Raw genomic sequence first — 115,343 nt, 5'->3', positions numbered from 1 at the left:
TTTGTCCGTGACTATGAACCGTAGCATACGGGCACATACCGGACAAGGGGTAACTGTAGAAGGCACAGCTGTTGGCTTGGATCCTTCCGGGGCACTCGTAGTAGAAACGGATCAGGGAGAGCGAATTCAGGTCATTTCAGGGGATATACAATTGTAGAAGCAACCCTAGCTATGAAAACGACCGAAATCGTTCTATTCCCTGTGCAAAACTTCACGTGAAAAAGCTGATGTTTTTTGTTATACTGTGCAGGAGGCGGCATCGGACGGTCCGAGCTGCACTCCAGGGGCACATGCTCTACTTTAGCAAGTTTGTAAGACCATCATAACTTCATTTGAAGGTTACGTTGGATTCTGCTCTGAGCCGAACAGGACCGAGACAGAAGGGACGATCTCAAAATGAGTGTCTTTTTTGGCTGTTCGGACCTTTTGATGACGCAGATGTATAGGCGTTCATAAAAGGTTATTTTTTGTGCCAAAAAAAGATGGAAGGGAGCCATTTACAATGGCAGGAAAACAAGCACTGAATATTGTGAAAATGAAAAAGATGAAGCAAGAGGGCATTCCGCTCAGTATGCTGACCGCCTATGATTATCCATCGGCTAAAATAGCCGAGGAGGCGGGAATTGACATGATTCTCGTGGGTGACTCGCTGGGTAACGTAGTTCTTGGTTACGATTCAACCATCCCTGTAACCTTGGATGATATCGTGTACCATTCCCGGGCAGTCGCAAGAGGCGCGGAACATACATTTATCGTAGCGGACATGCCTTTTATGACATATCACAGCAGCGTATCAGAAAGTCTTCAGGGCATCCGCCGTCTGATGCAGGAAGGACATGTGCATGCTGTTAAATTGGAGGGCGGAGCTGAAATTGCTGATGTTGTAAAAGCAACTGTTCAGGCAGGTGTGCCTGTATTGGGACATATCGGGCTTACTCCGCAATCGGTTAATCAAATTGGCGGCTATCGCATTCAAGGCAAGGACGAAGCGGACGCACGCCGGTTAATGGCGGACGCCAAGGCGCTGGAGCAGGCGGGTGCTTTTGGCGTTGTATTGGAACTGGTAACTGAGGAAGTGGCAACAGCGATTTCTAAAGAGCTTTCCATTCCAACCATTGGAATTGGTGCTGGACGTGGATGTGACGGTCAGGTACTCGTTTATCACGATCTGATTCAGTACGCATCGCCTTATTTCAGCAAACGCTTTGTTAAAACCTATGCCGATGTAGGCGGCTTGATCCGCAGCAGCATTGAGCAGTATGTGAGTGATGTAAAAGGGCGGGCATTTCCGGCCGCGGAGCATGTGTTCAGCGCGGATGACCGCGTTGTGGAATCCCTGTATGGTAAGGCAAAAGGACAGACACAGGAACAAGCTAAGGAAAAGGTGGAATCACGATCATGATCATCGTAAGAGAAGTGGCTCAGCTGCGCAAGATTATTGCTGAACGTCGGCAGCTTGGGACAAGCGGGACAAAAAAGGTACACGGTTCTACCTCTTTACAGCAACATAAAGTCGGCTTTGTACCAACCATGGGATACCTGCATGAGGGGCATGCGAGCTTGATGCACAAGGCGCGTGAAATGGCGGATACGGTGGTGCTTAGCATTTTCGTAAATCCGATTCAATTTGGACCGAATGAAGATCTAGACAGCTATCCTCGCGATGAAGCTCGTGATTTGGAGGTAGCGCGGCGCGAAGGCGTGGATATTGTTTTTTTGCCAACTGTAGCAGAAATGTATCCACAACCAACCCAAACCAAAATTCGTGTATCCGGTTTGACAGATCGTTTGTGCGGTGCTTCCCGTCCAGGCCATTTTGATGGTGTGACTACGGTGGTAGCCAAGCTTTTTAACATGATAGGTCCTGATTTGGCTTTCTTTGGAATGAAGGATGCGCAGCAGGTTGCTGTGCTCCAGCAGATGGTGACTGATCTCAATATGAACGTGATTATCGTACCTTGTCCCATCGTCAGAGAGGCGGATGGTTTGGCCCTCAGCTCCCGTAATGTGTATTTAAGTGCAGAACAGCGCGAGCAGGCGTTGGTGCTGTCTCAGTCACTGCGTAAGGTGCAAGAAGTGAGCGAAGATATAGTAACAAACACAATTACGATTCGTCAGCTACATCAAATGGTGGAGTCCACCATTACTTCCTCTCCTTTAGCAGACATTGATTACATTGAAATATTAACTTTTCCCGGTCTGGAGCCCCTTCTTCCCGAGCAGCGGCTATGTGATGTTCAGGAAGACGTCATCGTAGCGCTGGCTGTGAAATTTGGCAATACCAGACTGATTGACAATATAAGAATACAGAATGCGGAGGTGCTTTCCCATGTTTAGAACCATGATGAAATCCAAAATTCACCGCGCTACGGTTACGGAAGCTAACCTGAACTATGTGGGGAGTATCACTATAGATGAAGATCTCATGGAGACATCGGATTTGTTGGAGAATGAAAAGGTTCAAATTGTAAACAATAACAATGGAGCTCGACTGGAAACCTATGTTATCCCCGGACCGCGTGGGAGCGGCGTAATCTGTCTCAATGGTGCGGCAGCCCGTTTGGTGCAGCCTGGTGATACAGTCATTATTATTTCCTATGCTTCCATGTCGAATGAAGAGGCCAAAACATACAAACCAACAGTGGTATTTGTTGATGAACATAATAAACCAGCCCAAACGATGAACAAAGAAGTACACGCGACGATCATGTAATGAATGGGAGTGCGGATGAAACCCGTCTTTTAAGCGAAAAATGTGAGTGTATTAATCCATCTTTCATAAGGGCGGGATGCACATGTTCCAGCATGTATTCGCAGAAATGAACAGCATGTTAGATGATATCGTGAAGCATTACCCATCAGCCCAGGGCTCCCGCAGGCAGGAGCTGCTACAGCACTGGAGTCTGCTGCGGAGAATGAGTGACGGAATTATGGATGAGTGGCTGGCCTTTGAGGAAAAAATGGTTTGCCTGCGTGCGGCCGGGTTTTCCGCGGAGACCGATATGTCTGACACGGAGTTACCTGAAAAAGAGCTGCCAGCTTTTAATCGGGGGCAAGGGTATTATCGATTACTCATGTACCCTGAGGCGATCCAACAATTTGAGCAGGTACTACAGCATTTTCCGAACAGCTGGCAGAGTCGCATGTATATGGGAATGGCCTATTTTCAACTAGATGATCCAGCAGAGGCTGTATGCCATTTTCAGGAGGTGCTGGACCTGACTGAGCAGGCAGGACTGAAGGCGGTCATCTATAATGCGCTAGGCTGTCTGTTGGCAAAGCAGGCTGACGTAGAGGAGGCGCAAAAATGTTTTGCTCTCGCACATCAGTTCGATCCTGCGTTACCCGAGCCGCTGCACAATATGGAAGCCTGTCTGTCCGGTACCGAAAAGCTTCGATACGACAGCTCCATGATGACCTGGATGTAGTTGTCAGACACCGAGCAAGACGATGCATGCCCACCTCTCAGGCGGCGTGTGCATCGTCTTTTTTGGCTGTCTTAATTTCCAAACAGGCGATCTTCTGCTATGCTAATATACAGAGTTATTATTTTTGTAAGTGTCATAAGAAAGGATTAGCCCGAATGAAATTTGCGGTATTGGATTTTGAAACGACAGGCACCCAGTCCGCGGATGACATCATTCAAGTCGGACTTGCAATTATAGATCATGATAACAGCATTTCCCGTGTTTACGGCTCTTATGTAAACCCTGGCAGATCTATTCCCCCTTTTATCACCGGGTTGACCGGAATTACAGACGATGACGTCAAGGATGCTCCTGCACTTGAAGAAATGATGATGGAGCTCGTGCCTATGCTGGACGATGTTGTACTGGTCGGTCATAATGTGGCGTTTGATTTTAATTTTTTGCAAAACGCTCTGGATCGGTGCGGTTATTTGCCGTTTAGCGGAAGAATCTTGGATACAATGGATTTTCTGAAAATTATGTTTCCATCGCTATCTTCGTATCAGTTGGGTTTTGTGTCTTCTGAGTTTGGGCTGGCGCATGATCGCCCTCACCAAGCAGACAGCGACGCGTTGGCTACGGCTGAGGTGTTTTTAAAGTGTCTGGGTGAGCTTCAAGCATTACCTTTGATAACGATACAGCGGCTTAGCGATTTGTTTGCAGAGGAAGACAGTGACCTTGGATGGTTTCTTGATGGGGTGCGTGAAGAGAAAGAGCTTCATCCTATTCAGGATCTGGAGGGACATCAGTTTTTTCGTCAGCTTGCGCTAAAAGTGGAAGATTGGACGGAGCTAGCTGCTCCGCGTAGAGAAGATGACCCGAATCCACTGTCAGGTGTTTCCTTTGAGGAGTACATGGATGATGTGCGGGACAATTTGCGTTCATCCTTGAGCCAATATGAGGAGCGCGAGGCGCAGATACAGATGATTGAGGGTGTAAATCAGGCACTGAGTGAAGACAAGCACCTACTGATCGAAGCAGGTACAGGAACAGGGAAGTCCCTCGGCTATTTGCTCCCATCGCTGTATCACAGTGTGAAAAAAGGACAGCGAGTTATGGTAAGTACACATACGATCAACCTGCAGGAGCAATTACGCGAGCGCGACATTCCGATGCTGACCAAGGTGATTCCGTTTCCGTTCCGGGCTGCTATTTTCAAGGGTCGGGGACATTATTTGTGTCTGCGTAAGTTTGAACATAAAATAAACAGAAGAGACTTCGCGACACCGAAGGAAGATTTAATTACAGCTGCTCAGATGATCGTCTGGTTGACGCTAACAGAAACCGGTGATGATGAAGAACTGAATCTGAGCAACCGTGGTGGAGATTTCTGGGAAACGGTGGCGAGTGATTCAGAGTCCTGTCTTGGTCGTTCTTGCCCATGGTTCCGCAAATGCTATTATCATCGTGCACGCCATGAAGCAGGGATAGCGGATGTTGTTATTACGAATCACTCTAAGTTGTTTACAGACGTCAAAGCTAGTCACCAATTGTTGCCGAGCTATGAACATCTGGTGATTGATGAAGCCCATCACCTGGAGGAAGTAGCTGGTAAGCACCTAGGTATGCATATGAAATATTTCACACTCGTGCATACACTGACGCGACTGTTCAAAGACAGCAAGAATGGACAACTGCCTTCACTTCGTCAACAGTTGGCGAAATCGGGGCACGAGAAGTCGACGGATTGGGCCTCAACCATCGATCAGATGTATCCGCTCGTGTTAGAGGTTAAGGAAACTTGGGACCTGCTAAGCGACAAGCTGTTTGGCATGTTGCCAGAACGAAGCGATGCGACACCAGGTGAAACAGGACAGTTTTCTTCCCGTCTCAAACCTTCAGCCAAGCCTGCAAAGTGGGATCAGGCGGGGGCTTTGGAAAATCAGCTATATGTAACGATGAGTGAAATTTTGCGCAAGGGTGACAAGCTGATGCTGGACGTCAAGGAAGAACATGACGATTATGCGGCGGATAGCCTTATTACAGATATCACGGGTCTGCTCAAGGATCTGACGGGGATTCGAGAAAATTTGCGCTTTTTTATGCGACTCGATGATGAAACAACCGTATACTGGCTCGAAGCGAGTGGGCAATTCCGCAGTAAATCATTACAATTTTATGCGGTGCCCGTCGATGTGAGCCGCCAGTTGAAAGAAATGTTTTTTGACAAAAAAAGAAGCATTATTCTGACGTCTGCTACCTTATCGGTAGATAAGTCGTTTCAGTACATGATCGATCAGCTCGGCTTGCAGGAAGCCGCAGATCAAGAGCGGCTGATGACTTCGCAGCTCCCGTCACCCTTTAATTACAGGGATCAGGTGTTGCTGGTCATTCCACGGGATTTCCCAAGCGTGAAGGGCAGTGTAGGAGATGCACACTTTGTAGATATGCTCGTTAGCTCTCTAGGAGCGACTGCTCAGGCGACGCGGGGGAGAATGCTCGTTCTGTTTACTTCCTATCGGATGCTCCGGCAAGTGTATGAGCCGCTCAAAGAGGCCTTAGCATCCAGCGAAATTACTGTGCTGGGACAAGGTGTGGACAGTGGGAGTCGCAGCAAGCTAACCCGCCGTTTTCAGGAAGCCAAAGCTTCTGTATTGCTGGGAACCAGCAGCTTCTGGGAAGGTGTCGATATTCCGGGGAAGGCTCTGACTTGTCTGGCCATTGTTCGCTTGCCATTTCAACCGCCGAATCACCCGTTGCTGGAGGCAAAAAGCGAGCTGCTCCAGCAGCAGAAGAAGAATCCATTTATGAAGCTGTCTGTACCACAAGCGGTCATTCGCTTCAAACAGGGATTTGGTCGGTTGGTTCGTACAGCGAGCGACCACGGGGTCGTTATCGTTTACGATACGCGTGTGATCGAATCCTATTACGGAAAGCACTTTTTGTACTCGTTACCGGGACCAAAAATGGAGCATATGCCATCGGAGCAAATGGTGCCCCGCATCGCCGAATGGCTCCAATCCGCCCCGGAGACCGAGGCATAACGGACGGACACTAAGTATGTTCGTTACAATTAGGGGGAGCAAGTATGAAATCAGATAAAATTTCAGAGGCTGTCGTACGGAGGTTACCCGTATATTTACGTTATCTGAATGCACTTCACAAACGGGAGGTGGCTACGGTCTCTTCTCAAGAGTTGGGACAGAGGCTAGATTTGAACCCGGCCCAAATCCGTAAGGATCTCGCCTATTTTGGAGATTTTGGTCGGAAGGGTATCGGTTATGATGTTTCTTATCTAATTGAGAAAATACGCCATATCCTGAAAATCGATCAGCAAATTAATGTAGTATTGGTCGGAGCGGGTAATCTGGGGCAAGCCCTTTCGAATTATAACGCTTATTTAAAAGACAATATGAAGATTGTAGCGGTATTTGATGCGTTTCCGGATAAGGTAGGGACCAAGATCAATACATTGGTCGTGCAACCGATGGATGAACTGGAAGCGACTGTGAGAGAAAAAAACATTCGAATCGGGATTATTACCGTACCTGATTTTGAAGCACAGCACGTGGCTGACAGGCTTATTGAGAGCGGAATTGGAGCGATCCTGAACTTTGCACCGACTACTCTCAAGGCACCGGCCAACATTCGGATTCATGCCACAGACTTTACAACTGATTTGCTTAGCCTCGCTTATTATTTGGAGGACGGAAAGGAAGAAACACAATATGACAGTGAATAAATGGATGATTAAAAACGGCTCTTTTGCCGTAAATGGACCAGAAGCTGGGGTAATCCATGGTTTTATGATTGTGGAAGATAGCCGCATTACTTACATTGGCGAGACTTTGCCTTCGGGTGAGGAAGAGACGGAAGCGATCGATGGTAAGGGGCTTTTGTTTTTACCTGGTCTGATTAATACTCATGGTCATGCGGCGATGTCTCTGCTGCGTGGGCATGGAGATGACTTGGCACTTCAAGTATGGCTTCAGGAAAAAATGTGGCCTATGGAAGCCAAGTTTACATCTACGGACGTGTACTGGGGTACGTCGTTGTCTGTGCTGGAAATGCTGAAAGGTGGAACAACGACCTTCCTGGACATGTACGATCATATGGATGAGGTGGCTCGTGTGGCTGAAGAGTCAGGTATTCGTGCAAGTCTGATGCGTGGAGCAATTGGACTATGTTCGGAGGAAGAACAGCGAATCAAGCTGGCTGAGGCCGTGACTTTTGCACGTAACTGGCATGGTAAAGCAGACGGGCGTATTACAACGATGATGTCACCGCATGCGCCATACACCTGTCCACCTGCGTTTATTGAAAAATTCGTACAAGCTGCGCATGATCTGGATTTGCCGCTGCATACGCACATGTCTGAGACGATCGCCGAAGTGGAGCAAAACGTACGTGACTACGGTTTGCGTCCAGTTGCACACTTGGATAAGCTTGGCTTTTTCTCCCGTCCTTCGCTTGTTGCGCATGGCGTTCATTTGAATGACGAAGAAATAGCTTTACTGGCTGAACGTGGTGTAGCGGTTTCGCACAACCCAGGTAGCAACTTGAAGCTGGCAAGTGGTGTGGCAAGAGTGCCTGAATTGCTGCGTGCAGGGGTTACCGTTTCTCTCGGAACGGATGGTCCTGCCAGTAATAATAACCTGGATATGTTCGAGGAAATGCGTCTGGCAGCACTTATTCACAAGGGTGTATCTGGTGACCCTACGGCAGTTCCTGCGAGTGAAGCGCTGCGTCTGGCAACAGAATACGGTGCAAAGTCAATTGGTTTAAAAGAAGTAGGAGCGTTGGCAGCAGGCAACAAGGCTGACTTTATCGCGCTGGATCTGAATCAGGCACATTTCTTGCCGCGTACAGATCTTATTTCCCATGCGGTATACTCAGCAAGCGCCAAAGACGTGGTTCACGTATGGGTAGACGGTCGTCAGGTTGTGAAAAACGGCGAATGCCTGACTATGGACGAGGAACGCATCAAACATGAGGCACAAGCCGCCTTTGAAGGGCTGCTGTCGCGCTAATTCAGGTGTCACATCCCCTTAGAGAGGAAGCACGGGTTTGAAAAATAAGAAAAAGTGGATAGCGGTCGCCATTTTGGCCGTAATACTGATCCTGGTCAGCATTTTCTGGTATTATTCCTATGTTACTCAAGACCAGGTGGCTGAGAAAAATGCCGCTATCATTAAGGCCAAGCAATCAGGTGGTCTAGTTAGCACGACTCAAACATGGAAGTCTGTGTGGGATCAGGTATATTGGGTGGTTCAAGGGAAAAATGCACAGAATGAAAATATAATGGTGTGGGTTCCTTTTCAAAAAGTGGAAGGACAACCTAACGTACCTGCCGCAGATAATAGCGGTGTTCACACCGAACTGCTGAAGAATGGAGTCGATGAGCAAAAAATGACGGCAATAATTCAGCAGCAGCTTCCAGGTGTAAAAATTGTAAGGCTTCAGCCGAGTGTGTTCAATGGCGAATATGTGTGGCAGTTGTTTTACGATGATGGAAGTCATCATTACTACAGCTTTTATCGTTTCTTAGATGGGGTAGCGACGGGTGTAAAATATACTTTGCCCAATAACTAGCTGGTTGAGGATTAGCAGATGTGGAATGAATGACTAGTAAATAATTGAAAGCTTAAGAAAAAGACGTAAATGCGATGAAATTCGTATTTACGTCTTTTAGTCTTGCTATGCCGTATAATGGGCTGAAAACCAGTGAAGCATCTTTACCTATCCATCTTCTCTCCTAGGGCAAATTCATCTTTATGGCGGACAGTACGGAGTGGAGGATTTGAATCTGGAGAAGCGGAGCGTTCGCCTTGCCGCCGGATTTTCTCCGTAAGAATATAATCGAGAAAAATCGGGTGGCAACAGCGATCGTAAGATCAAATCCTACGCTCAGCGTCTCGCCTCCACCTTAACCAAAGATTTTGCCTCATCACAACTCCTCCACACATTGCCTTCGATATTAGATATACGTTATGATATACTATATTTTATAAGTGATAGACAAAAATGATAGAAAAAAGAATTGCTGATCGCTGTAAGATCATGCAATTTGGTTGTTTGTTGACATTCGTCCCGTTTCTTCTGTGTTTTACATTTTGAGAGGAGGATGTTGTTTGAAATTGCGTGCAGTTCCTATCGTTGTGGCGGCAGTTTTGGCAGCTTTGCTGCTATTTGGGGGATGGTTCATTTACCGTCAGGTTACAATGCAAAGCCCTCTGGAAAAACTGGTTTCTCAATATCCAGGCGTGACAAGCGCTCAAATAGATATTAAACAGGATCAGGTTGTATTGAAACTAGATCTCAAACCGCAGGCGGATGTGGCCGGATTAGTCGATGTGGTTAAGCAAAAAGGACAAACCATCATTGGCAGCCGTACCATTAAGCTGGATATTGAAGATCGTTCCAATTCAGCACTAAATCAATGGTGGTCTGAGGCTATGTTTCCTGTAGCCGAAGCGATGGAAAATAAAAAGTATACTCAAATTTCATCTACAGTTGAGCAGATGAAAAAGAAAAAGACGGGTATCAAAGCTGATACCGACATGGATTCGAACAATGTCTATATCCGACTCAGCGAAGGTAAAGCGACCAAGTTTATCGTTTTGCCACGTCAATCTCAGCAAATGGGGGTATGGCCTAATGCCTAGATGGATCAAGGAAACATTAATCGGCATAGTGCCGGTGACTATTATATTTCTCGTTTTTATTGGGGTGAATATTATCCCTCTTCTAGTTGCTGGCGTGATGCTCAGCGGCTTGTTAATGCTCATGCATGCGCGTGGCGGCTTGGCCGTAGGTGCTGGGCAAGAACGTAAACGCAAAAAAAATGGTCCGGACAAGCTGACTTTTGAGGAAATCGGTGGGCAGGAAAGCGCTAAACAGGAGTTGCGTGAGGCCCTGGACTTTTTGAATCGACATGATGAAATTTCCAAGTTTGGTATCCGTCCATTAAAAGGTGTTCTGCTCACAGGTCCTCCGGGAACAGGGAAAACACTGATGGCGAAAGCAGCCGCACACTATACTAATTCTGTATTTGTTGCAGCCTCAGGTAGTGAATTTGTTGAAATGTACGTTGGTGTTGGCGCGGGTCGTGTCCGTGAGTTGTTTCGGGAGGCACGTACTCGTGCAGCCAAGGAAAAGAAGGAAAATGCGATTATTTTTATTGACGAGATCGACGTAATTGGTGGTAAACGTGAGGGTGGACAGCAACGAGAATATGATCAGACTTTGAATCAGTTGCTGACAGAAATGGATGGCATTTATTCGGCAGATACACCGCGGATTTTGATCATTGCAGCAACAAACCGTAAAGAAATGCTGGACAGCGCTTTAACGCGTCCAGGGCGTTTTGACCGTCATATTCAAGTGGATTTGCCTGACAAGAAGGGCCGTCTTCATATTCTTAAAATTCATGCCAAAAACAAACCGATTCAGGAAGATGCGAATCTGGACAAAATTGCTGAGGAATCTTACGGGTTTTCCGGCGCACAGCTGGAGAGCGTGATGAATGAAGCGGCAATCTATGCGATGAGACAGGATCACAAAATGATTGCGCAGAAGCATCTGTCGATGGCAATTGACAAAGTAATGATGGGTGAAAAGACAGACCGAGAATCGACGTTGGAAGAGAAAAAACGTGTAGCGATTCATGAACTAGGACATGCTATTATGGCCGAAATTGTTCGTCCCGGTAGCGTAAGCCAGGTAGCACTTAGCCCACGTGGAAAAGCGCTTGGCTATGTGCGCCACAATCCACAGCAAGAGCATTATTTATACACCAAGCAGTTCCTGGAGGAGCAGATCATGATCTCACTCGCAGGGGCTACGGCGGAAGAAATGTACTATGGCGGTCGCAGTACCGGCTCAAGTAATGATTTTGAGCAGGCGCTGAATATCGTCCATACGATGATGACTTCCGGTTTGACTTCACTTGGCATTATTAACATGGAAATGGTAACCAAAGAAGAACTTATGCGGGAAAATGGCGAGATTATGGCTGACCTGCATACCCGAACTTTGGAGTTGCTGGAAAAGCATCGTCCTGTGTTCGACAACTCACTTGACATCCTGATGAAGGAAGAAACTCTGTCTGGAGATCAATTTAGATGTCAATTTAGTGAAAATGCTTTATTACCAGCATAATTTTTTATGCTGGTTATTTTTTTTTACTTTTAGTCCGTGCTAAGATATTATTATCTATTGGGACATAAACATGTATTTTTCGACAAAGAAGGATACAATATATGAGAGTGACCAGGAAAGGGTGGAGTAAAGAATCATGCAATTTAAAAAAATCGGCGTCATCGGCGGCGGCACCATGGGACAGGGGATTTCTGAAATGCTCGCGTCCAAAGGAATCGATGTGCTGCTGGTAGAGCAGACACCAGAGAAACTAGACTACGCCTACAATATGATTGAAACGAGTCTGGACAAACAACTGGAAAAGTGGGCAATTACTCAAGCTGAGAAAAAATTGATCTTATCCCGTATTCAAAAAGTAATCCATTTGGCGGAGCTCGGCAGCTGCGATATGGTCATTGAGACTATTACAGAGAATCTGGACGAGAAGAAAGCAGTGTTCCAAGAGCTAGACTATGTGTGTCCAAGCAATATTATTCTTGCAAGTAATACATCCACGCTGAGCCTGACCGAGCTTGCTAGCTCGACCAAGTATCCTGAGCGTGTTATTGGTATGCACTTTATTTATCCAGTATCCCGTATTGATCTTGTAGAAATTATTCGTGGTTTGAAAACTTCGGACGATACATTTGAACACACTAAAATGTTCGTGGAAGAAATAGTGGAGAAAAAAGGAGTCATGATTTATGAATCTCCTGGATTCGTAACAAGCCGGATTATCTGTCTGCTGATTAACGAAGCGGCCCATGTACTTCAAGAGGGCGTGGCTTCCGCTGAAGATATCGATGACGCTATGCGAATCGGCTATAGCTTCCAAAGCGGTCCTTTGGAAATGGCTGACCGCTTTGGTCTAGATTCCGTTTTGGCTGCTCTGGAGCGTATGTTCCGTGAATTCGGCGAATTGAAATATCGTCCGTCCATCGTACTGAAGAAAATGGTGCGTGCAGGTAATCTGGGCGTGAAATCGGGCGAAGGCTTCTTTAAGTACGACAAGGATGGTGACCGGATATGAAAATTCTCGTAATCAATGCAGGGAGTTCTTCCCTGAAATACCAATTGTATGATATGACGGACGAGTCCGTTCTGGCAAAAGGATTGGTAGAGCGCATCGGTATGGATTCCTCCATTCTTACGCATAAGCCAACCAATAAAGAAGAATACACCGAAGTTAGCGAAATTTTGGAACATACTACAGCCATCCGTAAAGTGCTAAACGCACTCACAGATGCTGAACATGGTGTAATCTCCAGTACTAGTGAAATTCAGGCTGTGGGCCACCGTGTGGTTCATGGAGGCGAAATCTTCAAACAGTCTGCAGTTGTAACGCCTGAAGCGAAGAGTGAAATCCGCCGCTTGTTTGACCTGGCACCACTGCATAACCCTGCTTCCATGATGGGGATTAAAGCGGCTGAATTGAATATGCCAGATGTACCGCAGGTTGTGGTATTTGATACCTCGTTCCATCAAACCATGCCTGAAAAAGCTTATATGTACGCCATTCCAAGAGTGTTGTACAATAAGTATAAGGTTCGTCGTTACGGTGCCCATGGCACTTCCCATGATTTTGTAAGTAAGGAAGCCGCCAAATTCCTTGGTCGTCCTTTGGAAGACCTGAAGATTATCACTTGTCATATCGGTAATGGTGGTAGTGTAACAGCAGTTCAAGGCGGTTTGTCTGTTGATACTTCCATGGGTATGACTCCACTGGAAGGTCTTATGATGGGTACTCGTAGTGGTGATTTGGACCCAGCAATCGTACCTTATGTCATGAACAAAGAAGAATTGACTGTCAATGAAGTCAATTCCATGCTGAACAAGCATAGTGGACTTTTAGCTATTTCCGGTATCAGCAGTGACATGCGTGAAATCACAGAAGGTATGGAAAAAGGCGAAGCTAATTCTACATTGGCATTCGAAATGTATGAATACCGTCTGCGCAAATACATTGGATCGTATGCTGCCGCAATGAACGGGGTAGACGTAATTGCATTTACAGCAGGTGTAGGCGAGAACTCCATCGTTCTGCGTAAGAGAGTGTTGGAGCAATTGACATTCCTCGGTATCGAGCTGGATGAATCGTTGAATGCTATTCGTTCTGGCGAGCCTCGCCGGATTACAACTGCAAATTCAAAGGTTGAAGTACTGATCATTCCAACGAACGAAGAACTGGTTATTGCCCGTGACACGTTCCGTCTGGTTCAGTAGTTCGGTTCGAAAGTATAAACTTTATGCATGCGGACTTACGTTTGAGTTCCGCATGCACCAAACAGCGAGAGCAAACAGCCTGACCCAGGGGGAAGGGCTGTTTGATTTTCGGTTAAGAGGAGAGAGACGGTCATGACGAATAAAAGTACGATTGCCCAAGTGGGCCGCCATGTAGGGGAAACGGTTACAATCGGCGCTTGGGTAAACAATAAACGATCTAGTGGTAAAATTCAGTTCCTGCAACTGCGCGATGGTAGCGGGTATATTCAAGGGGTTATCGTGAAAAGCGAAGTGTCGGAGGATATTTGGAATGACGCCAAATCCTTGACTCAAGAGAGCTCCCTTTACGTTACTGGAGTGGTGCGTGAAGAACCGCGTAGCCAATCGGGCTTTGAATTAACGGTTACAGGCATTGAAATTATTCATTTGACCGAAAACTACCCGATTACACCCAAAGAGCATGGTGTAGATTTCCTGATGGATCATCGTCACTTGTGGCTGCGTTCCGCCAAGCAACGTGCTGTTCTGATCGTACGGGCGGAAATTATCCGTGCGGTACAGGAATTCTTTAACGGCAACGGCTTTACGAAGGTGGACCCACCCATTTTGACTCCTTCCTCTGCAGAAGGCACAACAGAATTGTTCCACATTAAATATTTTGATGAAGATGCGTATTTGACACAAAGCGGGCAGTTGTATATGGAAGCCGCGGCAATGGCGCTGGGCAAAGTATATTCCTTTGGTCCAACTTTCCGTGCGGAAAAGTCTAAAACACGTCGTCACCTGATTGAGTTCTGGATGATCGAGCCTGAGATGGCTTTTGTGGATCATGAAGAATCCTTGCGCGTTCAGGAGCAGTTTGTAAGTCATATCGTGCAATCTGTTCTGAAAAATTGTGCGAAGGAGCTTGAAACAATCGGACGCGATGTTTCGAAGTTGGAGCAAATTCAAGGCGAATTCCCACGTATTACGTATGATGAGGCGATTGCCTTCCTTCAAGGTGAAGGTTTCGATATCCCATGGGGAGAAGACTTTGGTGCTCCTCATGAAACGGCGATTGCTGAAAGATATAACATGCCTGTGTTCATTACACATTGGCCGACTCACATTAAGGCATTCTATATGAAACCAGACCCGACCCGTCCAGAGGTTGTTTTGTGTGCCGATATGATCGCTCCTGAAGGCTACGGCGAAATTATCGGGGGTTCCCAACGGATTGATGATCCAGCATTGATGGAAGAACGTTTTAACGAGCATAACTTGGCTCGTGAAGCCTACCAATGGTATATGGATCTACGCACCTATGGTACCGTTCCGCATTCCGGCTTTGGACTGGGCCTGGAGCGTACAGTAGCATGGATTTGTGGGCTCGATCATGTACGTGAAACGATTCCGTTCCCACGTATGCTGTATCGTTTGTATCCGTAACCGATGACCGGATCATTCGACAAGACATCAGCGGCAGAATGGGCGGAGGGAGTAGCCTTTGCTATGGAAGCCGGAATGGTCCAGATTCCCTACGCCCTGCTCAAGCATTATCGGACACTTCGGCTGACGGATGGTGAAATGCTGCTACTGATGCAGTTGCTTGCCTTTAAACAAGCGGAACGTAATGAATTTCCGACATGGGAACAATTGCAGTCACGTATCGGATGCACTGCGAACGAAATCGCACTCTATTTCAGTAAGCTCATGAAAGAAGGATTTTTGAGAATCGATTCCGTGGAAGACCGCACCTCATCCGTACAATTCGAACGTTACAATTTGACGGGGCTGTACCGTAAGTTGGCAGAATGTATGATCGCTGAGCGTAATGAGCAGCACGATGAAGATGACATTTTGTTTGCCGGAAAGCCGGATTTACTGAATGGAATATCAGAATCCCCGCTTACAGAAGAACGAAATTTGTTCACGATTTTTGAGAAAGAATTCGGGCGCCCATTGTCACCGATGGAATACGAGACGATCACCAGCTGGGTGGATCAGGATCGGTATCCCGAGGAGCTGATTTTGCTGGCTTTGAAGGAAGCGGTATTTGCAGGGAAAGTACATTTCCGGTATATAGACCGTATTTTGCTGGAGTGGAGCCGAAACCGTGTTCGTAATGCACAGGATGCCAAAGAATACGCCCAGCGATTCCGTGGTGGTGGACGCAATTGATATATCGGTCTAAATAGGCTTTAATGATAGAGGACATACCATTCCGTCAGGAGGGTGTGTCCTTTTTTAAATATTTTTTTTCGAAATATGCAGGGGAAGGAAATTTCCTGGCGTCTATAGTATTGGGAAGGGGGAGAGCGTCATTGATATAGAGAGAATCATTGAACGAATACGGTCCGGTGACCGGCAGGCGTTCCGTGAGATCGTAGAGCTGTACAGCAAGCATGTATTTCATATCGCCTATTCGGTACTGCATGACAGCAAGGAAGCCGAAGATGCCGCGCAGGAGGCGTTCGTTCAGGTGTACAAGTCTCTCCCCCAGTACCGGAACGAAGGATTTAAAACGTGGCTGAGCCGAATTGCGCTCCACAAAGCGCTGGATATTAAGCGCAAACAGGACAGACGACCCGCAGAGCTTATAGACGTGGCACAATCCCTTGTACAGCTCCCTTCCCGGGATGAGGATGTGCTGGCCCGTCTCATCCGCGAGGAGCAAACTGTAGAACTATCGCAAAAAATTGCCCAGTTGCCCCAGCAACATCGGGATATTATTCAAGCCTATTATATGCAGGGCAAAACTTACGATCAAATTGCAGAAGAGACACAGGTAGCTTTAAAAACAGTAGAGTCGAGACTCTATCGGGCGCGGCTATGGATTCGAAATCACTGGAAGGAGGAGGAATGGCAATGACTGACCAACAGGATAAACCGTGGATTGAAGGGAAATCGAATGACTGGCATGCTTACATTGCAGGAACTTGCACGATAGAAGAATCTGCCCGGCTGGAAAAGATACTGCTGGAAGACGAACAGGCGCTGATGTTATATCTTGTTGCAGTGGAGCAACTGGAGTCAACTTTAAAAGATTATTCTGCCTGGATGGATACGGAGCGCTTCACAGATCAGGTAATGGCCGTTCTTCCTGAGATAGAAGCTGAACCGAGTCAAGTTATGTTCAAAAAACGCCGCTGGTTTGAAAAACCTGTGTTTCATTATGTTGTCGCCGCAAGCCTAACGTTGATCTTGTTGTCCAGTGGAGCCTTTGACAAAATGATGCCGCAAACAGACGGAAAGCCGATTCCTCCAAAAGAACGCGTTTCTTACAGTGAAGAGGTCATGCGAGCTACAACAACCTGGCTCGATAAATTAAAGCCCTAAATCATCGGATAAAGGCTGAGATGAAAAAACTCAAAAATAACAACCTTCAATTGGGAACTTTATCAAAATCCCATAAATAGAAAGGAAGTGTAGCGATGCCTTATACGGAAAGAAGCAAGCTCTTGGCATTTCTATTGAACATCATTCCCGGTGTGGGACACTATTACTGGACACGAAAAGCCAATGTGTTTGTATACACCATTTTGTTTTTCGGATGTTTGGCAGGAGGATTATTTCTTGCATTCGTAGTAAGAGACGAATCGCCTTTATTATTCGGTATGTTTGTTGCCGCCCTTTTTTGGGGACTCAGCATGCTGCATATCATGATTAGCTTGTTGCGTTATGATCCTCGTGTAGTCGCTGCTCAATCCCCCCCTCATGCAGGGCCCAATCCATATGATTTTTACTCGCAAAATGGACCTTATGGACAGGCTGGTTTAACTGGGGAGGTACCGGAGGGGGCAACACACGCAGATACGGATGTACCGGGAGCAGGAATGGGATATGGCCCGGGCTATAATAACCATTATCAACAAGGACACTATGGTCTGGCAGGATCACCTGCTTTTCAAAGAGGATCGGAGAATGAACGCTTTTTTACGATTTTGCTGTCGTTCATTCCTGGATTGGGACACCTTCATTTGGGGCTAATGCAGCGTGGTTTGTCTTTTTTACTGTCCTTCTTTGGCTTTGGTGCGATTCTTATCTTTATTACTAGCATTACTAACGAATCCGGATTTTTGGCCTTTGCGGGCGTGTTGCCGATTATTTGGCTGTATTGCATGTTTGATGCGGTGCAGCATGTACATCGCAAACAAGCTGGAGAAATTCTTCAGGACCGGACTTTGTTTGAGGAACTGGAGCATGGAAGAATCGAGGGACGCCGAAGTAAAATGCTGGCTACCATTTTATCGGTATTTCCCGGTGCCGGACATATGTATATAGGTTTGCAAAAGCGTGGACTCCAACTCATGCTTTTGTTTTTAGGAGGCATCTATGTACTGGACGTGCTGCATCTTTCACTCTTTTTATTTCTGCTTCCGGTGGTCTGGTTTTACAGTTTTTTTGATGCATTGCAGCAAGTAAGCCGTTATGGACGGGAGCCGCTGATCGACAAACCTGTGATCGGTATGTTTGCACAATATCACCGCTGGGTAGGCTTGGGGTTACTATTGCTGGGCGCCTATTACATCTTAATCAACGTACTAGTTCCTACTCTGGATCGTCTGTTTCCAAACAGAGAGATTTATAATTTGGTTGACATGTATCTACGGACGATTATCGTATCCTTATTGTTGATCGGCGGTGGTATTTGGATGATGATTGGGAATTCCAAATCTAAACGAGTAAAGGAGAAGCAATAGAATGGATACTGAATTTTCAAAGAGTGAGGCTCCCTTAAAGGGAGTCCATCATCCTCATAGCGATGGAGGAGGTGCCACAGGTATATTGGGTACATCATCTAACAAAAATAGCTCCTCTAAAGCGTCAAACACTCCGGCAGGGGTGTGGAAAGTTGGAAGGCTGTCAATGGGACTTTTCCTTGTCCTGCTGGGGGGCGTAACGTTTGCCTCCAAGTTTTGGGGAGCGGGCATTCTGGACCAGGCGTTAACCTGGTGGCCTGTCGTTTTTGTTTTGCTGGGATTGGAAATTTTAATGTATACTGCTTGGAAAGGGACGCGTGAGCGCATTCGTTATGATTTATTCAGTATGTTTATTACGGCGGTATTGGTTTTTTGCTGTATCGGATTTGCCTTGGTCAGTTCATTGGGGATCACTCCGCAAGTCAGAGAAATAATGAGTTCGGTTCAGGAAACAAGGGTTCTCCCAGACTGGCATGAAAAACTGCCTGCCGAAGTGACCAAGGTGATTGTACAGGGAGAAGATCCTTATGCGGTCAAAATTGACGCAACCACCTCACCGGAGGTGCATGTGTTCGGAAGTTATGTATACACAGGTAAAGAGGATGAAATAAAAGGACAAGATTTATACCAGACCAAGCAAATCGGCGATACATTGTATGTATTACTGGGTCAAATTCCGACACGTTTTATGCAGACTCAGCAGCAGCTTGATGTTACGATTGCTGTACCTGAGGGAATTACGGTTACTGTGCGCGATAGCCGAGGAAATATCATTGAAAAATAGGGAGATCTTCCGGGCTCAACTTTACATTTCGTATCATTCACGCGATACTGAAAGGGAAGCCTGAGATGTCATCCATGTTGCTAGCTAATGGTGTATTTGCTTATCAGGCGAAACTTGATGATGTGCAGTCGAATAGCGATTGTGATCGGAAATGAGGGAGAAAAATGATTTCATTGAATCCTGATACGCTTACAGGGCGTGAAAATTATAAGCTGTTGACCGGAAGTATCATCCCAAGGCCGGTAGCCTTTGTAACGACTTTGAGCAGCGAAGGGGTGCTGAATGGTGCGCCGTTCAGTTATTTTTCCATCGTAGCCTCTGAACCGCCACTGCTGTCTGTATCCGTACAACGTGTCGATGGAGTATCCAAAGATACAGCACGTAATGCGATGGAGCATAAGGCATTTGTCGTACATATCACAGACGAGGACAATGTAGGAGCGGTGAATGTGACGGCTTCCCGTCTGTTGCCGCAGGAGAGTGAGGTTGCACTGGCAGGCCTTACCCCAGTCAAAAGTATAAAAATCGAAGTTCCCGGTGTGGCAGAAGCGAAAATACGCATGGAATGTATTCTGGAACAAGTTATACCGTTGGGAGGCAAGGAGGACTCACCTGCCTGTGATCTGTTAATCGGACGCGTAGTGCAGTATCATTTGTCCGAGGAAGCATACCAAAATACGTATGTGATTGCTAAGGAGTTGCGTCCAGTAAGTCGGTTGGCTGGGAACAACTATGCGAAGCTAGGAGAGCAATTCACGCTGGAGCGTCCCCAATAGGGGGCGTTTTTTTACAGCATGCCTAAGATTTTATGTGGCTAGTAGAATAGAATACCCTAATTATAAAAAAGAGAACGTTCCTGTGCTATCGCTTAGGCTCCGTTCTCGATATTCAATGACCACTTTTACAAATAATGATAATCATCTTTGATATTTATGAGTTTATTTACTTCAAAGTTTTCAGGAGCAGGGAGCGATAGGTCGTTTCAAACAAAAATTCAAACGCCTCCAAATGCTTTTTAGCCTCAAATACATCACGGCCCCACGCATAAATGCCGTGGTTACGCAATAAAATTCCAGGCACCTGATCATTCAGCACACCGGGCACCAGCTTGGCAATCGAGGCAATATCTGCGTAATTAGGCAGCACAGGAATATCAATCGCAGCATTTTCGTCCCAAATGTTAAAAGCCTTGATTAGCTCAATACCTTGGATAGGTACAGCGCCTTGCTCACCGTAATATTCGGAAATCAGATTATTAAACACGGTATGGACATGAAAAACGGCTCCGCAGCCTGTCAGGCGGTAAATTTCGCAATGAATAAGCGTCTCTGCGCTTGGCTTGAGGTTTGTCGCTTCTGCCGCTTTTCCGTACTGGTCTACGAACAGAAAATCTTCCGGAGTACGCTTGGTTTTATCCTTGCCGCTAGCGGTGACTGCAAAATAAAATTGTTCGGGATGAAAGTCACCGATTCGGATCGACAAATTGCCGCTCGTGCCTGGGAACCAGTTGCGAGATGCGAATAGTTCTTTGACATCAGCGAGTTCTTCCAGTGCGCGGCGTTTTTCTTCCAATGAAATGTCTGCCAAGTTAAAACTCATTTACAGCACCCCTTGCTCCTGTTTTTGCTTTAAATCCTCGATAATGTCATCAAATGTTTCAAAGGGTACATGTGGTACGCCAAGCTCTTGACACTTTAAAGTCAGATGCGAACGGGAGTACACAAGATCGGCAATTTTAGCTCCTTCAAAATCGGTCAGGCTGTCGCCGATCAAAATCCGTTCGTATTGTCCGGAAGGATATTGACGAATCACAGTCGTTTTACACATGCCACAATCATTTGTACACGGTTTCTCACATGGATGCGGCCACGTAATCTGGATGCGCTCCCCGGAAAAATCTGCTCCGTTGCAATAGACGTGTTCGTGTGGAATGTCAAAGGGTTTTAGCAGTGGATCAATAAAAAAATCAATGCCGCCACTGGTGACGAAAAATTGAATCTGCTGCTCTCGTACATAGTCCAAAAAGCGTGCAAAGCCCTCGCGTATACCAGCTTGTCCAAGTACATATGAGATAATTTCGTCCTTTTGCTCCGAAGGCATCAGGGCAAACATCGCACCTACGCCTTCACGAATGGATGTATGCCCATTTACGATCTGATGCATGATGGGCTCACAGCCTGTAGGCTGAAAATGCTTCATAATGGCGACAATATTGTCGCTGTTCGTAATTGTCCCGTCAAAATCGCAAAAAATGACGGGCTTCTTTGCTATGTTCATTGTTCGCCTCCCCATGTGTTGAGCGCAGATTGCAGCTCGGGGTGAGTACGGGCGTATTCTGCCAGCGGGACATTCTTTTGTACCGCTTCAATCGCCTGCACAAAGGCGCGCCCACCAGCTTCTGTACCCAGCGGATGACCGTGAATCCCGCCCCCAGCGTTGACCACGACGTCGGTACCAAAGTCACGTACAATGAGCGGCACGAGGCCCGGGTGAATCCCTGCGGAAGGGACAGGCATGCTGGCCTTCAGCGGTAGATCAGGGTTGATCAGCTCATCGCGGATTGCCATGTTTTCGTCACGCGGCATCGTCACTGAGCCATAGGGAGAAGGGAAGAGGACGAGGTCAGCGCCAGCCAGCCGCATAAGCTGACCGAGCAGGACGGACGCCGATATACCATAATGTGGCGATGGATAAACAGCACCCGCTAACGAAGGATGGGCTGCAATCGGCACCGAGACGGCGGGATCGCTGCTAAGTTCATGCAGCACATCGTAACCGTAGGCCAACACGTTAAACAGTAACGCGTTGGCACCCGCATCAATGGCCTTGAGAGCTTGTGTCTTAAGCTGCGAGGTCGGTCCAGTTAAATTAGCGGCATACAGCAGCTTTTTACCGGTTTCACGCTCAGCCGCTTCGGCGGCTTTGATGCAGGCTTCGACACGTTTTTCAATCGGCGTCAGCGCGTTTTCAAATAAGATCTCGTCGTCCTTGATCAGATCAACACCACCGAGAGCCTGCCGGGTAAACTGTTCACGAAGTTCGTCCAAATTGAGGCCAATTATAGATTTGAAAATGCTCATGAGCAGGGGGCGATCATACACGCCAAGCTGTTGGCGCAAGCCGCTGATACCGAATTTCGGTCCTGGAAAAGCAGAGCGGAATGCTTCCGAGAAACCCAGCTTCGTTAACTTAATTCGGCCGTCCATCGAAATTTTGCCGAAGACCGTGACCAGCAGAGCGGGAATGTCTCGGCTGAAGTTGACATCCGGGTAAGCAATGGTCAGGTCCGCGTACCGTTCACCGGGACCTCCATCGTGAATATCCACAGAATGAACCGAGCCAAGATGCTTTTGCATCGCGTCCCGTTTGGCTTGCGGGAGCTCAGTCCAGCTGCCCACCGTCATGCCGATGGCAATAGATTTGGCCTTTTGGTTAAAATCGGCTTTGTCATCGTATACCCGGTAGGTCGCCAAGCAATAGCTCATTCAATTCCCTCCTTGAGTACAGCTCCCATCTCGCGGGATCGTTCAGCGCACCGCTGCACCGCCGCAATCACCGTTTCGTAGAAGTCACCTTTGTCCAGCATTTCCAATGCAGCTACCGTAGAGCCATTAGGGGACATAATTTTGTGGCGAAGGGCAGAAGGCTCCTCTCCGGTTTGCTGCACCATACGTGCCGCTCCAAGCGCGGTTTGCACCGTTAGTTCGTGCGCTTGCTCAGGGGTCAAGCCACCACGGATTCCTCCGGCAATCATGGCTTCCATCAGGTAGTAGACATACGCAGGGCCGCTTCCAGATATCCCGGTCAAAACATCCATTTTCTCTTCTTCTATAACCGTTACCGTACCTACAGATTCGAACATTGTAAGCACGTTTTTACGCTGGTTTTCGCTGATCTCCTTGGAAAAGCTAATACCTGTGGCTCCCAGCCCAATTGAGCTGGATGTATTGGGCATCGTCCGTGCGATCGGCTGCTTGCGACCCAGCAACGTTTGCATCGTACGAATAGACAATCCGGCGATTACCGAAATGATCAGCTGCTCATCAGACAGAAGTGGGCCGAGCTGTCCAAGTGCTTGTGCAGCATCCTTGGGCTTCATGGCAAGCACAATGACCGGAGAACGACGCAGAAGCTCGGTTTTGGCGGCATCCTCGGTTTGGAACAAGACTCCATATTGCTTTTGAAGTTCCTCAAGACGAGCCTGATTACTGCGGTTGATGACGGTAATACCACTAGGTTTGACAACAGAACGAGCCGTCATTCCGCGAATAATAGCCTCTGCCATTGATCCTGCCCCGAAAAATGTAATTTGCTCATTAATTAAAACCTTTGTTTGTGATTCACACATAGATTCATAACCTCCAAGGATACAGATTGTTTTAAGTTATTATTCCCTGATTTGTCCAGTACCGTACACGCGATATTTGGTTGAAGTCAAGGCAGGCAATCCCATTGGACCGCGGGCATGTAATTTTTGTGTGCTGATTCCGATCTCGGCACCAAACCCAAATTCGAAGCCATCCGTGAAGCGAGTGGATGCATTGTGGTACACGGCTGCCGCGTCCACTTCTTGCAGAAAACGCTCGACATGGGCTTTGTCCTCGGTGACAATACACTCTGAATGCATCGTACCGTAACGGGCAATATGCTCCAGTACTTCGTCCAGATTGTCCACGACCTTTACGTTCATAATGTAATCATTATACTCGGTGCCGTAATCCTCTTCTGTAGCAGGAACAGCCCAAGGAGCCAATTCTCGTGTGCGTGCACAGCCGCGTAGCTCAACCCCCGCATCACGAAAGCGTTCTGCCAATCCTGTTAAATGTGCTTTTGCATAATCCGAGTGTACGAGCAATGTTTCCATCGAGTTACACACGGACGGTCTTTGTACCTTGGCATTCAGTGTAATCGCTTCGGCCATTGCGGTATCCGCTGTAGCGTCCAAAAAGGTATGGCATACACCAGCTCCGGTTTCGATGACAGGTACGGTAGCGTTCTGAACAACATTTTGAATGAGTGAACGCCCGCCGCGTGGAATAATCACATCCAGCAAGCCGTTCAAGGTGAGCATTTCGTTGACCGAGGCACGGTCTGAATCTTCAATAAGTTGAAGCGCCTCGCGTGGCACAGCTGTTGCGTCTAGTGCCTGCTGGAGTACTTCGATAATCTTGCGGTTGGAGAAGAGGGCGGCCGAACCACCGCGTAGCACAACCGGATTGCCTGTTTTCAAGCACAGGCCCGCGGCATCCACGGTTACATTTGGACGCGCTTCATATATGATGCCGATGACACCCAGCGGTACACGTATCTTCTCAATTCGCAGGCCGTTTGGACGTTCAATTTGCTCAAGGGTGTCGCCGACCGGGTCAGGCAGTGCCACAATTTGGCGTAATCCTTCGGCAATAGCTCCGATTCGGTCCTCGGTCAGCTTGAGGCGGTCGAGCAGTGATTCCGATGTTCCCTGTTCCCGTCCACGTTTCAGGTCATTATGGTTTGCTGCAATCAGCTCTTCAGTATGATTTACTAGAGCTTCAGCCATAGCAAGCAATGCTTTGTTTTTCTGTGCTGTAGTCAGGCGGTTCATGACCCCGGCACTTTTTTTAGCAAGATTCGCTTTGGTTCGTACTTCGCTAAACTGATTCTCCTCGGTTGCAGCTGTGTTAGTCGTTAAATCACTCATGTTACGGCCTCCCTACATACATAATGTAATCCATTCATCCCTGTGGATCACCTCAAGCCGGTGAATGGGACCAATTTTGCCCACAACCTCGCCGCTGGGTAATCCTTGTACATTTCGGAGCTGTTCATCGTCATAATTGACGATGCCGCGTCCTAACACTTTATTTTCCGGTCCGAGCACCTCAACGACATCTCCGGCATGAAAGCTGCCCTCGACACGTCGTACGCCAACCGGAAGTAGACTGTGTCCTCCGTGAACCAACGCTTCCTCAGCCCCTTCATCTACATGCACCGCACCCAGAGGGGTGGACATAAATCCAAGCCACTGTTTTTTCATCGGAAGTGAAGAGAGGTGGGTGTCAAAATAAGTTCCCGGTCCGTGTCCTTCGACGGCTGCGTCTAGATCACCATTCGCGCTTACGCGTCCCACATATACAGGTACACCGCCGCGTGTAGCGACTTTGGCAGCTTCGATCTTGGATCGCATGCCGCCAGTACCTACAGATGATCCAGAACCTCCAGCTAATGCATAAATCTCCTCTGTAATTTCTTCGATACGTTCAAAACGTACGGCATTCGGATGCTTGCGCGGATCTGCCGTATATACTCCATCGGTGTCCGTAATGATAATCAGATGCTGAGCTTTGACCAGATTGGCAACCAGCGCGGACAGCATATCGTTATCGCCGAATTTCAATTCGTCAATCGATACAGTATCATTTTCGTTAAAGATCGGGATAACCTGCTGGCGCAGCAATTCTTCTACGGTCATTCCGGCATTATTCATCCGTTTGCGGCTCAAAAAGTCACTACGGGTTAGCAGAACCTGCGCGATCACTAGGTCAAAATCTTTAAAAGCCTGCTCATAGGCCTGCATGAGAAGAGCTTGGCCAACAGCCGCTGCCGCCTGCTTTTCATGCAATAGCTTAGGGCGAAACGGGTATCCAATCTCCCTGAATCCGGCGGCTACTGCGCCTGATGTAACCAGCAGCACTTCATGACCTTTTGCACGAAGCAAGCTGATTTCCCGGGCAAAATATGCGATGGCTTCCCGATTCAAGCCACCTTCCACTCCAGTCAGAGAGCTGCTTCCGATTTTAATGACGATTCGTGTTGACAAGACGTCCACTTCCTTAATTTTACTCTTTTTAATGCAAAAAAACTTCCATCCTTTGTATGCAAAGGACGAAAGTTTGTGCTTCCGCGGTACCACCTTCATTGATGATTCATGATCATCCCACTTGAAACCTGTTAACGGCAGGGACCGCCTGATTGCGCAGGGCGCTCGGGGATAGGAGTTGGGAGAGAGTCCAGGTAAATTCTTGCAGCCTATCGGAATTTACTCTCTGAACAGGACCGAGTCTCTCTTAATAGTCCCTTCAACGCGCTAAATGATATTGGATACAGAATACCACGAAAAGACCAGGTTTGGCAAAGAAGTTGTAGCTGGAAAATACGGCTTAACCAAACAGGTTTAGCTTGCCAATTCGATCAGCCGCCTCGGTCAGTCGAGTTTCTGAGCTCAGTAGCCCCGCTCGCACATATCCTTCGCCGCCGCTCCCGAAGCCGATCCCTGGAGCGACAGCCACCTTGGCTTCCCGCAACAGCAGATCGGCAAAAGAAGCCGAAGTATAGCCCTGCGGCACAGGCAGCCAACTGAAAAAGGAGCCGCTTGGGCGCGTCGCCTTCCAGCCTATTTGCCCAAGTGCATCATAAAAAGCGTTACGGCGTGATTCATAGCGGGCTACCAGCTCGCCTACGCAGATCTGCGAGGCCGTCAGGGCTGTCGCCGCTGCTGCCTGAATGCCGCCAAACAAGCTTACATAAATATGATCCTGTAACAGATTAATCATCGAGATGATTTCGGCATTACCGAGCGCGAAACCAACACGCCAGCCCGCCATATTGTACGTTTTGGACAAGGTATAGAACTCAATTCCCACGTCTTTAGCACCCTCTGCCTGGAGGAAGCTCACCGGACGTTCGCCATCAAATCCAATAGCGCCATAGGCGAAATCACTGGCAACCACAATACCGTTACGTTGCGCGAATTCAACCGTATCCTCGTAAAAAGAAAGTGGGGCCGTTGCCGAGGTTGGATTATTCGGATAGTTAAGGAACATTAACTTGGCGCGGCGGCGTTCTTCCTCGGAAATGGCTTCATAATCGGGCAGAAAACGGTTCTCCTCCTTTAATGGGAGAAAAGACATTTCCGCTTTAGCCAAGGCTACGCCAGACCAGTAGTCCGGGTAGCCGGGATCAGGGACGAGACACACATCGCCGGGATTGAGTAAGACTTGCGGCAGCTGAACCAAACCCGTTTTTCCGCCAAACAGGATGGCGACCTCGGTTTCAGGGTTGAGCGTCACACCGTAATCCTCCTGATAGCGCTGGGCAACGGCTTCCTTGAGAAAGCTGTAACCGCGAAATGGCGAATATTTATGATACAGCGGGTTATCCGCTGATTCCTGCAAAGCTTTTACAATATGAGAAGGAGTGGGGGTGTCCGGGTTCCCTTGTCCGAGATTAATGACATCATGTCCCGCCGCAATTTCACGGTTTACATTTTGTACAAGTGTGGCAAAAAATTGAGTAGGTAACTGTTTCATGACGTCAGCGGAGGGAATAGAAAAATGAGTCATCAATACACACGACCTTTTGGAATAGTTTAAGAAATAATCTATCACGATTTTACCGAGTTGTATAGGAGGAATTAAGCTTGCATAGTTGCGTAATCCAGACTGATCGGGCTATGATGGGGGAAAATACCGGATAATGGGTCGCGGGAAGCTCCGGCTCACAAGGAGGATGAAGGATTTTGACGTATCAGGAAGCTCAGCCGTTCAGTGTTGCACTCATACAAGCTCATATAGAGATAGGAAATCCCCCGGAAAACCGCAGTCATATCCGAGCTTTAATGGAACAAGCGATGAAAACCGAACTAAAGCCGGATCTGATTGTCCTGCCGGAAATGTGGAATACGGGCTATGCCTTGGATCGCATTCATGAGCTGGCGGATAAGGAAGGGACGGAGACTCGGGCATGGATAGCAGCGTTCGCAGCCACCCATCAAGTGAACGTAGTAGCTGGGTCAATCGCAGAGAAAAAAAGCGACGGTCATGTGTATAATACGATGCTCGTTTTTGACCGCACAGGCAGAGAGGTTGCTTCGTATTCCAAAATTCATCTATTCCGACTTATGGATGAAGAAAAATATTTGCAGCCTGGCGAAGAAAAGGTTTTATTCGCACTGGATGGCGGTATTCAGGCAGGTGCGTCAATCTGCTATGATATCCGTTTTCCTGAACTAGCCCGAAGTTTGGCCTTGTCGGGCGCAAATTTGCTGATCGTACCCGCGGAATGGCCTCATCCCCGGCTTCATCACTGGCGTACCTTGCTGACCGCACGTGCTATAGAAAATCAAATGTATGTCATTGCTTGTAACCGGGTAGGTCGCAGCGGAGATACTGATTTCTTCGGGCATTCGCTTATTATTGATCCGTGGGGAGAAATCATTGCCGAGGGTGGAGAGCAGGAGGAGATTCTCACAGGAACAATTGAGTCTGTCTTGGTGCAGGACGTGCGTGGTCGTATTCCGGTGTTTGAAGATCGGCGTCCCTCACTGTATGACCGATAATCAGTGTAGAAAGGAATACTCCATGCTTAAGGAACGCATTGAATTTTTGTGTAAAAAGAAAAACTTGTCCCGTAAAGAGCTGGTAGACGGGCTGGTGACACCCGCACATTTTGCGAATATACTGGCTGACCGATACCCGTTGGCAGAGGATCTGGCCGAGCAAATTGCTGGGCGTTTAGGTGTAAACCCATCCTACCTCTTGCGTGCAGCGGCAGAGGATGAGGAGACGCTGGCTACAGCGGATAAGATTTTCACAGAGCTGTCCAAGCTGGCTAATCCTGCCACGGAAAGCTATGTGGATCAGCTGGAGGATCGCAACGATTCGCTTGTGGTGGAAATGACGACTTATTTGATGAAGGCCGTATATTACCAGCAATTAAATGACCCAACGGCCTATGAATATTTACATCAGACAAAATTAAGCTTCAGTTTAAGCTGAGTGTAACGAAAAACAACGGCGATACATTTAATGTAACCACGCAAAAGGATGTTTTTTCTTCCCAACTATCCAAACTGCAGCAGGGAAGTATTATAGAGGTCATTTATTCACCTCAAGATCCTTCAAAATTAGTCTTTAAAACACAAGTGAGTGAAGCGTGAGGTACAGCAAGCATTTGGTTCTTCTCGATAATAAAAAAGTTTTCCGATACCTGTTTCAGATACAGCCCATAGGTGTATTATAATAGTATCCCGACACCAGGAGGTTGATAACGATGGATAACCAAAGTAGATCCGAACTGGCGAATAGGGATGGCCTGTCACGGCCGAGAGGCTTAAATAGACAGGTTGTCGGAAACAATTATGAAATGGGCTATGATCAGGATAAAAGTCCACCAGATTTAGGGAGACCCTGATCACAAAAAGGCGAGGACAGGCACTTTGGGATCACACAGCACATTGGAACTGAGGTAGGACACTCTTGGGAGACCAAGGCTAGAGACCTTAAGGAAAGAAGTGATGCGGGATGGATAAAGTGGAGTTTCCGAGCAAGCGTAAAGTAATCAGGCGAGGCTGACATGAAATTCAAATGAACATGAAATGTGGTTCGTTGAAGACAGATGGAAGCAACATCGCAACAGTGTAATCGAACCGGTAAAGTAAATGAAGTATTGAAAGTATAGGGGTGAAGCCCCGGGACCGCCTTCTTCTCTGGCTTTGGCTAGGGAGGAAGACGGTCCTTTTCACATTCGAAGCTACTTTTGAGAAAGTTGCTCGACCGTTTCTCGGAAGGTATCAATAAAGGCTTCGGCAGCTTTAGACAAATAACGTCCGTTTCGGTAAGCAATGGCCAGGGTACGGCTAGGGGTAGGTTCGGCGAGTGGCAATAATGCTGGAACAAACTCGCTGCTGGCGGCCCGGGCGATAAAACGGGGGACGAGTGTCACTCCCATACCTGTCGCTACGAGCGATTGGAGCGTCTCCATATTAGTGCTCTCAAACACCACATTAGGTTCAAAGCCCGCTTGATGACACAAATCCATCGTCAGCTTGCGAAAGCCTTGCCCTTTTTTCAGTACGACAAAAGGCTCATCTTTCAGTTCTTCCATATGCACAGGCTGCGAATGGCCTCCGTTTTTACGCAGGGCTAGGGGGTGACCTGGAGGAACGGCAAGATCAATCCACTCTTCACCGATGGGCACATAGGAAAGTGTAGGTTCAACTAATGGAAGAGATAGCAGGCTGAGATCTGTATCCCCACTGGCAGTTTTTTTCTCTAGATTCATGGATGAATCCTCGACTAACACGATTTCAATGTCCGGATGAGCCTTCTTGAATACAGGCAGCACATGCGGCAGCAAATGAGAACCTGTGATAGGCATACTGCCAACCACAACCTTCCCTTTTCGCAGTTGAGAAATGTCGTCCATTTCCTGCCGGAGCTGCTCGACTGCATCGACTATTTTTTTTGCCTTTTCTACAAAGCTTGCTCCTGCATGTGTTAATTCCACCGTGCTGGTGTTGCGTTGAAATAAAAGTACCCCAAGTTCTTTTTCCAGTTTGGATAATTGTTGGCTCAAAGAGGGCTGAGCAATATGCAGTTTTTCTGCTGCGCGTGAGAAGTTTTTTTCCGCTGCAATTTGCAGGGTGTACTGAAGCTGTCTGAATTCCATCGAATTTTGCGCCCCTTGTCTTATAAGCTTTACCTATTACATCATAGACTGATTATACAATAATAAAATGAAATTCCCAATCTTAACAAATCTCATGTGTCACAAGTTTTATATAGATGAAGCGTTTTTATACAAATAGAGTCTTTTAATACAGATAAGCAATTCATTTAACATTCTCCTGATAAAACGTGATTAATCTTAGTTCTGGTTGTACAAAAAAGTGTCTGGGAGGAAAATGAATGCTAAAATGTTGGGGGATACATACGAAAAAATCGGTGGCTGCACTCGTAGCGACTATGATGCTAGCCGTAAGCGGTGGGACGGCGATGGCAGTCGAAAAGGACACGTCGATTAAAAACGTAATTATTTTGATTCCAGACGGTATGGCTAATGACGCCACTGCACTGGCTAGATGGTACAAAGGCTCCTCCTTAACGTTAGACAGCATGGCAAGCGGCATGGTGCGTACGCATTCTGCGGATGCTCCAATTGCCGATTCTGCTCCAGCGGGTACTGCTTTTGCCACAGGACATAAATCTCATACTGGGTATGTAGGTGTCCTTCCTGATGAAGCGACAATGCCTGGACAACAACCCATTGCAGCGGGTGACGCCAAAAAGCCTGTAGCTTCCATTCTTGAGGCTTCCAAGCTGGCAGGAAAATCGACCGGAATTATTGCGACTTCCGAGATTATGCATGCGACACCAGCTGATTTTACCGCCCATTATCCTGATCGTAAAAATTATGATGCACTCAGCATGCAGCAAGCCTACAACGGGGTTGACGTAGTGTTAGGTGGAGGCGGCAAGTTTTTGGAGGCAGCAGGGCGTAAAGATGGCCAAGATTTGGTAGCCCAAATTAAAGACCAGGGTTATGACTTTGTCACGACACCTGAAGGGTTGAAAAAATCGACCTCCAGCAAGCTCTGGGGCAGCTTTTCTCCCGAAGCCCTTGCGTATAACCTGGATCGCGATGCATCCAAGGAACCTAGTCTGGCGGAAATGACATCGAAAGCAATTGATGTGTTGTCCAAAAACGATAAAGGCTTCTTCTTAATGGTAGAAGGCAGTAAAGTGGATTGGGCCGCCCATGCAAATGATCCAACCGGAATTATCAGTGACGTGCTTTCATTTGACGATGCAGTGAAAGTTGCTGTGGATTACGCCAAACAAAACCAAAATACAGTCGTCGTAGCAGTGACAGACCACGGAAATGGTGGATTGACGATTGGTAGCAGCGATACAACTAGCAATTATGATAAAACACCTTTAGCTTCTTTTATAGACCCGCTGAAAAAAGCGAAGCTGACGGGTGAAGGCTTGGAAGCCAAGCTGAATGCAGATCGCAGCAATATTAAAGAGGTGCTTTCCACATATTTTGGCATCACCGATTTGACAGACGAAGAAGTAAAAACCATTAAAGATGCAAAAGAAGGCAGCATGAACTATGCTGTCGGACCGATCATTAGCAAACGTGCGAATATTGGCTGGACTACAGGCGGACATACAGGAGGCGATGTCGTGTTGTACACGTATGCGCCGAACGGAGACCGTCCAACCGGTGTAATCGACAATACAGATGTCAATAAATATATGACACGTGTGCTTGGACTGGATTTGGATACGGTCAGCAAGCAGCTTTTTGTTCCTGCAAAAGCCGCTTTTGAAGCTAAAGGAGCCAAGTTTACTGTGGACACGAAAGTCATTACAGTGACCCAAGGCAGTAACAAGCTGGAGCTTCCAGTATACAAAAATATAGCTACGCTGAATGGTAAAAATACCACGCTCAACGGTGTAGTTGTATTTAACGGCGTTGATTATTTTGTACCCCAGCAGGCGATTGATTTGATTCAGTAGTAAGCAGAACCATCGACAAGGGCTGTTTCTTCCTTTAGAGGAAGAGACAGCTTTTTTGTGTGTTGATATAAATGTGTATTTTTTGGGGCAGAAGTTGGAGGCGGTTTTTATAAGATGGGATTTTTTGTGAAACTAATCACGTTACAACCTCTCCGATATTGCTAGAATAATACATGTACGGTACAAGCCGCTGATGATGTGAAGTCCGGATGGACGAGGGAAGAAGGGATGAGTCACGGACGAATTATTACTGCGTCTAGCTGACGGCAAGGAATGGACGCATACGGAAATGATGGAGCTGCTGACACGTCTGGATGATGAGCCGACGCTGCGGGCTCAACTGAGACACCTGGCAGCTCGCACTAAATTGGAGCGCTATGGCAAAGGTGTTTTTTTACGGGGATTAATTGAATTCTCCAGTATATGTCGTCAGGACTGCATGTACTGTGGGCTGCGCGCTTCGAATAAACAGGCAGATCGTTACCGTTTGAAGCCAGAAGAAATTCTGGCCTGTTGTGCGGAGGGGTATGAACTCGGTTATCGGACCTTTGTGCTGCAAAGTGGGGAAGATTACTGGTTTACAGCAGCCCGGCTGACGAAATTGATTCGGGAAATTAAAAGCCGTTTTGCGGATGTGGCGGTTACACTGTCCATCGGTGAACGGGATGATGAAACTTATGAGCAATTATACGAGGCTGGCGCGGACCGTTTTTTGCTGCGGCATGAGACAGCTTCTCCCCATTTGTACGCCAAGCTGCATCCGACGATGACGATGGAAAGCAGGCGCAGCCGTCTGCTGGCTTTGCAACGAATCGGTTTTCAGATCGGGGCCGGATGTATGGTGGGGTTACCAGGACAAACGAATAGTGAATTAGCAGACGATTTGGTTTATCTACACAGCCTGTCACCAGATATGATCGGGATTGGTCCCTTTTTACCGCATAGCAACACGCCGCTTCGGGATGCCAGTCAGGGGAGCATGGAAAAGGCACTCGATATTATTTCGTTATCCCGATTGGTCGTTCCAGATGCACTTATTCCGGCGTCTACGGCAATGGGAACGATTCATCCCCAAGGCAGGGAGAAGGCGCTTCAGGCGGGAGCGAATGTGGTGATGCCCAATTTGTCGCCACTGGCGGTGAGACCTAAGTATGCGATTTATGAGAATAAAATATGTTTGGGCGATGAGTCTGCCCAATGTCGACATTGCCTGGAACTGCGGATTCGCGGAGCGGGATTTGAAGTCGATATGGGGCGCGGCGATAGTTTGAGGGTGCAACGACAGCTTATGAGACAGGAAACTTTGTGAGGCCATAACGGAAACATTGCAGTAACCATAAATAAGGAGATGGGTATACGTGAGTGGAGTACGAGAGAAAGTGTCGGCGGATTTTATTAATGAAGCAGAGATTATGGCGGCAGTGGAGCAGGGGAAACAAGAGGCAACAGATCGACACCGTATTTTAGAAATTTTAGAAAAGGGGAGAGCCTGCCGGGGACTGAGTGCGAGTGAAGCGGCGGCTCTTTTGCATGTGGATGATCCTGAATTATTGGAAGAGATGTTCAAATCTTCGAGGGCAGTCAAAGAACAAATTTATGGCAACCGGATTGTGCTGTTCGCCCCTTTATATGTAAGCAACCACTGCGTGAATAACTGTGAATATTGTGGTTATAAACATACCAATGACAGCTTTACTCGTAGCCGTCTGACACCGGAGGAATTGGTGGAGGAGGTTAGAGTGCTTCAAGAACTGGGACACAAGCGGCTCGTGCTGGAAGCGGGGGAAGACCCAGTCCATTGTCCCATTGACTATATCGTCGATTGTCTGCGTCAGATCTATGAGGTCAAGGTAGATAACGGCAGCATACGGCGGATCAATGTGAATATTGCATCCACAACCGAGGAGGACTATCGGAAGCTGGCAGAGGTAGGCATTGGTACGTATATTTTATTTCAGGAAACGTATCATCGGGAAAGCTATCGTAAATTCCACCTACAGGGACCGAAGCGGGACTTTGATTGGCACACCACCGCAATGGACAGAGCCATGCGTGCGGGTATAGATGATGTGGGGATTGGTGTGTTGTACGGCTTGTATGATTTCCGCTATGAGACTGTCGCGATGCTGAAACATGCTGAGCACTTGGAAGAAGCCTTTGGCTGCGGTCCTCATACGGTTTCAGTTCCACGATTGCGTCCGGCTGAAAATGTAGATCTGGAGCGATATCCGTACCTGGTCAACGATGAGGATTTTATGAAAATTGTATCCGTTCTTCGACTGGCTGTCCCTTATGCTGGTATGATCCTGTCCACTCGCGAGGAGCCGGAATATAGAGACCGCGTCATTGGTCTAGGCGTGTCGCAGATTAGTGCAGGTTCAGCTACAGGTGTAGGGGCATATGCAAAACAGGAAACTGATGATAAGCCTCAATTTGAGGTGGGGGATCATCGCTCACCATCGGAAATTATTAAAAGTTTGTGCCGTGGCGGATATATGCCGAGCTATTGCACAGCTTGCTACCGTGAGGGGCGAACAGGAGATCGTTTCATGGAGCTTGCCAAATCAGGACAAATTCATAATGTGTGCCAGCCGAATTCGCTGCTGACCTTCCAAGAATATCTGCTGGATTATGGGGATGAGGAGGCGCGTGAACTGGGAGCTGCCGCTCTGCGAGAGAATCTGGAGCGTATACCACGTGAATCGACGCGCCGTTTGACGCTTGACAGACTGGAACGACTGGAAGCAGGCGAGCGTGATTTGTATTTTTAGCAATTTATATTATTCGTAGTATCATTTCACTCTATGAAAATTCTCATGATTTATAATAGAACTTGAAAATGAAAAGCAGTCGCGTTGGAATCAGCGCGACTGCTTTTGTGTGTCTGGAAAAAAATATTAATGATGAGATGAGGTCTTTTAGGAATAACTGCCGGCTTCTACAGCTTGCTCCCATGCCAGCATAGCAGATGGGAAGCATTCAATAGCACGGGGAAAGACCCCCTGTACATAAGCGATGAAAATACCATAGTTCACAATCGGCACCCCGGCAGCTTTTGTTTCCGACATTCGATGAAGCATCGTACGCCGATTGAGCATGCATGCACCGCAATGAATAACCAGTGCGTATTCGCTCAGATCATCAGGGAAGCTGGAGCCGGATGCATGCTCGATGATGAGACGTTTGCCTATCGTTTGGCGGAGCCAGCGGGGAATTTTCACTCGACCAATATCGTCAGATTGGCATTGGTGAGTGCAGGCTTCGGCAATGAGTACACGGTCTCCATCCTTGAGGCGATCAATGGCTCTTGCACCTCGTACCAGTTCGTCCAGATCGCCTTTATGACGGGCAAACAGGATGGAAAAAGAGGTAAGAGGCACATCCTTAGGAGTGTCGGCCGCTACTTTCATAAAAACCTGTGAATCGGTAATGACCAAGCGAGGCTTGCGTCCCAATCTCTCTAGCGTCAATCGTAGTTCATGTTCTTTGGTCACTACAGCGATGGCATCACTCTCTAGTGTATCGCGGATTGTTTGCTGCTGTGGCAGGATCAATCGGCCTTTTGGTGCAGCTTTGTCGATGGGAACGACCAGCACAACAACATCGCCGGGTGACAACAGGTCACCGACGATACGGAAACGATCCTCGTTTTGAGGGAGCGTATTAGTAATAGCCTTTTTCAGTTCCGTGTCTCCCCAAAGCAAAGATGCACTGAAAGGAATCAGGGTGAGATCCAGTTCAGTTGCCAGCTTTGTAGCCGTTTTATCTGATTCAGTAAGGGTATCTATTTTATTCAATACCCCAATAACAGGAATCTTTTTGGTGCGGAGCTTTTCGAGTAGCTCATGCTCGAATGGTCCGACACCAACGGTGGCGTCGATAACGAGCAGGGCTAAGTCTGTACTATTAAGTATTTCGAGCGTTTTGTTGCGGCGCAGCTCTCCGATCTCACCCTCATCGTCCAGTCCGGCGGTATCCACCAGAACAATGGGACCCGCTGGGAGCAGCTCCATTGGTTTGAAAACGGGGTCCGTGGTCGTTCCTCCTACAGGAGATACCACAGCGACGGGCTGACCAGTCAGGGTGTTCAGAATGCTGGATTTGCCTGCGTTGCGGCGACCGAGCAGGACGATATGTGGTCGATTGCTACGAGGGGTATCATTCATTCCCATGGTGAGTTCCTTCTTCCTGTCCCGGAATTCCGGGCTTGGTTACTGTATAGGGATGGCATAATTGGTCAATCCGCGAACGGGTCAGTAGGCCGCGATCTTCTGCAATATCCTCTGGTGCGCGACCTTGCACAATGGCTTCAGATGCAATAGAGGCAGCTTCATCATAGCCAAGCTCCACGACCAGCGCAGAAGCCATCACGGCTGAGTTACGCAGATTTGTAGTACAGCGTTCCTCACGCACGATCAGGCCGCGCACACATCGCTCCTCGAATAGTCGAACCGCGTTGATCAGAATATGTAGCGATTCCAGCAGCGATTCGGCAATCAGCGGCAGGAATGCGTTTAGCTCCAACTGACCGGAGGCAGCGGCCATAGTGATAGCCGCATCTTCGGCTATCACACGCATGGCTGTGAGTCCTGCCATTTCAGCTATTACCGGATTGACCTTGCCAGGCATAATAGAGGATCCCGCCTGAACTGGAGGCAGCGTGTATTCGCCAATACCACCGAAAGGACCAGAGGCCAGTAGGCGAAAATCGCCAGATATTTTGTACAGATTCACGGCGGCTGATTTGAGCAGACCGGACACCTCCACAAAGACATCCATATTTTGAATCGGGTCCATCGGGTGGTCACTGCGACTCAGTCCAAAGCCAGTCTCATCCGCCAGCTTTTCGACCATCCGATAGCTGTATGCGCGGGGCGCGTTCATACCTGTGCCAATCGCCGTGCCCCCAATAGGGATTTCCCGCAGCCGCTCTTCAGCTTTATAGAGACGCCAGCGGTCGCGCGCTATAGCCTTTGCGTAGGCACCAAAGCCCTGCCCGGCCATCATGGGCAGGGCATCCATTAGCTGAGTGCGGCCTAGCTTGAGCAAGTCGGCATATTCTGTTTCTTTGTGCTGTAAAGTATCCTGTAACGAAGACATCGTGTCACATAAAGGCCGAAGCAGCCGTATCGCTGCAATTCGTAGCGCTGTCGGATAGACATCATTCGTAGACTGGCAGCAGTTCACATCATCCAGCGGATGTAAAATCTCATACTGCCCTGGTCTGCCTCCCAGCTGTACGATGGCCAAATTAGCAATGACCTCATTTACATTCATATGGGTACTGGTGCCTGCGCCGCCTTGCATGGCATCCACGGTAAACATATGTTGATGCCTCCCGGCGAGTATTTCGTCGCAGGCATTTACAATGGCAGAGGCCCGTTGGGCAGGAATTCGTTTCTGCTCACCATTTACTTGAGCGGCTACTTTTTTTACCAACACAAGAGCGTGGATCAAGTTTTGGTTCACGGGCCTGCCACTGACCGCAAAATTGTTCATCGCGCGTGCAGTGTGAATACCGTAAAAGGCATCTGCGGGAATTTCCATCTCTCCTAGCGCATCCCGCTCGGTTCGCGTATTTGTAGGCAGAGGGAAACCTTCGGTCATAGACCCGTTGCCGGAATGCGTGTCATATGCAGTAGCTGACGTGCACTTGCAACACGTTTTTCCTCAACACGGGCGTGAACCAGATCTGGTTCGACCAGCTTGAGGGCTTGTGTTGGACATTTACCAATGCAGGCCGGGCCACCGTCCACACCTTCGCACAAATCACATTTGCTGGCAATCATGCGTTCTTTGGGTTGCAAACGACCTGACATATTGGTATACAATCCGTCCTGCACTACAGGCTGCCCGTTTCGATACTCGGGTACCATGGTAATCGCGCCGTAAGGGCAGGCGATCATGCAGGTTTTACAGCCAATGCAGCTTTCACTATTAATGAGAATGCAGCCATCTGCATTCGTAATGGAGCCGTTCGGACAAGCGTTGGCGCATGGGGCATCCTCACAGTGACGACACTGAACGGGTGCAGTGACTCCAAATGATTTGATAACCTTCAGACGAGGGTGAAAATGAAACTCATCATCCGGCGAGATAAAAGGGTTCTCCGCTGAATGTGCGATGACACATGCGATTTCACAGGTACGACAGCCAATACATTGATCGGGATCAGCTAAAACAAAACGGTTCATACAATTCGACTCCTCTCAAACTAACGACAAATATAATGTATACAGCATAAAAATAACTTAACGTATTAATGAATGGAGTAACCCGTATCCCCTTTGGTGGAAATAGTGCTACTGCGGCTTTGCTTGCCGGGCCCCCGTTGTTGGAAGGTCGTGTGCAGCAGATGATGCGATACATGACCCAGCGGCTCACCTAGAAATTCATCATAAAGTTTGATGATGTGAGGGTTCTCATGCGATTTTCGTACCTGGTGTGCAGCATCATGTCCATAGATGGAGGATTTACGTGCCCGATAAGCTTCAATTCGTTGCTTTTCTAACATGAGCTTGGGTTGCCCCCCTCCGCTGATACATCCAGCAGGGCAGCCCATCACCTCAATAAAATGATAATCACATTCGCCCGCTTGGACACGATCCAATAGCTGATAGGCATGTTGTAGCCCGGCGACGACCGCTACCTTGAGCTGCAGCTTGCCTACCTGAACCTCAGCTACTCGAATGCCTTCCTCACCACGAACAAAATCGAGTTGGAGCTTCGGCAGTTTTTCATTTGTCAGCAGCTCGTAACCTGTACGGATGGCAGCTTCCATGACTCCTCCGGTGACTCCAAAAATGGAGCCTGCACCTGAATATTGTCCTAACGGTGAATCGAATTCTTCATCAGGCAGGTTCGCAAAATCAATTCCGCGCTGCTTGATCCAGTATGCAAGTTCACGCGTGGTCAGTACCTCATCCACATCACGGTAACCATCAGATTCCATTTCGGGACGATCGCACTCAAATTGTTTACAGGTACATGGCATGATGGCAACGCTGTATATATTCGCAGGTTCCACCTCGTCTAGTTGTGCGCCATAAGATTTGATTAGCGCTCCTAACATTTGCATCGGAGATTTGCAGCTGGATAGATGGTCTAGCAGATCGGGATATTCTATTTCTGCAAATCGGACCCATGCTGGACAGCAGGATGTGAACATGGGTAAGGGACCGCCTTCGGTCACGCGACGAATCAATTCAGTGCCTTCCTCCATGATGGTCACGTCAGCTCCAAAGTTGGTGTCGTATACCCGGTCGAAGCCAAGGCGGCGCAAAGCAGCAGCCATTTTCCCAGGCGTCAAGGTGCCGAACGGCATTCCGAATTCCTCCGCGAGTGAAACACGAATGGCAGGAGCACATTGGACGATCCGAAACTGTCCAGGTTTGTTCATCATATCGGCTACCTTATTCAAGTTGTAGCTATAATAGGCAGCGAATAGCGGCTCTCTGATGTCGGCAGGCATATCGCGTTCTTGGATACGTTCCAGCCGTCTAGCGGCGCCTTCCTGTGGAGATGAACCTGCCCAGTCAGATGCGTATACGCTGCATATTTGTACACATTGACCGCAAATAACACATCGGTCTGCATTAACGGTTTGCGGTTCTCCGGGCAGTCCCTCTATGGCATCTACTGGACAAACCCCAGCACAACGTCTGCATCCCGTGCAGAGCGTAGGGTCAATATGAATGACAGGGTCTGTGCAATCAGTCGTCTTCATACAAGGAGGTGAAGAGATCTTGTCTATTGTGGTTGACATGTTTTTCTACCTTTCTGCGGCTGATTTTTGACCTTATAGGCGTGGGAAAAAGACTTCCCGCCGAGGCTCTGGAGGTGAGTCGGATATACCTTTGGCCAGCCGTAGGACATGATTCGGGCAGGCCTCTACACATGCAGGCTGTCCGTTCTCTGTTTCCGCGCACAGATCGCATTTGCTTGCCGCGGTGCGGGGAAGGGCGACTCGATTTGCACGGTGAGTCAGACCGGACTGCGTTACAACGTGTCCTGCCCGGTAGACCGGAGACACCTCAATTGCCCCGAAGGGGCAGGCCAAAACACAGGAGGTACAGCCGATACATCGTTCCTCATCTATCATAACGACGCCGTCCTCCTGACGAATGGCCTGTACGGGACAGGCATGTGCGCAGGGGGCATTTTCGCAATGCCGGCATTGCACCGGCACATACATCTCCCCTGTACGTACAACATACACCTTGGGTACAACAGGTACGCTGACGGTTCCGACCGAAGCTCCTATACCGTTAGCCTGACTGTGAACGGCGAAGCACGCCAGTTCACAGGCTTTGCAGCCGATGCACTGCCCGGCGTCTGCGACTACAAAAGAAGAAGCAACAGCGCTTGTTCTACTGGCTGCTCCCATTCTACTCGTCGAAGCTGACCGGTTATCTGTCGGACGGTGCATCATATTTCCTGTGCCGCTCATCTCGTCACCTTATCAGCCAAAACAGCTTCCTGGACGTTCATCTGTCTGCGAATCCGTTGGTACGATTCATGTACATCACGTTCGGCCTGCGCTTGGTCGGCGATCCGTTCCAGACGGATGGCACAGTATTTTAATTCCGGGGTTTTGGATACCGGATCGAGAAAATCAGCGGTCAGCTCGTTGCATGCTCCAACCCACCAGTGATAGGTCATGTAAGTCGCACCTTGTTGCACACGGTCACTGATTTGTGCCCGTGCCATGATGCGTCCCCGACGGGAGGATATGGCAACAATTTCGCCATCCAGAATATTCAGATCTGCTCCGTCTTCTGGGCTAATCTGAATAAAGCCAGGCTCATCAGACAGCTGGCGTAGCGCACGACAATTGCCAGTCATGGTACGAACGGAGTAGTGGCCTACCTCACGGACTGTGGACAAGACAAGCGGGTATTTTGCATCCGGTTGTTCTTGTGGTGGACGCCATTCGCAGGCGAATAATCTGCCCTTGCCACTAGGCGTCGAAAATTGATTTCCTTTATACAAATATGGTGTACCTGGATGATCCTCGGTAGGACAAGGCCATTGAACGCCGCCTTGCTGCTCCATTTTTTGGTAGCTGGCACCGGAGAATAACGGGCTGAGGCTGCGCATTTCATCCCAAATTTCCTCTGTGTTTGCATAGGACATAGGGTAGCCCATGGCGGTAGCAACCTCGCTAATAATGGCCCAGTCTGGCTTAACATCACCCTGTGGCTCAACGGCCTTACGGATGCGCTGAAACCCCCGATCTGCCGAAGAATATACACCGTCATGCTCGCCCCAGGCAGTAGAAGGAAGGATGACATCGGCGTGCAGCGCTGTTTTGTTCATGAAAATATCCTGAACCACGACAAATTCCAATTGGTCTAGGGCTTCACGCAACTCGGCGGCGTTCGGATCACTTTGTACAGGGTCCTCTCCGAAAATGTAATAAGCTTTCAGCTTGTTCTCCTTCAGGATGAGGTGAGGTACCTCTGTAAGTGGATAGCCTTTTTTACGCGGCAGCTCAACACCCCATGCTTTTTCAAACTTTTTGCGAGCTGTGTTGTCTGTTACATCCTGATAGCCAGGGTACAAATTCGGCAAAGCGCCCATATCACAGGACCCCTGTACATTGTTTTGTCCCCGTACTGGTCCGATACCGACATTCGGCTTGCCCAGATTTCCCGTCAGCAGTGCAAGGGAAGCGAGCCCCTTTACTACATCAACGGCCTGTGAAAATTGACATACGCCCATTCCGTACAAAATTGTAGCGGTAGGGGCCTTTGCATACTCCCTCATAGCCGCGCGGATATCGGCCGCCTTGACCCCCGTAATGCCTTCCGCATATTCGGGAGTATATTTTTTAATGCTGTCTACGTATTCGGCAAAGCCTTCTGTGTTTGCTTCCACATATCGTTTGTCGTACAGTCCTTCATGCACAAGTACATGACCAAAAGCGTTCACCAAAGCCATGTTTGAACCGCCCTTTAGGGGTAGCCACATATTCGAAATACGAGCTGTTTCGGTCATACGTGGATCGCATACAATAATTTTGGCGCCTCTTTGCTTGGCAGCTACAATGCGTCTTGCGACGATCGGATGTGTTTCGGGTGCATTATATCCAAACACGAAAAGGAGATCAGAGTGTTCAATTTCAGGAATAGAGTTGGACATAGCTCCATCTCCGAGCGAGTAAGTCAAACCTGCCACAGAAGGGCCGTGGCATACACGAGCGCAATGGTCAATATTGTTCGTGCCAATGACCGCCCGCATGAACTTTTGCATGACATAATTGGCTTCATTTCCCGGGCCGCGTGCGGAGCCCGTTCCCATAATGGAGTCGGGTCCGTATTTTTCCTTAATTGCTGACAGCCGTTCGGCAGTATATTGAATGGCTTCCTTCCACTCCACTTCCTCCATAACTCCATTTTTGCGAATCATGGGCTTGCGCAAGCGTGCAGTCAGAATTTGTGGGTCATTCAAAAAATCCCATCCATAGTGTCCTTTCAGACACAACGTTCCTTCATTCGTACGACCACCAGCCGGCTCTGCGCCAATTACCTGTCCTTTTTCCACCAGCAAATGAAGCTGACAACCGCTCCCGCAGTAGGGACATACGGTTAATACCTTGTCTGCCATAAGTGCAGCACCTCTTTTATATGAAATAGATGAAACTCGTAACATAAAAAAAGCCAATACAAAAATGCCGCTTTACGCTGCATCCTGTACTGGCTTATCCGCGAGCGAGGAGACAAGCTCCTTCCCGCTAATCCAACCGGTGTATGTGTTGTAGTTCTAGAGAAATGATAATGTGTCCGTCTCCATGGACGGAGGGGCAGACCTCCCAAGTATAAGTGAAGGGACTGCCGAGTGTTTTTTCGGCTTCGTTCATAAACTCCTTTTCCAAATAGGGACGAAGGACGTTCCAATATTCCCTGACCTTGTCCTCGGCCCCTTCATGAACGAGAATTTCGGACAAATTAGACAATGTACCTCGAATTTCTACCGTAATCCGGAGCGGCGAATCCAGTGAAACCTTGACGTTGTCCGGTCCTTTTCCACGGTAGTGCTTGACAATACATACGGCCAACTTCCTGATGCGCTCACGGTATTCCAATTCGGTATTCAACATCTGGACACTCCGCTTCGAATCAAAATAAAGGCGTACTTGCCGCGCATGCCAGACAGCCTGTGCAGCTGGTTTTAGAACAAAACGTAACCGTCCCGACCCAAGTGGTCTGCCCAGCACGGCGTATCACCCTTCTATGGTAGAACAGGTTGACCCGGAAAGATGTGAAATTCATTACACTGAACCAAAAATTTACATAGATTAGACCACTCTTGAAGTAGCTATACCTCTATGGTTTGTATGATGCTTCTCATTCCGTCGTGTTGTTTGTACAGTTCCAATACAAAAGCAGTGGAATGACATACTATGGGCTGAGATTAGTAAATGGCATTCTCAAAGCCCTCTTTACTGAAATAGCTCAGTGCGAATCTCAGAGATTTATAGTAAATTATTCATTTATATGATTTGCAATATCAATTTATTATTATTACATAACTCCAGAAGGCATAGATATGTTATCCAAGATGGTGGTAAAGTACAAGATGTAGAATCTATGCGATATTCAGTTTGTAGAAGGGCAACGTCAAGGTCGCCAAATGAAGGCTTAGTAGGAATTACTGCAACGTGTGGCTGAACATGAAGCCGCAAGTCAAGCCACGTTAGAATAAAGAGAAGAGGTCCGTGCTAAAATGCATGGACCTCTTCAAACCTGTAATAATTGATTTTTATGAAACTTTACTGTTTAACCAGAACGGATAAATCGCCTTCAAAAACTTGCTCCTCTTTCTTGATGAAAGTCGACAGCAACACAGTAACGAGTCCTGTTCCATTCCTCATCTCTTTTACTCCAATCACTTCAACAATGGTGTACAATTCGTCGCCTGGATATACTGGTTTAATAAATTTAATATTATTCATAGCAGTTCCAGCAATAACCTCATCACCGTAACTGCCTGTTTCAACCCAAAGCTTAAAAGAAACAGCTAATGTTTGAATTCCTGAAGCGATAATTCCATTAAATCTGCCTTGTAATGCTTTCTCTTCATCTAAATGCATATATTGCGGGTCAAACTCCCTTGCAAATCTGGTAATATCCTTTTTAGTTAATTTTAAAGACTTGGTTTTAAATACTTGTCCGATATAAAATTCATGAAACCGCATTATTACACCTCTTGATTAAATTATTTGCTTATTTATAGAGTAGCATAATATCACCAATCAAGTTAAACTGCCCGTTAGCTTAATGACGTATTGTCCGTCTACAACTTTATATTCACCGAACAATATTTCCCTTTAAAACTCGTAGCGTTATAGCAGCAAATTAATTTAAGATACAAGTATGAAAAGCCTCTGATAATTCAGCGGATTTTTGTAGTCCCACTCAGTAAGTAATCCTCCGTACTTTTGTACAGTCAGATCAATGTAAGTGTCTGTTTTTTGAAGGATTATATTTCCATTACCATAAGTCTCACTGGTAACAGTGGCAAGGTTATTTGACTTCAATGCAGAGTGACTCTTTGGAACTGCTTATTTTATATACTTCGACATTCGATGCAAATAAATAAAAATTATTGACAACTGTTAAATTATGGACAACAATAGAATGCAATAATATATAAATATTGGTACTTCTGTATGAAGGGTGGTTTATCTATGAAAGTTACACCCACGATTAGAGCAGAATTGGAACAATATCTAAAACAAGAAGGTTTGAGCATGATGGAGTTTGGGCATATAGCGGGCATGAATAGGGGGATAGTAAGTAGCATAGTGTCAGGCAATAAATCTATGTCTGTTAACCAGATAGATCGCATTACCGAGGCTATGGGTTTACCAGAAGGCTACTTTTACGACCTATTTATAGAAAACTACATCATCGACACCCCCCCGAATATGAGACGAATAGAGCCATTTTTGTATCGTTGTGCGGAATTGGACAAGCTGGATGCGATCCGTCGAGTGGTAGGAACCATTATGGACAACTTACTCTATTCGCCTAAACTATTTGATATGGCAGAAGTGCTATTAGCACAGGGACGACATGATGCTGCGTTGCTGTTCTATGAGGGTGTAGCTGAAACGGAGAAGTACCAACATTCTGAACGATTGGCGATCTGTCAGTATCGAATGTTCACGATTCAGGTTGGGGACGATCAAAGCCGCAATCTCAAGGCAGCTACGTTGTTCGAGCCTTACATTGAACGTCTGGATGAAATGGACCAACTTGACGCATTGAAGGATTTGGCTAATGTGTACAGGTCTTTGCGTAAGTGGGACAAGGTTGAGGAAATGGCAAGGCAAATGAGAGGGAAAGCTGAAGTACAATATTCCATAAAGCATCAGCAGAAGAATCGAAAGAACAGGGAGCATGAAAAGGAAACCAGAAATCCGTTATTTGGATACATTGCTTACGCCGATTTGTTGTGTGCTAGTGTTTGTGAAGCCCAAGGCGATTATCAACAAGCCCTACTATATACATACGCCTATGCGAATTTAGATTGGGTCAAAGAGACTGATGAAGATACTCAACACTGGGTAAACTTGTTCAGTCAGTGGGCAGAAGGTAACACGTACGTCAATAAACTCCTGTCTGGAGATGTTAGCGTGCTGCCAGACTATGTTGAATATATAGCGACAACATCAACCGCTAATGAAAATGAGAAACTCTCAAAGCTGTTGAACGTTATGATAGCGGCTAACCGATATGAAATAGATGTTGATGATGTCCTTTCACGTTTTGAAACGAATATTAATTCATTTGCTCAACTCCCAACATCATCTGATATATATACCCAACAAGTAATACCAGACTATTTCGCATGGTTTGCTTACGAAATGGCTCATTATTATTTACATCGGGTGAAATACAGTGATGGCTTTAAATACTTGATGTATGCAATGGCAAAGTCACATATAATAACTAATGAAACAAACTTTATAAATTGTATTGGTCTGTTTATGCGTTTTCAAGTCCATGCGACTCCTGAAATCAAAACAGAGTTCTCCAATCTAATTGAAAAGGTGTGGTTAAGTAATGTTGAAAAAAATGGCATTGTTAATTGTTGCGAGTAGCTTTTTGTTTTTTATAACTGTACCCGCTCACAATCATGAGCAGCTTATTCAGACCCTTGTACAAATTGGGGGATTCTAAAGCAAAAGAAAGCTCTGCCGACCATAAGGTTAGCAGAGCTTTTTTCAGTGTAGGAATTACCACAGAATTCACCGAATGACTATCTTGATGTGATAAGCATAAACTATACATATAATTATTTACAGAATCGCCCAACTTATTTATCCTTATTACAACACATCGGAAGCACCGTTGTGCGATCCGAAAGCATCGGTGACACCCTACTGGCTAAGATGGTGGGGTGTTTTTCTGTTTACAGTTGAAGGGATATCAAATTAAACAGTTCAATTTCCGATATTATATTTAGTAATGCAGTTTATATTTTTATATATCACTCGTGTGGCTAAGGTACTTGATAAGCGAATGTACCAAAAGGAAGATAGTTCGATTAGATACCACTATTTTACCTGTGAATTTGAAGATGGAGAAAGGAGAGAATTTGAAGTAGCTGAATCTGAATACGGAGTAACTATTGTTGGCGATAGAGTTATTGTACTTCAGCAAGGTACATTTTCAAAGGTCGAGAGAGTTGTTGGCAATTAATAAGCATTAAGGTTCTACTTGCGTACTGATAACAACATATTCTGAAACGCTGGGGCACCCTACTGGCTAAGATGGTGGGGTATTTTTATGTTATGGAATAAAATAGAATATAATTTTGAGGAGTGAATAAAATATGCTCGAAGCTTTTCAAATCTTTCTTACCATGGTCGGTTTAATATTAGTTTTTACTGTGCCTCTCATAATATCTTCAAACCGAGAACATGCGAAAAATTTAAAACAACCCAAAATTGAACGAATCGCAAAAGTAATTGATAAAAGAGTAGACTGGGTGGAGAATTCTTCAACAAAAAAATATTTTATAACATGCCAATTTGAAGGATCAGATCGGAAAGAAGTCAGAGTACAGGAAAATGAATATGGCATTTTAATCGTTGGAGATGAGGTTAAAGTAATAACCCAAGGTACTTCAGAAAAGGTGGAACGTATTACAACATGAGGTGATTAGTATGAACTATACATATAAAGTGTTAAAGGCGGATATAAAACTGTTTACAGCTGCGTTAAGCCAGGTAAAAGTATAGTTGTTTAGCCGTTGGGCGAGGAGTTGATAGATATTGTGGAATATGGGGGTGCAGTTGAGAAGATTACACCGGAGGTGTTTAAGATTAACGGATATTATTTCTTCTGTAATCAGGTTTGAATTTAGAGTAGATGTGAAAAAGAACTCCGCTGGTTAACCCAGATCGGAGTTCTTTTTATGTCTAACAAGATAGCTTGTAAAGCTTCCATTTTCCCCTATTGCAAAAACAGGCACAACCCATATCATTGGAGTTTCCAAGTTCACGTTATCCAGAAACGGGAGCACATATCAAAGATGCAATAGCAGCCGGCCATTCAGCTGTATGTACGATTGACAGAGATGGGGCTGAGGAAAATCGCAAAGAATCGCTCAAAGGATATCCAACTAAAAAGGATATGACCGTGACGAATGGCCTATGGGAATGTGTGCTGAAGGCGGGGCAGGTGCTGATATCAGATACATAACCCCTAGCGATAACCGGGGAGCAGGATCATGGGTAAGCCATCAATTAGATAAATATGCTGATGGAACAATGTAAGATTTATCGTGAAATAAAAATAAGGACTCAACCAGTATAGAAGCTGGCATGAGTCCTTTCTTTTTAATACCCAATAAAAAATAAATATGCAAAAATATAGAACATATTTATAGATTAGCAAGTTTATGTTTAGACATGATTCGAGGAATATATTACCTTAATAACTGTTAATAGATAAATTATAGGGGGAAATGTTAATGAGAAAAAAATTTATTAAGAAAGTGTTTGTGTTGTTCGGGATATCATTTTTCTTACTAACCACGTTTTTGAATTTAAAGACGTATGCTGCAACATCAGTTGGACAAGCGTTACCTGCTCCAGAAAGTGGATGGCAACGATATGAAGAGCTTGCACCTGGATTTACTTTTGAAGGTAATGGGTGGCAAACGCCAACTGTAGGGAGTTATTCTGGGGGGAGTGAAAAGTTTACACTTAACCCATCTCTACATTCTGTTAAATTTCAATTTTGGGGTACGGATCTAAGATTAATTAGTTATAGAGGAGGAGATAGACAAACCTCTATTCAAGTAAATATTGATGGTGTGGATTATAGTTACTCAGCTAATGGTCAAGCGCAGGTGACTACCCTTTTATTTGAAAAAAGGAACTTAGAAAATAAATTACATTCCGTAGTAGTAAGTGCAACCAACTCAAGTGGCTATAATCTGTTCGAATTTGATGCTTTAGATATCAACGACACTGGATATTTAGTAAATCCTAAAATCAGTGCTCCTTCCAATCTATTGGCAAAGGCAGCAGACGCTAAGGTAGATTTGAACTGGACAGCAAGTCCCGATAAAACAGAGTATACTATAAAACGCAGCACTACTTCTGCAGGACCATATAATACAATTGCTTCCAACGTCAAAACTTCATCGTATTCTGATACATCTGTGGTCAATGGAACAACATACTATTACGTAGTTACAGCAGTAAGTGATAATGGTGAAAGTGAATTTTCTAAAGAGGTATCAGCTACTCCACAAGGAGAAGAGCAAACAGATCCCGATACAGACAATCCATCTCAACCTAATCCTGAACCATCTGAGCCAGCACAACCCACAGGTGATCGTGGAATTCTTGTAATAACTATGACAACTGGCTTGGAGAAAGAATTTGATTTAAGTATGAAAGAAGTTAACAACTTCATGGCGTGGTATGATGCAAAAGATGCCGGTCGTGGTCAATCATTTTATAAAATCGATAAACACGATAACAACAAAGGTCCATTCAGCAGTCGCAAGGATTACGTAATCTTTGATAAGATACTTACGTTTGAAGTAAGTGAATACTCTAAATAAATCAAAAAGCTCAGCTGACCTTAATGGGTCGACTGAGCTTTTTTTGTTAAGAAGCCCTTCCTTAAACCAAGACCTCGCATAGCCTATGGAGTAGGAGTACCCTAAAATAAAGGAGGCGTTACGTGTGGGGGAAATGAAAAGAGACTACGAGGGAATCACCGGAAGAGTCTGGACATCGATAGCTGCTGTCTTGGCACTATTCATTTTGCTGGTAATCATCTTGAAATTAATTCATTTATAAAGATTCTTAAGCTCCACCGAGGGATTTAATTTGTAAAGCATAGCCCCATTAGTTTTTGAGGAACCTATAAGGGTCGCCGTTTGGCCCATTCCCGACCTTAAAGAAGTTGGTGAAACAACGTTTTAGACACACAAAAGGAACCTCAGCGGCTTTTCCGGAGAAGGTAGGGTAATACCCCTTAACGAAGCCTGATCCACGTCGGAGCAGCTGAAATAAAGTAGACTGATTCATGAGGGTCGCCTCTTTTTGGAATGGTTGGTTTGTGCTTACCATTAGCTGAAAAGGCGACTCTTTTTATCCTATTTTTGGTTAATCAACAAGCCTGACTTTGCTTCAAGATCTTCTATAATTTCCAGTGCAACAAAATATCCGAAAAATAATGTTAAAATATCTTCGTATCGTTTTCCTGATCCTCTTGCTCTACTTAATAATATATTTTGACTTTCTTGTATTTTTTTTTTATGGAAAGATAGAGAAACAACGGATGAATTGGAAGCGATCAAATCCATCATTAGAATTGACAACTTTTTCTGAAACTCTTCAATCGGAAAGTCATTATTTTCTTTCGAATACAGCTGCATCGTTTCAGGTGGATCTTTAAATGAAGTTTGATATTGAGTATTGAAAACACCTTCATTGGCTATTTTGTCAACAATTAATTTACCAAAAACGATCCCTGATGCGAATGCTTGCCCAGGAATTCTTCCTATACCAAGATCACCGTTAAATTGAGCTTCTCCAGTAGCAAAAACACGATTCAAGTTTATAGCCTCAGCAGTAGCATTGATTTCGATTCCTCCTGAAGAATAGTGCATCGTTGGTGTAATTTTAATTCTTTTATTTTTAACTACTTTAGGACTAAATCCATATGTTTTGAATTTTTCATTTAATACATTTTCATCAGCGTGGCTCATATCTAAGTACATATCCTTTTTTTGTTTGATGCATTCTAGTTGGAATTTTAAAATCTCATCAATCATTTCGTGGTAATCATCCCGAGCAATTGCATCACAAATATATTCATCTTCTAATAATTGAACTCCTTCCTCATCTATTATTTTCCCTTGACTCAAAGATACAACCCCGCCCAATAAAATTTGTCTTCCGTTATATATAGACCAAGGATGACACATTACTGTAGACATTCCCTTTAATCTCGCACCTATTTTCTTAGCTAAGATTAGCGTTTCACCAGTTGAACCGGGCGAATTATCATTGAAGCAGAATTGTCCTGCATATCCCCCCGTAGCTAATACCAAATAATTAGTATATATTCTGATAAATTGATCTGATTGTGTGTCATAAAATATTGCGATAATTCCGTGATCGTACTTTTCCAAATGTATCAAAATTTTATTACACATCGGTTGTTCAATATGTTGTAATAAACAATTGATTAATTTCTTTCCCCCATGTGATTTAATCATACATTCAGGCATGATACCAAAGGATGTTTTCTCATAAGAAATACCCAATTCTTCGAAGAAATTTATAATTATGTTGGAATTCCTATATAGCGATTCAATTACGGATCGATCTGCTCCACATTTATCAATAGTAAGATTAATAATATGATTAATTTCATTCTCTGAGGGAACACGTGTATTTGCTGCTGAAAGAAAGGAGTTGCTTTGTTTGGGTGCACTCTTTTTTGTTACAATCGTGTACTTGATATTGTTTTTTGACAAATAATAAGCAGCAGTAAGCCCTGAGATCCCCGTACCGACAATCAAAATTGGAGTGTAGTGTTCAACGGATATTCCATTTTGTTTCATCATTCCAACTCCTTTTTAGGATGTGAATGTTATCTTCGGCTGAATCTCGTAGTCGGTTTTCTATTTTTTTGCAACAAAACGCATCAGGATGATATTTATAAAATTCTTGCTCTCTTGTTAATTACCTGTGATTTATATCAAATTATATAACTATATTTCGTTTTATACTTTATATAGTTATTAAGAGCTAACAAAATCAAATACAAACAATTTTGCAAAAGTAGAGGAAAAAAAGAACCATTATAGCAATCGCTAAGATGATTCTTATTACGATTTACAATATCCTTGTTACCGACGAGGAATGGAATCTAAACAAAATATTTTCCTGATTGTACAAGTTTATTCCTTATTTTGTCAACAATATCTGAAAATATATAACTGATTCAGCTTTCACAGTATGAATATTCACACAAATTCTTAATGTAATAACTGGCGTACCTTAGAAAGGGCCACAGAGTTCATCGTATTCATCCGTTTGTATAACCCTTTTTTAACCTTCGAATTTTAGTCGAATGTTTTTACTAATTAAGAGCTGATAGAGAAACAGTGCAATGAACCGCCTATATTCACCTTCTCCAGCCTTATAGTCTTAACCTATCACTTCTATAGATATCATATCTTAGACCAATCAAACATCCCGTGGTATATTGTTGACATTCAAGAGAGAGCCGTTAGCTTCTCTCCACTAGGTTCGAAAAACACAGGGGTGAATAATGATGAGTAAAAAGACCATGTTCGAGAAAATTTGGGATAACCATGTCATCTATCAGGAAGCGGGTAAGCCGAGTATTTTGTACATTGATCTTCACCTCGTACATGAGGTAACATCGCCACAGGCGTTTGAAGGATTACGTCTTAGCGGCCGTCAGGTGCGTCGTCCAGAGCTTACGTTTGCAACGATGGACCATAACGTACCGACTAAGGACCGTTACAATATTACGGACCCGATTTCCAAGCAGCAGATCGATACATTAACTCAAAATTGCCGTGATTTCGGTGTCACACTGTATGATCTGGATACGGTTGATCAAGGTGTCGTTCACGTTATGGGACCTGAACTTGGTCTGACTCATCCGGGCAAAACGATTGTTTGTGGTGATAGCCATACCTCCACACATGGGGCGTTCGGAGCGCTCGCTTTTGGTATCGGAACCAGTGAGGTAGAGCACGTAATGGCAACACAATGTCTCCAGCAAGCCAAAGCCAAAACGATGGAAGTTCGCTTTGTAGGCCGCCGCAAACCTGGTGTGACAGCAAAAGACATGATTTTGGGTGTCATCGCCAAATACGGTACAGATTTCGCTACAGGTTATGTTATTGAGTACACAGGTGAATCTATCCGCGAATTGAGCATGGAAGAGCGCATGACCGTGTGTAACATGTCCATTGAAGGCGGAGCCAGAGCAGGAATGATTGCACCGGACGAAACCACCTTCAACTACTTGCGTGGACGTCAACATGTAGCACAAGGAGCTGCTTTTGAGCAAGCGGTTGCTGAGTGGAAAGAGCTTGTCACAGATGAAGGTGCTGAGTTTGATGTCGTGCTGGAGTTTGACGTAGATGCTTTGATTCCGCAAGTAACCTGGGGCACTAGCCCGGGCATGGGTACAGATATTTCCTCAACCGTACCGATTCCGGCAGAACTGCCAACCGAAAACGAACGTAAAGCGGCTGAAAAAGCGCTTGAATATATGGATTTGAAGCCAGGTACTCCGATCACGGATATTGCGATTGATTATGTGTTTATCGGCTCCTGCACCAACGGGCGAATTGAAGATTTGCGTGCAGCCGCTGAGGTTGCCAAAGGTTACAAGGTTTCTGACAAAGTAACGGCCATCGTCGTACCAGGTTCGGGTCGTGTGAAAATTCAGGCTGAAGAAGAAGGACTGGACGTCATTTTTAAAGAAGCAGGATTTGAGTGGCGTGAAGCGGGATGCAGTATGTGTCTTGCGATGAATCCAGACGTACTGCAACCGGGACAGCGTTGTGCTTCGACTTCTAATCGTAACTTTGAAGGTCGTCAGGGACGCGGAGGACGGACTCATCTGGTATCTCCAGCAATGGCAGCCGCTGCGGCGATTCATGGACATTTTGTTGATGTACGGGATTGGAAATTCAAGCAGGAAGAAGTAGTCCGCTAGGATACAGAGGAGGAATTACGATGGAAGCTTTCACAACATTAAAAGGAATTGTAGCCCCTGTGGATCGGGTGAACGTGGACACAGATGCTATCATTCCTAAGCAGTTTCTGAAACGAATTGAACGTACGGGCTTTGGACAGTTTCTGTTCTACGAGTGGCGGTTTGATGAAGCGGGCAATATCAATCCTGAATTTGAACCCAACAAGCCTCGTTATGCAGGAGCGTCTGTGCTGATCTCTCGCGCTAACTTTGGCTGCGGCTCCTCACGTGAGCATGCGCCCTGGGCGATTATGGACTATGGTTTTCGTTGCGTAATTGCGCCGTCTTATGCGGATATCTTCTATAATAACTGTTTCAAAAACGGTATATTGCCGATCAAGCTATCTGAAGAGCAAGTAGAGGAATTGTTTCAGCGTACGGCGCAGCATGATAACTACCAATTGAACGTAGACCTGAATGAAAAAACAATCACTGACGACTATGGTCTGAAAATTGAATTCGATCTGGATGAACATCGCCGTCAATTCTTGCTACAAGGCTTGGACGATATTGGCCTGACACTCCAGCATGAATCTGAAATTCTGGCGTATGAACAAAGACGCGCTGCGAAACAAGGCGTATAATCATATTTCCCAGTTCAGTATCAATACGAAGCCATATAGCTTGCTCATTTGTTAGACAGAAAGCCCGTACTGGCAATTCTTTTGCCTGCGGGCTTTTATTATGCTCAAACAATAAATTGGAAAATAAGGGGTTGACGGTTCGACTCAGCATGGTATTGTAAATGTAAATTGGTTGAAGGACTGTGTCTGTGAGAAATACCAAAAAATACATATATAAGTTAGGGGAATGAGGATGAAGAAATATGGTTGGGTGATACTAGCGGCTATCTTGATTTGGTTATGGCCGTCCTCCCCTCATGTGAATGCGGCTGGAGCAGATTTGTTTTTGGATGGCAAAAGAGTGGAAGCGCCTGCGGATGCCAAACCTGAAATGGTCAATGGAAAAATCATGGTACCGCTCCGGGTGGTTGGGGAGCAGCTGGGGTATCAGTTCAAGTGGGAACCACAAGCCTATAAAATCTCAATCCAAAAAAACAGTACCGATATGTCTATGTATGTAGGCCGTACATCGGCTGATGTGAATGGAAAAACAGTAAGTCTGGATGCGCCTCCTGTACTTCGGGGCAATTCGACCATGGTTCCATTGCGTTTTGTTGGGGAGCAAATGGGGCTGAAAGTAGATTGGAATAATAAAAGTAAATCCGTAAATCTCAGTCAAAAGGCTGCAATTCAACAAGCGAATAAACAGTCTCAATCCCAACCATCGTCGCAAACGTCAACACAGAGTACAACTAGCACCAATAAAACGTCTTCAGCAACAGCGACGACAATAACCCCAGTTGAAGCAGACAAGCATACTGAAGCTACATCTTCACCATCCAAGCAGCAGAATACAGAACAGACCGCAGCGAATGCGTTGCTTGTACAAAATATTACTTTTGAGGGTGAAACGTTAAAGATTTCTTTGAACAAAGATGTTACCCCTAAAGTATCCAAAATGACGGGGTATGATCGTATTGTTGTAGATTTACCAGAAGCTTCAATGACGACTGATTTTCTTCAGCCATTCCCGATTCGTAGCGATGGTACGCGGGCGCTGACGAATAGTAACAGTGAGGATGTGCAGGAAATTAGATTTGCTCCGACAGATGGACCAAATGGGGGCGTACGCATTGTCATTGCTTTAAATCAAGCACGTGATTACGATCTATCAACCAATGGCCTAGGCGATATCACCCTTCAATTGCGTGAGCATAGTGTGAATCCAGTAGCGGTAACACCAACGAATGTCGAAGGACGGCGAATCGTCGTCATTGATCCCGGACATGGTGGCAAAGACCCTGGAGCAGGTAGTGTGACTGGGCGACATGAAAAGGAATTTACATTGGCGGTAGCGTTAAAAGTCGAGCAGCTTCTGCAAAATGATCCTGACATTCAAATCGTATTGACTCGCAATGGAGATACGTATCCCACGTTGGATGAACGACCACAACTCGCTAATAGTCAGCAGGCAAGCGTGTTTGTATCTATTCATGGTAATAGTATGCAAGCTTCAGATAAAGGAAAAACCAATGGCTCTGAAACCTATTATGCACGTCAGGACAGTTTGGCACTGGCAAAGACGATGCATAAATATCTTGTAGCGGCTACCGGATTTAAGGATAATGGCATCAGGGTGGCAAACCATGCAGTGACGAGAAAATCACAAATGCCTGCTGTATTGCTGGAATGTGGCTACCTTAGTAATCTGTCCAATGAAGCAGCCATGTTTTCAGAAGAAACACAGGAGAAGATTGCCGAAGGTATTGTCGATGGGTTGAAGGAGTATCTTGGAACGGGCACAGGAGCAACTGAATCACTTAACTAAGGATGTTAGCAATAAAAGCTACTTTCCACCTTTTAATGAAAATTCATGGGGGTGAAAAGTAGCTTTTTTAGTTTTTTTAGCTGTGACTTTTGACGGAAAACGAATGATCTATATTTTTAGTCAAAATTCGACAAAAATAGTTCTTTGGCACGTATATTTCTGTTATGATGGAATATATTCGCAACTTTTGGTGTGAGATAACGTCTAAAAGGTTGTCTGATATTACATAAGCGCGTATATCAGGTCGCCGCACCGGAGCATGTGGCAAAAAAATTATGAATGGAAGGGTGACGAATGAAGAAATTTGGTTTTTTGTTGTTATTATTTGTCTTCATGTGGGCGGTTCCGGGTTATGGACATGCGGCTTCGAGTGGAACACAAATCTATCTCGACGATCAACAGTTAAGTGTCCCTAGTGGTGCTAAGGCACAAGTAATTGGCGGAAGTACAATGGTTCCGCTACGCGTAATTTCTGAAAATTTGGGATATGACGTGACATGGAAGCAGCAGGCGCGAACCATAACGATTGAGAAGGACAGTACCTCGATCCGAATGATAATCGGAAGTAAGACGGCGACTGTCAATGGAAGCGACATTAGTCTGGATGCTTCGCCTCTGCTGCGTTCCAATTATGCCCTTGTACCGCTTCGTTTTATCGGCGAGCAAATGGGACTGGACGTAAAATGGGACAGCAGCTCCAAGTCCGTAAAATTATATACCCGCAGTAGCGGGTCTGGAAACGGGGAATTTACACCTCCCAAGTCTGGAAATAACAGTACAGGTACTGGAAGTGTAACTGCACCAACGAATAATGCGAACTCAGGTGTTACACAGGTGCAGGGAGTCAGTTTCAGCCAAAACCGTTTAACCATCACCACAGCCAGTGCCGTCAAGCCGAAAGCGTTTACGATGACAGGCCCTGATCGGGTAGTGGTGGATTTGCCGGCGACTGCGTTTGCTGACAATTTTGGAGACCAGCAAAAGCTGGATAGCAACTTAAATGGTTCGCTGGACATTGAGAATGAAGCGGATGTGTCCGGTATCCGGTATGCTTTGTTCCAAAAGGAACCTTCAACGGTGCGCGTTGTTATTGATTTGAAACATGCCATGAATTATACCGCATATAATGATGGAACGAATCGTGTTATCGTCGATCTGGCTTCCAAGGATTCAGTGAATACCACGCCAGACGCAACGTTACCAGATGGCTCACAGCCGGATGACACGCAGACATCACCAACTAACAGCAATGGTAAAAAAGTCGTTGTTATTGATGCTGGTCATGGAGCAAAAGATTCAGGTGCAGTTGGTGTGTCGAGAAAAAATTATGAAAAGACCTTCAACCTGGCTATGGCTCTGAAAGTAGAAAGCATATTAAAGCAGAACCCCAATCTTGAGGTTGTGCTGACACGCAGTGATGATACATTCTTGGAGCTTAAACAGCGCGTAAAAGTAGCTGAAAACCTTAATGCTAACGTGTTCGTGTCCATTCATGCTAACAGCAGCGGTAGCTCAGCTTCCAACGGTACAGAGACGTACTACCAGCGTAGTGCAAGCAAAGCGTTCGCTAACGTTATGCATAAGTACTTTGCTCCTGCGACGGGTCTGACAGACCGAGGCATTCGTTATGGCAATTTCCATGTAATTCGGGAAACGACTATGCCAGCCGTATTGCTTGAAGTAGGATATCTGAGTAATGCAAAAGAGGAAGCCACACTGTTTGATGAAGATTTCCAAAATCGGGTAGCTCAAGGGATTGCAGATGGAATCACAGAGTATCTCGACGTAAAATAAATCTTCAACAAATCGCTTGTCAACGTCAAGCAAGGAGGGGGACATATGAACAAGAAAATCGTAATTGCAGGCCTGCTGGCATTGTTCGCCATTGCAGGTGCAGGGTGTGCCTCTAAGCAAACATCGGCTCCTGCGACTCCATCTCAGGAAACACAAACTTCTAATGCACAAAATAGTACACCTGAACAGACGACCCCTGATCCATCGGCTCAGTCTGCTGAGAATAACGGGGCGAGTCAAACACCTGCATCTCCGTCAACAGAGCCTACAAAGACCAAGACGGACACGGAAAATTCAGGAGATCGACAAACACAGCAGATTACGGTGTACTATACGGATACACAAGAGAACGGCTTGAAAGAACAGAAAAAGGAAATTACCTATCCAAGCGAGCTGGAAAAATTGCAAAAAACGTTTGAAGCTCTGCAAAAGAGTGGGGATTCTGCTCTAATCCCGTTGTGGTCCGAGAAAATTTCCGTGCATAAGATCAAATTGGATAACGGTGCATTGACTTTTGATATTTCCCTGCCGGACGAGGCTCGATTGGGAGCTGGCGGCGAGGAATTGGCTATCGATGCCTTGAAGAAAACGATGTTCCAATTCAAGGAAGTCAAAACGCTGGATTTGCTCGTAGATGGGCAATCTCTGGAGTCCTTAATGGGACATGTAGATTTGGATCATCCGATGAGTCGCTAACCGATCAGACGGTATGAAAATTTCTTGGGGATTTACACACTTTTCACGTGCAATCTGTGACAGATAATGATAATATAGGAGTGTATTTCTCGCCTATGCAGGCAGTCATGCACAAATAGTATTCGTTTCTTTCCGGATGATTATTTAGAGTGACCGTCTTGATGCGGGCTATCCCGTATCAAGACGTTTTTTTTGGTAGGAGGTAGGATTTCCGTGAATGCAGCAACCGCACGTCATATATTGGACACCATCGGTACAATGTTTCCGGATGCCCATTGTGAGTTGAACCATGACAATGCTTTTGAATTAACGATCGCCGTGTTATTGTCTGCTCAATGCTCCGATCAGATGGTCAATAAAGTAACGGCAGACCTGTTTCAAAAATACAAGTCACCTGAGGATTATTTGGCTGTTCCTCTTGAGGAACTGGAGCAGGATATTCGCAGAATCGGCTTGTACCGAAACAAGGCCAAGCATATTCATAACCTCTGTCGTATTTTAATAGACCAGTACGGGGGAGAGATACCTTCAGAGCACGATCAACTGGTTAAGCTACCCGGTGTCGGCCGCAAGACGGCTAACGTCGTAGTATCTACTGCTTTTAATGTACCAGCTATTGCGGTAGATACGCATGTAGAGCGTATTTCCAAACGGCTCGGTTTTGCAGGGTGGGATGATTCAGTGCTTGAGGTGGAAAAAAAGCTGATGAAGAGGGTACCTAGGGATGAATGGTCTTTGACCCACCACAGGCTTATTTTTTTCGGACGCTACCATTGCAAAGCTCAAAATCCTCAATGTCAGGTATGTCCGTTGCTTGATGTGTGCAGGGAAGGCAAGAAACGTATGAAAACGTCTCTTATCAGAAAAGATAAGGAACGTAGAGCTTAAAGACCCACAGAGGTAACAAAGGGTTTAACCATTTATGTGTAGAAAAGGATGAAGAGTATGAAGTGCATTTCGGTATATACAGACAATTTTGAAGCGTTCTCTGATATTTTTGAGCAAATTGTAACAACAGAATTTGCTGAAAACGAAGAGCGCGAGCTTGAGGGAATCACGGTTAGTCATTCCGGTGATGTACCTGAGCATTATCTGGAGCGTATGTCACAAAAGCCAGAAGTGGTCGTAATGAAGGACAAATCCCGTGGGATTACGATTTTACAGCATGGTCAAGTATTTGAAATTTTGCTGCCAGTGCTTGAGACTGCAGCCAATTAAGTTCAATTAGCGGACGACATGCGTTGCATGTTCCGGTGTAGGCGGCTCGGCTGGTTTATCCAGCCCGAAGGCGCATTATACATGAACCTTGCAGACCATCCTGATATGGCTAGGGCCTATTCCAATGAAGTGTGCATACATTTTGCACCCTGAATTATGGTATCGCGTTCCCCGTGTTCCAAAAGGTGAATGTACGTGATGAGTAGGCTCACCCGTTGTATACATATCTTGCTTCGTCGTTGTCCTTTAAGTGGGCTTTGATGAAATGCATTCGGTTGCCAAAATACTTATTCCTAATGATCCGTTTTGGACAGAATAAAATGAACTTATTATTATCATGTACAAAAACAGCGTTCCCTAAAGCCAGGTACTGGCGGGGAGCGCTGTTTAGTTTTTTTGATGTGATGATTCTCACAACGGCTTAGGAATGCTACAATATAGCTATTTGATGCAGACAAGTGATAAGGAGTGGAACCGTAGCTTATGATGCAAACGATTACAGGAGATGCGGGAAAGTGGTTGGATACGATAGAACAGATACAGAATACATTGCGTAAAGCCGGGGACGAAGCGGGAGCGAAGGCGACAGGTGATCTGCTGGAAAAAGCATATGTGCAGGAGCTGACCATTGCCTTTTGTGGACATTTTTCAGCGGGTAAATCGAGCTTGATTAACAGCCTATGTGGTAAAACCGTGCTGCCATCTGGACCAGTGCCTACGAGCGCTAATGTAGTGTCCATCCGTTATGGGCATCCGAGAGCGCTCATTCATCCAGTCAAATCAGCGGAAAATCCAGAGCCGGAAATCGTGGAGGCCTCCCTGTCCGAGCTTGCTGAGTATTGTAAAAATGGTGGAGCCTATGAATCGGTTCAAGTGTGGGAGGATGTTCCCATATTATCTAGCGGAGGAGTGTTGCTGGATACACCAGGCGTAGATTCCACAGACCACGGACATGCGCTGGCGACACATTCTGCTTTACATTGGGCAGATATTGTTTTTTATGTGATGGATTACAACCATGTCCAATCTGAAAATAATTTGTCCTTTGCCAAAAGTTTGTCGGATTGGGGCAAGCCGTTATATTTGATTATCAATCAAATCGATAAACACCGGGAGCGTGAGCTTTCATTTACACGTTATCGTAATGAGGTGGAGACTAGCTTTCATGCCTGGCAGGTTCATTATACGGATATCCTCTTTACTTCCTTGAAGGAGCAGAATCATCCATGGAACCAGTGGAAACAGTTGACGCACCTGATCCCGAAATTGCTGGAGCGAAAAACAGAGCTTTTGGCATACAGTTTAGTGTCCTCTATGCACCATTTGGTAGAGCAACATGTGGAGACTGTGCAGGCAGCTGAAGAAGAGGAACTGAACACACTGCTAAAAGAAGCAGGTGGAGAAGAAGCCATTTTGCGCCTGGATATAGAGCAGAAAACCTTGCAGCAAGAAGATGAACACTGGAAGATGCTTCCGGAGCAGGAGCGTAAACGACTGCGTCAAGAGCTGGATCATCTACTGGAACACGCACATTTGACGCCAGCGGAGCTACGTGAAGCGGCAAGCGAATACTTAGAGAGCCGCAAGCCGGGCTTCAAAACAGGACTATGGTTTGCAGGAGGAAAGACTGAGCGAGAAAAGGAAAGCCGTTTGGAACGGCTGACAGGAATGCTGACTGATCAGGTGGAGGGACAATTGCTTCCTCATGTGCGGGAGCTACTGAGGTCTTGGGGTGACGGTCAGGGTTTGTGGTCCGCTGCGATGGAGCAGGAGCTGGATGACATCCGCCCTGTAACGGATCGAAAACTGGTAGAGCAGACGGTGAAGGAAAATGCGTTGTCGCCGGAGTATACGTTGAACTATTGCAAGGATCTACGTGCTGCTGTGACCGCCGATTGCCGCCGCAAGGCGCTTACGCTAGTAGACCGCCTGCTGGCCCAGCTTGCAGTGCGAGCCGAAGCCCGCCGCGCGGCTCTCGCGGATGCGCGCACTGCGCTGCTGGCGCAGGCGGAGGCGGCGAGCCGCTACAGCACCCGCGTGCAAGCTTCGGCTTCGCACGCCAGCCTGCTGCGCAGCTTGCTGCCTCAGGCTTCCGCGCCAAGCGGGTTGCCCCGTGCGGACGCGCCTGCACCTGCGTCCGATATCTCCGCTGCTGCCTCGCCAGCTGCGGCGCCAACGGGCGTTGCGCGTCCTGGTATCGCTGGCTCGCGGAACGCATCGGCGCAGCCGCTAGCAGGAACGGCGGCAGCACAGCCTGCCGCCGGAGGCCGCCGCACGCGGCTGGATGCAGTAGCGGCCCGATTGAAGGCCGCCGCTGCCCTGGTAAGCCCATACCCTGCCATGCAAACGGCGGTACGGGATTTACATGCCCGCGCCGCTGCGCTGGAGGGTGGGCAGTTTACGCTGGCGCTGTTCGGAGCGTTCAGCGCTGGGAAATCTAGCTTCGCCAACGCTTTGCTGGGTGAAGCTGTGTTGCCCGTATCGCCGCATCCGACGACAGCGGCGATTAACCGCATAATGGCGCCTGCAAGTGCTGAGCGCCATGCCACGGCTGACGTCCATATGAAATCAGTGGACGCGTTGCGGGAAGATCTTAAATACTCATTTCGGCTATTAGGATTGGGGGAACCAGCGGCAGCGGGCTGGCAAGAAGCCGTTCATGCTTTATCTCCGGAAGGCATCCATCCTGCGGGTAGGCCTCATTATAGTTTTTTGAAGGCTGCCGCAGCGGGATGGGAAGAAGCTGAAAGCTTGCTGGGACAACAGCTTCAGGTGGATTTAGAGCAGTATCGGGATTTTGTTGCGTCTGAGCACAAATCATGCTTTGTGGAGCATATCGACCTTTATTATGATTGCGCTCTGACCCGTCAGGGCATCGTGCTAGTGGATACGCCTGGAGCGGATTCTGTGAATGCACGGCACACAGGCGTGACCTTCAACTATATGAAGCATGCGGACGCTCTTGTATTTGTCACCTATTATAACCATGCGTTTACGCAAGGCGACCGACAGTTCCTGAACCAACTAGGTCGAGTTAAAGAGACCTTGGCGCTCGATCAGACGTTTTTTATTGTGAATGCATCAGATCTAGCTTCTTCTGAAGAAGAACTTCATTCTGTTACCCGGCATGTACAGGAACAACTACAGGCGAATGGAATCCGAAAGCCACGCATTTATCCGCTTTCCAGTATGCTGGCGTTGGAAGCTGCCGAACAGGGAGAGGCTTCATTGCGTTCAGCTTCACGTTTTGATGCATTTGAAGATGATTTCTCGGCATTTGCAGCCGAAGAGCTGGCAGGTCTGTCCATTGCTTCTGCTATGCAGGAACTGAGCCGGCTGCGGAACCGCATAGAGCAACATGCAGCCGATGCCCGGTATAGCGTGGAAGAACGTGAGATCCGATTCGAGCGATTAACTCGCATCCGTGGGGAATTGGAGCATACGCTCCTAGACCTGACTGACAGCAACGGTGCATCTGTGTTATCGGGCGAAACCGATGAACTGCTGTATCATGTACGTCAAAGGCTGTCCTATCGGACTGGAGAATTTATGGCAGAGGCGTTTCATCCATCTGTTCTGCGTGAAGGAGTAGGTGATCTTCGTTCGGCTTTTGCATCTTGTGGTCGTGAACTGATGCGTTTAATCGAACTGGAGCTGTCTCAGGAATTACTGGCAACCACACTTCGGCTAGAAAAAACGGGACAAATTTTGGTGCACAAGGCTATACAACAATGCGTAGAACACATGAACCATCAGTTGCCAGGACTAGATTGCACAATTCCTGAATCCAGAAAATGGGCTGTTCCCGAGCTGAATGAAATTTCCCTGCAGGAGTCCATTCATTGGAAGGATTATTGGAATAGCTTTAAAAATCCAAAGCTATTCTTTGAAGGAACTGGTCGAGCGAATCTACAAACCAAACTGGAGCCGATATTACGCGAGCGAATCGGGGAAGCTGTGGATCAGCAACGAGAACGAATGTCTTCTTTTTACGTTACGCTGATGCAGGAGGAGCAAATGTGGCAGAAAGCTCAGCTTCGAGAGCAAATGCTGGAGACGACTCGTGGCATGGAGCATGCGCTTATGGGCGGTGAGCAGCCACAGGTTTGGGAAGAGCTTGCTGGCAAGATTGCGGCTTTGGAGTAAAGATAAATAAGTACACCATTTATTTAAGTTCAGGACACCGGGTTGTGGGACAACCCGGTGTTTTATGCATGCTCCAAAAAGAAAGCAATACTGAGTAAATAGCCATATTCAATAATAAGAAAGCGATTTAATTTGTCTAATCACCCACCAATTGATAACCTGCCTGAATACGGCTCGTTATCCTCTTTGCCGCCTTGGAACGCGAATGGTAAACTTCACTAAGCCATATAACAACGTCGTGCAACTAATGGAGGGACATTGACATGGAAGTGCTCAGGCAACTGCAAGTTTTTTTTCGCGAGAGGAGACACTATCTGTTTCTTTCTATTTTATGCCTTGCGATAGCTACGGCTCTGGGACTGGTGTATCCGAACCTGCTCCAAAGGCTCATTGATAACGCTATCATTCCAGGTGACTTCGGGAAAGTCCCGGCGCTGGCTCTGACTGTGCTGGGAGTAGTCATCATCAAAGGGTTCATGCAATTTTTACATGGTTTTTTTGGTGGACGGCTAGGTAACTATCTGGCGTACCGACTCCGCAATGCTTGTTACGAAAAGCTGCAATTTCTGTCCTTCAGATATTATGACACTGCCAAAACGGGTGATCTCATGTCCCGACTGACTGGTGATTTGGAGGCAATTCGTAACTTTATTGGGTTTGGTTTTGCCCAACTCCTCAATGTGCTACTGATGGTCGTATTCGGCTCTATGATGATGCTGTATATTAACTGGCAGCTCACCCTCATTACGATGATCAGCATGCCATTGCTGCTCTTCGTCACATTTAAGTTTGAATCCCGGATTCATCCCACCTTTCAGGAAATGCGGATTGCCCTTAGCGCCTTGACGACAGCGGTCCAAGAAAATATAACAGGTGTGCGAACCGTCAAATCTTTTGCCCGCGAATCCTATGAAGTTGAGAAATTTTCAGTACGTAATGAACAATACAAGAGTAATCAAATTCAGGCTGCTTCCTTATGGAGTCGGTTTTTCCCCGCTATGGAACTGATTGCTTCTGTCAGTGTGGTCCTTCTGTTGGGCATGGGGGGGTATCTGGTTATTCAGAAGTCAATGACCTTGGGGCAGCTCGTCGCTTTCTTTAGCTTAATTTGGTATATTATCGGCCCCATCTGGAGCATTGGCTTTCATATCAATAACTATACGCAGTCCAAAGCTTCTGGTGAAAGGGTCTTGGAACTGCTAAATCAGTCCATAGATGTAACCGATGAAGCTGGAGCACTTACACTCAATGCTGATCAGGTGGAAGGACATGTTACGTTTGAACATGTTACCTTTGCTTACGGAAATAAGCTTCCTGCTGTTGTTGACATCAATTTAGACGCACCGCCAGGATCAGTCATTGGAATTTTAGGAGGAACGGGGTCAGGGAAGTCTACCATTATTCAATTACTCATGCGCGCTTATAATGTGAATGCAGGAAGTATCAAGTTGGATGGCAAGGATATACGTCACTTAAAGATTCGCGATTTGCGTGCTCAAATTTCTTCCGTGTTTCAGGAGACGTTTTTGTTTTCGTCCTCTATACGCAACAATATTTCATATGGTTTAAGCCATGTCAGTATGGATGACATCATACGCGTTTCCAAACTGGCTCAGGCGCATGAATTCATAACTGAACTACCGCTGGGATATGACACTGTCGTCGGAGAACGTGGATTGGGACTGTCCGGAGGACAGAAACAACGGATCGCCATCGCGCGCGCACTACTCAAAAATCCGAAGATTCTGGTTCTGGATGATGCTACCAGTGCGGTCGATATGGAAACAGAGCATGAAATACAGACCGGTTTTCAAGAGGTTATGCGTGGTCGAACAACATTCATAATCGCTCATCGAATCTCTTCGCTTCGTCATGCTAATGAAATTGTGGTGCTTGAGGAAGGACGAATCGTTCAGCGTGGAACACATGAACAGCTCATTGCTACTCCAGGTCCATATCAGGATGTGTATCATATTCAATACGCCGATTACATAGCTCAGGCTCCAGACGGTGTATCCGAAGGGCAGGTGAGACCATGAATATACCCGCAGAAAAAGTCAAACCGTTAAAAAAACCAACGAATGAGCGCTTTGTCTATCAAGATGATGATGTCATTGACAAACCGTTTAACTGGTCAGAATTCAAACGTTTGTTGGCATACATGAAGCCTTATGCCCGTCAGATTTTGCCGATCCTTCTGGTCATGATGATTCTCGGCACCATTACCAAACTGACTGTTCCTTATTTGATCAGTCTGGCCATTGATAAAGCAATTGCTCCCGCATGGCCTGCACTGCCCAGCGTAAAGTTGCTGTTGCTCATCACGGGTGCCGTGCTCTTGTTATATTTAATTCAATGGGCAGCCAGCACGTACCGCATTAAATTCACCAATATTATCGGTCAACGGGTTATTTACGATTTGCGTGAAGATTTGTTCAAGCATATTCAAAAGCTATCTTTTAACTTTTTTGATAAGAGACCGGCAGGTTCTGTATTAGTGCGCGTGACGAATGACATTAACTCGCTACAGGATCTATTTACGAACGGTGCAGTGAATGTCCTGATTGACTGCGTACAGCTTATCGGAATTATTGTCATTTTGCTGCTTATTAACTGGAAGCTCGGTTTAGCGGTAATTGTCACTGTTCCGATCATGTTTTTGATCTCGACCAAGCTGCGCGTACGTATCCGCCGCGCTTGGCAAGAAGTGCGTATGAAGAACTCGCGTATCAACTCTCATTTGAATGAGTCTATTCAGGGGATTCGTGTGACACAAGCATATACGCAGGAGCAGGAAAACATGGCTTATTTCGACGACATGAACAGCTCTAGCAAAAAGTCGTGGGATAAGGCTTCTGCCATGAATCAGGTCTTTGGCCCACTTATTGATATTACCGGAGGATTTGGTACGCTTGTGCTGTTCTGGTTTGGAGCGCATTTAATTCAGACAGACCAACTTACGGTGGGACTACTGGTTGCGTTTGCCAACTATGTTGGGAACTTTTGGGAGCCGATTAATCGGCTGGGCCAAATGTATAATCAGTTACTGGTTGCGATGGCTTCGTCAGAACGAATTTTTGAGTTTATGGATGAACAGCCGAATATTGCAAACAAACCGGGAGCAATAGCCTTGCCGCCCATTCGGGGAGACATCCAATTTGAAAAGGTCATTTTTGAGTATGAAAAGGGACGTCAGGCGCTTAAAGGTATTAATCTTTCTGTCGAGGCGGGTCAATCTATAGCGCTTGTGGGTCATACCGGATCAGGTAAAAGTACAATTATTAATCTGCTAAGCCGTTTTTATGACATTACGTCAGGGCGGCTTACGATTGACGGTCATGATGTGCGTGATGTCACGGTGGAGAGCTTGCGAAGCCAGATTAGCATCGTACTTCAGGATACATTTATTTTTTCGGGGACGATCCGTGATAATATTCGATTTGGCCGTTTGGATGCAACGGATGAGGAAATTGAAGCGGCTGCGAAGGCGGTCAATGCTCATGAATTCATTGTTCACTTGCCAGCTGGCTATGAAACAGAGGTAGAGGAGCGGGGGGGAATGCTGTCCATGGGCCAGCGACAGCTCTTATCCTTTGCTCGTGCCTTGCTGGCTAATCCGCGAATTCTTATCCTAGATGAGGCCACAGCTAGTATTGATACAGAAACGGAGTTGAAAATTCAGGAGGCTCTTCAGGTTTTACTAGAAGGCAGAACTTCTTTTATGGTCGCTCACCGTTTGTCCACCATCCGTAATGCTGATCATATCGTTGTACTGGATCATGGGGAAATCCAAGAAAGTGGTAATCATGAACAATTGATGAAAAAACATGGAATATATCGGGGGCTGGTGGAAGCACAGTTCAGATTTTTGTAAAAAAAAGATCAAAAAATCGCGTTTTTTGTAAATTTTAATGCCGAGCACTATTGCATTCTTGGAGCTAAACCCTGAAAATAAAGATGAAAAGAGATCAGAGCAATTTCGTCAGAGGGGGAAGAGTTCAAGATGTGGGGTGCTCCTTTTTCTGCCAAGGCTAAGAAGATGCTGCTGCTGGGTAGCGGCGAATTGGGAAAAGAAGTCATTATTGAAGCTCAGCGGCTTGGCGTGGAATGTATTGCTGTAGATCGCTATGAACTGGCTCCAGCAATGCAGGTGGCCCATCGCTCTCACTGTCTGGATATGCAGGATGCTGAGGCGTTGAAGGCACTAATTCGTAAGGAAAAGCCCGACATAATTGTACCTGAAATCGAAGCTATTGCTACGGGTGCTTTGGAAGAATTAGAGCAAGAAGGATTTCACGTAGTACCAACGGCCCGTGCCGCCCGTCTTACGATGGACCGGGAAGGTATCCGCAGGCTGGCTGCCGAGAAATTAGAGCTTCCGACTGCTGCCTATCGTTTTGCAGATAACTTTGAGCAGTTGCGGTCGGCGGTTCATGAGCTGGGCACGCCATGCGTGGTCAAGCCCTTGATGAGTTCGTCGGGTAAAGGGCAGTCTGTATGCCGGGCAATCGAAGATGCAGAATCCTGCTGGAATACGGCGCTGGAAGGCGCGCGTGCCAAAACAACACGTGTCATTGTTGAAGCTTTTGTCCCGTTTGAGAGCGAAATTACCTTATTGACCGTCAGATCGGTTTTGGGTACGACTTTTTGCCCACCGATTGGCCACATTCAGAAAGATGGGGATTATGTCGAATCCTGGCAGCCTCATGGCATGACGGACAAGCAGCTTTCGGAAGCGGAAGACATTGCCCGTAGGATAACGGATGAACTGGGTGGTTACGGATTGTTTGGCGTAGAGCTATTTTTAACAGCTGATGGCGTCATATTCAGTGAAGTATCCCCTCGTCCGCATGATACAGGAATGGTGACCATGATTACGCAGGATTTGTCGGAATTTGCGCTTCACGTGCGGGCCATTCTCGGATTCCCGCTGCCATCCGTCACGCTGCTTACACCAGGAGCTTCAGCTACTTTGAAGGCAGAAGTGACTACGCGGGATTTTGTAATAAGCGGTCTGCATGATGCATTATTGCTACCCCGGACACAGGTGCGAGTGTTCGGGAAGCCTGAAACCAAGCCGGGACGCCGGATGGCTGTAGCGCTTAGCGCTGCAGAAGATGTGGAAACAGCACGGAAGACGGCCAAAGAAGCTGCTAATATGCTGAAAGTGGAGGTAAATCATGTCTAACAATGTGATGATTCCAGTACTGACAATTCGTTCCGTAGAGCTTGGCGATTGCGAAGCCGTAACTGGACTACTAAGAGAAGTCGGATACCCGATGACTTGTGGTGTAATGAAAGAAGTTATGGGAACAGCGCGGGAGGACAGTCAAGCGAATATGATGGTTGCAGAAATGGATGGTCGTGTTGTCGGAGTAATCGGCATGCATACGGCTCAAAGCTTGGCTTATCCTGATCCTGCCGTACAAATCACCATGCTGGTCGTGAGCGGGGAGTATCGCGGCGAGGGCATTGGCAAGCGCCTGGTGGCTTGTGGTGAGGAGTGGGGACGTGCGCAAGGATGCTATCATTTATTCATTACCGGAGCGAATAACCGCATCAAACAAGTAGAGGCCCGAGCTTTCTACAACCGAATCGGCTTTGAAAAGCAAGGCTACCGTTTCAGCAAAAAGCTTAGATAATCAGCCTATAACAAGACAATCTAATACTTAAAGCCTCACTACTTTTAACTTAGTTCCGCATGGGTCAATTCCGAGCGGGGCTATTTTTTTTCCAACTTTTATACCATTGATCCTGCTATAAAACATGATATACTGCTAGAGTAAAGATTACAAAGTTGTAACCAGACGCGTTCACACCAAGGCATTTATACAACAAGGAGATGACGAAATGAAGAATATGTTGAAAAAAACACTGGTGATGGGAAGTCTTAGCGCCATTTTATCCGCAGGATTCATCGTTCCGGCATCAGCTTCACCAGCTGACGATTTGACTGCCCAACTGCAACAATGGTTTCAAAATAACGGATATACCGTCAATATGTCCAACGGGACGACTACGATAACAAAGACCGTAATTAAGGATGTTTCTGAAAAGGACAAGGCTAAAAACAAAACAGCAAATTCTTCATCCGGCAAACAAACAACAACCAAACAGGGTGGCCAAAAGGCTTCGCAGTCTGGTACCAAGCAACAGACTCAAAAACAAAACACAAACTCAGGCGCGGGTCAGTCTACAGGTACGGATGCACAACTCAGCAAGTCCCAATTTGCAGCTGAGGTTGTAAAGCTTGTAAATAACGAGCGCAGCCAAAAAGGTCTTAAGCCCCTCGCATCGAATGCGAAGCTTACAGAAGTAGCCTTAGTCAAGGCGAAGGATATGAGTACGAACAATTACTTTTCCCATACATCACCGACCTATGGTTCACCATTTGATATGATGAAAAAATTCGGTGTAACTTATACGTATGCGGGTGAGAATATTGCTATGGGACAACAAACACCACAAGAAGTGATGAAAGCCTGGATGAACAGTCAGGGACATCGTGAGAATATTTTGAAGGCAGAGTTTACACAAATCGGTGTGGCTTACTACAATGGGTATTGGGTACAAGAGTTCACACGTAACTAAGATGATAGTAAATACGTTCCCAACGTTATGTCGCTGCTACGAAAAGATAGTGACGTGACGTTAATCTAGAGACCCGCTGACACGTTCAGCGGGTCTTTTGGTGTCTCTTAATCCTCCAGTGGCATAACCACTGCTTTATACCAGAAAAGACTTAAGGGACGTATTTATAGTATGATAGCAGCAAGTTGAATAGATATCAGACTACTTATGGAAAGCCAGGTGAACAAATGAGCTACGAAATCGTGCATGAAGGTGCCTTTGCTATGCTCAAGATTCAGTTGAGACCCGGGGAAATGATTAAAGCAGAAATGGGAGCGATGGTTTCCATGTCTTCCAGTGTAGATATAAAGGGGACGGTAGACGGTGGACTGTTACGTGGTTTAGGCAGAATGCTGAGCGGAGAAAAATTCTTTTTTCAAGAACTGAGGGCAGCCCGGGGACCGGCTGAGGTGTTGTTAGCCCCTGCTAGTATAGGTGATGTACAAGCGGTGGAACTGGATGGCACGTATAGGCTGTTCGTCCAAAAGGACGGTTTTCTGGCTTGCACAGAAGGCATTGAGGTTAGCACCAAAATGCAAAACCTGATGAAAGGTTTATTCTCCGGTGAAGGTTTTTTTATCGTAGAAATCAGTGGTCGAGGTACGGTATTCCTGTCCTCTTATGGGGCCATTCATCCCATTTATATTGCGCCAGGAGAAGAGCGTATTATTGATAATGCTCATCTGGTAGCATGGCCGGATTATATGGATTATAAAATTGAAAAAGCATCTAAAGGCTGGTTGTCCAGCGTAACGAGTGGAGAAGCACTTGTATGTCGCTTTCGCGGTGAAGGAACGGTACTGATCCAAAGTCGAAATCCGGGCAGTTTTGGACAATGGATCAAAAGTTTTATCCCTGATAGCAAATAGTTTGATTCGTCTGATTAGAGATGAGAGGATAAACCGTTCGCAGAAGAAAGTATAATATAAGGATGGTCATTTGCCATCCTTTTTTTGCATGTTCATGGGAAATTATATGTGACTCTAAGCATGTATTGGGCTTTTATTCCGAACAGTTTATTTGCAAAATGATATGAGAAGCTTTATGTTTATTTCACTAAGCTATCAGGAGGGAACACGAGTGAATTCATCAAAATGGATTTGGCGGTCTGTCGGTTCCGTTTCCATTGCCGCCACATTGCTATTATTGTACGGATTTATTACAGCAGTACAAAGTATCACGGCTCCAGAGCCAATGGTTAGCACTCAACCTGTACATTCCGGTTCATCGCAGACACAAACTGCGCCATCCGCTACTAATCAGACGGGAGAGTTTCGGGTAGCTGCCATTGGAGATTCGCTAGCCAAAGGCACGGGGGATGACTCCGGAAGTGGTTTTGTGCGTCGGTCGGTGAGCTTGTTAAATAATCAGGAAGGCCATAAGGCTCAGCTCATAAATAATCTGGGGATTAATGGACTGACGACTCAAGGACTATTGACCAAGCTGGATGAGCCTGGTGTTTCTTATGTGTTGAAAAAGGCTAACGTCATTATTGTCTCGATTGGCGGAAATGATTTATTTCAGGGGGCTCAGGCTGCCCAAACCGGCAAAGAGCCGCCTACACTCAGTGGTTTGCGTAAAGCTGTGCCTGATGCCGCCAAACGTCTGCAAAAAGTGCTGACAAAGGTAGGGAAAATCAATCCGAATGCTAAAATTATCTATGTCGGATTATATAATCCATTCAGTGATCTGCAGGAAATGAAAATTCCCGGTAATCTTGTAGTAACAGAATGGAATCTGGCTGCCATGGCAATTACCAACCAAAACAGCAATATGACTCTGGTTCCAACTTTCGATTTATTCCAGCAAAATTTGCCCGTCTATTTATCATCCGATCATTTTCATCCAAACGGACAGGGCTATCAGGCAATCGCTGAACGTATCGCGCAAGGGTTTGCAGTTGCAAATACGAAGGATGCCGATAAAGTGGATAATGAACAACAGTCTACAAGTAGCCAACCCGCTGAAGTGAAAAAGGGAGGAAACAAGCAATGAGCATCCAATCTGCTGACAAGACCGGGGCTGGAAGTACCGAAAATTCGACATCAAGGGATGCTTTGTCCAGTTTCCATTCCGCCAATCAGATTGGCAGCGGAGGCAGAGACAGAAGCAATACCGAAACAATTCTCTCTGTTCAGCACGTTAAGAAACGTATCAAACGCAAAATGATCATTCATGATGTCACATTCGACGTTCGTGCGGGTGAAATTTTCGGATTTCTTGGTCCTAATGGGGCTGGAAAAACGACGACTATTCGTATGCTGGTCGATTTAATTAAGCCTACGGAAGGGACGATTACCGTCTGTGGTCATAATGTAAATCGTGACCCTGAGCAGGCTTTACGGCATATTGGGTCTATTGTGGAAAATCCAGAGGTGTACAGCTACCTGACAGGGTGGGAGAATTTAGAACATTTTGCCCGTATGCAGCCTGGTGTAGACGAGCAGCGTATCCGCGAAGTCGTTGAGCTGGTTCGGCTCGATCGCCGTATCCATGATAAAGTAAGTACGTATTCTCTCGGAATGCGCCAGCGCCTTGGTATAGCCCAAGCCTTGCTAGGTAGACCGAAATTACTCATTTTGGATGAACCGACGAACGGGTTAGACCCCAAGGGGATCAAGGAAATGAGAGCTTTTATCCGTTTGCTAGCGGCAGAAGGCATGGCAGTATTTGTTTCCAGCCATTTGCTCAGCGAAATCCAGCTGCTATGTGACCGGGTGGCAATTATAAGTCGGGGAAAGGTGCTAGCTGTAGGTGGAGTACGGGAACTGGTTGAGACGCACTCGCACATGGCCGTGTGGCAACTGGAGCCTCGTGATCGGGGTCTTGCCATATTGCAAAATTCTCCGCATGTGCAAATGATTACGAATGCCGATGAATTAATTGATGACAGCATTGTTGCAGGCAGCGGAGCCGATGCAATTTTTACAGAAATGGATGAAGAGCATATTGCGGAGCTGGTGACACAAATGACGGCTTCCGGTATTTCCGTTAAAGGTGTAACCAAAATCAACCCTACACTGGAGCAGCTATTCCTGAAAATGACGGAAGGTGAGATACTTGAATAACATTTTACCGCTCGTACAAAATGAAACGCTCAAAATTATCAAGAAGAAACGATTTTATGTCATTTTACTTGTTTTACTTGTGCTTGTGCCGATTTTTACGTACGCTCAGATGAAAGTGGCAGAAAACAATCGCGAAAAATTCGGCAATGATTGGCGGCTTGAACTGCGTCAGGCGATTACCGATAATCAAAACTCGCTGGGAAGTGACCGGGTTCCCGAGGAATGGAAGACCTATCGTCGGGTCTTTGTGCAGCAGATGCAATATTATTTGGAGAATGATGTGAATCCTAATGAGCCGAGTGGCGTCACCTTTACCAGAGAGTTTATGGATAATTCCATAAATCTGTTCGTTCCGCTGTTGATTATGGCCATTGCCTCCGACTTGGTTTCTGGAGAACGGACGACAGGCACGATAAAAATGTTGCTGACTCGCCCAGTCAGGCGGTGGAAAATACTGCTGAGCAAGCTGTTGACATTGTATATGTTTGTCTCGCTCATCATTTTGGCTGTATTTATAATTAGCTATCTCATATCAGGCTTGTTTTTTGGTTTTCGCGGTTTTAATGTTCCGGTATTTACCGGATTTCAAATTGTTGGATCGACGGTGGATTTGTCTGCTGTACATGCGATTCCACAATGGCATTATCTGATGCTGCAAGCCGGATTGATCTGGTTTGTCAGTCTTGTGGTAGCTTCGTTAGCCTTTATGGTATCTGTCCTGGTACGAAGTACGGCGGCAAGTATCGTGGTCATGATGGCTGCGCTTATTTCGGGCACTATTTTGACAAACATGGCTTCATCTTGGCAGAGTGCTAAATATTTATTTATGGTTAACCTCGAATTAACCGATTATTTATCTGGAAGCCCCGCCCCGATTGAGGGAATGACCTTACCCTTTTCTTTAGCTGTACTGTGCATTTGGGGGGCTGCGGCATTGATTGTTTCATTCGCCGTCTTTACGAAACGGGATATATTGAATTAAAATGGACAAGGTAAAAGAAAACATCTGTTTGCATTTTTGGTGAAAATCATCAAGAATAAGGCAAAACACGGTTACGATTAGACAAAGGGGGAGCATGAATGGTCGACAAAATCGACTTGTCTGCGGGAGTATCCGGCACACAAAGCGGAGCTTCAGAATATGGCGCGGACGACATTCAAGTGCTCGAAGGGCTTGTGGCAGTTCGCAAACGGCCGGGCATGTACATCGGGAGCACCAGTTCTTCGGGACTGCATCATTTGGTATGGGAAATTGTAGACAACGCGGTGGATGAACATCTCGCCAAGTTTTGCTCTCGCATTGACATTACAATGCATAAGGACGGTTCCGTTACAGTATCAGACAACGGGCGCGGTATTCCTACAGGAATGCACAAAACGGGAATTCCTACGCCTCAGGTTGTATTCACCATTTTGCACGCCGGAGGTAAGTTTGGCGGTTCGGGATATAAAAAGTCCGGGGGTCTGCACGGTGTAGGTGCGTCTGTAACGAACGCTCTTTCGGAATGGCTTGAAGTGGAAATTTACCGGGACGGCAAGATTCACCGTCAGCGGTTTGAATATTGGCAGGACAAGAAGGGCGTGGAGCATGTCGGGGAACCGACCACAGGCCTTGAAGTGCTGGGCAATACTAACAAGACGGGCTCGAAAATTACATTTAAACCGGATATTCGTGTTTTTCAGGCAGGCATTCATTTTAACTACGATACGTTGGCTGAGCGTCTTCAGGAAATTGCTTTTCTAAATTCGGGCCTTCGTATTCAACTTAAAGACGAACGCAGCGGAAAGTCAGATGAGTATTTTTATGAGGGTGGCGCAAGTCAGTTTGTTGCTTTTCTGAATGAGGGCAAGGATGTGCTACATGACGTTATTCACTTTAATGCCGAGAAAGAAGACATTGAAGTAGAGATTGCCATCCAGTACAATGCGGGTTATACAGAGACGATTGCTTCGTTCGTTAACTCCATTCCGACACGTGGCGGGGGTACGCATGAAACGGGATTCAAAACCGCTTACACTCGTGTCATGAACGACTATGCGCGCAAAACGGTGATGTTGAAAGAAAAGGATAAAAACTTGGAGGGCAACGATCTACGTGAGGGCATGATGGCTGTAATCAGTGTCAAAATGGCTGAAGTTGAATTTGTCGGCCAGACAAAGGATCAGCTGGGTAGTGCTTCGGCACGGAGTACAGTGGATGCCATCGTATCTGAGCAGATGCAGCGTTTTTTGGAAGAAAATCCGCAGATAGCACAAACTTTGATCAAGAAGGCAGTTCAAGCATCCAGAGCGCGTGAAGCTGCACGTAAAGCTCGGGATGAGATGCGTTCCGGCAAAAAGCGCAGTGAAAGTTCCAATTTGAATGGTAAACTGTCGCCTGCGCAGTCCAAGGATTTTACACGTAATGAGTTGTTTATTGTGGAAGGCGATTCGGCTGGAGGATCAGCCAAGCAGGGACGGGATTCCAAAATTCAGGCCATATTGCCGCTAAAGGGCAAGCCGATGAATCCGGAAAAATCCAAACTGGCGGATATTATGAAGAATGATGAGTACCGTGCTATTACAGCAGCTATTGGTGCGGGGGTAGGAACAGAGTTTTCGCTGGAAGACAGCAATTATTCCAAAATCATCATTATGACCGATGCAGATACAGACGGTGCACACATTCAAGTGCTGTTGTTGACGTTCTTTTATCGGTACATGAAAGAGCTTATTGATGCAGGACGCATATTTATTGCTCAACCGCCATTGTATAAAATAACTCGAAAGTCGGGTAAGCTCGAAACGGTGCGTTATGCTTGGACTGACGAGCAGCTTGATAATTATCTAAAAGAATTTGGACGAAATTTTGAGCTTCAGCGCTATAAAGGACTTGGGGAAATGAACCCTGATCAGTTATGGGAAACAACGATGAATCCCGATTCACGCACCTTGTTACGCGTTCAGATAGAGGATGCAGCCAAGGCTGAACGCAGGGTGTCCACTTTGATGGGTGATAAGGTGGATCCGCGCAAGCGCTGGATCGTGGAAAACGTAGATTTCACGGAATACGTAGAGTAGTGCTATCAAAAGAGGTGTATACATGAGCTTATCGGAGCAGTTTTTGCCAGCTTTTCTGGAGGAAGTGGTCGGTGACCGCTTTGGCCGATATTCCAAATATATTATTCAGGATCGGGCGATACCCGATGTACGGGACGGATTAAAACCCGTACAACGTCGTATTCTGTATGCAATGTACGATTCGGGCAATACGCCGGATAAAGCATATCGTAAATCAGCCAAAACCGTTGGGGACGTTATGGGTAATTACCACCCCCACGGTGACTCGTCGATTTACGATGGCATGGTACGGATGGCGCAGCCTTGGAAAATGAGTCACGTGCTGGTGGATGGTCACGGTAACTGGGGCTCCCAGGATGATGATCCGGCGGCAGCTATGCGTTATACGGAGGCTCGCTTGTCTCCGATCGCAATGGAAATGCTGCGCGATATTGAAAAGCGTACGGTTTTGTTCAAGGACAATTTTGATAACTCGGCCAAAGAGCCTGTTGTGTTGCCGTCTCGTTATCCAAATTTGTTGGTGAACGGTTCCAGTGGAATCTCTGCGGGATTTGCAACAGAGATTCCTACACATAGTTTACGCGAAGTTATTGATGCCAGCATTGCGGTGATGGAAAAGCCTGAGATTGAGCTGGAAGAGATTATGACCTTTATTAAAGGTCCTGATTTCCCGACGGGCGGACTCATTATGGGTGGCGAAGGCATCAAGGACGCTTATCGCACGGGAAAAGGACGCATTTATATTCGTTCCAAAACGGAAATTCAGTCTTTGCGCGGAGGCAAGCAGCAGCTGGTCATTACCGAAATCCCATACCAGATCGTCAAATCAAGGCTCGTAACCGCCATGGAAAATATCCGTCTGGAGAAAAAGGTGGAAGGGATTGCCGAGGTTCGTGACGAAAGTGGACGAAATGGTTTGCGCATCGTTGTGGAGCTGAAGAAGGAAGCTGATGCGGAAGGGATTTTAGCTTATTTGCTGAAAAAAACCGACCTACAGGTGGCATATAACTTCAACATGGTAGCCATTGTGAACAAAGCGCCACATCAGCTTGGGTTGAAATCCATTTTGGAAGCGTATATCGCCCATCAACGCGAAGTTGTCACTCACCGTATCCAGTATGAACTGGAAAAGGCAGAGGATCGTGCCCATGTGCTGGAAGGTTTGGTCAAAGCACTGAACATTCTGGATGAGGTCATCGCAGCCATTAAAGCTTCCAAAAATCGTCAGGATGCACAAAATAATTTGCAATGGATGTTTGGTTTTAGCGAACGGCAGGCAGATTCTATTTTGACCTTGCAGTTGTACCGTCTCACCAATCTGGAAATCACAACGCTTGAAAAAGAACTGGGTGATATCCAGAAAAAAATCGCGCAATATCGTTCTATTCTGGAAAGTGATCGCAAGCTGATCAGCCTGATTCGCAAGGAACTTTTGGAAATTCGCGAAAAGTACGGCATTGACCGTCGTTCAGATATCCAGGGCGAGGTAGAAGAGATTAAGGTGAACCTGGAAGTCATGGTGGGAGCAGAGGATGTACTGCTGACACTCTCGAAAGATGGCTATGTGAAACGTACAAGTATGTTGTCATTCACTCGTTCAGGCGGGGAACGTTCAAGTTCTGGTGTTAAAGAAGGGGATTACGTTACCCAATTGCTTGATGTGAATACGCTGGATGTATTGCTCGTCTTCACCCAGCGCGGACAATATTTTTTACTGCCTGTACATCAGGTGCCAGAGTATAAGTGGAAAGAGCCGGGCACACCCATTGTCAACGTCATTCCGTTATCGAAGGAAGATCGTATCGTAAGTGTTATTCCGCTTAAAAACATCGAGGAAATCGGCAAAAGTCTAGTATTTGTAACAAAGAAGGGCCAAGTAAAGCGTACAGAATTAAAAGAATATGCTACAAAACGTTCTAGTGCCGTAGCCGCCTGCAAAGTAGCAGGGGACGATGAGGTATTATCGGTAACGTTAAGCGAGGGTACCCGGGATATTATGCTGATTACCCGCGCGGGTATGAGTATACGCTTCAAGGAGCAAGAGGTTAATGCGATGGGTCGCGTCTCGGCTGGTGTCAAAGGTATACAGCTAGCAGAAGGCGATGAAATTATCGCGGCGTTATGGGTAGAAGAGGATGAAGGAGAAGTGTTGGTGCTGACCGAGTCCGGTTATGGTAAGCGTACGCTTCTGCTGGATTATCCTACACAGGGAAGAGGCGGCAAAGGTATCACCACCTTTGAGTTCAAGGAAGGCAAACGAGTACGTTCGAATGGAACTCGAATCGTGGCTGCCTTCTATTGCCGTGAAGCTGTTCAATTATTTGCAATCACAGCAGAAGGAGAAACGATGTCCTTCCTTTCGGAAAAGGCTCCTTTGACCGACCGAAAGGATACGGGCAAGCTGCTGGCTCCAGTGGAGAAGAAGGACGAAATTGTGAATGTGCTGCTGCGTAGTGAGCCGCAAGCTTCTCAGTCCATAGAATAATAGGAAAGTCAAGCGCTTATTAGCTCGAAAAAGAGAGGTCCTCTCGTGCCATTCCGGCACGAATGAGGACCTTTTTGCCGTCATGGTGTCGAACTCTGACCAGCCTTCAAAACCGAGGTGAGACTTCCTTCCCCTTTTCATTTCGTGCTCCAAAAACGGCAGGAAACCGGGGCTGAATGGCGAAAATTTAATGTGATGAAATACAATCCGGACGGTGGCCCATACGGTAACTTTGATGCTTTTACTGACCCTGTTATCTAAAGGAGTGAGGCAAAATGCAAACGACCGAATTTGCGAAAATCTGGTCCAGAATGGCTAAGGATTATAAGGTTCATATGGAGCAGCAACTGGCTCCATCATTAACCGAAGCTCAACTTACGGTGCTGGAGGTTTTGAACGAATACGGCCGTATGAAACCGTCTCAACTAATCCCATATCTCGCCACCACACCAGCCGCGGTTACGATGCTGCTGGATCGGATGGAACGGAATCGACTGGTCACCCGTTTCAGAGATGTAAAAGACCGTAGAATTGTATGGATTGTCATTTCGGATCAAGGGAGAGAAGAAGTAGAGCGTGGATTACGAATACGGGATGATTTTCTGGGTTCTGCACTAAACCGAATTTCTCAGCACAATCAAAATTTGCTGGTTTATTTGTTGGGGAAAATTACAACGAAGGCGAAGACTTCAGTATCGGCAAGTGAGACTGAGGGAGTAAAGGAACCAATAGAGCGAGCAGAATAACTAGAATGGTGGCTACATGAAAAGTAGCTGTACGCAGCAGATTATCATTTTAAGGCAAATAGGAGTGCGCGGATGTAAATACCTATCGTGGTATTCATACCGCGCTTTTTTGTGTTGAAGTATAGATGATATTTGGGTGAATGTTGACATTTACATAAGAGATGATAAAATAATAGTTATAAATAAATAACAATTCGTATACAAATAGTTGCTTGTTTATGTTATATGGATTGTGAATTGGGTATTAGAAAGAAGGATGGTTTCAGTGAGTGACAGAGAGGAAGACAGACTTGAGGTGTACCGGATTATTCAATCGGTAAGGGAGGTTAACAAAACGATATTTTATGCCTTCTGGAATGAGGAGCAGCATTTGGATCTGACGGCCATTCAGCATATGGCTTTGGCAATTCTGAATAAACGCCCCAACATCGGGTTATCCGAGTTGGCAGACATAGCGCATGTGGGAAGCAGCTCTATGAGTGGAGTGGTTGACCGCTTGACCAAGGCGGGATATATTGCTCGCGGACGGCATGAGCATGACCGTAGATCCTTAGTGTTGACGCTTACGCCGGAAGGGAAAGATATCATGCAAAAAGTAGACGCCATGTGGATGGAGCGCGTCTTGCCCATTCTGGACATCCCGAAGGAGCAGCTAGAGATGGTCCTAGATATCCATAAACAAATGATCATGAAATTAACACCGAAGGGAATGAATCAACTTGAGCAGTCCTCAAATGACACTACCAGGTAATGTACGCAGAGCACCCATTGTGGCCGCTCTGTTGATTGGCGCGATTGTAGCGATATTAAATCAGACGTTGATCAGTGTGGCTTTACCGAAAATGATGAGTGATCTGAATATAGATGCCAATATAGCTCAGTGGCTCAGCACGGGGTTTATGCTCGTGAATGGGGTATTGATCCCGGTGACCGCGTTCTTGATTGCCCGTTTCTCCACTCGTAAATTGTTTATTAGCGCGATGACTATTTTTTCAATCGGGACGCTGTTATGTGCTATAGCACCAAGCTTCAGCATATTGCTGATCGGTCGGCTTATTCAGGCCGCGGGGGCAGGTATCATGATGCCCTTAATGATGGTCGTTATCTTGAACATCTACCCAATAGAGCGTCGTGGCCGGGCGATGGGGACCTTGGGGATTGCGATGGGTTTTGCTCCAGCCATTGGGCCAACCTTATCCGGTTATATAGTACAGCATTATGACTGGCGGGTTTTGTTCTGGATCATCCTGCCGATATCAGTAATTTCAATCGTGATCGGATTTATTTTTCTGAAAAATGTAACGGAGCAGTCCAAGCCAAAGCTGGACATTCCCGGCATCATTTTGTCTACGCTCGGTTTCGGTGGACTATTATACGGCTTTAGTGATGCGGGAACATCAGGTTGGGGAAGTATTCCTGTCCTGTCTACGCTTATCGTTGGGACAATTGCGCTTATTTTGTTTATTGTCCGCCAACTGAAGGCAGATGAGCCTATGCTGGAGTTCCGTATCTTTAAATACGATGTGTACAGCTTGACGACAATCATTAATGTGATTGTGACGATGGCTTTGTACGCCGGTATGATATTGCTTCCGATTTATTTGCAAAATATTCGGGGTTTTACACCGCTCCAGTCCGGTATGCTGATGTTACCGGGAGCGATTCTGATGGGGCTCATGTCTCCTGTAACGGGGGCTATTTTTGACCGAATCGGAGCACGCTGGTTGTCTGTAATTGGCTTGCTGATCATGGCTATAACGACTTGGGAATTTACAAGGTTGACCGAAACAACCACCTATATGACACTGTTAATTAATTATACGGTGCGGATGTTCGGGATGTCGTTGCTGATGATGCCGATCCAAACGGCCGGGTTGAATCAGCTTCCGCAACGATTGAATGCACATGGTACGGCAATGAGTAACACGCTGCGTATGATTTCCGGCTCGATTGGGACAGCAATTCTGGTGACAGTGATGTCCACACAAAGCAGCAACCGCTTGACATCGATTGTTACGTCTGAGGGACTAAGCGTGACGGATAAAGCGGGGATGCTGGCTGCAGGTAATCAAGCCACGATTTATGGGATTAATTCGGCTTTTATTATTGCAACAGCGTTGAGTGTGGCCGCTCTGATTTTAGCATTTTTCATCAAAAATACGAATGCACAAAACGCCCAACCCCGTCAACAACTGGTAAACAGCAAGAAAGGGCAGTCCGTGGCTTCCTCATCATAAAAGGATGAGATGACGCATTAATTTAATTTTCTGCAAAAAAAGAACCTGCAATGCATGTTTGTTCACATGCGTTGCAGGTTCTTTGTGCAAATGGGGTCGAAGATCGATATTCAGATAGAGCAGGGCTTTCCGATTCAAATTTCAGACGTAATCATATTCTCATAAAGCGACCTTGGCCATTCATTCCATGGAAATTGGACAGGAGGTAACGAGTGAAATCTCATATCGTCCTTGCTAACCGGATGCGGTGCTCCAGCGAGTAAGGACCAGAGCGCCAGCTGTTGACCGGGTCGGCTCAGATGACCGCCATATTTTTGGTCACCGTAGAGGGGACAGCCGATCGCCTGCATTTGCACACGAATTTGGTGTGAGCGTCCGGTGTGCAACTTAATCTGCACGAGACTGAGTCCATCTGCTTGTCCGATCACGCAGTACTCCAAAATGGCTTCTTTCGCACCAGCTGTGCCAGGTCGAACCGCTTGAACTGTGTTGGTTCGGCTATCCTTTAGCAAGTAATGGGTTAGACGGCCCTGTGGGTCCGTCGGAACGCCATTCAGAACTGCGGTATACAGTTTGTGAAAATGACGACTTCGTACCGACTCTGACAGGCGAGAAGCAGCTTTGGACGTCTTAGCAAAAATCATGGCCCCACCTACAGGCCGATCCAGTCTGTGAACTAAGCCCAAAAAAACGTTACCAGGCTTATTGTGTCTGATTTTTAGATCTTCCTTGAGTAAAGACAACAGATCAGGATCACCACTGGCATCCTCTTGTGTTGGAACATTGACAGGCTTTACAACTGCCAAAACATGATTGTCCTCATATAGGACAGGAATGTTGGGCAGTGCATGCTCATGTCGGGTAAGTTCATTTTGAGTCATAAGAGGAATTTAAGCCTCCCAGCGTCCGAGAATACCACAAGGCAAATTCAATCCCGAGCGAGTGATCGGCAATCCGATTTCACCAGCGCTAATTTGACCGCCGTACTTTTGTTGCATGGTCATGCTCAGCATGTTGCGCAATACAGTAGGCGAAATACCTGTAGTATAGGAGTTAATCAGCATGAACAGCGGTTGATCCGAAATGATGCTCATGCAGGATTCGAGAAACGGGTATAAGCTTTCTTCAAGCTTCCAAGTTTCTCCGTTCGGTCCGCGTCCGTAAGAAGGAGGGTCCATGATAATGGCATCATAACGGTTGCCCCGACGTTGTTCCCGTTGCACGAACTTGAATACGTCATCCGTAATGAAGCGTACCGGACGGTCAGCCAGACCGGACAATTGAACGTTTTCCTTTGCCCACTGCACCATGCCTTTGGCGGCATCCACGTGAACTACACTGGCTCCAGCATACGCAGCAGCAGTCGTGGCTCCTCCCGTGTATGCAAACAGGTTCAGTACGGAAATCGGTCTGCCTGCGCCTTTGATTTTATCCATCATCCAGCTCCAGTTCGCTGCTTGCTCCGGAAAAAGACCGGTATGCTTGAAGCTGGTCGGTTTAATGTGGAATTTAAGCGGTCCATAGCTAATTGTCCAGCGCTCGGGAATAGGTTTTTTCATATCCCAGTTGCCGCCACCGGAGGAACTACGGTGATAATGCCCATGAACATTACGCCATTCGGCTGTTTCCTGGGCCAAAGGCCATATGATTTGCGGATCGGGACGACGCAGGACAATATCACCCCAACGTTCCAGTTTTTCACCACCGCCTGTATCCATTACTTCATAGTCTTTCCACTCTTGTGCTACATACATGTACAATCCATCCTTCAGCAGTCAATTCAGGATTCAGGCAGCAAGCTGCACAGAAATCCCCATATGGAGTCTATTGTACAACAAACCTCAGCAACAATCGAATGATTACATAAATAAGTAAGTAGTCAAATGGTCTAAAATATTTTTTCTCGGATGTACTTGTAATTATAGCGCTTCCATATTAAAATGAAATCAATCCCACTTGTACGTACAACAATCCGTTTTTTTATTATAATAATGAAAAATGGATTGAATTGTACGTACATAATATTTTTTATCAACACAGCTGAAATTCTCCTTAATTAAACAAGGCTCTAATTTAATGTGCTTATCCATAGAGTTTATCAGCCAACAGTCGCATGTAATGCGGCTGTTTTGCGTATATCTCCCCAAGATTAAAGCTAGTTTTTGAAATTAATATTTGACAATGAGAATCATTATCAAATATTATTTGAGTAACAGGGAATGAAAGCATCCCATATTTCAAATAAAGGTGAGGGATGAACTTGGGTAAAATCATGATTGCTTATGCCAGTTTGACCGGTAATACAGAGGAAATTGCGGAATTGATCGCCGAGGGTGTTCGTCAGGCAGGGCATGAGGCAGAGTTGAAGGCTTCGTATGATTGCAGCGCGCAAGAACTGCTTGCATATGACGGGTTCCTACTGGGTGTATATACATGGGGAGATGGTGAGCTTCCTGATGAATTTTTGGATTTTTACGAGGAACTAGACGAACTTGATTTGTCTGGTAAAAAGACCGCAGTATTTGGCAGTGGAGATACATCTTATACGCAATTCTGTGGCGCAGTGGACTTGGTAGAGAAAAAAGTCAAAGAACGCGGCGCATCGGTCATTCAAGAGAGTCTGAAGATTGAATTCAATCCATTGGATGATGACAAGGAGAATTGCCGAGCTTACGGAAGACAATTTGCACAGGCTGGTATTGAAGTGTCCTGAGAAGAGAGTGAGGGATAGGTATGCGCAATAGCGATAGCTTAAGCGGCTTTCCTCTTCTGCACGACTATCAGCTGGAGGAGATGTGGAGAACTCCACAGCCAATCCGTCAATCACAGAGGAAAAGAGGGCGTGAGGGCTGGAATTGGCGGCAACGGGTTCAATATGCAGTAGGGCATGCGCTTAACGAATACTTTGGAATGGGAGTAAAGGTACGGCGGGAAGTCCCTGTCCAGTATGTGCTGGAGAAATGGTGGCCCAAGCAGTCAGACAGCTTTGAATCTTTGTTCCATTATTGGGATGTCAAAAATAAAGTGTCAGGTGAGTTGTCAAAAATTTGTGGCTTAAATAATGACTTGATGGTGCCTGTGATGCTGTATGAACAATTTTGTACGTCTGTGCCTGAGTTAGAGGTCAATATTTCGCTTATTGTTCAGGCTGCTTGGCAACTATCAGCAGAAGCAGATTCCCTGCTCATTCAAAAGTATATCGTTGACTATAATCCTAACGTTGTCAGTACATTCCAACATATGACAAATGTATTTTGTTATTATGCATTTGGAGCTCTTCCTCAGCTTATTGAGGTATACTGTCTACTGGAAGGCAAGAAGGTCCGTTTCATTCCGGGACCTGCTTCTTTACAGCAATCTCTGGATTACGTACGGCTATTACGGGATTCCAAAGAGGATGTACATGGGACGACAGAACGCTGCCGTTGCGGGGGGTGCATAGGGGAGCAAGTTTCTCAGGGAAACAGAATGAATAAGAACACGAAGGAAGGGCAGGAGGCGAAAAACTGCAAACAACGGTCAGCTGTACCTACGCCTTTCTCTTAACCTTACTGTGTAATCCTTTAATTGTAAACTATCCCTTTTCGTGAAAGAGCCTTGGAAACAAGGTTCTTTTTTATGAAAAAAAATTATGAAAAAACTGAAAATTTATGTTGCCTGAATAGATAAATATATCTATAATATTTCAATGTACAATAGTTATATGAAAATATTTAAATATAAAAAGCGGTTTGTGGACCATGGATCAAATTGTCCTATGTACATAAGATAGTCCTGTCTTTTGCATGGAATGTTGCCATGTGTTTATTTACGTTCTCTATTTGGTTTAATGGCCTAATATTTCAATTTTAAAATATTAGCGTTGAATAATAAAAATTTTTTGGACAACAGGGGTGGAAGAAGTGAGTAAGAAAACTGTATTGCCAATCCTCATTGTACTGCTCATTCTGAGCGGTGGAGCTATTGGCTACTATTATTGGTATCAAGCAACACACTTTGTTAAAAGTGACGATGCGCGCATTCAAGCCGATCAATATAAGGTAATGCCGCAAATCTCTGGAGAAATTAGTCACATTGATGTGGAAGAAGGAGATGTTGTTCAGCGTAATGAACCGATTGCCGAGCAGGATGTATCGGGGTTGGATGCGAGCATGATCAGCAAGTCCGTACTACGCGCGCCGATCAACGGAACCGTCATTAAGATTTATTCGAAAGAGCATGAAATCGGATCGCCGGGTAGTGCTGTTGCAACAATGGTGGATATGAACAGCTTGTACGTATCCACGAATATTGAAGAAACCGATATTAACCGTATTAAACCAGGACAGCTTGTTGATATTACGCTTGATGCAGCAGGTGACCAGGTGATTCAGGGTAAAGTTCGTAAAGTGGGCGAAGCCTCCAACGCCGTGTTCTCACTCGTTCCTGCAGTGAACACAAGTGGTAACTTTAACAAGGTGACTCAGCGTGTGCCTGTAGAGATTGCTGTGAACAAGCCGAAGGATCTGAAGCTTATTCCTGGAACGAACGTGGAAGTAAAAATTCATACACCTTAAAAAGGAGGGGTCCATGTGGCTGCCAATGATATTGCTGCTGCTCCTTCGACAGATTCTTCCAAAGAACGCTGGCTTGCCTTTTTCGCTATCGTTTTAGGCGCCTTTGTCGCCATTCTGAACAACAGTCTGATCAATGTCGCCATTCCTAGATTGACGACAGATTTAGGATCTACGACGACACGTATTCAGTGGGTTATTACAGGTTACACGCTTGCATCTGGTGTAATCGTACCGATTACCGGATATATGGAGCAGCGCCTCGGATACAAAAAGTTTTTGATTCTTGCGCTCAGCGTATTTTCGCTGGGAACGGGAATATGTATTTTTGCATGGAGTGATTCTTCCCTGATCGCAGCACGGGTGCTGGCTGGTCTGGGTGGTGGTGTTATTATGCCGCTGAGTATGACGATTATTTACAAAATTATGCCGCGTGAACAAATCGGTATGTCCCTTGGTATATGGGGGATCGCCGCAATGGCAGCGCCGGCTGTAGGGCCTACGCTCAGCGGATATTTAATTGAGTGGTTTAACTGGCGATTCTTGTTTATTGTCAGTGTGCCAGTTGCTTTATTTGCAATTTTAATGGTTATTCTTCTAATCAAAGAACCGCCTAAAGTAGAGCCGAAGCCGTTTGATCTACCGGGCTTTTTGCTGGCGGCAACTTGTGCCGGAACACTCTTGTACGCATTGACAAACGGCCAGCGTGATGGCTGGACTTCTTTTGGAATTGTATCCCTGCTGTTTATTGCTTTCTGGGCACTTGTTTTTCTGATCTATGTAGAAAGCGGCAAGGATAATGCTGTAATTGAAATCTCATTATTCAAGAATTCAAAGTATACGATTAGTGTAATTGCCTCTAGTTTGGTCATGATGGGGATGTACGGAGGAACGTTCCTAACACCGTTGTTTTTGCAAAATATCCAGCGTGTGTCACCGATTGATACCGGTATTATCCTCATTCCACAGGCCATTGCCATGGCGGCTATGATGCCTATTGCCGGGAAGCTGTTCGATAAGTTCGGCATTGTGCCTTTGGGACTTGTGGGCCTGACGCTAACCAGCTTTATGACCTATCATCTTCACCAGCTTACGCCAGATACTTCGCATGCCTGGTTGGAAACCGTAATGGCATTACGGGGTCTGGGAATTGGTATTTGCATGATGCCATTATCCACGGTCGGCATGAATGCCGTTCATCCGAGCAAGGTAGCCAATGCGTCTACAGCGTCCAATCTGGTACGTACTGTGGCTGCATCTATGGCGATTGCGGTGCTAACCGCCATTATGCAAAGCCGTTCGGCTGCTCATGCCCAGCAAATTTCGGAGTCCATTACACCAGACTCGGCTCATACGCTACAAGCGACATTGGGCAGCTCATGGATGTCATCCATAAGTAGTTTAATCACACTGGATGCTACATCAAGAGGAATTGGGGATACGTTCCTCATTTCATCCATACCGCTGTTTTGCACAATTCCACTCATCTTTTTGTTTATTCAGAGGAAGAAAGCAAAGACACAGCCGGAAGCTTAATAAGTGAAGTACAAAATATCGACTGGATGACTTACATTATTTCCACGGACAGAAAGAAAGGGAATTATCATGAAAATATTGAGAGTAGAAAGTACATTAGCGGCTTTAGTGCTCGGCGGCGCAGTGCTGGCAGGCTGCTCCAGTAATAGCGGGGCGGCTCAGGACATGGTCGTTCCGGTTAAAATCAGCCAAGCACAGCAAGGCATCATCGGACAGGGAAATATTTATACAGGAACGGTAACACCTTCGGAGACGGTGAACATTGTGCCTAAAGTGGGCGGTAAAGTGGTTGAGCTGCCTGTGGATATTGGCTCCGAGGTTAAAAAGGGTCAAGTACTGTTCAAGCTTGATGATAAAGACATGCGGAATAATGTTGCGAAAGCTCGCGCCGCAGCAGCTGCGGCAGCAGCCGGAGTAAGCACCGCTCAAGCATCCCACGAATCTACGATGGTTCAAGCAAACTCGGGCTTAGTGCAGTCCAAGAGCGGCGTGATTCAATCCCAAAGTGCAATCAATCAGGCACAGGGGGCTATTAATCAAGCTACTACAGCCGTAGAACAAGCAACACATGGTGTCTCCTCGGCAGCCAATACGGTGAAACAAACGCAGCAAGCTTTGGCAGATGCACAGAAGAATGTAACACGTACACAAAGTCTATTTGATGCAGGTGCGAGCACTCAAGCACAATTAGAACAAGCCAAAACAGCAGTTGTGAATGCGGAAGCGGCTTACAATAATGCACAAAATGCGCAGGCTAATGCACAAGATCAGTTGGTAGCTGCGCAGAAGGCCTTGACTACAGCTCGCAACAGCTATGATTCAGCAAAAAATAGCTACAGTAATGCTAATAGTGGATACAGCAATGCGCAAAACCAACTCAAAGTATCTCAAAATACTGCGGTCATCGAGTCCAGCCAACAATCTCTTAAGCAGGCTCAGCTGAATGTAAACATTGCTCAGGATGCATTGGATGACACCGTTGTTACATCACCGATTAATGGTATTGTGGGTACGAAAAATGCAGAAGTGGGCGAAATGGTATCCGCTCAATCTCCTGCGCTGGTCATTGCGAATCTGAGTACGGTCAATACATTAATCTATGTTCCAGCGGAACAGATCAACAATGTAAAAGTAGGTGACAAGGTACAGGTTCGTGTTGCAGCTTCCAACATTGTAACAACAGGTACAGTTAAAAATGTAAGCCCGTTGGATGCAAGTGGAAAAGGCTATCCTGTAAAAATCTCAGTTGCGAATCCAGACACAAAACTGAAATCCGGCATGTTGGCTGATATCAGCTTTGTCGCTGCCAATGCACAAGAAGGCATTGTGGTTCCTACTGCGGCAGTTCAAAAGGATCAAGGTAAAGAATATGTATATGTTGTAAACGGAGACCATGCGAAACGTAAGGAAGTGAAGACTGTTCAGACGGCAGGTTCACAAACACTCGTTACCAGTGGCTTGAGCAATGAGGAGAATGTGATCGTGAATAATCTGGCATTGCTGTCCGATAACTCACCGATTACAATTAGCCAATAATTTGGTTCTAGAATTACTACTATATAATAGTAGAAGTTTATTATAGACATATGCGCAAGACAGCCTGCTTAGTGGGCTGTCTTGTTTTGATTTCATTGAGCACATTTTACATAGGACTGATGTCGATTTAGGACTATTTTTGACGAACATTGGTAGAATAGGATAGACTAAATTGGAAATAGATAGTTTTCAAGCTTTATTACATTCTCAGATAAATGATCGGAGGAATTGTAAGATGGAAGTAAAATTGGTAGTGGATTTTGAAGCTTATGAGAATGGCCAAACGATGGCTAAATTGCTTGAGGAACTGGCAGCCAAGCCGGAGAGCGCGGAAGTTACGGATCTGATCATTGGAGATTGGGGTGGAGCCTATGAGAGCTCACCAGATGATTTCATCCCAGTGTTAGTGAAGCTTAAAGATCATTTCCCTAAGTTACGCAAGCTGTTTATTGGTGATATGGAATATGATGAGTGTGAGGTTTCATGGATTAACCAGACGAATCTATCCCCGTTATTAGAAGCGTTTCCAGCGTTGGAGTCCTTTCATATCAAAGGAAGCCAGGACCTGAGTCTGGAACCACTTCGTCATAACAACCTTCAGGAATTGGTTATTATTTGTGGCGGCCTGCCAGTGAGCGTTCTTCAGCAAATACACAATGCAGAACTGCCTGAACTGCGCAAGCTGGAACTGTATTTGGGTGTCGATAACTATGGTTTTGACGGTAACCTGAAAGATGTTTTGCCGTTTTTGAATAGCAATCCTTTCCCCAAACTTACATACTTGGGACTGAAAGATAGTGAAATACAGGATGAAATTGCAATTGCAGCAGCTAATGCCCCTGTGATTGGACAACTGGAAGTGCTGGATCTCTCACAAGGTACGTTGTCTGATAAAGGTGCAGAAGCGCTGCTGGCTAGTGAAAGTATAAAAGGGCTGAAGCATCTGGATTTGAGCTATCATTATATGTCTAGTGAAATGATGCAACGTTGGAAAAGCTCGGGTCTATCTGTGAACGTGGAAGATCAACAAGAAGCGGATGAGGAAGATGATTGGCGTTATCCATCACTGACTGAGTAATTTGTACAAATGGACTTAAAACGGACTGTTTTCAAAATTAAAATGATCTAAAGTGAGGCGGCTCTATGGTTAGAATGTCAGACTGTAATGTCAGCGAGCCGTTTATCTTGTTCGGTAATCCGGGGAATCGTCGAACTACCGGGCTACAGGAGGCGCGAAGCAGATTAATGCTTCCGCCCGCTCTGGAGGTTTCCTATAAGAATGTGCTGGAAGCTATTCGGCAGAAACAAGGTCTGAGCGAGCTGATGGCGCGAATAGCTGCGCGAGCTACGCATGCTAGCGTGAATGGCAGTTCCTTTCTGCAAGAGAGCATTGATCAGTTACTGGCGGGGCAGATGAACAGTGGTCCGCTGCTTCGTCTGGATGCACCGGGCGAAAGCTTTGAGGTAGAGCGTGAGTTGATTGCTCTGGGCGCCTCGGATGGTGAGGGAGACGATTCTCTGTTGCCATGGCCCGAATGGACACAAGGAACAGGTATATCGGCGGCAGAAGCGCGACGTCTGCAGGAGCAGCACGGTCGTATTTGGCACCCGGCACAATGGTTCCGGGGCTATTGCCGTCTGCTGGCCTGGCTGCGTGATGAAGTGGCTCTGCTCTGGCCCTCGTCATACTGGATGAACGATCCAGCGGAAGTGGCCGTGATGTTCGACAAACGGCGTTGTAGCGCCGATTTAAGCAAGGCAGATATAAGAGTCCCGCCAGTGCTTGCATCTTCAGGTGGTGCATTTCATGATGTTGTCGATCTGCACACGGCAATAAAGGAGAGCGGGTTTCACCGCGTATTTGTGAAAATATTTTGTGGGTCTGGTGCTTCTGGTGTCATGGCCTATCAGGTACATCCCCATACACACGCGGAACTGGCGGTGACCACGATTGGAACGGAAATCATACGCGGACAGCGCGTGTATTATAATGCCGGACGACTGCGTCGTTATACGGATAAGCAGGACATTCATGCTATCCTTAACTGGCTATGCCTGGAAGGGATACATGTAGAGCGCTGGATTCCCAAAGCGACCTTGAACGGGCGTGTTTATGATGTGCGCCAACTCGTGTGCGGATCAGAAGCTTGCCATGCGGTTTTACGTTTGAGCCACAGCCCTATTACGAATTTGCATTTGCGTAATGAGCGGCTCTCGCTGAAGGAAGCCGGATTACCACAGAATACGGTGGAATCGATCCAGCTTACGGCGAAAGCCGCTATGAGTGTTTTTCCAGCCTCCATGGTTGCTGGACTGGATGTGCTGGTTCCGGCTCATGGCGGTCGTCCCTATGTATTGGATGTTAATCCGTTCGGTGATTTGCTGTACCGGGTTGAGCATCAGGGTTGGAATCCGTATGAATGGGAAATGCAGCACCTCGCTAATAGGAGCGTGGGTACGGAAAGGAAAGACAGATTATGATTGATATGAACCAAATTGTCGGCTCTCATGATATTGTCATGATTACGCTTGATACTCTGCGTTATGATGTAGCAAAGCTGGAGGAAGAGAACTGTCCGAATTTGTGCGGCTCTGGGTCGTGGGAAAAGCGTCATACACCGGGTAGCTTTACCTATGCTGCACATCATGCCTTTTTTGGCGGATTTTTGCCGACTCCAGCGAATACGGATAAGACTTCACATATCCGTCTGTTTCACACAAAGGATACGGGACTACGTACGCATCCACATACCTGGCTGTTCGATGCCCCGGATATTGTGTCCGGGCTAGAGGGTGAAGGTTATCGGACCATCTGTATCGGCGGCGTTATTTTTTTCACGAAGAAAAATAAGCTTGCCAAAGTGCTGCCAGGGTATTTCCAAGAAAGCTACTGGCGTATGAACTTTGGCGTTACCAACCCCCGTTCGACGGAGCATCAGGTGAATCATGCTCTGAAACTGTTGGGGAATACAGACCCGTCGCAGCGCTTGTTTTTGTTTCTGAATGTATCAGCGATCCATGGGCCTAATCATTATTTTGTGAAGGGCTCAGCTAAAGATTCAGTGGAGTCTCAACGAGCAGCCTTGCGGTATGTGGATGGTGAGCTTGGACGTTTGTTTGATGCTTTACGAAATCGGGGCAAGACGTTTTGCATGGTTTTTTCCGATCATGGTACAGCTTATGGGGAAGACGGCTATGAAGGACATCGTCTGGCGCATGAGGTAGTCTGGAATGTGCCTTACCGCGAATTTATATTATAAAGCAAATAGAAATATAGATTGCACTAGTAAAATATCAAGAAATCAATCCAGCGCGAGGAAGGAGCAGAAATGAAAGCCATGAATCTGAATCACTCACATCCAACGGGTGCGGTAGCCCCGGAGATAGACACAAACTTAGCACCCTCTAGGTTTCAGTGGCCTGAAACTCCTGCTGAATGGGCACGCACGATCCGTGAAGCTCCCTACCGCTCCTATCTGTACTCTTACCCGCATAAAACGGCCTATCGTTCGTTTGATACACCGCTCTCATTGCAGGAGCTGTGGGAGAAGGAGGAGTTAGAAAGCTATTTTTTGTATATGCATATTCCGTTTTGCGCGGCTCGCTGTGGATTTTGTAACCTCTTCACTTTGCCGGACAAGCGTCTGGATGTACATAAGGAGTATGTGGATGCGCTAGAAAGACAAGCCAAGCAATGGGCACCCATTATGGGCCGTCGGCCTTTTTCGCGTTTTGCAATCGGCGGCGGTACACCAACCTTACTGGAGGCTCCTTTGGTGGAGCGTTTGTTTGACATAGCGGAAAATATAATGGGACTGGACCCTAAACGAGCTTCTATTTCGGTGGAAACCTCTCCCGATACTGTGACTGAGGATAGGTTGGAGGTGCTCAAGCGCCGCGGGACAGATCGTGTCAGCATGGGAATTCAGAGCTTTGTGGAATCAGAAAGTGCCGCCATTTACCGACCTCAGAAGCCCAAACTTGTTAGAGAAGCACTTGAGCGGCTGGTGGAATACAACTTTCCATTGCTGAACGTGGATCTGATCTATGGCCTGCCTGGTCAAACAGTGGAAACCTGGCTGTATTCTTTAGAGGAAGCACTGTCTTACTCGCCAGGAGAGATTTTTCTTTATCCGCTATATATTCGAGAAAATACGATTTTAAAGCCAGGATATACCGGGCTGGATCATGATATTCGTCTTAGCTTGTATGAAGTGGCGCGCGAACGGCTCAAACAGGCAGGATATGTACAATATTCCATGCGCCGTTTTGCAAAAAATGATGGTTTATCCAGCAAAGAGCTTTTGCCCTACAGTTGTCAGGAGGAAGGTATGGCTGGTCTGGGGTGTGGTGCGCGATCCTATACACGTAATGTTCACTATGCCAGCCGGTACGGTGTTAGTGCAGCAGCTACGCGTAGTATTATCGAAGATTATGTTGCTGCGGAACGTCATGATCTGGCTGACTACGGCTTTATTTTAAATGTGGATGAGAGTAAGCGACGCTTTATCTTAAAGGCGCTTCTTCATCGGGAAGGTTTGGAGCTATCGGCCTATGCAGAGCGCTTCGATGTATCCCTGTCGGACGATTTTACGGGAATGTCATTGCTGCTGGAATCCGGTATGGCTGTCGTCGAGGAGGGTAGGCTGCGACTTACAGAGGAAGGAATGGCCTATTCCGATGCGATTGGGGACTGGATGATCTCCACATCAGTACGTGAGCGCATGGAAGGATATGTAGGCGCATGAGAGCGACCTTATATTATCGTGGTTCGTTGACCTCATGCAACTATGCCTGCCCATACTGTCCGTTCAGTAAAAACGTTGATAGTCGGGAAACGTTGAACAAGGATCGGGCCCAGTTGGAACGTTTTGCCGATTGGGTACGAGAACAGGGCGCTCTGGGGCATCGTCTCTCTATTTTTTTTAATCCGTATGGAGAAGCCTTGATTCATTCCTGGTATCGCAAGACCATGATTGAGTTTTCCCACATGGCGCATGTGGAAAAAGTGGCGGTACAGACGAATCTATCGACTAAGCTGGATTGGACGCAAGAACTGAACCCGGAGACTGCTGCGCTGTGGGCTACATATCACCCTGGAGAGACGAAAGAGCAAGTTTTTATATCGCAGGCTATGAAGCTATATGAACTTGGCATTTCCTATAGTGTCGGTACTGTCGGGTTAAGACAGGCATTTCCGGCTATTCGTTCCTTGCGATCGCAACTTCCAAGGGATGTTTATTTGTGGATCAACGCCTACAAGGATCGACCACATTATTATACAGATGTTGAGGTTGCTGAATTAACTACGATAGACCCCTATTTTCAATGGAATTTAAAGGATTATAGCAGTCAGGGGCGGGCATGTCGCGCTGGTGAAGATGTATTTTATGTCCAGGGTGACGGAAGAGTAAAACACTGCTATCAGGATCGAAGGGTGCTAGGACACTTATACAGGGATGGTCTTGAGGGTCTGAGTGGCAAACGTCCGTGCCGGATGAAAGAATGCGGCTGCTATATCGGCTATATTCATATGGAGGAGCAGCCGTTTCGGGAAATGTACGGTAGTGGCTTACTCGAAAGGGTGCCGCAGGTACAGCTATCTCCGGCTCCATCATTTAGCAGACAGGCTATTCATAGAGCAAATGAATCCATATAACAAGGTACGTCCGCGTCTAAATGTAATGCTATAGCAACCTTAATGATCTATTAGAAAACGAGCAAAAAAACCGACCCTTGCCATCAAGCAAAGGTCGGTTCTTCTTATGCGAAATAATCAAGTTTGGACAATAGCAGTAATTTCTTCATCCAGATCCAATCTGATTTGTTCGCGATAGGCACGAATATTGTATTCGGAATACAGGTATCTTAGAATTGCTTCAATCATGTTGGCTTCCACCAGATATTGACTACGGCCCTGTACATGGACTTCTGCGGAATAACCTGTATCCTCTTCCCAGCTTAATTCTACTGTTACATCAGTGGGCTGGACACCTTTGCGTTCAGCCATATGCAAGCAAATAGCGTTGACAATCTCATCCATACTCAAAATCATAGCTTAGTAACGTCCTCCGCGGGAATCATCGGGTCTGCGACGATTTTTAATAGCACGGTAGATACCTACTCCGGCCATGATCAGGACGTAAATGGCGAGAACATTAACGGCAAGGCCAAGCAAGCTACCCAATGCGCCCATGTTGCCGAACAATCCGCCGAAGAGCATACCTGCCAAACCGCCCAGCATCATACCTTTCAGGAATCCGCCGCCACCGCCAAGGAATCCACCAGTTCTGTTTGTATTCCCAGCAGTTGCTCCTGACTTGGTTCCGCTATCTGACTTATTGACGCCACTGCTGTCATTTGCCTTGCTTGGTGTAGATTGGTATGATTTAGGCCCGGATTTAAACCCGCCGCCTCGCCTTGCATCAGCTGTAGATGGTGCGATCATAGCAATGAGTAGGGTAAAAGCCATCATCAGCATCATCATATTTTTCAAAGTAAATGTTTTTTTCATGTAAATATATCCCCCTTAGTAAATTTTTTTTATAGGTCAAACAACCGCTAATCAGTAATACGAATGGCATGGAAAAGGGTTTCAAAGAATTTTAATTTTTAAAAATTAAATAATAACGTCCCATAAATCCTATGCATGGATTGGTAAAAGCATTCAGCTTTGCGGCTTAAGTAAAAACGGATTAGTATCCGTACTGACATCACCGGCAAGCAGCATACGCAGAACCATTTGGCACCATTCCAGACCTGCTTTAGCATTCAAAAGTCCTTTTTGTACTAAAATATAGTCACCAAAGGTCTTACTGCCAAAATGTAAATTCTCTGCGGGAATGTCGTTCAGAATATCCTCAAGATGCTGGATTTTCTGAATAAAATGACGTTTGCGTTCCTCCAGCATACGATTGGCACTACTTTTGTCCGTCAACCAAAGACAGAACAGTCGAAGACTTAATTCATCCCGTGTAACCGGAGCAGCTAACGCTTCCTGGGACCATTGCTGAAGCATATGGATTCCCTTGTCGGTAATGGTATACATTTTCTTATCAGGCTTGTCGGACTGCTGGATCCAACGAGAGGCTAGCAGTTCCTTGCTCTCCATACGGGCCAGTAGCGGATAGATCTGACTGTGCTTAGCCTGCCAAAAAGGCTGAATACGCAACATCAGATCATAGCCGGAGGATTCCTCTCTTGCGAGAAGCCCCAACAGACCATACGATAGTAAATTCATAGATCTTATCTCCTTCATCCATCATAGTAACGGTTGTAACAGCACTGCGGCAGGTATTCTGCTGCTTCATGAAAAGTGTACACTGAAACTGTATGGTTTGACAACTTTCAGGCAGGTCGTTCACAGGTTAGCCAAAATTGGCTCCTGTCATTCTCCACGTATATGCGCTTTTTTTCATAAAAAAGGGTAGTTTAGGCTCATATGTACGAGCTTAAACTACCCTGGTAACTTTCTGCCGAAGCGTATCCTGTTTACTGTTCATTCCCGTCAACGACAAGCGTTAACGCTCCTGTATCTGGATGAATAACCATGCCGTGAACGGGGGCATTAGGGGGGAGAAGCGGGTGATTCTTAATAAGCTTCACGGTAGTTCTTACCCCTTCTTCAATGTTATCAAATCCTTTTAACCATTTATTTAGCTTAATGCCTGAATTTTCTAATGTGTTCAGCACTTCCTGAGAAATTCCGCGATCGAGCATTTCATTGACCATGTGGTCTGCATTTAATGCAGCCATACCGCATTCATAATGGCCTACGACGACGACTTCGTCTGCTCCCAGCTCATACAAGGCGACTAGCACACTGCGCATTACGCTTCCAAAGGGCTGTGAAATAATCGCACCCGCATTTTTGATGATTTTCACATCACCGTTGCGCAGGTTCATAGCTTTTGGGAGTAATTCCGTTAGCCGTGTATCCATACAGGTGATAATGACCATTTTTTTATTGGGGAACTTGCCCGTTCTATAGGCCTCGTATTCTTTGTTTTCTACGAAAACACGATTGTACTCTAAAATTTCTTTGATGTGATCCACGATTGTTCCCTCCAGATTCTAATAAAGTTTGATATGTACAGTCCAACGTTTGTTTTAGGTCTTAGGAGCTGGTCGTACATGTTGTGTGTTGATTATACTTTTTAATATAAGTATCATCAAGTATAGGTATTGTAAAGTTTTAACCATTTTAAGTTAAAGAGGTGACCTCAAATATGACGCAACAGACGTTGGATCAATTGACGGCTTTAAAGGAGCTTGCACACAAAATTAGTAGTTATGGCGAAGCAGTAGGTCTGCTGCACTGGGATTTACGGACTGGCGCTCCGCGCAAGGGCGTTGATATTCGGTCGGAGACGTTGGGTATGCTGTCCACTGAAATGTTCAAGCTGATGATCTCGGATGAAATGGGACAATTGCTGCAATTTTTTGCCGTAGAAGACAAGCTGAAGCAACTGGAGGACAATGATCGCAGATTGGTGGAGGAATGCCGTAAAAATTATGAACTGAATCGTTCGGTTCCGGCAGACCGATACCGCGATTATAGCATTCTTGCAGCACAGGCAGAGAGCAAGTGGGAGGACGCAAAGGAACATAGCGATTTTGCCGGATTTGAACCGTACTTGTCTAAAATCGTAGACATGAAGCGTGAGTTTATCGGCTACTGGGGTGTTAAGGATACAGAGTATGACACGCTTTTGGATCAATATGAGCCGGGGATGACGGTTGAAAAGCTGGATGCTGTGTTTGATCGTCTCAAAAAGCGCCTTGTGCCCCTATTGTCTAAAATTCAGGCTTCATCGAACCAGCCGGATAAGAGCTTTTTAGATGGTGTATTTGATGTGAAGCAGCAGGAGAAGTTCAGCCTATTCATTTTAGGACAGATGGGGTATGACTTTGACGCAGGTCGTTTGGATGAGAGTGTACATCCTTTCGCAACAGGATTAAATCCAGGTGATGTGCGTATAACAACTCATTATCTGCAAGATGATGTAGCCAGTGCTATTTTCAGTTCGTTGCATGAAGGAGGTCATGCGCTGTACGAACAAAATATTGCTCCAGAGCTGGCAGGATCACTACTGTCTGGAGGAACCTCTATGGGGATTCATGAATCCCAGTCCCGCTTGTGGGAGAATAAAATCGGACGCAGTCGTGCTTTCTGGGATCGGTATTACGATGATTTGCAAAAGCATTTTCCTGATCGTTTGGCAAAGGTTACGGCAGAGCAATTCTACCGGGCAGTCAACCGTGTGGAAAATTCACTGATTCGTATTGAAGCGGATGAGCTAACATATAATTTACATATCATTATCCGTTATGAAATTGAAAAAATGCTGTTTAATGAAAAGCTGGATGTGAAGCGTCTCCCCGAGGTGTGGAATGCGAAATATAAGGAATACTTGGGGCTTGTTCCACCGAATGACGGACTGGGCGTACTTCAAGACGTTCACTGGTCCGGCGGTGATTTTGGTTATTTTGCTTCCTACTCACTTGGCAATATGTATGCAGCGCAAATTTTGGCGACATTACGCAAAGAGTTGCCAAATCTGGATGAATTAATTGCTGCTGGAGAGCTTGAGCCGATCAAGCAATGGCTGACCGAACGTATTTACCGTTACGGCAAGAGTCGGACGCCGTCCGAGTTGATTGTAGCCATTACAGGAGAGGATCTGAACCCGGATTATCTCGCCGACTATCTGGAAGAGAAATATACCTCCATATACAAGCTGTAAATCATATAGATCTACCCCGCGTTCCCGGGCGAACGTGGGTTTTTTTTTTGCAATTAACCAATATATCGACAATGGCATAACAATATATGAAGTCAACCGATGTAAAAAGGTGGGGAGGGAATAAGGATGAAAAACGGCGCTCGTTTCAAAGCTGTGGTGGCTGCGGCACTACTCGGATTACTGTTGCTCAGTGGGTGCACCCCCAAAGGAGGGGAGCAGACGATTGAGATCAGATTAGGCGAGGTAGCCCGTACGGTCTTTTATGCGCCGCAGTATGTAGCCTTGAGCCAGGGTATGTTTGCTCAGGAGGGACTGGATGTCCAGCTGGCAACGATTCCCGGGGGTGACAAGGCAATGACGGCGTTGTTGTCCAATCAGGCGGATATCGCGCTCATCGGCGCGGAAACATCTATTTATGTGTATCAGCAAGGAGCAGAGGACCCTATCATTAATTTTGCCCAACTGACACAGACGGATGGAACCTTTTTGTTTGCCCGTCAAACGCAGAATAGCTTTGAATGGGAAAAGCTGAGAGGACAAAATTTTTTGGGGCAACGCAAGGGTGGAATGCCGCAAATGTCACTTGAATTTACGCTTCGCAAACACGGCATTGATCCTCACAAGGATCTGAAGCTGATTCAAAATATTGATTTTGCTAATGTTGCCTCTGCTTTCGGCTCCGGTACAGGGGATTATGTGCAGCTGTTTGAACCGCAGGCATCTATTTTTGAAAAGGAAGGTCGTGGGCGGGTTGTTGCCTCTATCGGTGTGGAGAGCGGCGAGTTGCCGTATACAGTATATATGGCTAAGCAAAGCTACCTGAACACAAATAGCGAGGCTGCACAGAAATTCACAAATGCTGTATATCGGGCACAACAGTGGATTGCTACGCATTCACCTGCACAGATTGCCGAAGCAATCACGCCCTATTTTAAAGATACAGATTTAGCTGTTTTAACGAGTAGTATCAAGCGATATAAGGAACAGAGTACCTATGCTTTGAACCCGATGATTGAGGAAAAGGAATGGAAGAACTTACAGGATGTCATGACCTCGGCAGGGGAGCTTAAAAGTCCGGTTGCACTAGATAAGCTAGTGAACCCAAGCTTTGCACAACAAGCGATTTCGTCAAGCTCTACCGGGAATACTGAACCGTCTGTGAAAAAGAGCACAACTGAATCTACGCATGCAGGCGTCGGTGCCGGAGGTTCGTCATGATGGAGGAACGGAGTGGCCTAACTTTGGACGCGACCATCCCGATGGTGAGACTGGAGCAAGTGACGCATGTCTATGTAACGGATCGTGAAGCTTCGCTGGCGGTTGAGAATATTGATTTTTCCGTAGAGACAGGGGAATTTGTCAGCTTGGTTGGTCCAAGCGGCTGCGGCAAAACGACGATCCTGTCCATGATCGCGGGGCTACTGCGTCCAGCGGCAGGCCAAGTTATGTTGCAAGGTCAGCCGGTAAGTGGTCCGAGTCCAGAGGTCGGTTACATGTTGCAGCAGGATTATCTGTTCCCGTGGCGGACGATAATGGATAACGCATTGTTGGGTCTGGAACTAGGCAAAAGAGTAGATGAAGCTGCGCGTGAGCGGACACGGCTGTTACTGGAAGGCATGGGTCTGGGAGGGAAGGAGCATCTGCATCCATCCCAGTTGTCTGGGGGAATGCGCCAGCGCGTGGCGCTGGTACGGACGCTGGCGACCAATCCGGGACTGCTGCTGCTGGATGAGCCGTTCTCCGCGCTGGATTATCAAACCAAGCTACAGCTGGAGGATCTGATTGCGGAAACCTTGCGCGAGCGGAGGAAGACGGCTATTTTAGTCACACATGATTTGGCTGAGGCCATTGCGGTCAGTGACCGGATTATAGTGATGGGTCGAAATCCGGGTCATATCCGACGTACCTTCGAGATTCCGGATTGCATCCGAGAAGCTCAGCCTTTTTATGCACGCGAGCAGCCGGGTTTTAATGAGCTTTTTCATGAAATATGGGGTGAACTGGAGGCTTCGGGAGCAAAGGAGTGAGTTAACGTATGAAGGACGAAGCGGATCAGCTTGAGCAACGTTGGATTCAAGGACTACATCAGGCGTATTTACGCAGCAGGCGTTCGCAACAATGGTTAGTGACAGGTGTGCAGACAGCTATTTTACTGCTTTTGTTTGTGCTATGGGAAATTGCAGGCCGTTTGAAGTGGATTGATGTACTACTGTTCAGCTATCCGAGCAAAATTTTTACCCAGATCGGTAAGGATGCGGTCAGTGGTGAATTATGGGGACATGTAGGTGTCACCGTGGGAGAGACGATGGCGGGGTTTTTACTCGGTACACTGTTAGGTACGTTGCTGGCTGTACTTATTTGGTGGTCACCGTTTTTGTCGAGGGTGCTTGATCCCTATATGGTCGTGTTCAACAGTATGCCTAAGGTGGCGCTAGGTCCAATTTTTATCGTCATGTTTGGGGCGGGATTTACTGCTATCCTAATGACAACCCTCTCCATTACGGTCATCATTACGACACTAGTCGTATACAACAGCTTTCAGGAAGTCGATTCGAATCTGATCAAAGTGGTTCGCACGTTTGGCGGATCACGCCGTGATACGTTTCAAAAGGTGATTTTACCTGCATCCTTTCCTGCAATCGTCTCTACGCTGAAAGTGAATGTCGGTATGGCATGGGTTGGTGTGATTGTTGGTGAATTTCTGGTGGCTAAAAACGGCTTAGGCTATTTGATTATCTATGGTTTTCAGGTGTTCAATTTCACGCTGGTTATGTCCAGTCTGTTGATCATTGCTGTCGTAGCTACACTGATGTATCAGGCGGTTGTGTATGTGGAGCATCGTCTGCTTTCGGGTCGTCCTCATCGGTAATAATAAAATTTCTGAACATTTGTGTAAAGCGTGAAAATAAAGTACCATGAAAAATGAAAATACTTAAAATTTATGAAAATGAGCATTATGCATAAATTTCGAATTATGCAAAATGCTGAAACAGATTTCATCTAGAGAGGACAGAAATTTTTCATGGGCTTTCGTACGATTAAAACGGCTATTGCCGCATTAATGGCCGTACTTATTGCGGAGGGTTTTGGCATTCATGGAGCCACCTCAGCAGGGCTTTTAGCGATTTTGGGGGTGGATGTCACACGCAAGAGAAGTCTCCGTACCATTTCGGCGAGATTTTTTGCATCCGTCGTGGGGCTTCTTTTTGCTTGTGTTTTGTTTGTGGTATTCGGGTTCCATGATTGGGTACTGGCATTATATATTTTAACGGCGTTTCCAGTCATTGTACGGGTGGGGTTTAAAGAAGGGATCGTCACCGGTTCGGTCGTAGTTTTTCGCGTATTCAGCGGCGGCGTGATTGATATGGAGGTACTGCTGACCCAGCTAGCTCTGCTAGTGATTGGACTGGGTTCCGCGATGATTGTCAATTTAGCCTATATGCCGGGTTCTGATAATACAATGCAACAAATTCGGCAGGAGGTGGATCGGACATTTTCTGTTATATTCAGAAATATGGCCAATACGCTGCGTAGTCCAGCATACATATGGGATGGCAAGGAAGTTATTGAAGCGAACAGCGTGATAGCCAAAGGGGTTACTGAGGCGGGGCGTTCCTTGGAAAATCAGATGCTTCGTCCCCAAGAGGGCTGGAATGTGTATTTTTATATGCGAAAAGAACAGCTGGATTCGATCCAAAATATGATGCAGTTGATCGCACAAATGTACCAGCATATGCCGCAGGCCAAGCTTCTGGCCGAGCTGTTCGACCAGCTTAGCAATGACGTTTTGGCTGGACATTATACGGGACAGACCGAGAAGCTGCTAGAGCAGGTTCGTGAAGAATTTAAAGCCATGGAGCTTCCCGCAACCCGGGAGGAATTTGAGATTCGCTCGGCATTATTGCAGCTTACACATGAGCTTCATCAGTATTTGAAAATTGCGAAAAAGGACAAGGCCCCTACTCCAGTAAAAAATTAGAGTAAAGGCCTTGAGCGGCTACTATCCATGACGGATAGTAGCCTTTTCTTGTTCAGTAATGGTAGAAGCCGATTGACTCAAAGTCCGTTTGTACCGAATTCGGTCTGTGATCCATAAGACAGCGGTGATCAGGCAAGGGTACAGCATAGCCCATCCGACAAAAGGGAAAACGATCGCCGTAGAGATGAACGATATCCAACTAATGGAAACGCCCCAGCGACTACCACGCAGAAGCTTAATTCCTGCTGCACAACCTCCTAGATAGGTCAGAATAAAGGTGGCGTTCGGGAACTGGATCAGGTTAGTGAGTGAAACAGCGCCACTACCGTACAACACCATAATGATCACGAAGCAGACGCTAAGAAAAGCAATGCCTCCGATAGGGGTATGGAAACGTTGGGATAACCTACCCATCCAGCGAAAGGCCTGTCCTTGCCGGGATAAAGCATAAGCGACACGTGAAGCGGCACCAACATAAGCAATAATAGTAGCGGTACAAATAAAGATACCCGTCAAGCCTGCAATTATCGCGCCCCATGGCCCGATAGCTCGACTAATCACCCATACGAGCGAAGCATCCGAATCCCCTGCAAGGTAACTTTGTGTGCCCACAGTAGCCAGCGCAGTTAAGAAATAAAGTAAACCGACAATGACGGCTGCAATGGTCACACCTCTAACGGCCGCCCGCTGGGGATTGGTGAATTCCTCTGACATATGGGACACGGCCTCCCAACCGATAAAGCACCAAAACAAAATCGCGGCCGCTTGACCGATGGAGAGCCAGCCATGTGGAACAAACGGGGTGAAATGGACTGTTTTCATCTGAGGAAGTGCTGCGGCAATGGCGAATATAAGGACGGCAACGATAGCTATGACGACTGCGATCTGAATACGTCCCGCGACCTTCATGCCGATCCAGTTGATGATCAGGCCCACCGCCAGCATAGCAACGGCTAACATTATGCGGCTTTCCTCTCCCCAGCCCATGGCTGCGGTCATATAGCCGGCTCCAGTGAGTGCGGCAACAGGTGCTCCGATTGGAACCGACATGAGAAAAAACCACCCGATATAAGCACCGGCACGTGGGGAAAAGGCCAACGTGACAAAGTGCGATACCCCTCCCGCATTCGGGAATTTGGCAGATAGAAGCCCCATGGAAAGTGCCATTGGCAGGATGAGCAGGGTCATAAAACCCCATGCCAGCAGCGATGCCGGCCCCGCCATTTGGGCAGCAAGACCAGGCACAATCAATATCCCCGAACCCAGTACAGCTCCGATATAGAGTGCAATGGCCTGTGGAAGACCAATGGTGGATTGAAGTTTATTTTCATTTGTCATGCAGAAAAGCCTTCTTTCTCTTGTTATTTTCTTCAGCTTATCAGATAATCAATCTATCGGAAAAACGGAATATAACGATTGCTTGCATCGGAAAAACCGATTGAAGGAGCGGATTATGGAATCGCGGCATTTGTTTACCTTTTTAAATGTAGTTGAGGCAGGCAGTTTTACGCGAGCAGCGCGTATACTGGATTATGCACAGTCGAGTATCACTGCTCAAATTCAAGCGCTAGAGACAGAGTTGGGTACGCCGCTTTTTGATCGCATTGGCAAAAAAATCATGCTGACGGATGCCGGACGACGTCTGCTGCCCTATGCGCAGGAAATTTCCAAGATGCATGCTATGGCTAAGGATGCACTTCGTTCAGAAACAGAATTGGCGGGCACGCTGAAAATAGGAGCACCAGAGTCTCTGGCCGCTTTTCGTCTACCGAGTCTGATCCGTGAATACAGGGAACGGTATCCGAAGGTTAAAATTGTACTTAAACCCGGCGAATGCTGGGAATTACGTGATCTGATTCGTTCCGGTGAGCTGGATTTGGCTTTTTTGCTTCAGCCTGAGACGGAGGATAGAGAATTGAATGTCACCACGCTTATTCACGAGCCGATGGCCTTGGTAGCGCCACTTATGCATTCGCTGGTTACCTATAGCCGGGTAGAGCCTGCCGACTTGAAGGACGAAACCATTTTGCATACGGAGGCAGGATGTACGTACCGTATCCTTTTTGAGCAGTATTTGAATAAACACGGAATTTTTTCAGACCCTAGCCTGGAATTTTGGAGTATTGAAGCCATCAAGCAGTGTGTCATGGCTGGATTGGGTATAGCGCTGCTTCCGCTGGTAACGGTACAAAATGAGCTGCGAGAAGGTAAAATGGCGCGTTTAGCCTGGGATGACAGTGAACAGCAGGTGGCTACTCAGGTCGCTTATCACACGAAAAAGTGGAAATCCCCGGCTCTTAGTGAATTTTTACAGATCGTTGAGCAGCATGTAACACATTGGCGTGCATGAGTTCAAGCCATCGCGGCATATGCTTATACAAATAATATTTTTTCCTTTTCGCCTATTCACTCAACATTCGCCCACAACCTGCATACATATGTATGGAATGATTGATTGTATGGAGGAGGTTCAAGAATGGCATTAAGTCATAAAAATCGTAGAGAGATTATTACCAAAGCGATCTGTGGTAAAGGTCGCAGATTCTCTACCGTAACCCATACCGTAACTCCGCCGAATAATCCAACGAGCATTTTAGGGGCATGGATTATTAACCACCAGTATGAAGCTGTGGCGGCGGGGGACGGCATTGAGGTCGTCGGGACGTATGATATCAATATTTGGTACTCATACGATAAAAACTCGCAGACCGATGTGGCCAAGGAAACGGTGTCGTACGTAGAAAATGTGCCGCTCTCGTATCTTGATCCGAAGCACCGGGCGTCTACAGTGGAAGTATCCGCCGAAGCTACACAGGAGCCGAGTTGCGTCGAGGCCAGTGTGTCTTCTGGAGGTGGCAGCGTAATGATCCGGGTCGAGCGGGAATTTGCGGTGGAGCTGGTGGCGGAAACGAAGATTGTTGTAGAAGTATTCCCGAATGGTAGCAGCGATGATTTTGAAAAAGACTTTGATTTTGGAGCGGAAGAGGGGGACTATGAGGAGCTCGACCCCGACCTCATTGACGACGAGCTCTGACAGAAGTAACCAAAAAGAGGGCCGCTTTACTCTTTGCGCCGGCTGATTCTGCGCAGGGGGCAAAGGCCCTCCTTTTTTGTTGTTGTGGGTTGAAATCCGTACGTAGTCCGTAGGGGGGAATATGATGCAGCAGCCGGGACAGGCGCTCATACGCTTCAGACAGATGTCAAATGATGAAAAAAAGCGTAGACTGGAGCGTTCAGGCATAGCGGTGCAGTGGATGGATAGCAGCCTTGCAGATTTTGCGATAGGCTACGCGGTGCAAATCCATCAACTGCGAGTGTTGGAAATTCGTAGACGTGCCATCGAGGGCCCTTCCAAAGTCCGCGCACACGATCTATCTGAGCTGGATCAACATTCACCGCTCTATGTCCGGATGGAGCGGCTGGCTGTACGTGCGTTGTACACACTGGGTTTGGACAGTGGTGAGGTGGTACTGACGCCGCTGGGGGAGCGCAGCTGTCAGGTGCGCGAAGTCTCGGCACAGCCATGGCTGAATGATAGACGTTTGGCCACGCTATATGAAATTGCTGCGCGCGAAGGGGATATTGAGGGTGAGAATCTTTCAGCGGAACGAGGGAGAGATCGACTACTCATCGGAATGGACCCTGAATTTGTGCTGGTTCGTATGCCAGAGGGACGGGTCGTTCCGGCATCAAGATATTTGGGTCGTCTCGGCATAGCCGGCTGCGATGCTGTTACTCGTCGAGGACGAACACTGTATCCAGTCGCTGAGCTTCGTCCTGCGCCAAGTGGAGATCCGGCCCGTCTGCTGAAGCATCTGCGTCAAGCTTTTGCAACCGCAGCCCGGCGCATTGCTGACCGCACACTCATCTGGCAGGCGGGGGGGATGCCGCAACCGGGTTTTCCGCTGGGCGGACATCTGCATTTTAGCGGGGTTTCGCTAAACGGTGCCTTGCTCCGGGCACTGGATAACTATTTGGCACTGCCTTTGGCGCTACTGGAAGACAAGCGTGCGGTCCGGCGCAGACCGCATTATGGCAATTTGGGTGATTTTCGCCGTCAGTCGTATGGAGGCTTTGAATATCGTACACTGCCCAGTTTTCTTATTTCGCCACAGCTGGCGAAAGGTGTGATTGGAATGGCGTTTCTCATTGCTTCTCAATATCCGCGTTTGCAACGTAGGCCGCTGGGTCAGGAGGAGGCTCACAGAGCCTTTTACGAAGGAAATCAATCTGTGCTTAAGGAGTATGTGGAACCTCTTATTTTGGATATGGTTTCACTAGAAATATACTCGCAATATGAAGCTTATGTAGCGCCATTGCTGGACAGCCTCCGCAAGGGGAAACAGTGGGATGAATCACGGGATTTGCGCCCATATTGGAAGCTTACGTAAAATCAAGTGTCGACACCAGGAACGGTTTCATGTTATCGACTGTCATTTTTGATATAATGAGAGATAATTATAAGTTTAAACGGAACAAAGTGTGGGGGTTAGTGAACGGTATGTCCAAATATACACCGATGATTGAGCAGTATTTATCCATAAAAGAGCAGGCTAAAGATGCATTTTTGTTTTTCCGTCTGGGAGATTTTTACGAGATGTTTTTCGATGATGCAATTCTTGCATCCAAGGAGCTGGAAATTACACTTACGGGTCGTGAGGGTGGCGCCACGGAAAAAATTCCGATGTGCGGCGTGCCTTATCATTCAGCTGAAAATTACATACAGCGCCTCATTGAGAAGGGTTATAAGGTGGCCATCTGTGAGCAAATGGAGGAAGCCTCAGCTACGAAGGGGATGGTGCGGCGGGATATTGTCCGCGTTGTTACCCCGGGAACGGTAATGGAAGGCAAGGTGCTGGGTGACAAATCCAACAACTACATGGTATGTGTCACAGAGACGGACGGGATGCTGGCGCTTGCGGCGTGCGACTTGTCAACAGGTGAATTGTATGTGACTTCTGTGCCTGATTCGAAAGAATGGCTACTAGATGAAATTAACATTTATGAGCCTTCCGAAATGTTGGGAGATGGTCATCTGCTGGATTTTGTGACATCCCGTATGTCCCCCGTTGGACGGCGTGTTGTGTATACGGCCTGGGACAAATCCAAGGATGATTTGGTTCGGGATCAATTTGGGGAAGCCACGTGGGCAAGGCTTACGGAGGAACGCAGACGGTGCGTATCGCGCTTGATTTCCTATTTGAATGAAACACAAAAAAGATCGTTAGGCCAATTGACCCAAATCTCGGTATATGAGCCAAACCATTTTATGATTTTGGATCCATTTACCCGCAGAAATCTGGAACTGGTGGAGACGGTACGTGAACGCTCCAAGAAAGGCTCGCTATTGTGGCTGTTGGATCGCACAGAAACATCCATGGGTGCTCGTCTGTTGCGTCGATGGATCGACAAGCCGCTGTTGAGCAGCAGCCTTATTGAGGAACGCTTGGAGGCGGTGGACAAGCTATACCACCAGTTTATTTTCCGAGAGGATGTACGTGCTCAGCTTAAAGAGATTTACGATCTGGAGCGTCTAGTTGGGCGGATCGCCTTTGGTAGTGCTAATGCACGAGATCTGATCGCCCTCAAGCTGTCGCTGGCCCAAATTCCTTCTTTACGCGAGCTGTGCGCTGAATCTCCTTCGAAGACGCTGAGACGGATTGCACAAACGCTGGATAGCTGTACAGACCTGTGTGCGTTGATTGAGGAAGCGGTGGCGGATGAACCGCCAATTTCCGTAAGGGATGGAGGTCTTATTAAGGAAGGCTACCATCAGCGTCTGGACGAACTGCGCGAGGCGAGTGTGAACGGTAAACGTTGGATCGCTGAGCTAGAGGCCAAGGAACGTGCAGCAACCGGCATTCGGTCACTTAAAATTGGATACAACAAAGTATTTGGTTATTATATCGAGGTGACCAAATCCAATTTGGCTTCATTACCAGAGGGGCGATATGAACGCAAACAGACGTTGGCGAATGCGGAACGGTATATAACACCGGAGTTGAAGGAAAAGGAATCTCTAATTCTGGAAGCCGAGGATAAAATGGTTGATCTGGAGTACACGCTTTTTACCGAGCTTCGCAGTAAACTGAACGCTGAAATTCCCCGTTTGCAAAAGCTGGCAGAGCAAGTGGCTGAAATTGACGTGTATCAGTCGCTGGCATCGGTTAGTGCGGAACGGGGATTCGTGAAACCTGAGCTGACTACAGGATATGATTTCGTAGTGGAGCAGGGGCGCCATCCCGTGGTGGAAGCCGTAATGAAAGATGGCGGTTTTATTGCCAACAGCACGGTGTTGGAGGAAGGCGATGCGCATATTCTACTTATCACCGGGCCGAACATGGCTGGGAAAAGTACGTATATGCGTCAGGTTGCGCTTATTGCAATTATGGCTCAAATTGGCTGCTTTGTCCCAGCTGCACGTGCCAAGGTGCCGATGCTGGATCGCATTTTTACACGGATCGGCGCGGCGGATGATCTCATCGGCGGGCAGAGTACGTTTATGGTCGAAATGGCAGATATCCAAGTAATGACGGACAAGGCAACTCCGCGAAGCTTGATCATTATTGATGAACTGGGACGAGGTACGTCCACTAGTGAAGGGATGGCAATTGCACAGGCAGTCATCGAATTTGTCCATGACACGATCGGCTGTAAGGCGCTGGTATCCACGCATTTCCATGAGCTGGCGCATTTGGAGCAAGGCCTGTCTTCGCTGCGAAATTACTCTATGGCCGTGCAGGAAAGCGGCGACAAGGTGAATTTCCTACGCAAGCTCATACCGGGAGCGGCTAGCAGTAGCTATGGCATTTATTGTGCTCGGCTTGCAGGCTTGCCCAATAACATTATTGAGCGAGCGAATGGACTGCTGAATGGTTTTGAACAGGCAGCAGCTCAAGTAACGGCAGGTACCGAGATAGTAGTAGGAGGGAAGGAAGGGACTGATCTTCGTACAGTTTCAGGGACGGAAGGTATTTCTTCTTTGACCGAATATAATTCAGGCCAGACATTGCGAGAAAGCGGAGAAACTGCATCATCAACTCAGTCTTTATCGCAGCAAGCCACCCTGGTAAAAGAAGATACTCTACAGACTGTGGAGGATTCCAGCAGGTTGGAGCAAGGAGCAACCGAAGTGGTACAGCTGTCCATTTTCGGAGAGCAGGAGCTTACCGCCTCCAAGCCCCATGCAGAGACAGTAGAGGCTAATCCGATTGTGCGCCAAATTTTGCGCAAGGTTAAAAATGCTGATGTCATGAATATGACTCCTTTACAGGCAATGCAGCTATTAAATGATCTTAAAAACAAGGCCAATGGTCTGTAGTTAAAATAAGTGACATTTATTCCTATTTTTCATCACACTTTGAAGTCAGGAGGAGGTTAAAAGGATGTCTAAAATTCGGGTACTGGATGAACATATTGCGAACCAGATCGCTGCCGGTGAGGTCGTGGAACGTCCAGCCTCCGTCGTGAAGGAGCTGGTGGAAAATGCGATTGATGCAGGCGGTACGCGGGTGGACGTATGGGTAGAAGAAGGCGGTCTGCAAAGTATCCGGGTGACGGATAATGGAAGTGGCATTGAGCCTGAGGATGTAGAGACGGCATTCTATCGGCACGCGACAAGCAAAATTGGACATGGTCGCGACCTGTTTCAGATCACAAGTCTCGGCTTTCGGGGAGAGGCGTTGCCAAGTATAGCGGCTGTATCGAAAGTAGAGCTGCTTACAGCAGCCGGAGATGACGGGCGTGCCCGTAAATTGGTGATTGAGGGCGGCAAGCTGGTGCTTCACGAGGATGCCGCTAGCAGGCAAGGGACGGATTTTACCGTACGGGAGCTGTTCTATAATACACCTGCACGGCTGAAATATATGAAAACAATCCAGACCGAGCTGGGACACATTTCGGATGTATTGTACCGAATGGCGCTTTCGCACCCTGAGGTTGCCTTCACATTGCGGCATAATGGCAATACATTGTTGCAAACGCTGGGTAATGGTGATTTGCTCCAGGTGATTGCCGCTATTTATGGAACTTCTGCGGCGAAGTCCATGCTGCTGCTGGAAGGAGAGAGCCTCGATTACCGAATTAGCGGCTATATCAGCCGCCCAGAGTGGACCAGATCGAATCGGAATGCGATATCGACGGTAGTGAATGGACGTTTTGTGCGTAGCTACGGGCTTAATCAGGCGTTGCTCAAGGCATATCATACCTTATTGCCGATCAATCGTTTTCCGCTGGCTGTGATCCAACTGGAAATGCATCCTTCTTTGGTGGATGTTAACGTTCATCCTGCCAAGCTGGAGGTAAGGTTCAGCAAAGAAGCTGAACTGTTTCAGTTGGTCGAGGATTCGGTAAAAGCTGTTTTAGGGCAGCAAGTGCTGATTCCGAAGGCAGTCAAGCGCGAGATCGGTGGCAAGGACAGTGGCTCGTTTGTGCAGGAGCAGTTTCACTTCTCAAAGGGAAATGCTACGGAAGGGGATGCTCCTTCCGGCAAAGACCGGGGGGGAGCACTGCCACTTTCCGTGACCTCGCCGGAGAACCAGGTACCGGGCCAATCCAATTACTTGAACAGAAACGAAGAGAATAACAGAGGTAGCCAGGAGCGTGAGCAACGTCCGAGCAGGGGTAGCCTCTCAGCCATTGGACGGGCAAACAACCTTTCAGGTAAAAGTATTAGTGATGATGAACTGGATGCAGATTTTGTGGAAGAAAACAACGGGAGTGAAGTTAGAGGGGAAGTGCCGCTCCCTGATGGAGCGACTGTACAGTCGCCCGAAGGAGATAATGCTGCAATAGGCACATCTTCTTTATACAGTGAAGGGATAAAGGAAACGGCTGCTTCTGCTGCTTACCCATCTTCTGTGCCGCCGATTGTAGGACACGCTACGGATTCCCGTCATTTCGCGGATCAGAAGCCTCGCCAGCAACGTCTGAATGTAGAGCAATTGGCAGTGGTGTCGGGAGAAGTTCCAGAGTTGCCCACTTTTCCTGAACTGAATTTAATCGGTCAGCACCACGGGACATATCTGATTGCACAGAACGACCAGGGCTTGTATTTAATTGATCAACATGCCGCACATGAACGAGTCAATTATGAATTTTATTATGAAAAATTCGGTAATCCCGAGTCAGTATCGCAGGAATTGCTACTGCCAATTACACTGGATTTTACGCCTTCCGAGACAGAAAAGTTGAAAACAAGGCTGCACTGGTTTGAGCAGGCGGGGGTGTATTTGGAGCATTTTGGCGGTCAAACTTTCCGTGTCAGCTCTTACCCGTACTGGCTTCCCCAAGGGGAAGAAGCGGATGTTATTGAGGAAATGGCCGGATGGGTGCTCGAGGAAAGAGCCATTGATCTTGCAAAGCTGCGGGAGGCAGCCTCGATCATGTGCTCCTGCCGGGCTTCGATTAAGGCAAACCAGAAGCTGACTGACCGACAGGCTAGCGTGCTGCTAGAGCGTTTGGCAGCGTGCAAACAACCATATACTTGCCCTCATGGGCGACCTATTGTGGTTTCCTTTTCCACATATGATTTAGAGAAGCTGTTTAAAAGAGTAATGTAAGGGAGTATATATATGTTACAGGATCGGGAAAACCGTGAAGAAGAGCGGTCGAGGCTACGGGAGAAGAAAGTCGAATTACTGGTCACGACAGGGGATTCCCCCTCGGCTGAGGTTGTGGAGCGAGCGAAGCTGCTTGCAGCCGAGTTAGAGGTGTTGTATGCCCCTCGTCGTGGCATATCGGTAGCTAAGCTAATCGCGGCTCACAGAGTCCGCCAAGCATTGGTTCTGGTGCAGGGCGGAGTGAGACTGATCAGCCCAGAACAATCACCGATGGTTTTTCACCCGAGTATGGGCTTCATTCGCGCCAAACGGGTATTAAAGGGTGAACCTGACCCGATGTTGACGGCTGCCCGGATCGTCCCGGGTGATACTGTGCTGGATTGCACCGCAGGACTTGGTACGGATTCTCTTCTATTTTCAATTGGAACGGGAAGCTCTGGACAAGTCACGGCTGTGGAGAGTTCTTTCCCCGTCTATGCTTTAATCAAGGATGGAATGAGGCATTACCGTTCCGGCAACGCTGAAGTAGATCAGGCCTTTTCCAACATTGATGTTCGTTTTGGTCATCATTTGGACTATTTGCGCAGTTTGCCGGATCGCAGTATAGATATTATTTACTTTGACCCTATGTTCCGTGATCCATTGCTCGATTCCAGCGCAATCGGTCCATTGAGAGGGTTGGCTAACCCAGACGCGTTGAGTGAGGAAAGTATTATTCATGCGAAACGGATTGCACGAAAAACAATTGTATTAAAAGAAAAACGGGGTAGCGGGGAATTTGCCCGCCTCGGCTTCCGTGTGGAGCAGCGGGGCACAACGAAAACAGTGTACGGAGTGATTGATATTGACAGTGGCACCTAAGCCTAAATTACTTGTTCTTGTTGGCCCGACTGCGGTTGGCAAGACGAAACTAAGCATCGAGATGGCTCGACAATTTGACGCGGAAATTATTTCCGGGGATTCCATGCAGGTATACCGTCATATGGACGTTGGAACTGCCAAAATTTCCGAACAGGAAATGGAAGGAATCAAGCACCATTTAATTGATATTCATGAGCCTGAATACCCATATTCAGTAGCCCAATTTCAGGAAGACTGTCGTCGTCTCATACCTGATATTCAATCTAGAGGAAAGCTACCGTTTATCGTAGGCGGAACAGGTTTATATGTAGAATCAGTCTGCTATGAATACCAGTTTTCCGAGGTGGGGGCTGACGAAGCTTTTCGTCAGGAACAGCTTGACTATGCCGAACAGTTTGGAGCTGACGCGCTTCATGCGCGACTACAGGCGGTTGATCCCGAAAGTGCACTTCGTCTGCATCCTAATGATCGTCGTCGTGTCGTTCGGGCACTGGAAATTTACCATGTTAGCGGAACGACACTTAGCTCTCAACTTGCCAGTCAAAAAAAGGAATCTCCCTACCAACTCTGCATCGTAGGTTTGACAATGGATAGGCAAATGCTATATAAACGTATTGAAGACCGAATTGACGGGATGCTCGATCAAGGGCTTGTTGCTGAGGTAACCTCCTTAATGGAACGGGGAGTGCGAAGCGATGCCATCTCCATGCAAGGTCTAGGCTATAAAGAGATATCCTCCTACCTGCGGGGAGAGGTGTCTTTGGAAGAGGCGGTGACTTGGCTAAAACGGGATACGCGTCATTTTGCGAAGCGACAGCTCTCGTGGTTTCGCCATATGAAGGATATCCAGTGGGTAGATGTCACTGATTTCGGAAATTTTTCTGCTCATGCAGCCCGAATACACGAAATTATAGCAGGAAAGTTCCGGACAGACCTTGAATATACTTCAAAACAATCCAAATGATTATTGGGGGTACGGCTAAAATGAACAAGTCCATTAATATCCAAGATACGTTTCTGAATCAATTGCGCAAGGATTCTATACCTGTAACGGTATACCTCATCAATGGATTTCAGGTGCGAGGGACGATTAAAGCATTTGACAATTTTACGATTGTTATCGACTCGGATGGAAAGCAACAGCTGATTTACAAGCATGCCATCTCCACCTTTACACCGCAACGCAATGTATCGCTTGTACAGCAACAGGATAACGCTAGCGATAACTGATTACGGCTTGACGGTCGCCCGGGTTCATGAAACTTTTCAGGCGTCCGTCTCGTCTAACTGTATAGG

99 protein-coding genes and 1 pseudogene (1 of these 100 only partly in view) are annotated in these 115,343 nt (G+C 46.6%); 76 read left to right on the top strand and 24 right to left on the bottom strand.

From position 1 onward, the window contains the following. The 20 genes from ACYCSE_RS24565 to ACYCSE_RS24470 form a co-directional block, all read left to right on the top strand. Positions 1 to 157: the final stretch of a biotin--[acetyl-CoA-carboxylase] ligase gene (locus ACYCSE_RS24565; protein ID WP_459700410.1), read on the top strand. 818 nt of this gene lie to the left of the window's left edge; the window shows 157 of its 975 coding nt (coding positions 819–975); its start codon lies beyond the left edge, outside the window; it ends in the stop codon at positions 155 to 157. Between the two features lie 345 nt (positions 158 to 502). Next, positions 503 to 1,402, top strand: a complete 900-nt coding sequence (gene panB, locus ACYCSE_RS24560) for a 3-methyl-2-oxobutanoate hydroxymethyltransferase (RefSeq protein ID WP_023989139.1) — start codon at positions 503 to 505, stop codon at positions 1,400 to 1,402. Next, on the top strand, positions 1,399 to 2,337 hold the full coding sequence (gene panC, locus ACYCSE_RS24555; RefSeq protein WP_235309602.1) for a pantoate--beta-alanine ligase: 939 nt from the start codon (positions 1,399 to 1,401) through the stop codon (positions 2,335 to 2,337). The genes panB and panC overlap by 4 nt, the downstream gene beginning before the upstream one ends. After that, positions 2,330 to 2,713: an aspartate 1-decarboxylase gene (panD, locus tag ACYCSE_RS24550; RefSeq protein ID WP_013371641.1), complete on the top strand. Its 384-nt coding sequence runs from the start codon at positions 2,330 to 2,332 to the stop codon at positions 2,711 to 2,713. Before panC ends, panD begins: the two co-directional genes overlap by 8 nt. 82 nt (positions 2,714 to 2,795) lie before the next feature. Further along, positions 2,796 to 3,428: a tetratricopeptide repeat protein gene (locus ACYCSE_RS24545; RefSeq protein WP_235309603.1), complete on the top strand. Its 633-nt coding sequence runs from the start codon at positions 2,796 to 2,798 to the stop codon at positions 3,426 to 3,428. A 155-nt stretch (positions 3,429 to 3,583) separates the two neighbouring features. After that, positions 3,584 to 6,451 carry an ATP-dependent DNA helicase DinG gene (gene dinG / locus ACYCSE_RS24540; protein WP_459700407.1) on the top strand — a complete coding sequence of 956 codons (2,868 nt, stop codon included), beginning with the start codon at positions 3,584 to 3,586 and terminating at the stop codon, positions 6,449 to 6,451. A gap of 44 nt (positions 6,452 to 6,495) precedes the next feature. Continuing rightward, the gene (locus tag ACYCSE_RS24535) at positions 6,496 to 7,149 is read left to right on the top strand and encodes a redox-sensing transcriptional repressor Rex (RefSeq protein ID WP_023989135.1); all 654 of its coding nucleotides are present in this window, start codon (positions 6,496 to 6,498) and stop codon (positions 7,147 to 7,149) included. After that, positions 7,136 to 8,437 carry an amidohydrolase gene (locus tag ACYCSE_RS24530; RefSeq protein WP_069289812.1) on the top strand — a complete coding sequence of 434 codons (1,302 nt, stop codon included), beginning with the start codon at positions 7,136 to 7,138 and terminating at the stop codon, positions 8,435 to 8,437. Before ACYCSE_RS24535 ends, ACYCSE_RS24530 begins: the two co-directional genes overlap by 14 nt. 37 nt (positions 8,438 to 8,474) lie before the next feature. Next, on the top strand, positions 8,475 to 8,999 hold the full coding sequence (locus tag ACYCSE_RS24525) for a cell wall elongation regulator TseB-like domain-containing protein (RefSeq protein WP_440722632.1): 525 nt from the start codon (positions 8,475 to 8,477) through the stop codon (positions 8,997 to 8,999). Between the two features lie 539 nt (positions 9,000 to 9,538). Further along, the gene (locus ACYCSE_RS24520) at positions 9,539 to 10,072 is read left to right on the top strand and encodes a hypothetical protein (RefSeq protein WP_061829183.1); all 534 of its coding nucleotides are present in this window, start codon (positions 9,539 to 9,541) and stop codon (positions 10,070 to 10,072) included. Continuing rightward, a complete protein-coding gene (locus ACYCSE_RS24515) occupies positions 10,065 to 11,567 on the top strand; it encodes an AAA family ATPase (RefSeq protein WP_459700404.1) in 1,503 nt (500 codons plus the stop codon). The genes ACYCSE_RS24520 and ACYCSE_RS24515 overlap by 8 nt, the downstream gene beginning before the upstream one ends. Before the next feature lie 136 nt (positions 11,568 to 11,703). Further along, positions 11,704 to 12,576, top strand: a complete 873-nt coding sequence (locus ACYCSE_RS24510; RefSeq protein WP_069289809.1) for a 3-hydroxyacyl-CoA dehydrogenase family protein — start codon at positions 11,704 to 11,706, stop codon at positions 12,574 to 12,576. Continuing rightward, on the top strand, positions 12,573 to 13,769 hold the full coding sequence (locus ACYCSE_RS24505) for an acetate/propionate family kinase (RefSeq protein WP_013310675.1): 1,197 nt from the start codon (positions 12,573 to 12,575) through the stop codon (positions 13,767 to 13,769). Before ACYCSE_RS24510 ends, ACYCSE_RS24505 begins: the two co-directional genes overlap by 4 nt. Positions 13,770 to 13,901: 132 nt before the next feature. Next, a complete protein-coding gene (gene asnS / locus ACYCSE_RS24500) occupies positions 13,902 to 15,197 on the top strand; it encodes an asparagine--tRNA ligase (RefSeq protein WP_459700401.1) in 1,296 nt (431 codons plus the stop codon). Between the two features lie 3 nt (positions 15,198 to 15,200). Further along, entirely contained in the window at positions 15,201 to 15,929 is a 729-nt protein-coding gene (locus ACYCSE_RS24495) for a DnaD domain protein (RefSeq protein ID WP_446674709.1), read from the top strand. Positions 15,930 to 15,999: 70 nt separating this feature from the next. Further along, on the top strand, positions 16,000 to 16,620 hold the full coding sequence (locus ACYCSE_RS24490; protein ID WP_155729679.1) for an RNA polymerase sigma factor: 621 nt from the start codon (positions 16,000 to 16,002) through the stop codon (positions 16,618 to 16,620). Continuing rightward, on the top strand, positions 16,617 to 17,087 hold the full coding sequence (locus tag ACYCSE_RS24485) for a hypothetical protein (RefSeq protein ID WP_459700399.1): 471 nt from the start codon (positions 16,617 to 16,619) through the stop codon (positions 17,085 to 17,087). Before ACYCSE_RS24490 ends, ACYCSE_RS24485 begins: the two co-directional genes overlap by 4 nt. A gap of 95 nt (positions 17,088 to 17,182) precedes the next feature. Then, complete coding sequence (locus ACYCSE_RS24480) at positions 17,183 to 18,451, top strand: multi-tm2 domain protein (protein WP_459700397.1); 1,269 nt, start codon at positions 17,183 to 17,185, stop codon at positions 18,449 to 18,451. A gap of 1 nt (position 18,452) precedes the next feature. Further along, positions 18,453 to 19,235, top strand: coding sequence for a hypothetical protein (locus ACYCSE_RS24475; RefSeq protein WP_069289805.1), 783 nt, complete (start codon positions 18,453 to 18,455; stop codon positions 19,233 to 19,235). 164 nt (positions 19,236 to 19,399) lie between these two features. Further along, on the top strand, positions 19,400 to 20,011 hold the full coding sequence (locus tag ACYCSE_RS24470; protein WP_069289804.1) for a flavin reductase family protein: 612 nt from the start codon (positions 19,400 to 19,402) through the stop codon (positions 20,009 to 20,011). 166 nt (positions 20,012 to 20,177) lie between these two features. Here the strand turns inward: ACYCSE_RS24470 and ACYCSE_RS24465 are convergent, their stop codons facing one another. The 7 genes from ACYCSE_RS24465 to ACYCSE_RS24435 all read right to left on the bottom strand — a co-directional run bounded on the left by ACYCSE_RS24465 (position 20,178) and on the right by ACYCSE_RS24435 (position 27,556). After that, positions 20,178 to 20,834, bottom strand: coding sequence for a methylthioribulose 1-phosphate dehydratase (locus tag ACYCSE_RS24465; protein WP_254325424.1), 657 nt, complete (start codon positions 20,832 to 20,834; stop codon positions 20,178 to 20,180). Next, complete coding sequence (locus ACYCSE_RS24460) at positions 20,835 to 21,512, bottom strand: 2-hydroxy-3-keto-5-methylthiopentenyl-1-phosphate phosphatase (RefSeq protein WP_459700393.1); 678 nt, start codon at positions 21,510 to 21,512, stop codon at positions 20,835 to 20,837. It lies immediately after the preceding gene. Further along, entirely contained in the window at positions 21,509 to 22,720 is a 1,212-nt protein-coding gene (locus tag ACYCSE_RS24455; protein WP_459700391.1) for a 2,3-diketo-5-methylthiopentyl-1-phosphate enolase, read from the bottom strand. Before ACYCSE_RS24455 ends, ACYCSE_RS24460 begins: the two co-directional genes overlap by 4 nt. After that, positions 22,717 to 23,583 carry a pyrroline-5-carboxylate reductase gene (gene proC / locus ACYCSE_RS24450; RefSeq protein ID WP_028540660.1) on the bottom strand — a complete coding sequence of 289 codons (867 nt, stop codon included), beginning with the start codon at positions 23,581 to 23,583 and terminating at the stop codon, positions 22,717 to 22,719. Before proC ends, ACYCSE_RS24455 begins: the two co-directional genes overlap by 4 nt. A 39-nt stretch (positions 23,584 to 23,622) precedes the next feature. Further along, positions 23,623 to 24,915 (bottom strand): glutamate-5-semialdehyde dehydrogenase, encoded by a 1,293-nt coding sequence (locus ACYCSE_RS24445; protein ID WP_459700389.1) that lies wholly within the window; start codon positions 24,913 to 24,915, stop codon positions 23,623 to 23,625. Between the two features lie 12 nt (positions 24,916 to 24,927). Beyond that, positions 24,928 to 26,133, bottom strand: a complete 1,206-nt coding sequence (proB, locus tag ACYCSE_RS24440; protein WP_069289799.1) for a glutamate 5-kinase — start codon at positions 26,131 to 26,133, stop codon at positions 24,928 to 24,930. 241 nt (positions 26,134 to 26,374) lie between these two features. Further along, complete coding sequence (locus ACYCSE_RS24435; RefSeq protein ID WP_322171495.1) at positions 26,375 to 27,556, bottom strand: pyridoxal phosphate-dependent aminotransferase; 1,182 nt, start codon at positions 27,554 to 27,556, stop codon at positions 26,375 to 26,377. Between the two features lie 176 nt (positions 27,557 to 27,732). Here ACYCSE_RS24435 and ACYCSE_RS24430 point away from each other — a divergent pair, with 176 nt between their 5' ends. The 3 genes from ACYCSE_RS24430 (at position 27,733) to ACYCSE_RS24420 (ending at position 29,405) form a co-directional block, all read left to right on the top strand. After that, a complete protein-coding gene (locus ACYCSE_RS24430; protein ID WP_069289797.1) occupies positions 27,733 to 28,551 on the top strand; it encodes a carbon-nitrogen family hydrolase in 819 nt (272 codons plus the stop codon). 22 nt (positions 28,552 to 28,573) lie between these two features. Beyond that, entirely contained in the window at positions 28,574 to 28,990 is a 417-nt protein-coding gene (locus tag ACYCSE_RS24425; RefSeq protein WP_322159827.1) for a helix-turn-helix domain-containing protein, read from the top strand. Between the two features lie 274 nt (positions 28,991 to 29,264). Then, positions 29,265 to 29,405: a hypothetical protein gene (locus ACYCSE_RS24420; RefSeq protein WP_023989112.1), complete on the top strand. Its 141-nt coding sequence runs from the start codon at positions 29,265 to 29,267 to the stop codon at positions 29,403 to 29,405. Positions 29,406 to 29,744: 339 nt separating this feature from the next. On the opposite strand, the gene ACYCSE_RS24415 is transcribed toward ACYCSE_RS24420, so the two are convergent. Then, entirely contained in the window at positions 29,745 to 30,662 is a 918-nt protein-coding gene (locus ACYCSE_RS24415; RefSeq protein WP_061831778.1) for a LysR family transcriptional regulator, read from the bottom strand. A 239-nt stretch (positions 30,663 to 30,901) separates the two neighbouring features. On the opposite strand from ACYCSE_RS24415, the gene ACYCSE_RS24410 reads away from it, so the two are divergent. The 3 genes from ACYCSE_RS24410 to hydG all read left to right on the top strand — a co-directional run bounded on the left by ACYCSE_RS24410 (position 30,902) and on the right by hydG (position 35,289). Beyond that, positions 30,902 to 32,518, top strand: coding sequence for an alkaline phosphatase (locus tag ACYCSE_RS24410; RefSeq protein ID WP_459700385.1), 1,617 nt, complete (start codon positions 30,902 to 30,904; stop codon positions 32,516 to 32,518). Positions 32,519 to 32,807: 289 nt separating this feature from the next. After that, the gene (hydE, locus tag ACYCSE_RS24405) at positions 32,808 to 33,827 is read left to right on the top strand and encodes a [FeFe] hydrogenase H-cluster radical SAM maturase HydE (RefSeq protein WP_061831776.1); all 1,020 of its coding nucleotides are present in this window, start codon (positions 32,808 to 32,810) and stop codon (positions 33,825 to 33,827) included. A 49-nt stretch (positions 33,828 to 33,876) separates the two neighbouring features. Then, on the top strand, positions 33,877 to 35,289 hold the full coding sequence (gene hydG / locus ACYCSE_RS24400; protein ID WP_013310651.1) for a [FeFe] hydrogenase H-cluster radical SAM maturase HydG: 1,413 nt from the start codon (positions 33,877 to 33,879) through the stop codon (positions 35,287 to 35,289). Between the two features lie 147 nt (positions 35,290 to 35,436). Here the strand turns inward: hydG and hydF are convergent, their stop codons facing one another. From hydF to ACYCSE_RS24360, 8 genes are all read right to left on the bottom strand, one after another. Next, complete coding sequence (gene hydF, locus ACYCSE_RS24395) at positions 35,437 to 36,690, bottom strand: [FeFe] hydrogenase H-cluster maturation GTPase HydF (protein ID WP_250268689.1); 1,254 nt, start codon at positions 36,688 to 36,690, stop codon at positions 35,437 to 35,439. Next, positions 36,677 to 38,065 (bottom strand): aspartate ammonia-lyase, encoded by a 1,389-nt coding sequence (locus ACYCSE_RS24390; RefSeq protein WP_459700381.1) that lies wholly within the window; start codon positions 38,063 to 38,065, stop codon positions 36,677 to 36,679. The genes hydF and ACYCSE_RS24390 overlap by 14 nt, the downstream gene beginning before the upstream one ends. A gap of 56 nt (positions 38,066 to 38,121) precedes the next feature. Continuing rightward, positions 38,122 to 38,712: a 4Fe-4S dicluster domain-containing protein gene (locus tag ACYCSE_RS24385; protein ID WP_459700379.1), complete on the bottom strand. Its 591-nt coding sequence runs from the start codon at positions 38,710 to 38,712 to the stop codon at positions 38,122 to 38,124. A gap of 65 nt (positions 38,713 to 38,777) precedes the next feature. Further along, positions 38,778 to 40,283, bottom strand: coding sequence for a [FeFe] hydrogenase, group A (locus ACYCSE_RS24380; protein ID WP_459700377.1), 1,506 nt, complete (start codon positions 40,281 to 40,283; stop codon positions 38,778 to 38,780). 33 nt (positions 40,284 to 40,316) lie between these two features. After that, the gene (locus ACYCSE_RS24375; protein WP_302058541.1) at positions 40,317 to 40,967 is read right to left on the bottom strand and encodes a 4Fe-4S dicluster domain-containing protein; all 651 of its coding nucleotides are present in this window, start codon (positions 40,965 to 40,967) and stop codon (positions 40,317 to 40,319) included. Then, entirely contained in the window at positions 40,964 to 43,126 is a 2,163-nt protein-coding gene (gene fdhF / locus ACYCSE_RS24370; protein ID WP_459700374.1) for a formate dehydrogenase subunit alpha, read from the bottom strand. The genes ACYCSE_RS24375 and fdhF overlap by 4 nt, the downstream gene beginning before the upstream one ends. A 127-nt stretch (positions 43,127 to 43,253) precedes the next feature. After that, positions 43,254 to 43,736, bottom strand: a complete 483-nt coding sequence (locus ACYCSE_RS24365; RefSeq protein ID WP_231109510.1) for a DUF2294 domain-containing protein — start codon at positions 43,734 to 43,736, stop codon at positions 43,254 to 43,256. A gap of 555 nt (positions 43,737 to 44,291) precedes the next feature. After that, the gene (locus ACYCSE_RS24360; RefSeq protein ID WP_459700372.1) at positions 44,292 to 44,717 is read right to left on the bottom strand and encodes a MaoC/PaaZ C-terminal domain-containing protein; all 426 of its coding nucleotides are present in this window, start codon (positions 44,715 to 44,717) and stop codon (positions 44,292 to 44,294) included. A gap of 492 nt (positions 44,718 to 45,209) precedes the next feature. Here ACYCSE_RS24360 and ACYCSE_RS24355 point away from each other — a divergent pair, with 492 nt between their 5' ends. From ACYCSE_RS24355 to ACYCSE_RS24335, 5 genes and pseudogenes are all read left to right on the top strand, one after another. Beyond that, positions 45,210 to 46,628, top strand: a complete 1,419-nt coding sequence (locus ACYCSE_RS24355; RefSeq protein ID WP_459700370.1) for a transcriptional regulator — start codon at positions 45,210 to 45,212, stop codon at positions 46,626 to 46,628. A gap of 734 nt (positions 46,629 to 47,362) precedes the next feature. Continuing rightward, complete coding sequence (locus ACYCSE_RS24350; RefSeq protein ID WP_459700368.1) at positions 47,363 to 47,686, top strand: DUF2500 domain-containing protein; 324 nt, start codon at positions 47,363 to 47,365, stop codon at positions 47,684 to 47,686. A 323-nt stretch (positions 47,687 to 48,009) separates the two neighbouring features. Then, a pseudogene (locus ACYCSE_RS24345) lies at positions 48,010 to 48,325 on the top strand (NucA/NucB deoxyribonuclease domain-containing protein); the annotation flags it as partial. A gap of 180 nt (positions 48,326 to 48,505) precedes the next feature. Continuing rightward, positions 48,506 to 49,609: a fibronectin type III domain-containing protein gene (locus ACYCSE_RS24340; RefSeq protein ID WP_459700366.1), complete on the top strand. Its 1,104-nt coding sequence runs from the start codon at positions 48,506 to 48,508 to the stop codon at positions 49,607 to 49,609. A 133-nt stretch (positions 49,610 to 49,742) separates the two neighbouring features. Continuing rightward, the gene (locus tag ACYCSE_RS24335) at positions 49,743 to 49,850 is read left to right on the top strand and encodes a sporulation protein YjcZ (RefSeq protein ID WP_196233322.1); all 108 of its coding nucleotides are present in this window, start codon (positions 49,743 to 49,745) and stop codon (positions 49,848 to 49,850) included. 299 nt (positions 49,851 to 50,149) lie between these two features. Here ACYCSE_RS24335 and ACYCSE_RS24330 read toward each other — a convergent pair whose 3' ends face one another. After that, the gene (locus ACYCSE_RS24330; RefSeq protein ID WP_459700364.1) at positions 50,150 to 51,628 is read right to left on the bottom strand and encodes an FAD-binding protein; all 1,479 of its coding nucleotides are present in this window, start codon (positions 51,626 to 51,628) and stop codon (positions 50,150 to 50,152) included. Between the two features lie 713 nt (positions 51,629 to 52,341). Here ACYCSE_RS24330 and leuC point away from each other — a divergent pair. The 22 genes from leuC (at position 52,342) to ACYCSE_RS24220 (ending at position 82,276) form a co-directional block, all read left to right on the top strand. Further along, the gene (leuC, locus tag ACYCSE_RS24325; protein ID WP_069289784.1) at positions 52,342 to 53,766 is read left to right on the top strand and encodes a 3-isopropylmalate dehydratase large subunit; all 1,425 of its coding nucleotides are present in this window, start codon (positions 52,342 to 52,344) and stop codon (positions 53,764 to 53,766) included. Between the two features lie 20 nt (positions 53,767 to 53,786). After that, positions 53,787 to 54,389 (top strand): 3-isopropylmalate dehydratase small subunit, encoded by a 603-nt coding sequence (leuD, locus tag ACYCSE_RS24320; protein ID WP_250261147.1) that lies wholly within the window; start codon positions 53,787 to 53,789, stop codon positions 54,387 to 54,389. Between the two features lie 232 nt (positions 54,390 to 54,621). Further along, positions 54,622 to 56,196, top strand: coding sequence for an N-acetylmuramoyl-L-alanine amidase (locus ACYCSE_RS24315; RefSeq protein ID WP_452567025.1), 1,575 nt, complete (start codon positions 54,622 to 54,624; stop codon positions 56,194 to 56,196). A gap of 294 nt (positions 56,197 to 56,490) precedes the next feature. After that, positions 56,491 to 57,990 carry an N-acetylmuramoyl-L-alanine amidase gene (locus ACYCSE_RS24310; protein WP_446674724.1) on the top strand — a complete coding sequence of 500 codons (1,500 nt, stop codon included), beginning with the start codon at positions 56,491 to 56,493 and terminating at the stop codon, positions 57,988 to 57,990. Positions 57,991 to 58,035: 45 nt separating this feature from the next. Further along, positions 58,036 to 58,686 (top strand): GerMN domain-containing protein, encoded by a 651-nt coding sequence (locus ACYCSE_RS24305; RefSeq protein ID WP_459700361.1) that lies wholly within the window; start codon positions 58,036 to 58,038, stop codon positions 58,684 to 58,686. Positions 58,687 to 58,899: 213 nt separating this feature from the next. After that, positions 58,900 to 59,574: an endonuclease III gene (gene nth / locus ACYCSE_RS24300; protein ID WP_023989081.1), complete on the top strand. Its 675-nt coding sequence runs from the start codon at positions 58,900 to 58,902 to the stop codon at positions 59,572 to 59,574. A gap of 57 nt (positions 59,575 to 59,631) precedes the next feature. Beyond that, positions 59,632 to 59,904, top strand: coding sequence for a hypothetical protein (locus tag ACYCSE_RS24295; protein ID WP_013310628.1), 273 nt, complete (start codon positions 59,632 to 59,634; stop codon positions 59,902 to 59,904). Between the two features lie 483 nt (positions 59,905 to 60,387). Then, the gene (locus tag ACYCSE_RS24290; RefSeq protein ID WP_459700358.1) at positions 60,388 to 64,050 is read left to right on the top strand and encodes a dynamin family protein; all 3,663 of its coding nucleotides are present in this window, start codon (positions 60,388 to 60,390) and stop codon (positions 64,048 to 64,050) included. 263 nt (positions 64,051 to 64,313) lie between these two features. Further along, entirely contained in the window at positions 64,314 to 66,089 is a 1,776-nt protein-coding gene (locus ACYCSE_RS24285; protein ID WP_061831566.1) for an ABC transporter ATP-binding protein, read from the top strand. Continuing rightward, positions 66,086 to 67,924 carry an ABC transporter ATP-binding protein gene (locus ACYCSE_RS24280; RefSeq protein ID WP_061831567.1) on the top strand — a complete coding sequence of 613 codons (1,839 nt, stop codon included), beginning with the start codon at positions 66,086 to 66,088 and terminating at the stop codon, positions 67,922 to 67,924. The genes ACYCSE_RS24285 and ACYCSE_RS24280 overlap by 4 nt, the downstream gene beginning before the upstream one ends. A gap of 129 nt (positions 67,925 to 68,053) precedes the next feature. After that, a complete protein-coding gene (gene purT, locus ACYCSE_RS24275) occupies positions 68,054 to 69,238 on the top strand; it encodes a formate-dependent phosphoribosylglycinamide formyltransferase (RefSeq protein ID WP_459700355.1) in 1,185 nt (394 codons plus the stop codon). Continuing rightward, on the top strand, positions 69,231 to 69,692 hold the full coding sequence (locus ACYCSE_RS24270; RefSeq protein ID WP_061831569.1) for a GNAT family N-acetyltransferase: 462 nt from the start codon (positions 69,231 to 69,233) through the stop codon (positions 69,690 to 69,692). Before purT ends, ACYCSE_RS24270 begins: the two co-directional genes overlap by 8 nt. A 208-nt stretch (positions 69,693 to 69,900) precedes the next feature. After that, a complete protein-coding gene (locus ACYCSE_RS24265) occupies positions 69,901 to 70,641 on the top strand; it encodes a CAP domain-containing protein (protein WP_459700352.1) in 741 nt (246 codons plus the stop codon). Positions 70,642 to 70,868: 227 nt separating this feature from the next. Continuing rightward, positions 70,869 to 71,549: a TIGR00266 family protein gene (locus ACYCSE_RS24260; protein ID WP_459700350.1), complete on the top strand. Its 681-nt coding sequence runs from the start codon at positions 70,869 to 70,871 to the stop codon at positions 71,547 to 71,549. Positions 71,550 to 71,724: 175 nt separating this feature from the next. Next, complete coding sequence (locus ACYCSE_RS24255) at positions 71,725 to 72,675, top strand: GDSL-type esterase/lipase family protein (RefSeq protein WP_459700348.1); 951 nt, start codon at positions 71,725 to 71,727, stop codon at positions 72,673 to 72,675. Next, positions 72,672 to 73,748, top strand: coding sequence for an ABC transporter ATP-binding protein (locus ACYCSE_RS24250; RefSeq protein WP_459700346.1), 1,077 nt, complete (start codon positions 72,672 to 72,674; stop codon positions 73,746 to 73,748). The genes ACYCSE_RS24255 and ACYCSE_RS24250 overlap by 4 nt, the downstream gene beginning before the upstream one ends. Continuing rightward, entirely contained in the window at positions 73,741 to 74,730 is a 990-nt protein-coding gene (locus ACYCSE_RS24245) for an ABC transporter permease (RefSeq protein WP_235309635.1), read from the top strand. Before ACYCSE_RS24250 ends, ACYCSE_RS24245 begins: the two co-directional genes overlap by 8 nt. 98 nt (positions 74,731 to 74,828) lie before the next feature. Continuing rightward, positions 74,829 to 76,808 (top strand): DNA topoisomerase IV subunit B, encoded by a 1,980-nt coding sequence (parE, locus tag ACYCSE_RS24240; RefSeq protein ID WP_028540692.1) that lies wholly within the window; start codon positions 74,829 to 74,831, stop codon positions 76,806 to 76,808. Between the two features lie 22 nt (positions 76,809 to 76,830). Then, positions 76,831 to 79,293 (top strand): DNA gyrase subunit A, encoded by a 2,463-nt coding sequence (gene gyrA, locus ACYCSE_RS24235; RefSeq protein ID WP_452567020.1) that lies wholly within the window; start codon positions 76,831 to 76,833, stop codon positions 79,291 to 79,293. Between the two features lie 275 nt (positions 79,294 to 79,568). After that, the gene (locus ACYCSE_RS24230; protein WP_061831576.1) at positions 79,569 to 80,039 is read left to right on the top strand and encodes a MarR family winged helix-turn-helix transcriptional regulator; all 471 of its coding nucleotides are present in this window, start codon (positions 79,569 to 79,571) and stop codon (positions 80,037 to 80,039) included. Positions 80,040 to 80,304: 265 nt separating this feature from the next. Beyond that, positions 80,305 to 80,790, top strand: coding sequence for a MarR family winged helix-turn-helix transcriptional regulator (locus tag ACYCSE_RS24225; RefSeq protein ID WP_025722031.1), 486 nt, complete (start codon positions 80,305 to 80,307; stop codon positions 80,788 to 80,790). Then, entirely contained in the window at positions 80,774 to 82,276 is a 1,503-nt protein-coding gene (locus tag ACYCSE_RS24220) for a DHA2 family efflux MFS transporter permease subunit (RefSeq protein ID WP_322171557.1), read from the top strand. Before ACYCSE_RS24225 ends, ACYCSE_RS24220 begins: the two co-directional genes overlap by 17 nt. A 134-nt stretch (positions 82,277 to 82,410) precedes the next feature. Here the strand turns inward: ACYCSE_RS24220 and ACYCSE_RS24215 are convergent, their stop codons facing one another. Both ACYCSE_RS24215 and ACYCSE_RS24210 read right to left on the bottom strand, forming a co-directional pair. Beyond that, positions 82,411 to 83,157, bottom strand: a complete 747-nt coding sequence (locus ACYCSE_RS24215; protein ID WP_442435924.1) for an RluA family pseudouridine synthase — start codon at positions 83,155 to 83,157, stop codon at positions 82,411 to 82,413. 9 nt (positions 83,158 to 83,166) lie between these two features. Then, a complete protein-coding gene (locus ACYCSE_RS24210) occupies positions 83,167 to 84,030 on the bottom strand; it encodes a class I SAM-dependent methyltransferase (RefSeq protein ID WP_028540694.1) in 864 nt (287 codons plus the stop codon). A 500-nt stretch (positions 84,031 to 84,530) separates the two neighbouring features. Here ACYCSE_RS24210 and ACYCSE_RS24205 point away from each other — a divergent pair, with 500 nt between their 5' ends. The 10 genes from ACYCSE_RS24205 to ACYCSE_RS24160 all read left to right on the top strand — a co-directional run bounded on the left by ACYCSE_RS24205 (position 84,531) and on the right by ACYCSE_RS24160 (position 95,560). Continuing rightward, a complete protein-coding gene (locus ACYCSE_RS24205; RefSeq protein WP_459700341.1) occupies positions 84,531 to 84,989 on the top strand; it encodes a flavodoxin in 459 nt (152 codons plus the stop codon). 20 nt (positions 84,990 to 85,009) lie between these two features. Then, positions 85,010 to 85,822 (top strand): hypothetical protein, encoded by an 813-nt coding sequence (locus ACYCSE_RS24200; RefSeq protein ID WP_459700339.1) that lies wholly within the window; start codon positions 85,010 to 85,012, stop codon positions 85,820 to 85,822. A 356-nt stretch (positions 85,823 to 86,178) separates the two neighbouring features. Then, positions 86,179 to 86,832, top strand: coding sequence for an HlyD family secretion protein (locus ACYCSE_RS24195; RefSeq protein ID WP_061831582.1), 654 nt, complete (start codon positions 86,179 to 86,181; stop codon positions 86,830 to 86,832). Between the two features lie 15 nt (positions 86,833 to 86,847). Continuing rightward, a complete protein-coding gene (locus ACYCSE_RS24190; RefSeq protein ID WP_061831583.1) occupies positions 86,848 to 88,365 on the top strand; it encodes a DHA2 family efflux MFS transporter permease subunit in 1,518 nt (505 codons plus the stop codon). Between the two features lie 69 nt (positions 88,366 to 88,434). Continuing rightward, entirely contained in the window at positions 88,435 to 89,901 is a 1,467-nt protein-coding gene (locus ACYCSE_RS24185) for an efflux RND transporter periplasmic adaptor subunit (protein WP_069289769.1), read from the top strand. A 235-nt stretch (positions 89,902 to 90,136) separates the two neighbouring features. Continuing rightward, positions 90,137 to 90,979, top strand: coding sequence for an STM4015 family protein (locus tag ACYCSE_RS24180; protein ID WP_165177102.1), 843 nt, complete (start codon positions 90,137 to 90,139; stop codon positions 90,977 to 90,979). Between the two features lie 65 nt (positions 90,980 to 91,044). Next, a complete protein-coding gene (locus ACYCSE_RS24175) occupies positions 91,045 to 92,382 on the top strand; it encodes an STM4014 family protein (protein ID WP_459700336.1) in 1,338 nt (445 codons plus the stop codon). Further along, positions 92,379 to 93,161 (top strand): STM4013/SEN3800 family hydrolase, encoded by a 783-nt coding sequence (locus tag ACYCSE_RS24170; protein WP_061831587.1) that lies wholly within the window; start codon positions 92,379 to 92,381, stop codon positions 93,159 to 93,161. The genes ACYCSE_RS24175 and ACYCSE_RS24170 overlap by 4 nt, the downstream gene beginning before the upstream one ends. Before the next feature lie 69 nt (positions 93,162 to 93,230). After that, positions 93,231 to 94,649 (top strand): STM4012 family radical SAM protein, encoded by a 1,419-nt coding sequence (locus ACYCSE_RS24165; protein WP_459700334.1) that lies wholly within the window; start codon positions 93,231 to 93,233, stop codon positions 94,647 to 94,649. After that, positions 94,646 to 95,560 (top strand): STM4011 family radical SAM protein, encoded by a 915-nt coding sequence (locus ACYCSE_RS24160; protein WP_250268675.1) that lies wholly within the window; start codon positions 94,646 to 94,648, stop codon positions 95,558 to 95,560. Before ACYCSE_RS24165 ends, ACYCSE_RS24160 begins: the two co-directional genes overlap by 4 nt. A 117-nt stretch (positions 95,561 to 95,677) precedes the next feature. Here the strand turns inward: ACYCSE_RS24160 and ACYCSE_RS24155 are convergent, their stop codons facing one another. From ACYCSE_RS24155 to ACYCSE_RS24140, 4 genes are all read right to left on the bottom strand, one after another. Continuing rightward, positions 95,678 to 95,956, bottom strand: a complete 279-nt coding sequence (locus tag ACYCSE_RS24155) for a YxcD family protein (RefSeq protein WP_013310599.1) — start codon at positions 95,954 to 95,956, stop codon at positions 95,678 to 95,680. Positions 95,957 to 95,959: 3 nt separating this feature from the next. After that, positions 95,960 to 96,415 carry a hypothetical protein gene (locus tag ACYCSE_RS24150; protein WP_061831590.1) on the bottom strand — a complete coding sequence of 152 codons (456 nt, stop codon included), beginning with the start codon at positions 96,413 to 96,415 and terminating at the stop codon, positions 95,960 to 95,962. A 153-nt stretch (positions 96,416 to 96,568) separates the two neighbouring features. After that, a complete protein-coding gene (locus tag ACYCSE_RS24145) occupies positions 96,569 to 97,141 on the bottom strand; it encodes a PadR family transcriptional regulator (RefSeq protein WP_235309644.1) in 573 nt (190 codons plus the stop codon). A gap of 251 nt (positions 97,142 to 97,392) precedes the next feature. Then, positions 97,393 to 97,956 (bottom strand): beta-class carbonic anhydrase, encoded by a 564-nt coding sequence (locus ACYCSE_RS24140; RefSeq protein WP_061831592.1) that lies wholly within the window; start codon positions 97,954 to 97,956, stop codon positions 97,393 to 97,395. A gap of 173 nt (positions 97,957 to 98,129) precedes the next feature. Here ACYCSE_RS24140 and ACYCSE_RS24135 point away from each other — a divergent pair, with 173 nt between their 5' ends. The 5 genes from ACYCSE_RS24135 (at position 98,130) to ACYCSE_RS24115 (ending at position 103,626) form a co-directional block, all read left to right on the top strand. Beyond that, positions 98,130 to 99,647 (top strand): carboxypeptidase M32, encoded by a 1,518-nt coding sequence (locus ACYCSE_RS24135; RefSeq protein ID WP_440722650.1) that lies wholly within the window; start codon positions 98,130 to 98,132, stop codon positions 99,645 to 99,647. Between the two features lie 126 nt (positions 99,648 to 99,773). Then, positions 99,774 to 100,865, top strand: coding sequence for an ABC transporter substrate-binding protein (locus ACYCSE_RS24130; RefSeq protein ID WP_322171523.1), 1,092 nt, complete (start codon positions 99,774 to 99,776; stop codon positions 100,863 to 100,865). Beyond that, positions 100,862 to 101,674 carry an ABC transporter ATP-binding protein gene (locus ACYCSE_RS24125; protein WP_322171524.1) on the top strand — a complete coding sequence of 271 codons (813 nt, stop codon included), beginning with the start codon at positions 100,862 to 100,864 and terminating at the stop codon, positions 101,672 to 101,674. Before ACYCSE_RS24130 ends, ACYCSE_RS24125 begins: the two co-directional genes overlap by 4 nt. 8 nt (positions 101,675 to 101,682) lie before the next feature. Next, a complete protein-coding gene (locus ACYCSE_RS24120) occupies positions 101,683 to 102,516 on the top strand; it encodes an ABC transporter permease (RefSeq protein WP_459700330.1) in 834 nt (277 codons plus the stop codon). A 153-nt stretch (positions 102,517 to 102,669) separates the two neighbouring features. Further along, positions 102,670 to 103,626, top strand: a complete 957-nt coding sequence (locus ACYCSE_RS24115; RefSeq protein WP_023989050.1) for an aromatic acid exporter family protein — start codon at positions 102,670 to 102,672, stop codon at positions 103,624 to 103,626. 21 nt (positions 103,627 to 103,647) lie between these two features. On the opposite strand, the gene ACYCSE_RS24110 is transcribed toward ACYCSE_RS24115, so the two are convergent. Continuing rightward, entirely contained in the window at positions 103,648 to 104,964 is a 1,317-nt protein-coding gene (locus tag ACYCSE_RS24110; protein ID WP_459700328.1) for an amino acid permease, read from the bottom strand. Positions 104,965 to 105,079: 115 nt separating this feature from the next. Between ACYCSE_RS24110 and ACYCSE_RS24105 the strand changes: the two genes are divergently transcribed. The 8 genes from ACYCSE_RS24105 (at position 105,080) to hfq (ending at position 115,277) form a co-directional block, all read left to right on the top strand. Beyond that, on the top strand, positions 105,080 to 105,976 hold the full coding sequence (locus tag ACYCSE_RS24105) for a LysR family transcriptional regulator (protein WP_069291993.1): 897 nt from the start codon (positions 105,080 to 105,082) through the stop codon (positions 105,974 to 105,976). A gap of 126 nt (positions 105,977 to 106,102) precedes the next feature. Beyond that, entirely contained in the window at positions 106,103 to 106,660 is a 558-nt protein-coding gene (locus tag ACYCSE_RS24100; protein WP_061831597.1) for an outer spore coat protein CotE, read from the top strand. A gap of 121 nt (positions 106,661 to 106,781) precedes the next feature. Next, on the top strand, positions 106,782 to 108,017 hold the full coding sequence (locus ACYCSE_RS24095; RefSeq protein ID WP_459700325.1) for a putative amidoligase domain-containing protein: 1,236 nt from the start codon (positions 106,782 to 106,784) through the stop codon (positions 108,015 to 108,017). Positions 108,018 to 108,127: 110 nt separating this feature from the next. Next, entirely contained in the window at positions 108,128 to 110,947 is a 2,820-nt protein-coding gene (gene mutS / locus ACYCSE_RS24090; protein WP_459700323.1) for a DNA mismatch repair protein MutS, read from the top strand. Positions 110,948 to 111,011: 64 nt separating this feature from the next. Further along, on the top strand, positions 111,012 to 113,186 hold the full coding sequence (gene mutL, locus ACYCSE_RS24085; protein ID WP_459700322.1) for a DNA mismatch repair endonuclease MutL: 2,175 nt from the start codon (positions 111,012 to 111,014) through the stop codon (positions 113,184 to 113,186). Positions 113,187 to 113,198: 12 nt separating this feature from the next. Continuing rightward, positions 113,199 to 114,047, top strand: coding sequence for a class I SAM-dependent methyltransferase (locus ACYCSE_RS24080; RefSeq protein WP_459700320.1), 849 nt, complete (start codon positions 113,199 to 113,201; stop codon positions 114,045 to 114,047). Further along, positions 114,031 to 115,011: a tRNA (adenosine(37)-N6)-dimethylallyltransferase MiaA gene (gene miaA / locus ACYCSE_RS24075; protein ID WP_069289755.1), complete on the top strand. Its 981-nt coding sequence runs from the start codon at positions 114,031 to 114,033 to the stop codon at positions 115,009 to 115,011. The genes ACYCSE_RS24080 and miaA overlap by 17 nt, the downstream gene beginning before the upstream one ends. Positions 115,012 to 115,031: 20 nt before the next feature. Continuing rightward, positions 115,032 to 115,277, top strand: coding sequence for an RNA chaperone Hfq (gene hfq / locus ACYCSE_RS24070; RefSeq protein ID WP_023989043.1), 246 nt, complete (start codon positions 115,032 to 115,034; stop codon positions 115,275 to 115,277). The last annotated feature ends 66 nt before the right edge of the window (positions 115,278 to 115,343 follow it).

This window comes from Paenibacillus sp. SEL1, from assembly GCF_054602535.1.
The sequence above is the reverse complement of the archived record's forward strand: the minus strand, read 5'-3'. Positions and strand labels throughout refer to the sequence as shown.

Coding starts and splice junctions, on each gene's coding strand:
- parE (WP_028540692.1), top strand. CDS start 74,829: ATGGTCGACAAAATCGACTTGTCTGCGGGAGTATCCGGCACACAAAGC.
- ACYCSE_RS24200 (WP_459700339.1), top strand. CDS start 85,010: ATGCGCAATAGCGATAGCTTAAGCGGCTTTCCTCTTCTGCACGACTAT.
- ACYCSE_RS24420 (WP_023989112.1), top strand. CDS start 29,265: ATGGATAACCAAAGTAGATCCGAACTGGCGAATAGGGATGGCCTGTCA.
- ACYCSE_RS24535 (WP_023989135.1), top strand. CDS start 6,496: ATGAAATCAGATAAAATTTCAGAGGCTGTCGTACGGAGGTTACCCGTA.
- hydE (WP_061831776.1), top strand. CDS start 32,808: ATGATGGAGCTGCTGACACGTCTGGATGATGAGCCGACGCTGCGGGCT.
- ACYCSE_RS24105 (WP_069291993.1), top strand. CDS start 105,080: ATGGAATCGCGGCATTTGTTTACCTTTTTAAATGTAGTTGAGGCAGGC.
- ACYCSE_RS24415 (WP_061831778.1), bottom strand. CDS start 30,662: ATGGAATTCAGACAGCTTCAGTACACCCTGCAAATTGCAGCGGAAAAA.
- ACYCSE_RS24150 (WP_061831590.1), bottom strand. CDS start 96,415: ATGAAAAAAACATTTACTTTGAAAAATATGATGATGCTGATGATGGCT.
- ACYCSE_RS24100 (WP_061831597.1), top strand. CDS start 106,103: ATGGCATTAAGTCATAAAAATCGTAGAGAGATTATTACCAAAGCGATC.
- ACYCSE_RS24495 (WP_446674709.1), top strand. CDS start 15,201: ATGACCGGATCATTCGACAAGACATCAGCGGCAGAATGGGCGGAGGGA.
- ACYCSE_RS24515 (WP_459700404.1), top strand. CDS start 10,065: ATGCCTAGATGGATCAAGGAAACATTAATCGGCATAGTGCCGGTGACT.
- ACYCSE_RS24155 (WP_013310599.1), bottom strand. CDS start 95,956: ATGATTTTGAGTATGGATGAGATTGTCAACGCTATTTGCTTGCATATG.
- ACYCSE_RS24360 (WP_459700372.1), bottom strand. CDS start 44,717: ATGCGGTTTCATGAATTTTATATCGGACAAGTATTTAAAACCAAGTCT.
- hydF (WP_250268689.1), bottom strand. CDS start 36,690: ATGGGAATGAATGATACCCCTCGTAGCAATCGACCACATATCGTCCTG.
- ACYCSE_RS24485 (WP_459700399.1), top strand. CDS start 16,617: ATGACTGACCAACAGGATAAACCGTGGATTGAAGGGAAATCGAATGAC.
- ACYCSE_RS24315 (WP_452567025.1), top strand. CDS start 54,622: ATGAAGAAATATGGTTGGGTGATACTAGCGGCTATCTTGATTTGGTTA.
- ACYCSE_RS24295 (WP_013310628.1), top strand. CDS start 59,632: ATGAAGTGCATTTCGGTATATACAGACAATTTTGAAGCGTTCTCTGAT.
- ACYCSE_RS24270 (WP_061831569.1), top strand. CDS start 69,231: ATGTCTAACAATGTGATGATTCCAGTACTGACAATTCGTTCCGTAGAG.
- dinG (WP_459700407.1), top strand. CDS start 3,584: ATGAAATTTGCGGTATTGGATTTTGAAACGACAGGCACCCAGTCCGCG.
- ACYCSE_RS24330 (WP_459700364.1), bottom strand. CDS start 51,628: ATGATGAAACAAAATGGAATATCCGTTGAACACTACACTCCAATTTTG.
- ACYCSE_RS24265 (WP_459700352.1), top strand. CDS start 69,901: ATGAAGAATATGTTGAAAAAAACACTGGTGATGGGAAGTCTTAGCGCC.
- ACYCSE_RS24185 (WP_069289769.1), top strand. CDS start 88,435: ATGAAAATATTGAGAGTAGAAAGTACATTAGCGGCTTTAGTGCTCGGC.
- panB (WP_023989139.1), top strand. CDS start 503: ATGGCAGGAAAACAAGCACTGAATATTGTGAAAATGAAAAAGATGAAG.
- ACYCSE_RS24250 (WP_459700346.1), top strand. CDS start 72,672: ATGAGCATCCAATCTGCTGACAAGACCGGGGCTGGAAGTACCGAAAAT.
- ACYCSE_RS24165 (WP_459700334.1), top strand. CDS start 93,231: ATGAAAGCCATGAATCTGAATCACTCACATCCAACGGGTGCGGTAGCC.
- asnS (WP_459700401.1), top strand. CDS start 13,902: ATGACGAATAAAAGTACGATTGCCCAAGTGGGCCGCCATGTAGGGGAA.
- ACYCSE_RS24470 (WP_069289804.1), top strand. CDS start 19,400: ATGATTTCATTGAATCCTGATACGCTTACAGGGCGTGAAAATTATAAG.
- ACYCSE_RS24480 (WP_459700397.1), top strand. CDS start 17,183: ATGCCTTATACGGAAAGAAGCAAGCTCTTGGCATTTCTATTGAACATC.
- ACYCSE_RS24435 (WP_322171495.1), bottom strand. CDS start 27,556: ATGACTCATTTTTCTATTCCCTCCGCTGACGTCATGAAACAGTTACCT.
- ACYCSE_RS24080 (WP_459700320.1), top strand. CDS start 113,199: ATGTTACAGGATCGGGAAAACCGTGAAGAAGAGCGGTCGAGGCTACGG.
- ACYCSE_RS24110 (WP_459700328.1), bottom strand. CDS start 104,964: ATGACAAATGAAAATAAACTTCAATCCACCATTGGTCTTCCACAGGCC.
- hfq (WP_023989043.1), top strand. CDS start 115,032: ATGAACAAGTCCATTAATATCCAAGATACGTTTCTGAATCAATTGCGC.
- fdhF (WP_459700374.1), bottom strand. CDS start 43,126: ATGGCAGACAAGGTATTAACCGTATGTCCCTACTGCGGGAGCGGTTGT.
- ACYCSE_RS24175 (WP_459700336.1), top strand. CDS start 91,045: ATGGTTAGAATGTCAGACTGTAATGTCAGCGAGCCGTTTATCTTGTTC.
- ACYCSE_RS24170 (WP_061831587.1), top strand. CDS start 92,379: ATGATTGATATGAACCAAATTGTCGGCTCTCATGATATTGTCATGATT.
- ACYCSE_RS24305 (WP_459700361.1), top strand. CDS start 58,036: ATGAACAAGAAAATCGTAATTGCAGGCCTGCTGGCATTGTTCGCCATT.
- ACYCSE_RS24475 (WP_069289805.1), top strand. CDS start 18,453: ATGGATACTGAATTTTCAAAGAGTGAGGCTCCCTTAAAGGGAGTCCAT.
- leuC (WP_069289784.1), top strand. CDS start 52,342: ATGAGTAAAAAGACCATGTTCGAGAAAATTTGGGATAACCATGTCATC.
- ACYCSE_RS24355 (WP_459700370.1), top strand. CDS start 45,210: ATGAAAGTTACACCCACGATTAGAGCAGAATTGGAACAATATCTAAAA.
- ACYCSE_RS24460 (WP_459700393.1), bottom strand. CDS start 21,512: ATGAACATAGCAAAGAAGCCCGTCATTTTTTGCGATTTTGACGGGACA.
- ACYCSE_RS24335 (WP_196233322.1), top strand. CDS start 49,743: ATGAAAAGAGACTACGAGGGAATCACCGGAAGAGTCTGGACATCGATA.
- ACYCSE_RS24120 (WP_459700330.1), top strand. CDS start 101,683: ATGAAGGACGAAGCGGATCAGCTTGAGCAACGTTGGATTCAAGGACTA.
- ACYCSE_RS24180 (WP_165177102.1), top strand. CDS start 90,137: ATGGAAGTAAAATTGGTAGTGGATTTTGAAGCTTATGAGAATGGCCAA.
- gyrA (WP_452567020.1), top strand. CDS start 76,831: ATGAGCTTATCGGAGCAGTTTTTGCCAGCTTTTCTGGAGGAAGTGGTC.
- proC (WP_028540660.1), bottom strand. CDS start 23,583: ATGTGTGAATCACAAACAAAGGTTTTAATTAATGAGCAAATTACATTT.
- ACYCSE_RS24135 (WP_440722650.1), top strand. CDS start 98,130: ATGACGCAACAGACGTTGGATCAATTGACGGCTTTAAAGGAGCTTGCA.
- ACYCSE_RS24410 (WP_459700385.1), top strand. CDS start 30,902: ATGCTAAAATGTTGGGGGATACATACGAAAAAATCGGTGGCTGCACTC.
- mutS (WP_459700323.1), top strand. CDS start 108,128: ATGTCCAAATATACACCGATGATTGAGCAGTATTTATCCATAAAAGAG.
- ACYCSE_RS24290 (WP_459700358.1), top strand. CDS start 60,388: ATGATGCAAACGATTACAGGAGATGCGGGAAAGTGGTTGGATACGATA.
- ACYCSE_RS24350 (WP_459700368.1), top strand. CDS start 47,363: ATGCTCGAAGCTTTTCAAATCTTTCTTACCATGGTCGGTTTAATATTA.
- purT (WP_459700355.1), top strand. CDS start 68,054: ATGTGGGGTGCTCCTTTTTCTGCCAAGGCTAAGAAGATGCTGCTGCTG.
- ACYCSE_RS24115 (WP_023989050.1), top strand. CDS start 102,670: ATGGGCTTTCGTACGATTAAAACGGCTATTGCCGCATTAATGGCCGTA.
- ACYCSE_RS24530 (WP_069289812.1), top strand. CDS start 7,136: ATGACAGTGAATAAATGGATGATTAAAAACGGCTCTTTTGCCGTAAAT.
- ACYCSE_RS24280 (WP_061831567.1), top strand. CDS start 66,086: ATGAATATACCCGCAGAAAAAGTCAAACCGTTAAAAAAACCAACGAAT.
- ACYCSE_RS24375 (WP_302058541.1), bottom strand. CDS start 40,967: ATGAGCGGCACAGGAAATATGATGCACCGTCCGACAGATAACCGGTCA.
- ACYCSE_RS24125 (WP_322171524.1), top strand. CDS start 100,862: ATGATGGAGGAACGGAGTGGCCTAACTTTGGACGCGACCATCCCGATG.
- ACYCSE_RS24285 (WP_061831566.1), top strand. CDS start 64,314: ATGGAAGTGCTCAGGCAACTGCAAGTTTTTTTTCGCGAGAGGAGACAC.
- ACYCSE_RS24455 (WP_459700391.1), bottom strand. CDS start 22,720: ATGAGCTATTGCTTGGCGACCTACCGGGTATACGATGACAAAGCCGAT.
- ACYCSE_RS24215 (WP_442435924.1), bottom strand. CDS start 83,157: ATGACTCAAAATGAACTTACCCGACATGAGCATGCACTGCCCAACATT.
- proB (WP_069289799.1), bottom strand. CDS start 26,133: ATGAAGGTGGTACCGCGGAAGCACAAACTTTCGTCCTTTGCATACAAA.
- ACYCSE_RS24210 (WP_028540694.1), bottom strand. CDS start 84,030: ATGTATGTAGCACAAGAGTGGAAAGACTATGAAGTAATGGATACAGGC.
- ACYCSE_RS24380 (WP_459700377.1), bottom strand. CDS start 40,283: ATGTCAACCACAATAGACAAGATCTCTTCACCTCCTTGTATGAAGACG.
- ACYCSE_RS24310 (WP_446674724.1), top strand. CDS start 56,491: ATGAAGAAATTTGGTTTTTTGTTGTTATTATTTGTCTTCATGTGGGCG.
- ACYCSE_RS24130 (WP_322171523.1), top strand. CDS start 99,774: ATGAAAAACGGCGCTCGTTTCAAAGCTGTGGTGGCTGCGGCACTACTC.
- ACYCSE_RS24220 (WP_322171557.1), top strand. CDS start 80,774: ATGACACTACCAGGTAATGTACGCAGAGCACCCATTGTGGCCGCTCTG.
- ACYCSE_RS24425 (WP_322159827.1), top strand. CDS start 28,574: ATGCTTAAGGAACGCATTGAATTTTTGTGTAAAAAGAAAAACTTGTCC.
- panD (WP_013371641.1), top strand. CDS start 2,330: ATGTTTAGAACCATGATGAAATCCAAAATTCACCGCGCTACGGTTACG.
- mutL (WP_459700322.1), top strand. CDS start 111,012: ATGTCTAAAATTCGGGTACTGGATGAACATATTGCGAACCAGATCGCT.
- ACYCSE_RS24340 (WP_459700366.1), top strand. CDS start 48,506: ATGAGAAAAAAATTTATTAAGAAAGTGTTTGTGTTGTTCGGGATATCA.
- ACYCSE_RS24385 (WP_459700379.1), bottom strand. CDS start 38,712: ATGAACCGTTTTGTTTTAGCTGATCCCGATCAATGTATTGGCTGTCGT.
- ACYCSE_RS24260 (WP_459700350.1), top strand. CDS start 70,869: ATGAGCTACGAAATCGTGCATGAAGGTGCCTTTGCTATGCTCAAGATT.
- ACYCSE_RS24255 (WP_459700348.1), top strand. CDS start 71,725: ATGTTTATTTCACTAAGCTATCAGGAGGGAACACGAGTGAATTCATCA.
- ACYCSE_RS24230 (WP_061831576.1), top strand. CDS start 79,569: ATGCAAACGACCGAATTTGCGAAAATCTGGTCCAGAATGGCTAAGGAT.
- ACYCSE_RS24465 (WP_254325424.1), bottom strand. CDS start 20,834: ATGAGTTTTAACTTGGCAGACATTTCATTGGAAGAAAAACGCCGCGCA.
- ACYCSE_RS24545 (WP_235309603.1), top strand. CDS start 2,796: ATGTTCCAGCATGTATTCGCAGAAATGAACAGCATGTTAGATGATATC.
- ACYCSE_RS24145 (WP_235309644.1), bottom strand. CDS start 97,141: ATGAATTTACTATCGTATGGTCTGTTGGGGCTTCTCGCAAGAGAGGAA.
- ACYCSE_RS24510 (WP_069289809.1), top strand. CDS start 11,704: ATGCAATTTAAAAAAATCGGCGTCATCGGCGGCGGCACCATGGGACAG.
- panC (WP_235309602.1), top strand. CDS start 1,399: ATGATCATCGTAAGAGAAGTGGCTCAGCTGCGCAAGATTATTGCTGAA.
- ACYCSE_RS24390 (WP_459700381.1), bottom strand. CDS start 38,065: ATGGAAATTCCCGCAGATGCCTTTTACGGTATTCACACTGCACGCGCG.
- ACYCSE_RS24205 (WP_459700341.1), top strand. CDS start 84,531: ATGAACTTGGGTAAAATCATGATTGCTTATGCCAGTTTGACCGGTAAT.
- ACYCSE_RS24160 (WP_250268675.1), top strand. CDS start 94,646: ATGAGAGCGACCTTATATTATCGTGGTTCGTTGACCTCATGCAACTAT.
- leuD (WP_250261147.1), top strand. CDS start 53,787: ATGGAAGCTTTCACAACATTAAAAGGAATTGTAGCCCCTGTGGATCGG.
- ACYCSE_RS24505 (WP_013310675.1), top strand. CDS start 12,573: ATGAAAATTCTCGTAATCAATGCAGGGAGTTCTTCCCTGAAATACCAA.
- ACYCSE_RS24095 (WP_459700325.1), top strand. CDS start 106,782: ATGATGCAGCAGCCGGGACAGGCGCTCATACGCTTCAGACAGATGTCA.
- ACYCSE_RS24445 (WP_459700389.1), bottom strand. CDS start 24,915: ATGAGTGATTTAACGACTAACACAGCTGCAACCGAGGAGAATCAGTTT.